Origin of the sequence: Cohnella sp. GbtcB17 (assembly GCF_019091135.1) — a bacterium.
Lineage (GTDB): Bacteria > Bacillota > Bacilli > Paenibacillales > Paenibacillaceae > Cohnella.
This window is the reverse complement of sequence record NZ_JAGXJW010000030.1, coordinates 1-96,808: the sequence shown is the minus strand read 5'-3', so window position 1 is coordinate 96,808 and position 96,808 is coordinate 1. Positions and strand designations below refer to the sequence as shown.

Sequence of the window (96,808 nt, the reverse complement as noted above, 5' to 3'; positions counted from 1 at the left end):
CGATTTGGGCCATGATGCAGGTCATCGCGACCTGCCGCATGTACGTGCTCTTGCCCGCCATATTCGGACCGGTGATGAGCAGGATCGGACCGCCTTCGCGCGTGAGCGAAGCGTCGTTCGAGATATAGGCGCTCCCCTCGGTGACGGCTTCGACGACGGGATGCCTCCCGCCCGTCACGTTCAGGTCGTAGCCGTCGCTCCAGGTCGGCCGGACATAACGCCGCTCCGCGCTGACCTCGGCGAGCGACTGGAGAACGTCCAGGCTCGCGACGCGCTCGGCCAGCCGCTGCAGCCTGGGGATATGGAGGGCGATCTCGTCGCGCAGGGCGGCGAACAGCTCGTACTCGAGATCCACCATGCGCTCCTCGGCTTCGAGGATGAGCGCTTCCTTCTCCTTCAGCTCCGGCGTGACATAGCGCTCGGCATTGGCCAGCGTCTGCTTGCGCTCGTAGCGGCCCTCGGGCAGCGTGCCGAGATTGGCCCGCGTCACCTCGAGATAGTAGCCGAACACTTTGTTGAAGCCGATCTTCAGCGACTTGATGCCCGTCGCCTCGCGCTCCCGCCGCTCGAGCTCGGCGATCCACGTCTTGCCGTTCTTGCTCGCTTCGCGCAGCTCGTCGAGACGTTCGTGGAAGCCGGGGCGGATCAATCCGCCCTCGCGCACGGACACCGGCGGCTCGGCCGCGATCGCGTCCGCGATCGCGAGCGCCAGATCCTCGCAGGCGTCGAGCGTTTGCGCCAGCGCGGACAGCGGCCCGGAGCCGAGCTCCGCGCAAATGTCCTTGAGCGCCGGAATGCGCGACAGCGACGCCCCGAGCGCGTTCAGGTCGCGCGCGTTGGCCGTACCGTAGGCGATCCGCCCGACGAGCCGCTCGAGATCGTAAATCTCAGACAGCGCGCCGCGCAAATCCTCGCGCAGCATCCAGTTGCCGTGCAGCGCCTCGACCGCGTCGAGCCGCTCGTCCGCCGCCGTCCGATCGAGCAGCGGCTGGTCGATCCAGCGCTTCAGCTGGCGCGCGCCCATCGCCGTGCGCGTGCGGTCGAGCAGCCAGAGCAGCGAGCCCTTGCGGGCGCGATCGCGCACCGTCTCGGTCAGCTCGAGATTGCGCCGCGTGAAGGCGTCGAGCGCCATGAACTGCTGCGGGTCGTAGCTCTTGACCGCGCGCACATGGGCGAGCGACCGCTTCTGCGTCTCGCCGAGATACTCTGCGAGGCGGGCGACGGCGAGTTTCCTTACCGGCTCGTGCCTGTCCCACCGCTCTTCGGGGAACTGCGCGGCCAGCCGCTCGTCGGGCGCCTCGGACTGCGACCTGACCGTCGTGACCAAAGTTCTGCCGGACGATCGGGACGCTCCTTCCAATATGGCAAGCGCCCGCTCGTCGCCGACCGCCTCGGCCGGGCGATATACGTTCAGCTCGTTTTTAACGGACTCCGCCGATGCGGCAAACGACGTCACGTACATCTCCCCGGTCGTCAGATCGCACGCGGCGAGCCCGAAGCGGCCGTCCTGCTCGGCGGCGCCTACGATAAAGTTGTTCGCGCCGCCCGCCAGCGACTTCGTCTCCATAACGGTGCCAGGCGTCACGATGCGCACGATCTCGCGCCGCACGACGCCTTTGGCCGCCTTCGGAGCCTCCACCTGTACGCAGATCGCGACCTTGTAGCCTTTGTCCACCAGTCTCGCTATGTAACCTTCCGCCGCGTGATAGGGAACGCCGCACATCGGAATGCGCTCTTCCTGACCCGCGCCCCTGCCCGTCAGCGTAATCTCGAGCTCGCGGGACGCCGTAAGCGCGTCTTCGAAACACATTTCATAGGAATCGCCCAATCGGAAGTACAAAAGCGCGTCCTTCGCTTCTTCCTTCACGGACAAATACTGCTGCATCATCGGGGTATAGCCAGCCATAGCATCCTCCATTGTCGCTCTGAACTCATCCATCTATTATACCAAGCTTTGCGAGGTTCGTCGTGGTCGGCGCGGAAACTGGCAGAAAGTAGGTCAGACGGTCCCGCGCGCATGAAAAAACGGCAGCGCCTTTTCGTAGGCCACCTGCCGCTTGCCTTGCGCGAAAGGCCGAGCGAACGGCGGGCGCCGATCCCGACCAAGTTCCGTCATTCGGGAATCCGCCATCCGCGCCGGATATCCGCGCTTTCGTTCCACACTTTGCCCGCTTCGATCGCATCGAACAGAAATCCGGCCGCCTCGCCGTATTTCGCATAAGCCGGCAGCGCTTCGAGCGCGGCGCGCACCGCTGCGGCCGCCTGACGCAGCGGCGTCAGGCTTCCATCGTAGAAGGCGTCGCGCAGCGCGTCGTCGTCGAGCGGGCGGCATCCGGCCAGCTCGCGGGAATGCTCGGCGGCCAGCTTGGCGAGCGACAATACGCCGAGCGCGAGCCGCGGCGACACGAGCCAGCTCGGCGGCGTCCGGTATTCGAAGCCGCCGTGCGACTTCGTCCGGAAGTCGCCGAGCGCGCCGTAGCGCGGACGCCGGCGCCCCGCGCCGTCCGGCTCGAGCAGCCGCAGCGGCAGCGCGAGCGCGTTGTCGAGCGCCCGCAGCCGCTCGGCCGTAAGGGCGACGCCGCTAAAGTGCAGGTGCCCGCCCAGCGGCAAGCCCTTGACCGGCGCGGCGCCCGCGCGCCAGCTCAGCCCTGCGCCCGCCGTCCGCGCGGACGCGTCAAGCAGCAGCCGCCGGATCCGCTCCGTCAGCACGGCCGGCTCCCGCGCCGGCCGCGGCCGCAGCTCGGCAAGCGGCCAGCGCTGCTCGCCCCGCACGACGACCGAGTCGCTGCCGGCGCGCTCTCCCGGACCGAAGTACCGGGACGCCGGCGCGATCCTGCCTGCGGCCGTGAGCATGACAAATTCCGGATCCGCGCCGATGAGCGCCTCCGGCTTGCCGATTGCCGCCTCCACAGGCCATCGGGCCGCAAATGCGGCGGCCGCCTCGGCCAAGCTGCGCGCGCCCGCCTCGTCGGGCTCGCCGATGGCCGCTTCCAGGCCGACGATGACGCCTCGCCGACCGGATGCGTCCACCTGCCACGTCACCGTGCCGAGCTCAAGCCCGAGCGCATAGATCGCGCGCGCCGAAGCTCTGCTGAGCCGGCGCGCCAGCTCGCGTCCCGCCGCATGCGGACCCGGCTCCGGGCGGACGATCGGCGCTTCGAGGCCGAACACGGCGACGACAAACGTCCGCGGCGGCATGCGGAGCGTTCCCGGCGCCCCGTGTCCGCGGCGCCAGCCTCCCTCAACGCCGCCGCCGTTTTTCCGGATCGCCGATGCCAGCCCCTCACGCGCGAGACGCCGATCGAGCTCCGCGGCCGGCAGCGATCCGACCGCGCCGGCGGCCGCATTCCAGGTCCAAGTCCCGGCATGTCCGGCACTTGCCGCCGAAGCCGAACGCACGCGCTCTCCCTTTTCGCCGGACAAGCGCACGACGACGTCGGAGGGTCCGGGAAGGCTGTCCGCGCCAAGCCGCTTAAGTCCGGCCGACGCAAGCAGCTCGCCGACCGCTCCTCCTCCTTCGACCCATACCGTCCCGGGCGCCGCCTGTCCGATCTCCCCGCGCTTGCCGGCCGCCGTCCGCGAGCCGATGACGACGGCATTTGCTGCGCCCATGCCGCGCTTCAAGCCGGATTCCCTCACCGCCATCCCCCCCGAACAACACGGGAAGGGCCGTCCCGCCGACGGTTGTACGTCGAAGCCGGATGACCCTTCCCTGATTCTGTCCTTGCCCCGGCGCCGGAACCGCAGGCGGCTTCGCAAACGGGCCTAGCCCTTAGCGTTGCGCGCGATTGAGCCGACGACAAAGCGATTTTACCGAACGAAGCAGGCATCCGCCCTCGACACTTCCATCGCTTCTGCATAGACATAAGTATCGGCCGCAGCGGGCCGCTTACAGATCGTCTTCAAGCAGGTCGGCATCGAGGTCTTCGTAATCGCCTTCGTCCAGCGCAAAGTCCGCGTCCTTGCCGTCTTCGAAGTAGTTCGGATCCACGACCACGCAAACTTTGGTTTCCGCGACCATCTCGACCGCGTATTCGCGCTCCACGCGAATAAGCACGGAAGTACCGCCTCCGCCGATCAACGCTTCCACGCAGTTCGGTTCCTGCGTCGCATCCGCAGACACCTCTTCCGTGGAGCTCCGATGACGGGGGTCTACATACGACAGCGGCACGAGCTCCGAATACGAGACCGTCTCCTTGGCGACGTCGGTCTGGGAGTTCTTGTCGTACGAATACCAGATGTTGATATCGTAAGACCCGACCACCTCGATGCCGTCACCCGAACGAACCGCTTCGTACTGGTGATTGATGATCCATGCCCCGAGAATGCTGGTGGGATGGTGCGGCGGCGTGACCGAATGGGTAATCGTCGAGAATTTGCGGCCCTTGCCGCAGACTGCCTTCGTGATGATTTCCCTTCGCTGCAGCCGTTTATCCGCGAGCGTCATGCAATGACCTCCTCCATACAATCAATTCAATTAAAGTCTATGCAGGACATTCGTCTAGAGTGACAAAAACGTATCCTTGCATTGACGCTTCGTCTCTATGATTGTATGCCGGTCCTTGTTCATGAAGACCTGCGCATTTTGCCTCTTCTCCCGACGGTCAAGTAGCGGCGAAGCTCCCGGCACAGGTGCAGCAGCGCAGCCCGGATCTCGAATTCTTCCCGTGTCGCCGGCAGCGGCATCGCTTTGAATTCCCGTTCGAGCGCGTCCAGCTCGCGTTCGGTCTTGCCCTCGTAAAATTCGGACCGCACGTCCCTTGTCAGCCGGTCGAGCAGCGAAGCGATCGCTTCGGACTGCGGCACGCTCGACGAGACGAACGCGATGTTTTCCATCATAAGCTGAATCATGTCGAGCTGCTCGCGCCGCATGCCGAAGTAGAGCAGCCAGGGCTCGTCCTGCCGGCTGAGCCGGTTTTCCTGCGAGCGCTTCGCCGCCTGCAAGCCTTCCTCGATCGCCGCTTCCGCCCGGAGCAGCTCGTCGCCGTTCCATACGGTCGCCGGGTCGCGCAGAAACTTGGCCAGCTCGCCGAGCGTCGCGACGAACATATCCTCGGTCGTCTGTCTCAATGATTCGAGCGACTTGCGCTGCTTCGGCATATACGCAAGGTTAAACGCCGTCGCCGAGCCGAGTCCGATGGCGAGCAGCGCAAGCTCCGTGCCGATCGTATGCCAGGACACAATCCCGTTGTGGAACAGATGGAAGACGATGACCGAACCGGTCACGATGCCTTCCTTCATCTTAATGCGCGTGAGCAACGGGAATGCGATCAGTATGTACAGCGCAAGCGTCCAGACGTGGAAGCCCGCCAGCAGGAACACGGCCGATGCGACGGCCAAACCGATGACGGACGCCGCGAACCGCGCGTATACCGTCATGATGCCCCGCCAGCGTGTCGTATCGACGCCCAGGATGGCGAGGATGCCGGCCGCCTGCGCATTTTCCACATTCAGCAGCATCGCGATATAAATGGCAGCCACAGTCGCGAGTGCCGTTTTCATCACGCGCAGTCCGACCAGGCGTCGCAGGTCGCTTGATTCCTTTGTCGCGCTCATGCCGTTTCCCCCGATTGTTACGCGAATCTGATGTCTTCATCGTAACCGTTCGGCAAAGAGACGTCAAAACAACGACCGGCGCGGCCAGCCGCTCGAATTCGAGATGCGGGTATCCGGTCCGCTCCTTCAGGCGGCGATGAAAATCAGCTTCGTCGGCGTATGGAACGGTTGCGTGCCGAATCTCGTGCCTCACTTCCGTCACGATTCGCACATGGCGTCGCCGAAACGATTGCAAACCGGACCGGAAATCTGTCCAGCCCACTAAGAGCCGCATCCATGAGGGGAGTTGTACGGAACTGCTCCGCATGGCAGCCTCATAAGGTATCGTCCCATACCAGGCCTACGGTAATGATCTGCCGGGGGCCGGCTTTGACGGCAACCTCGCTTCGATCGGTCTTCAGCTTTTCGAGCGTTTCCTCGTTCAAATTAAGCAGATGGACTTCGGCAAGCGCGCGATGGCAGATCAGTCTGCCGCTCGCCTCTAGATCGGTCGTGTTAAAAATTCTAACGATCCAGCGGTTATCCCCCTCTTCGGCCGCTTTGACCGCGCTGACCTGCAGACCGGCACCCGCTATGCCGAGAAAAGATGACGAGAGCGGCAGGTTCGCGTCTCTGCGATAAGGCGATTCTCTCCATACGCGGCCCGCCGGCCGTTCCGCAGTACGAATGCCGGCCGCATAGCGCTGATGAGCCAGCCAGAGCTTGCTCTCGAACTGTTCCTCGACGCGAAACGGTTCGATCGCATACTCGAAAGTCATCGTCCTCAACTGTTGGCCGCCGTCCCCCGGATCGGTGCCGACCTCTTTGGCCGTGCTTCGGAAAAGGGTCAACCAGAGCGCCCGGTCCTCGTCGTCGCGCAGGCATACCTCATAAAGCCCTTTGCTGTATATGGCAAGCCCCGCCTTGCCGTCGTTCGCGGCCAAAATGCCGTTGTGCGGAAAAGCTTCGTACGGCTTGCGCAAATAATCGGATCGGTCCGGCTCGCGGAACGGACGCTTCACCAGGTCGAACGGCGTGCTGGCGGCGTAACTGTCCGTATCGAGTCCAGTCGGGAACCAGACGCCGAAGCGATGGTCGCGCACCGCGTTATCGACGACGGTCCGGCAGTAAACCTTCGCATCGCCCTGAAGGAGCGTGATAAAAGTCGTAACGGCAAAGTCCGTCCACGCGTCGCTTCGCCTCGTCCCCGAAGCGTCGACGCCCGCCGGCAGCCGCATGCCAGACCGGATCCGAAGGCAAGTGGCATATGGACCGTCGTACACGACGGACAGCTGCGCTGGCGGGCCGGAGGAGGTAAAGCGTTCATTGCCGATCGGCGCCATATGCGTCCAGCCGTCCCCGATATCTCCTTCATCTTCGAAACGGAGCAGCCCGCGGAACGTATGGCCGGTCGCTGCCTCGGTAATATCGAGCGTGCCGTCCGGCCGTACCTCCAACCGGATCCGTCCGTTGTCCCAGGCGCGAGCGCCGATTCTTTGCGTCCCTGGATGGCGGACGGGCGCGACTAGCTTCGGCGCGCTGAACTCGAGCGGTCCGTGCCAATCGAGCTCGAAGGGCTCGACCGTGTAGGCCGTATAGCCGAACGAAGGTACTTTCGCATGGATCGCCAGCCGGTAAACATCGCTGACGCGGGCTCGCGGCAGCTCACGGTACGGCCGGTACATCTCCGCATGCTCGCGCTGCACCGACAGCACTTGATAGGCGATCTCGCGACGTTCCCCGTCGAATAGCCGGAAGGAGGTGCCTTGCAGATTATGATCCGCCATCCGCAGCGAGGCGTCCGACCCGGCCGGCAGCGAAAGCTCGATCTCCACGATGCCGTCAATCGCGCTTTGCGACATGTTGAACACGGCAAGCACTTGTTTACCGTCCACCTGCGTTTCGTTCAGATGGTTGACAACGTACTGCAAACTTTCCTTAACGAGTCCTTCGCCGATGAGTCTGGCCTGGTCGAACCGGTAGATCATATCCCGATGGACCTGGTTGATCGAGCAGCCGCAGATCGAATCGTGCGGATGATTTTGAAGCAGATGCGCCCAAGCCTCGGACAGGAAGCCAGCCGGGTATGGCTTGCCCAGCGCGGCGGTCATGACGCCGAGCGGTTCCGCCCATTTCTCCAGCAAATTTTCCCCATACTGATTATTCTGCTTTAGATGAATGCGGGAAGACAGCACGTTTTCCGGCACCCAGTTGTTAATGCCGCTGAAGCCGAGCGCGCGCTGCTCGCCTTTGTGCACCTTAAGATCATTGATTTTCGAACGCAGCTCGGCCGTATATTGCTCGATCGTGGCATGAACGAATTCAACGCCAGTTTCTTCCGTCAACATGCGCAGCAGCCATGCCAGCTGAGGTTCGATCTCGACATGGTCCACGCCGTCCATCCCGATCGCGATGTCGGTGGTAGCGCGTTCATTTTTAAACGCTAAATACTGCTGCGCCCGCTGGACCAGCTCCTCCGCATGGCCTGCGTAATCGTCGTCCCGCTCGAAAAACGGCCATCTCACGGCAAAGTAAAAATCGCTGTACGCCCGGTCCTCGTCAAGCTTCAGTCCCAGCACCCGGCTGCCGTCCGCGCCTTCCCACCACAGCTCGGACGGATCTTTGTCGCCGCGAAACCCTCTGAACATCACGGCATGATCGATTCCGAACCCCTGAAGCAGTTGCGGCAATTGACTGTTGTGGCCGAATATATCCGTTACGTAACCGGAGCGTACGGGCTCTGCCCCCCATTTGCGGGATTCGCGAATGCCTTTGAGCAAATTGCGGATCAACGACTCGCCGCTGACCAGAAATTCATCCGGCATGACGTACCAGGGTCCGATCTGTATTCTTCCGTCCGCGATCAGCTTGGCAAGCCGCTCCCTGCGCTCCGGCCGTATGCGGATGTAATCGTCCAGGATGATCGTCTGTCCGTCCAGCATGAAGTAACGGTACGCCTCGTCGCCTTCCATATGATCGATGAGTTCGTCCATCATGTATACGAGCCGCTGGCGAAAGCCCTGGAAATCCTGGTACCACTCCCGATCCCAATGCGTGTGCGACAATACGTATACCTTACTGATTTTTTTCTGCGAATCGCTCAATTTGAATCCCCCTCAAATGTTCAAATAATATATCATTATAAACGTCGAAAGAATGAACCACAACTATATGTTATATCATTATTTTCGATTGTGCATGACCGGAAATAACAGAAAAGCCGTCTCGAAGTCGGCTAACCGGCCTTGAGACGGCTCTTCTATGGAAACCGCATCTATAATGTTCAATTTTGCTGGGGAGCCGCGGTCGACTCGCGTATGACGAGCGTAGTGTCCAGCTGCCTGCCTGCAATGGGAATTCCGTCCCGGACGAGCCGGATGAGCGCTTCCGCGGCGCTTTCCCCCATTTCGTAGAAAGGCTGGCTGACCGTCGTCAGCGGCACCTCCAAATATTCAGTCATGGCGAGATTGTCGAAGCCCGCGACGGACAGCGCTTCGGGAACTGCGATTCCTGCCGTCAAAGCGGCCTTGATCAGATGAATAGCCAGAATATCGTTGCCGGCGAGCAGAGCAGTCGGCCGCGAATGGCCCGACAACCAACGCTGCAAAAGAGCGGACGCTTCCCTTAATAGGGCATCCGGTTTACTGACGTCGGTCCAGTCCGCGGACTCGATCCAGTCCGGACGCACGGGAATGCCGGCTTCGATCAGCGCGCGGCAATAGCCCTTGTACCGCTGACGAAGCGAGGGATGCAAATAAAGCCCCGGCGCAACGAATGCGATACGTTCGTGTCCCAGCCGGATCAAATGCCGGGTCATCTCGTAGCTGCCGCCCTCGTTGTCCGGCGAGAACAGCGGCACTTCGATGCCTTCCAGCGGATGATCGATGACGACATAGGGAAATTGCCGGATCGTCATGCCGCTGAACAGGTCGATGTTGTCCATGCCCGCGCAAGGATACACAATAATCCCCCGCGCGTCCTGCGCCAGCTTTTCCAGCAAGCTCCGTTCCACGCGCGGATCCATCATCGCGTTGTGAAAGCTCACGTAATAACCGTGCTTCCGCGCCGCATGCTCGATGCCGCGCAGCATATCCTGCCCCGCTTGCTCCAAATCGCTCATAATGACCGAGATGAGGGGAAGGGCGACATCGGCGGCCGTTTCTGCGTCGCTTGAATCTTGTCCCGTCCCGGACTTCGCTTGATCATGCATGCCCCGCTCGTTGCGAAGGTCCAGATCCTCGCGAACAAAAGTCCCTTTGCCTTTCACGCGATACAGCAGCTGCCGATGCTCCAGCTCCTTCATTGCGCGGATCACGGTGATCCGGCTCACGCCGAACCGTTCGGCGATCTCGAGCTCCGTCGGCAGCCGGTCTCCCGCCTTTAACCGCCGCTCGGCGATTTCTTCCAGGAAATAAGAGAAAATGGTGCGATATAGCGGCGTCCCCTGCGTCATTAATCTCATGCCCTTCAATGTCGTTGCAGTCATTATAGCAAATGACATATCATTCAACCAACTCTCCTATTGCCTTCCGTTCCATAAAAAACAGACCTGCCGCCCAAGAAGGACGTCAGGTCTATGTCCGAACAAAATGAAAGGCTGGCCTTTATTTCAAAGCGTATTCGGGCTGATAAGCCTTATAAACCGGATTTTCCCCGCAAACCATGAGCCCCTGCCCCCAGTTCACATGCACGTCTTCGGTCGGCAGGTCCGTCGGATCGCGGTACTGGAACAGCACGTTGCGCCGATTGCGCGTACTGCGGTTTATGTCGGAGCCGTGGATGGTCAAATAGTTGAAGAACAGCACGTCGCCCGCAGATGCCGGACAAGGCGTCGCCGCGGATAACGGATATTGCTTGTGATCGAGGTAATAGCGTCCGACATGGGGCAGCAGCCCTTGCTTGTGGGAGCCGGGAATGACGCACAGGCAGCCGTTTTCCATGTCCGAGTCGTCGAGATGGACGCTGGCCGCGAGCATCGTATGGTCGGCATGCGGGAAATATGGCGTGTCCTGATGCAGCGGGAATGCGGCGCCCTTCTCGGGCGGCTTGACCAGCATCTTGCTGTGATGAAGCTGGACGTTCGGACCGATGAGCTGCGACAGGACGGCCGTCATGTTCGGATGCACGGCTGCGCGGGTGAACGAGGCGTCGTGATAATGGACGTCGTGGAAGCCCTTGAGCACCAGCTTCTTTAACTCCTCGGGCGGCAAATAGTCTCCTTGCCAGGTCGCGTTGCCGTCGAATTTCGACCTGGCGGCGCGTTCGATGATGCCGGTCACGGCGCCTCGCATCTCCTCCACTTCTGCGAACGAGAATACGCCGCGAACGAGCAAATACCCGTTATCCTTGTAAAATTGTACGTCGTCTGCTTTAATCAGCTTATTCAATCAAAATCTCCTCCTTCGATGTAAACGCTTGTAATACGATCAGTATAGGAAATTTGGAGCCGCCTTGTATTTGCAGAAGCCGGACGCTCGTTTGCAAAATCGCGCCAAGAGGTGATTTCGGTGACGGAAGACAACTTTGTTCTCGCGACCCGGATTTTGAACGACTACAACCGAAGATTGGGCGAAGAGGACGGCGATGGCGTCGCCTTCCGAATTTACAACTGGGGACTCGTTTGGCAGCATTACGACAATCCCGTCCATCGGCATTCTTTTTATGAAATTTGCTACGTGCTGGACGGCGAAGGCGAATACGAGGACGACGAGATCACTTACAAGCTGGAAAGCGGCTCCCTCTTCGCTTCGCTGCCCGGACATTGGCATCAAATACGCAGCCGTACCGGCCTGATGCTGTTTTTTGTCGCCTTCGAAGTCGTCGCGGCAGAGACGTCGCCCGAGACCAGGCAGTATGAGAATGAAATGCTCGGCTGCCGCTTGCCGGTCGTCGTCGATCCGGAAGGCGTGACCGCGCTGCTGTGGCGTGCGTTGTATCGGCATGTCCTGCTGCACCGGGAGGACGGCGAGACGCAAACGAAACGCCTGTGCGCGATGCTTCTTCGCTCCTTTCCGGGAACGTTCGGCAAACGGGACGAAGCGCCCGCAGCCAAGTCGAGATCGTCCTCCCGCTCCCGCACGCATCTCGTCCAGCTGGCCAAGCGCTATATTCGCGACAACCTCGCGAGCTCGCTTCGACTGGAAGAGGTGTCGGCATATTTGAACATATCCGCGCGCCATCTGTCCCGCATCTTCAAGGAAGAGCTCGGCCAATCGCTCGTGGACTACGTCACCGAGGAACGAATGCGAACGGCGGAAGGCCTGCTCAAGACGACGATCTGCAGCGTCAAGGAAGTCGCGGATGTCACGGGGTACCAGTCCGTGCATTATTTCACCCGCGTCTTCTCCGATCGCCACGGCCTGCCGCCCGCCGAGTATCGCAAGGCCGCCTTGCCCGCCCGTACGTAACCAACGCAGTCCGCGCATAAGCGCATGCCAAAAAGGGATGAACGGAAAACCCGTTCATCCCTTCGGCAGTTGCGTTCTTCGTTAACGAAGCCGGTAGATGTGTTTGTACTTTTCTTCCAAGTAATCGCACAAATAATCCGACCGCAGCGCTTCTCCGGTGATCCGCTCGATGATCTCGCGCGGTTCGAGCATTTTGCCGTGGCGGTACACCTTCTCCGTGAGCCATTCCTTGAGCGGCAGCAGGCGGCCGGCAGCGATGTCCTCGTGCAGCGTCGGCAGCTCCCGCTCGGCCGTCTTCAGCATTTGCGCCGCGTACATATTGCCGAGCGAATACGACGGGAAGTAGCCGAACATGCCGCCCGACCAGTGGACGTCCTGCAGGACGCCTTCGCCCGCATTTGCAGGCTCGATGCCGAGCGCTTCTTTATACTTCGCATTCCACACTTCTTCGAGCCGTTCGGGATCGAGATCTTCGTTAAACAGCATCTTCTCGATCTCATAACGAATCATGATATGGAGGTTGTACGTCAATTCGTCCGCCTCGATGCGAATAAGCGACGGCTCGACGACGTTGATGCCGCGATAAAACGCCTCCGCCTCCACGCCTTCGAGCTGGGCGGGAAATTCCTTTTTGAGCTCCGGCAAATACCGCTCCCAAAAGCCGCGGCTGCGTCCGATCATATTTTCCCACAGACGCGACTGAGATTCGTGAATGCCCATCGACGTGCCGCCGCAAAGCGGCGTGCCGTTCAGCTTCGGATCGACGTTTTGCTCGTACAAGGCGTGCCCGCATTCGTGGATCGTGCCGAACAGCGCGCTCGTCAGATCGTCTTCGAGGTAACGCGTCGTAATCCGGACGTCGCCGGTGCTGAGGCCGGTCGCGAACGGATGCACGCTCTCGTCGAGTCTGCCCGCTTCGAAGTCGTAGCCCATCTGACCGAGCGTATACAGGCTGAAGCGCTTCTGCGCCGCTTTATCGAACGTACCCTGCAAAAATGCCGTGTCCGGCTTGTCCCCGCGCCCCGCGATGTCGGCCGCGAGCGGCACGAGCCTGTTGCGCAGCTCGCCGAACAGCCGGTCCAGGTCCGCCGTCGTCGTGCCTGGCTCGTACATGTCCAGCAGCGTGTCGTACGGCGTCCCCTTCACGCCCCATAGGGCGATAAAGCGGCGGTTGTAGTCTATAATTTGCTTCAGGTAGGGGAGAAAGCCTTTGAAGTCGCTTTTGGCCTTCGCTTCTTCCCATTCGGTCTCGGCCTGGGAGGTCAGCACGACGTATTCGCGGTACAGCTCCGGCGGAATCTTAAGGTTCCGCTCGTATTCCTTGCGCGTCTCCTTGATCAGCTTGCGGTCCACGTCGGTCAGTTCGACGTCTGCTCCCGCCCCATCCAGCTCGCCCAGCAGCTCGCCCATCTCTGCTGAAGTGGACAGCCTGAACATCTCCGACGACAGCGTGCCGACGGCCTCCGAGCGCTGGGCGATGCCCTTGCGCGGCGCGCCTGTCCGCATGTCCCAGTAAACGACGCCGAGCAGCTCCTCGTAATGCTTGATCTGGGTCGTCAGCGCACGAAACCGGGCGATCGCCGAATGCTTCGCTGCAGCATTTTCGCTCATGCCGATCTCATCCTTCCATTTCCTATTGAAAAGCAGACCCCTTGATCATACCTGCCCCGATCTCTATAATCAACATAACGGTCTTATAACGCTGGCCAAAGGGAGCGATGAGCGATGAGAATCGAATGGACGAGTGAGGCGGCCGCCGCGCTGCAAGCGAAGTTCGACCCGCCGGTCCGCGTCTGGAAGCTGGTCTCGGACAACGAAGGCTGCGGCTGCGCCGTGAACGGCGTACCGTTTCTGTGGGCGGTCGACGCGCCGGCCGAGGGCGATCTGCAGGCGGACAGCGAGCCGATCGAACTGTGGTACGAGCCGCAACACGCGGTTTATTTCGACGAATTGCTGCGCGTCTCCTACGACGGCGCAAACCGCAGCTTCAGGCTGTCAAGCGACGGCCAGATCTACACGAACGCGCTGGGCACGATCGACCTGAGAACTTCCGCAAGCACTCATATTCGCTGATAGGAGCCATCTACTATGACCAAATTGGAAGAAGTACTTAGCCACAACCGGGAGTTCGTCGCGAACAAAGAATTCGAAAAGTACGCGAACAACAATGCGATCGACCGGCGTCTCGTCGTCGTCACTTGCATGGACACGCGTCTGACGGAGCTGCTCCCGAAGGCGCTCAACATACGCAACGGCGACGCCAAGATCATTAAAAACGCAGGCGCCATCATCACCGCGCCGTTCGGCAACATTATGCGCAGCGTCATCGTCGCGCTTTACGAGCTGAAGGGCGATGAAGTCATGATCATCGGTCACAAGGACTGCGGCATGACGGGAATCGATCCGAAGGTCGTCGTCGGTCACATGATGAAGCGCGGCATCCGTCAGGATACGATTCGCATGCTGCACAATTCCGGCGTCGACTTCAACCGCTGGCTGACCGGCTTCGAAAACGTCAAGAGCAGCGTAGAAAACAGTGTCGACATCGTCCGCAACCATCCGCTGCTGCCGCCGGGCACGCCGGTCCACGGCCTCATCATCGATCCGGTAACCGGCGAGCTCGAGCTCGTCACGGACGGCTACGCTTACCTGTCGGCGCAAAACGACGCCAGCGCGCTGATCGATTAATCGGCATTGCCAAGGGTTCGGTCGCGCTGCCGGCTGCGAATCGCGGCCTCCCTCGCCTGGACGACGTCGGTCCGGTCTCTCGCGATATGGCGATGGACGACGCTCTCGTCCGCCGCCGCTCCGGGAGACAGCCAAGCCGCGCCAAGCGCCTCGCACCTGCGAACGGCAGCGTCCAGCAGATCGCGGTCGGCGATCGGCAAGTTGAAGTCGTCGTAGACGACGCTGCGCGCATCGGTCCAGCGCGCCATTCTTTGGCCCAGCATTCGCTTTAATTGCCCGCCGTCCAGGCCGAGCTCGTCCATGCGGTCCGGTTGGAGCTCCGAATCGGCCTTCGCGAGCAGCTTCAAGGCGCCGCTGCCGTTGCCCCTGCGCGCATGGTACTGCATGACGGCGATCCGAATAAGCACCAGCCAGCTGCCTTCAAAGGCGGCTTCTTTTTTTTGCTTCCAATATTCCTCCATAATCTCATGACACTCGAAGTAATCGCGGGTGCCATGGTATTCCGCCAAATAATGTACGAAAGGCTCGGGAATCGGGAATAATGACATCATGGCGACTGCGCGCTCCTTCCATCCATGCAACTACCGTCAGCCACTAGCATACGAAAAAACGCAAAAAAATGAAACCGCATGCGTTTTTCGCCGTATTACCGAACGCATCTCATATACACAGGAGGAATCGCAGCGTATGTGGAAAAAAATGTTGCTCGTGTTCACGCTGTTCGCCTTCACGGCAGCGGTCGTCATTCCGGCCGACGCGGCAGACGCCGCGCGCAAGGGGTTCAGCTCCAGCAAGCGCTCTTACACGAAGACGCCGGCTAAGGCGCAGGACAACGTATCCAGCAGCACGAACAAGAAACCCGGAACGACGGCGGGGGCCGCTGCAACGACGCAAAAGCGAGGATTCATGAGCGGAGGCAGCTTCATGAAGGGCCTCATGATCGGCGGCATCGCCGGCATGCTGTTCGGCGGCATGTTCGGCGGCATGGGCTTCTTCGGGGACATGCTTGGCCTGCTCGTCAATCTCGCCGCCATCTTCTTTGTCGTCGTCCTGATCATGGGTATCGTGAATTCTTTGCGCCGTCGCAGACAGCATCAGCCGCAAGGTCCGAACGATTCCCCTCGCCGCTGGTAATCCGATATGCGGCTGACGACGGACGAGATCGTAAACGCCGTATGCCTGCATACGGCGGAGCGGCAGCAGGTGCCCGTCACCGCCGTTGAAGTCGAGCTCTCGTGGGACGACGAGCAAGGCTTCACCGCCGAGGTGTGGGTTGAAGGACGCAGCCGCTACCTGGTCGAAGCCAATCTCAAGGAATCGATCGTTCGATATATGCTGACCGAGTACGAGCGCCGCGTCTACCCGTCGTCCATCACGATGGTGGCGGACGAAGAGCTTGAAGAGATATTCGCAGACGTAATCGAAGAGTAGCGGCAATAAGGAAGGGCCGGCGGTCATTGACCGCCGGCCCTTCTGTCGTAAGCGTCAAGCTCTCAGCTTGCCCTCGCGCAGCGGCTCGAAAAAGCTCCGTTCGATCTCGCTCGCCGGAATCGGCTTGCTGAAGTAGTAGCCTTGAATTTCCCTGCAAGACTGTTCGCGCAAAATATCGAGCTGCTCCTTCGTCTCGATGCCCTCGGCGATAATGTCGAGCTTCAAATGCTCGGCCATCGAGATGATCGTCGCGACGATCGCCCGATCGCTCTCGCTCACGGTGATGTCCCGGATGAAGGAACGGACGATCGTGAGCTTGTGGATCGGGAAGTGCTTCAGGTAGCTGAGCGAGCTGTAGCCCGTCCCGAAATCGTCCAGGCTGATGCGGACGCCAAGCGCGCTGAGCCGGTTCAGAATCGCCGTCGACACCTCCACGTCCATCATCATGCTCTCGGTAATTTCCAGGTCGAGAAACTGGGGCTCGAGCCCCGACTCGGACAGGATGTTCGCGATATGCTCGTCCAGATTCGATTGATAAAATTGCTGCGAGGACAGATTGACGGACACCGGCACGAGCGGCCCGCCGGCCTGATGCCACGCGCGCATCTGGCGGCATGCCTCGCGAAGCACCCAATCGCCGAGCGGACCGACGAGCGCGATCTCCTCCGCGAGCGGAATGAACACGCCCGGAGAGATCATGCCTTTGCGGGGATGATTCCAGCGGACAAGCGCCTCCACGCCGATCATGACGCCGTCAGAGGAACGCACCTGCGGCTGGTAAAAGAGCTCGAGCTCGTTGCGCGGCAGCGCCTGTCTGAAGTCGCGCTCGAGCTCGAGCTTCTCGTTCAGCTTGTCGTTCAGCTCGGGCTGGTAGAAGCGGAATCCGTTTTTCCCTTGCTTCTTGATCTCGTACATGGCAAGGTCCGCATGCCGGAGCAGCTGGTCGGGATCTTCGCCGTGCCCCGGGCAGACGGCGATGCCGATGCTGGCCGTTACGTAGTAGTCCTGGTGATGCAGCGGGTAAGGGCGCTGAATCTGATGCACGATCTCCTCGGCAAGCTCGGACAACTCCTCCCTGCTGCATGCGTTCATGACAAGAATTGCGAATTCGTCGCCGCCCAGACGCGCGAGCTCGGCGCTGCTCCCTTCGAGCGCCAGCAAGATCCGCTCCGACACGTCCTTCAGGAACTGGTCGCCGTATTGATGGCCGAGCGAATCGTTGATCAACTTGAAGCGGTCGATATCGAGCACCATGACGGCGAAGCAGCTCCGATGCTTGCCCCAACCGGATGCCGTCTCCGCGAGTCGTTCTTGCCACATGCGGCGGTTCGGCAAGCCCGTCAGGTCGTCCTCGTATGCCATTTTCCGAATATGCTCTTCCTTGGACTTGTCTTCCGTGATGTCCCTAAGCTTCATGTACATGCCGACGTCCCCCTCGCCCGAACGGACGGTCGCGATCGACACCATGAGACTTAATCGATCGCCCTTGGCATTCACAATGGTCGATTCGTATTGCTGGTGCCTGCCGCTTTTGGCAAGCGCGAGAATGTGTTCCGGATCTACGGAGCGCTCGGATACGGCGACGCGGAGCAGTTCCTCCAGCGACATGCCGATAAGCGCGGACTGGTTAACGCCGACGATGCGCTCGGCCGAAGGATTCAGACCGGTTATTTTATGATCGAGGCCGAGCGTGATGATGCCGTCGGTCATGCTGTCGTAGATCGCTTTGTACCAATTCTGGCTCTCTTCGATACGCAGTTGCTTGGCCGCGAACCGCTTGGCGATGACGATGCCCGCCAGCGACAGGCCCAGCGTCAGCAGCGTGCCGACGACGACGCCGTATGCCATGTACCGTTGATTCGAAAACATGTCCATGCTGCCGTGCATCGCGGAATGATCCATCTCGAAGGCGGCCGCGCTCATGCCCGTATAGTGCATGCCGGCGACCGCTGCGCCCATGATCAGCCCGCTCGCCAGCTTCTTGCGGATCGCGTACCGCTTCTGCTGACGGTGATAGACGAACGCAAGCCAAAGCGCTGCGACCGAAGCCAGCAACGCGATGACGACGGACAGCGTCACGATCAGAGGCGAATAGACGATCTGCATTTTCATGGCGTCCATGCCGATATAATGCATCGCGCAAATGCCCGTGGCCAGGAAAACGCCCGCCAGCAGCAGCCGGCGATACCCCAAATGAGGCTTGGCCGCGAGCAGGAGCGCGGCGAAGCAGCCGGCGATCGCAGCGGCGGCGGATATGAAGACGAGCATGCCGTCGTATTTGACGACCATCGGCAGGCGCAAGGCCAGCATGCCGACGAAGTGCACCGACCAGATGCCCATGCCCATAATGGCCGAGCTGAAGCCGATCCAGAGCGTTCGGTTGCCGGAGGTCGCCTTGCCGATACGGCCTGCGAGATCGAGCGTCGTGTAAGAGGCGAGCACGGCGATCAGATAGGAGAGCAAGACGAGAGAGAGATCGTAGGATCCGTGCGTGTGCATCATGAAGGGTCCTCCCTGACAAATCTTGCGCCGCAATAAGGCCGCGCTTTTACCCATTATACGTGGAATCGAACCATAATACACCCAAATGTTGGCGCAATTCATCATAATTCATCGATTTTTGTCGATCAAGTGTTCCATATTATACTTCTTAGCCGTAAAAAAACCGCCAGGGACAAGTTCGTTCCCTGACGGTCCTTAGAACAGCGTTGCTGCTGTCAAAAGCTTAATTCACGGTCAACACCGGTTTATTGGCTGTGTTTTCTTTGCTGTTCAAGCTTATGCTTGCACCATTGTTATTCTCGACCTGCAGCTTGAAGGTCACTTTTTTGTCTCCGCCAAACTGGCTGTTCACATAAGTTGTGGCATCGATCGTGTACCAGCCTGCCGCCGATACGTTAAGCGTACCAATCAGTACTGCGTTCGTACTGCCGGGCTGATTGTTCCAGGTGATCCCTCCGGTGCCCGATTCAATCCAGCTGTCGTTGCCTGCAAGTCCATATACCTTGACAGGCGTCGCTGCGGAGGCGGCGTTAACGTACACCTTCAGTAGCGCTGAAGCAACGGATGTGCCGGCGCGTCCGGTGAGATCGAATTTGACGAACCCTTTCCGGTTATATCCCGCATCGGGATCTCCCTTTATATCGATCGTCGATGCGGTACCGTAGTTTGTCGTCTCATAGGTGCCGTCTCTCACGTAGGCGTCGCCGTTCGTCGTGTAGTCGGTCGAAGCGCTCGAGCCTCCGCCCATAAACGCCACCATCGCCATGCCCGCCGCATTGCCCGAGATGGTCACTTCATTCGTGGCATAGTCTCTGCGGTTGTCGTGCCAGATCATTCGATTGTCATTGAACTGCACGATAGCAGGGTCTTCCTGGCCCGCCAGCAAGGGGTCCTGCTGATCGACCGCATATTGCGCGCTGGTCTCGAAGCCTTCGCTCCAGGATCCGCGAAGCTGATAGTTCGGATTGGTCACTCGGTTCAAGGTCGTGACGCGATGGCGAGGATTTTTAAACCAGGTCGTGCCCGCCCCGTTCAGCATGCTTACGCCCCAGGGATTTTTGCCCAGCATAAAATCGATCTGCTGCTGAGCCAGCGCGGCATACGTGGTATTGCCGGTCAGCTCCTGATACATCATCGCTTCAACCGCATTGTTGCTCATCGCTTCGTACGTTCCCCATTTGGGATCGCTGCTCGTATTCCAAAACTGTCCGTTCGCGTAGTTCTTCTTTAAGTTCAGATGGTTGTTGATCCGGCCGGCGGCCGTATTTTTGTAGGTCGGGTCCAGGGAGGCGATCTCATAGTTGGCCCAATGATAGGCTCTCGACCAGTTGAGGCTCGTATCGCTTTTGTTGTACCATTCCCCCGCGCTGTCGCTGTAAGCTTTGGCCTCCGTCAAGTATGAGGCCGTTCCTGTCGCCCGGTAGAGCTCGGCTGCCGCCCAGGCCATATCGTCTTTGTAATCGGTATCCACGTAAAATTCGTCAGCGTCCCCTGCGATCCCCGTCCTTGTCTTGCCCCAGGTGTAGATCTGCTGGGCGGCGGTCAGATAGCTGCTCGCCAATGCGGCGTTATAGCTCGGTCCGTTCGGATCTCCCCAAATTTTGGCGCCAAGCGCCAATGCGGCGGCTGCCTTTCCGGCCAGATTGGCGCCCGTACCGGCAGGAGACGGATGCACCGGGCGCGCCGCGCCGTAGATGGTATTGTCGTTCTGCGGCCAGGTTTTGCTGCGCGAATCCAGATCGTCATTTTCCACGTCATGATCCAGCCCGTCCGCGACTTCCATGTACAGCATCTGGTTCGTGTTGTCCCACATCTTCTGGATAAAATCGAGACCGACCTTGGCTTCCGTCAGTACGCCGTTTATGCTGCCGGGCTCGGGAAATACTTCCGGATGATGGACATACGTGGTCAGCATCACATCCGCGACATGACCGATGGTGCTCATGAATTTGATATAATCCGACGCATCGTGCCAGCCGCCGGTGAAGTCCTTCGTGCCGGACGCGCCGTCGGGCTTGCCGTCAACGGATGAATTCGATCCCGGGACATGGCAGACGAGATGACCGTCCGGATTCGTATTGCCGCATCGCTGCACCTTGAAAAACTTCATGGACAGGTCGGCAAGACTGCTGTACGCCGCAGGATCGATATTAAAGGTCGGGGATTTATAGGTGTTGATTTTAATATAATATCCGTTGCCAATCGTATTGAGCGAGCTGAAATCCAAAGCATAGGAATAAGGAATATTAGCGCCGCCCGCATCTCCCCAGCTCCCTTTGCTGGCGGAGGAGATGGTGCCGTTCAGTACCGAAGTATTGCTTGAATTGTATACATCGTATCGGACGCCGCTCAAATTCGTACTCGATAACACCATGCCAACTTTACTCGCGCCCGGGCTGTATCCGACCTGATTCACGCGGATAAATATGCCGCTTGCGTTGGCCTGCACCGAATTCTCCTCCCTCATCCCGCAGGCAGATAAAATGGCGGTCGTCAGGATCGCGACTGTCAGCAGAACCGTGTACGTTTTCAGAACCTTAAACATGGCGCTCAGCTCCTTTTCGTTCGCTTAGGTTTCTTGCTCGACGTAGCCGATGGATCAGCTCAGCTTAGACGAAGTTCAGCCCGCCGGCGTACGGCAGCGGCACGGGGAACAGACCGGGCATCGCAGCGCGCGCTTCGAACGCCGCAGGCTGCGTCGGCACGGGATCGAACATCAGAGAGACGAGTGTCTCGGCATCCAGCTCGAACGCCCCGCCATTGGGCGCTGTCAGCGCATAACGATGATGTGCCAGCGTGCGGATTCGAGGTACATCGCTCGCCGCGGCTGCATGCCAATACGGCGCCAGCGATTCGAACAGCCGCTCCGCGTCGGCGATATGGATCGTGCCGAGATTGCGGTCCTTGGCGGACGGCACGTCTGAGAGCGCCTGCAGCAGCTCGGTCTCGTGCCAGGCGACCGGCACGTCCAGCCGCGGCAATCCGTATGCGACGACGGCATGACCGAATATGGCGGCCAGTGCGCCGGCTTCGCCTGCCCATTCGACGGCGAATGGCTCCTGCCCGCTGCCGCGCCCGTCCGGCATCGCCACCACGGCGAACGCGGCGATGCGGTCGCCTTCGGTCGCGACGAGCGTGCGATGCCGCAGCTTGAAGCAGCTCGCATACGCTTCGCAGGCGATCAGCTCCGCCAGCTCGCGCACAGTCTGCGCGTAGGCGACAGGGCGCGAATCAGCGAGCGCTTGCATTGGAAGCCAGTCCGTCCGCGACAGCTCGCGAACCGCGATGCCGGAATGGATCCGAAGCAGTTCCTCTCCCTGAACCGGCCCGATCGTAAAGCGCGTGATCTCGCCGTACGAATGGCATTGATTGCGCAAATACAACGAGCGGGTGCCCGAGATCAATATAAGCGCACCGCCGGACGCCCGAATATGCGACTTTGCCGCCTGCAGCAGGCGGCCGGCATGACCGCGGCCGCGGTAGTCCGGCGTTGTGAATACCGAGCCGATCGAGAATATCGGCACATGGGCGGCCCCGATGCGCACAGTAGCGGGAACAAGCCCCATGAACGACACGAGCTTGCCGTCTTCAAAGGCGCCGAGCGATTGCGACAAGGCCGCCGAAAAAACGGATGAAAAAGCGATCCCCATCGAAGTTTGCTCCGTATCGCGGAACACGGCGTCGGACCCGCAGATCGCTTGCGCCATTTCCTCGGGCGCCAACGCTCGAATGCCGGTCATGCCCGAAGCGCCTTCTTCATCCACGTTCCTTCCCTCCCGTCAACGTCGACATACCGTTTACTTGGTGTCCAGTTTGATGCTTTGAACCCGCTTGTAAGCTTCTCTGTACGTATCGAGCAGCTTGTCGACGCCGAGGTTGTTCATTTCCTTCACGTACTGATCCCATTCGTCCAAGCTTCTCGATCCGGTGACGAACTTGGCGATGCTCTCATCCCGATGCTTGGTGACCGCCTGGCCGGTCAAGGCGACGATCTCGGTCTCTTGTTCCGTGAGCGCAGGACGCGGCTGCATGGCAGGCAGATCGTATTTGGCCGCTTCCTCGAACGCGTATTTGAGGTCATCCGAGGATAGCGACAAATCCGAATCGAAATCGATCCACGTGTAAGTGCCGCTCGTCTTCAGCCCGGTCGCCTTGCGCATTTCGATAATGTCCGTGTACTGCGGCTTGAATTTAAGCTGATCCCCGTCTTTTTCGTACGTTTCGCCTTCTTTTCCCCAACTGACAAGCGTTCGGCCTTCCTCCGAGTAAAAGAAATCCATATATTTCATAATGTCTTTAATATGCTTGGAGGTAGAAGCAACCGTTAGCCCGCTTTCGAGATAATGAAGATACGGATTGTGCTGCTTGCCGCCGGCTATGCCGGCTGGCGGCGCCATGAACTGCATGTTATATGCCGGATTCTCTTTCTGCATGGCCTTGTTGAAGAAGTCGATGCGACTGATGTAATCGATCGTGATGAACGATTTGCCAGTGGACAGCATGTCTTGCCATTGCTTCGTCTGAAGCGACAGGAAATCCGGCGGAATGAGCCCGTCGTCATAAAACTTTTTCCACATCGCAACCATCGATTTGTAATTAGCCTCCGTTGGGCCGAAGCGCCACTCCTGCTTGTCGAAGTCGTAATAGCCGTCTTCGCCTGTCTCGAAGTCCACCGTCATATTCGCCAGCATCTCGTCCTGGTTCTCGCCGTAGCGGAGCGTCAGCGGGTAGGAGTCGGGATACTTCGCTTTCAGCGTTTTCAGCGTTTCGTACAGCTCGTCGAAGGTCGAAGGGGTTTTAAGCCCTTCCTTGTCGAACACGTCTTTTCGATACATCCAGATCGAACGGTTCGTCTCGCCGAAGCCCTGATTCGGGAACATGTACATTTTTCCGTCTGCCGACAATGCCGCCTTCGCTTCTTCCGGATACTTATCCATCCAGGCCTTCAGATTCGGCATGTCGTCGATAAACGTCAAAATATCCACAAGCGCACCCTGCTGTCCGAACTTGTTCGATTCCTCGCGATTGGGCATATACATGAGGTCGGGCATTTCTTTGGAGGCGACCGCCAGGTTCAGCGATTCCCCCAGATTGCCCGATGGGGTTTGCACCTCAAGCGTGACCCCCGTTTTCTCCTTGATCCATTGCCATATCGGCCAATCCTTCGAATAGGGAAAGGTTGGGTTGTTGTCGAGCAGCGCCGTAAATTTCAAACTTGGCTTGCCCGACGCTTCCCCGCCGCTTGCGGAGGAAGCAGAGGAGCTTGCGCCGGCTGACGCGCCGTCTTTCGAGTCGTTACTGGCACAGGCAGCAAGTATCGTTGCCGTCACCGCGGCGCTCGCCAACAGAATGGCGGACTTTTTGAGGACGTTTGACAAATTCGTTCAGCTCCTAAGCGTTTGTATGTGCAACAACATCGATTTTGTTGCTCGTCTTCGAACATCTCGTACAGACCGGATCGCGTTCGGTCCCTTCGTGCTCAGCCCTTGATAGCCCCGATCATGGCCCCTTTGACGAAGTACTTTTGCACGAAAGGGTACACCACCAGAATCGGAAGCGTAGACACCATAATCGTGGCGTACTTCAGAGATTCTTCGACGATGAGGTTATCACCTCCTATTCGCGTCACATCGCCCGAGCTTGCGGTACCGGCGAGGATGAGGTTGCGCAGCAGCACTTGCAGCGGGAACGTGTCCGGCGTACGCAAGTACAGAAGCGGCAGTTGAAAGTTGTTCCATAAACCTACTGCGTAGAAAAGCGCAATGGTGGCGAACGACGCGGTTGACAGCGGTACCATAATCCGCAGGAAAATGCCGATGTCGTTCAGGCCGTCCAGACGGCCGGATTCCTCCAGCTCCTTGGGGATGCCGGAAAAAAAGGTGCGCATCAGAATGAGATTCCAAGTACTGACCGCGCCGGGAAGCACCATGCCCCAGATCGTGTCCACGAGCCCGAGGGACCGAACGACGAGATAGGTCGGAATCATGCCTCCGCCGAAAAACATCGTAAAAACGATTAACATCGTTAACGATTTTCGAAATGCCATCTGCGTACGCGACAGCGCGTAAGCCCCCATCGAAGTGAGCGCAAGCGAGATGGCGGTTCCGAGCGCCGTATAGACGATCGTATTTTGAAATGCGGTCCAGATCTTGGGGTCCCCGAGCACAAGCTCGTACATTTTGACGTTAAAGCCTTTCGGCCAAACGGTAATCTCGTTCTGCATGACATAGATGTCGCCGCTGAACGAGACGGCAAGCATATGAACGAACGGATACAGCGTCACGACGACGACGATCGTCAAAATGACGGCACTGACGATCGGGAAAATGCCCGGCCGTTGCGAGTTGATCATACAGCGGCTCCTCTCACCATAAGCTGGTCTCGCTGACGCGCCGACTGATCCAGTTAGCGCCATAGATGAAGATCAAACTGATGATGCCCATGAAAAGATCGATCGCGGAACCGTAACTGAAGTTGCCCTGCACCAGTCCGATCCGGTAAACGTAGGTGCTGATGATATCAGCCGTATCGTAGATGGCCGGATTTTGCATCAAGTACACCTTTTCGAAGCCGATCTCCAGCACTTGGCCGATATTCAGAATGAGTGTGATGACGAGCGCCGAGGAAATGCCTGGAAGCGTGACATGCCACATTTTGCGCATCCGGCTGGCGCCGTCGATACTGGCGGCTTCGTACAGCTGGGGATCCACGGCTGTCAGCGCCGCCAGATAGATAATCGTTTCCCAGCCGATATGCTGCCAGATTTCCGAGATCACGTAGATCCCTCTGAACATCTCCGGCTTGTTCATAAAATTGATCGGCTCGAAACCGAGCCCCGTCAGCAGGTTGTTGACAAGCCCGCCGGTCGGTGACAGGAACATGATGACCATACTCGCAACGATAACGTTGGAAATAAAATGAGGCAGGTAACTGACCGTCTGCACGAACCGCTTGACCGCCGCCTTTCTCAGCTCGTTCAGCAGCAGCGCAAGTATAATCGGTGCGGGAAAGCCGAATAGGAGCCTGTACAGGCCCAGAAGAAACGTGTTCTTCATCAGCGGCCAAAAATCCGGATTGTTCAAAAACAAGCGGTAATACTTGAGGCCGACCCAATCGCTGGCCCAAATGCCTTTGAAAAGATTATAGTTTTTGAACGTAATCACCAGCCCGAACATGGGCGCATAGCGGAACACGAGATAATAGATCAGACAGGGCAGAAAAAGCAGCCATAAATATTTGTTGTTCTGCCAGAGCCGTTTGAACCGGGATGCCTTCGGCTCGGGTATCGGCTTCTCCTTTCCGATCGGACGTGTCGTCGCGCTTGCTTGAGCCATACGCATTTCCCCTTCTGTCAGTTAAAAGTCTGGAAGCAGCCGTGATGCCTGGAATCGGTGTACTCGCATCATATCCCGCTTTGTTCATGTAAATATATCTCCACGTATTCCTGCCGATCGTCACGATTGCGGAAAGCGGAAGAACTGAATACAAAAAAGTAAAAATGCATATTGTTGCTGTCAGATTTGAATCGGTATGATGATGTTAACGAAATGTAAAATACGAGATCGCGAGGCTGCTTGCCGGGGGGAATTCGAAGATGATCAAACGTGCCGGGCTCAAGCTTGCTTTTAACACGCTGTTCGTCAAGCTGATGGTCAGTTTCCTATGCGTGATTGTGTTGCTCGCTTCCTTCAATCTGTTCGCCTACCTCTATCTGAGCCGCAAGCTGTACAAAGAAATCGTACGCTATAACGAGCTCGGCATGAAGCAGACCGTCGACAGCTACGAGAATCAATTTCGGATGACGCAGACGATGCTAATCTCCCTGATGCGCTCCGACAGATGGATCGCCAATCTCGAGATTCTTAACCGCGTTAAAGACAACAAGCGCTATGACATCATCCCCGAAGTCAAAGACAATCTGGCCGCCTTGTACACGAATCCGTTCCTTCATTTGGACAACTTCATCCTTATCTTTCGAAAGGCCGGTTATGTGCTGGAAAAGGAAGGCACCAGCAGCATCGAAGACATGTTCGGCAAGTATTACGCCAGCAAGGATTACCCACCCGAATATTGGGCGCAGTCAACGGCCGGCAACACCTTTATGCAGGTATTGCCGGTTTCCGACTTTCAGGAGCATACGATGGGCCAAACGCGTCCGAAGGGTCCCTTGATGCCGATCTGGTTCAAGGCCGCATCGTATGGGGACGTCTACGGGCTCCTCCTGGTGAATCCGCAGCGGTTGTATGCCGCCTATGGCCAATCGGGCGATTCGACCTTTTCGATCTGGGACCGGGAAGGAGCGATGCTGTTTGCTTCCTCTCCCTTCGACGACATGCGTTCTCCCGTGCCGCTGCACCGCGATACGTATCATGAACGGAACGGCAACTTCTTTTATTTCTATAAAAAAGGGGCGGACACCGGCTTCACATATGAGCGCGTCGTCCCCATCGCCAGCATCGCCGCCGAGATGATGAGGCTAAACGTGCTGCTTGTCTCCCTGCTGTCCGCCGCCGTCGCGGTCGCCATCGTCACCTCCGTCCTGTTCAGCCTGCGGCTCAACCATCCGCTTCGCCGGCTCATCGCGATGCTCGAACGCAAATCCGCAGCAGCGGAGCCGATCAGCAACATTCGGGAGTATGCGATCTTGGGCGACCGGATGAGCAGCATTCTGCAGACCAATGAACGAATACGCACCGATCTCGACCGCAAAAATACGCTCGTTCAGCAGTACGCTTATACGAACAAGGTGAAAAATATACCGATGGCGCCCAATCTCGCCGATATCGAACAGCTTGTACAATCGGACAGACCTTTTGCAGCCGTTCTTTATGAAATTGTATTCAAAAATCCCGAACGGGCCTACGAAAGCGAGATGCTGATGCTCCGCAGGCTCATTCACAACCTCTTTTCTCCAAGGGATGGCGTTACGCTGCCGATTGAACAGAATCGGTTAATGTCATTAATTTTCGATCCGGATTCCCAAAGCGACCTTGTGCAAACGCTTGAGACCTTAAAGCAACTGCTGCTTGCAGACGATTATTTATACCTGACGATTGCGGCCAGCCCGGTTTATCCGGCTCACACTTCATTTACAGAAGCGTATGGTCAATTGGCCGAGCTGCTAAGCGAGCGAAAATTGAACGGAGATACCCAAATTATCACAGGTCCGAGGGCGTCGCTGTCGAATGCATCCCGCCTGAAGCTTACAGCCGGAGAGGATCTGCATACGCTGCTTGTGAACGGCAACGAAAATGCCGTTTTCGAGTGGGTCGACCGGCAGCTCGATGTGCTGAAGCGCAAAGATGCGGCCGTGAGAGAATATCGGGCATTTGCCCGGGGTGCGGCGGAGCAAGTTGAGATAACGCTCGCGAAGCTGAACATGCGCGCACGGACCGAAATGCTGCTCGATATCGAGAAAATCGGCCGGCTGTATAATGTGAAGCAGTACCAAGACTGGTTCCGAGAGCTGATCCGCCCGGCCCTGGCCGCCATAGCCGAGAAGAGCGTGACGAAGGATCCGATCGCCTCCTTCGTCCTCGACTATATGGAGAACCATTACTGCGAGGATATCAATCTCGATGCCATCGCCGACAAGCTCAATCTCACGCCGGGTTATCTGTCGGGGTACTTCAAGGAAAAAGTCGGAATCAACTTCAGCGATCATCTGAACGAGCTTAGAATCAATAGAGCCAAAGCGCTGCTCACGAATTTGGAGCTTCGCATTGCGGATGTGGCCGGTTATGTCGGTTATCAGAACGTCAACTCTTTTATTCGTATGTTCAAGCGTTGCTCGGGCGTTACGCCGGGCGAATACCGCAAAGCGCTGCCGCCCTCGGCACAGCGTTCGGATGCAAGCAATCTATAGGCTAAGCATTAGTGGGGCTTATCCTTTCCGCTCGTGAAAAAGCCGCTCGCGGTCGCGAGCGGCTTCAATCCGTTTATGCGTATTACCAGGCGTAGGCGCGCGGCGCTTCGCCTGGCCCCGGGAAGATCTCGTCCAGGCGCTTCAGCGTCGCCTCGTCAAGCGCGATGTCGACGACGCGCAGCGCGCCGTCGAGCTGCTCCATCGTGCGCGGGCCGATGATCGGCGCGGTCATCGCCGGATGCGCCAGCGTCCAGGCCAGCGCCAGATTCGCCTCGGACTCTCCGAGCTCGGCGGCCAGCTTGGCGAACGCTTCGAGCTGCGGACGATACTTGTCCACGCGCGTCTGATCGCTGGCCCGCTTCGAGCCCGGCGCCGGGTTCAGCGCGTGACCGCCGAGCAGCCCGCCGTCGAGCGGACTCCAGGCGATGACGCCGATGCCGTGCTCTTCCGCCGCGGGCAGCACTTCAAGCTCGGGAAGACGCGTGATGAGGCTGTACTTGTGCTGCTCGGACACAAGCCCGAGCATGCCCTTCGACTTCGCTTCGTACTGGGCTTTGACCAGGTCGCGGCCGGCGAAGTTGCTCGAGCCCACGTAGCCGATCTTGCCTTGATACTGTGCGATGCGGAACGCGTCCCACAGCTCGTCCCACGATACGTTGCGGTCGACGTGATGCATCTGGTACAGCTCGATATGGTCCGTCTGCAGACGGCGAAGCGAGCCTTCCAGATGGCGGCGCAGCTTGTACGCCGACAGGCCGGCTTCGCCGTTCGGGCCGTCGTGCGCGTCGCTCATATCGCCGTAGAACTTGGTCGCGAGCACGACGCGTTCCCTGCGGCCTCCGCCTTGGGCGAACCAGCGCCCGATAATTTCCTCGGTCCGGCCCGCATTCTTGCCCCAACCGTAAACATTCGCCGTGTCGAAGAAGTTGATGCCGGCATCGAGCGCCGCGTCCATCATCCGGAACGCTTCCTTCTCGTCCGTGTCCACGCCGAAGTTCATCGTTCCGAGGCAAAGCTTGCTGACCTTGAGTCCCGACTTGCCCAGTTGGCTGAATTTCACTAGCGAATCTCCTCCTCGACATATGAAGTTCGTCTCTATTGTAACCGATACCATAACAGTTTTGCCAATCCTGCCAATTGTCATCGATTTGCCATCTCGGAGAAGCTGCATAAAGACGCCGGACGGGTAAAGCTTATGGTAGTGGAGGTGCTGAAATGGTTATTACTTACACGATTATGTTCATCGTAATGATCCTTGCTGTAGGCTGGCTGATGTTCCGCGCGCGGCAGCTTAAACGCAAATCGGACAAGCGCTAATCCGCAAATGCCGCAAGTATGCGGAGCATGTCGGGCTTCGCCTGCGCGAATTGCCGGTGACGGTGTCCGTTCGCGCCTGAAGGATGCGGGAAGCCGCGCAGGCAACGATCTTCGCGAAGCGAGCCTTCCGCCACTAGCGCGGTGCATATGCACTCCACCGTTCGGCCGAGCGGGATGACGAGGACGCGCCCAAGCGAAGACAGCTCGGTTCGAAGCGAATCGACAGCGAATTCGTATAGCTTCGTGCCCGGTGTGAGCGGGGGACGATGTCCCGTATAATTCAGTCCGCCGACGAACACCGGCTGAGGCAATATGGCCGCAGTGTGCAGACCGGCATCCGCGGCTTCGAACCATTCGGCGGCGTCCGACCGTCCGAAGCGTTGTGCAAGCCCTAGCTCGTTCAGCATGCCGACCAGGTTGCGACGCATGCTGCCGGCGAACCGCGCGACCAGCTTGGCCTCGCGGCATGCGTCTTCCGCGGAACACCCGCGCCCGAGCGCAAGGCTCGCGGTCCGGTAGGCCAGCTCCATCTGCTGCCAGCCGGGCGTGAGTCCCACGACGACGACTCTGGCGTCGCGGCTTATGTATTCGTGGTGCGGCGCGTAATACATGTCGACCGGTCCTTCGCGCCAAAGTCTCGTTTCCGGGACGAGCAAATCTTCCTTTGCGTAACGCTCCTTCTTCGGCAGACTCCGGATAAACGGTTCCAGGCGATGCCAGTTATCGGATAACATAGGTCGGCTCCCTTCTTACCGCTTGGGGGATTCGTCTCGATGACCGGCTTTCGCCCCCGCGAACGAGCCCCCGTCGGCATTGAAGCGAACGCTTCGGTCCAACGGGGGCTTGCCTATTGCTCTATTTGGGCTATGCCGCAATACGTCATGCAGGACACATACAGTCTTGCCCGGCTGGTGGTTGCCGCTTAAGAAACCGCCTTGTTCGCCCGCTTGCATCCTTCGCGCTGGCAGCTTGCATAGGTGCCCGTGAATTCAAGACGATGGTCGGTCACCTGGAAGCCGTATTCCCGCGCCAGACGCAGTTCGAGCTCTCCGAGCCAGTCTTCCTTAATCTCCTTCAGCCGCCCGCAGACGGTGCAGATCAAATGGTGATGCATATGCGCGCTCTCGTCGCTCCGGAGATCGAACCGGGCGACCCCGTCTCCGAAATTCATTTTTTCGACGATATGAAGCTCGGCCAACAGCTCCAGGGTGCGGTAGACGGTCGCAAGGCCGATGTCCGGTTGCACTTCCCGCACAAGCATGAACACTTCCTCCGCGCTGAGATGGTCCTGCTCGTATTCGAGCAGCACGCGTACTGTCGCCTCGCGCTGCGAGGTCAGCTTGTAGCCTTTGCTGAGCAATTGCTTATTTATTTTAATGAGTTGATCTTCGAACGCCGCCATCGGGATTGCCCCCTTCGTCCGCAGGACGGATAAACGCCATGCAGATTATAATGATTCTAAACTATTATAACCGATGACTTCCATAAAAGAAATCGCCGCGTTTGAATGAAAACGCTTGACATGATACATATTGTATCATACAGTTATAAACAAATAGACCACTTAATATAGCAAGGAGCTACGCGCTATGAGCATGGGAGACCGCCTTCGGCAGCTTCGCCTCGAACGCCACCTGTCCCAAGAGGAAGTGGCGCGTCAGGTCGGCATTACGAGATCCGCTTACAGCCATTATGAAATCAACAACCGACACCCCGTTTACGAAACGCTCATCAAGCTTGCGAATTACTTCAATGTCTCGCTCGATTACATCATCGGTGGAGGAGGCGCGAAGCGCCCGGCGCATCCGACCGAGCCCCAAGAGCATAAAATGCTCGAACTGTTCAAGTCGATGGACCAGGAGCAGCGTCAGCAGTCGATCGGCCTCCTGATCGACATCGTCGAAGGCGAGCGCAAAAAAAACGTCAGGTCCGTCGCCAAAAGCAAATCATAGCGGCCAAAAGCGCGCACAGACTGCCGATGCAAAAGCCAGCGCATACATCCGAAAGATAATGAACGCTGAAGTAAATGCGGCTCCAGCCCGTCGCCGCAACGAGCGCGAACGATATTGCACCGACGACGATTTTCAGGACGCGTCCGCGCAGCGCGAGCCATCCGAGCAGCAGCCACCAGCCGTACAACGCCGCCGCGATCGTCGCGTTGCCGCTCGGATAGCCGAAGCCGTCATGCGCAATGCCCCAAGCGCCGTCCGGACGCTCGTAGCCGAACGCGGATTTGAGCGCCGACTGCAGGACGTAAGCGACCAGGACGACGCCGACGAACGAGACGCCGATCTTCCAGGAGCGCAGCAGCCACCAGCACGCCGCTGACAGCAGTGTGATCGCGGCGATGACGACCGTGGAGCCCATCTCGTTCATCGTGCGCCACAAGCTCGTCCAGCCGGGTGTGCGGGCGTCCGATGCCGCCGCAGCCGCCGCCCTGTCCCATCCGGCATAGCCGCCGGCCCTTAAGGACGTGATCGTCGCGAACAGCAGCGCCGCCAAGGCGATAGCGATGAAGATCGTTCTTTTTTGCGCGCTTGTTAATGTCATTGAGTGTCCTCCTCCTTCATGCGTTTGACGATCGGCAGCGTGATCATAAAGGCGCTGCCCCCTTCCGGGCGAATGCGCGCCTCGATGCGGCCGCCGTGCGTCTCCACAATCTCGCGCGCGATCGCAAGGCCCAGCCCGCTGCCGCCGGACGAATAATTTTTCGCCTTGTCGTTTTTGTAAAATCGCTCGAACAGCTTCGGCAAATCTTCGGGCAGCAGGCCCGCGCCGTTGTCGAGCACCGCGATCTCTGCCTCGAACGGTCTCGCCCCCCGCCGCGCTTCGATGCGAATCTCCCCGCCGCGAGGCGTCGCCTGAATGGCGTTGTAGATCAGATTGGACATGACCCGGTCCATTCGCCGCTCGTCGAGCTCCAGACAGACGGTCTCGATTCCCGGTCCGTCGGCCCGGCATTCGAAAGCGATGCCCTTCGTGACCATTTCCATGCCGTAGTTATCCGCGATCCGTTCGAGCCATGCGGTCAAAGGCACTAGCTCGTACGACATTTGCGCTTGCCGCGCCTCCAGCATGGACAGGTCGAACAAATCGCCGACCAGCTCGTTCAGCCCTTCCGCTTTCTTCAGCATGGCGCCGATGACTGCCTCCCGCTGCTGCGGATCGGAGATCACGCCGTCCCGCAGCGCCTCCAGGTAGCCTTGAATAAGCGTCATCGGCGTACGAAGATCGTGCGAAATGTTGCTGACGAGCCGTCTGCGCGACTGCTCCGCCGCGTGAAGCGCCTCCGTCCGCTCCGCGATGCGTTCCTCAAGCTGGCCGTTCCATCGGCGCAGCTCCGCGGACAGCTTCTCGGCCTTGGCGAACGTCCGCGAGAACCGCAGCGAAATGAGGAAGGAGTTCATGACGACGAGAAACAGCAGTCCGAACGGAACCATGTCCGGCGCGCGCCACCAGCCGTTGTAAAAAAAGATGTCGCTGAGCACCGTACCCACTAGGCCGGCGACGCCGATCAGGGACAGGGCCGCGCCTTCCCGCCCCCGAATGAGCGCCACGATCAGCAGGTACAGCGATGCGGCGCTCAAGACGACGACGAACGCTTGATAAAGCACGATAAGCGAGCTCGACGCGAGCAGCGGCAACCCCCACGTCAAAGCCAACAGGACGGCGGCCGCCGCGCTTGCGGCGATCGTCCACCGGCGCGTAATCTCCTTGCTGTACGTCCGCCTGAAATAGGCGTAGCCGCTGAGCGCGCTCAGCACGAAAAAGCTGTATTCGAGCCGCCCCGCCGCCGTCCACGTTATTTCCGGGACGAGCCTCGGCAGCAAGCCTTCGCCGATGACGCTCATCCGAAGCGCGACGCAAATGCAGAGCATGGCGAACAAGAGATTGTCCAGCTCTTTTCTGCGGAGCGCGTACAGCCCGATGTGATAGATGCCGATCATAAGCAGGCAGCCCAGCACGACGAACTCCCTGGCTTCGTGTCCGAAGGCGAGCCGCTTGATCTGCTCGGGCGTGCCGAGCACGAGCGCGCTGCGGATGCCGCCCGTCCGATGATGGAAATTCGCCAGTTCCAGCACAAGCGTCGCCGAGTCGCCGACGGTTTGAAAAAATACGGTGTCGGGCATCTGGTAAGGCGTCGTCGAAGCTTTGGCTTCGCCGGGCACGCCCTTCGAGCCGACGAGCGCGCCGTCGACGTACAGCGCATAGGCCGTCGATAAATTCGGCAGCCGGATGGCGAGCATACGCGATTCAGACGGCAGATTGCGCAGCTCCAGCCGGTACGTGCCGTAGCCTTGGCTCGGCAGCCGACCGCCAAGCCCGTCCGGCTGCCCGCTCCAAATGCCCGGGACGCGAATCGTCCGGTCGAAGTCCGCTGCTTGACGGAGCGAACCCCACGCGAAGCGCCATTCTCCCTCCAGCGGAACGGTGCCGTCCTTTTGGAACGAATAACCGTTCAGGTCGACGATGCCGTCCTTGGCCGCCGGCTTGCCCCGTTGTCCGCCCTCGCCAAGCGCGAAGCCGCCCGAGAGTCCCGCCAGCGCCATCACAAAGACGAAGACAAACAGCGCGCCCTGTCTCCGTCTTGTTTGATTTGCACTCATTTTCCAATCGCTCCTGCCAATGAAACGCTGTCCTCATCGTAAACGCGCATTGCTTATGCGTCAACGCTTTAAGTATAATAAGGTACAGTCGAACGTTGACATGGCATGGGAGGGAACTATCTTGAGCAAACCGATTGGCACCGTTCTCGTCGTCGACGACGAGCGCGAGATCACCGAACTGATCGGGTTGTTCCTGACTAAAGAAGGCTTCGCGGTGCATGCCGCGGAATGCGGGCAGGACGCGCTGCAGCTAGCGGATGCGTTAAGTCCGGATTTGGTCATCCTGGACGTGTCGCTGGGCGACATGGACGGCATCGAGGTTTGCAGGCGGCTGCGCGAAGGCAGCTGCGCGGAAGTGCCGATCCTCTTCCTCAGCTGCAAAAGCGAGGATGCGGACATCGTCCTGGGCCTCTCCGAGGGCGGCGACGATTATATTACGAAGCCGTTCAGTCCGAGGCAGCTCGTCGCGCGCGTGCAGGCCCATATTCGCCGGAGGCGCCGGCGCGACCGGCAGCAGGCGGAGGAGCAGCAGCGCCCGATGACGTTCGGGAGCCTCGAGATCGATCCCGGGCGGTTCCAGGTCCGGCGCGACGGCGAGCAGCTCACGCTCTCGGCCAAGGAGTTCGAGCTGCTGTGCGTCCTCGCGCGCCAGCCCAATCGTATATTCGCGATGAACGAGCTGTACCGGCTCGTCTGGCATACGGACAGCATGGGCGACACCCGAACGCTGATGGTGCATATCAGCAATCTCCGCAAAAAGATCGAGCCCGACCCGTCGAATCCGGTATACATCCATACGGTGCGGGGCTTCGGATATCGCTTCCTGGCTGAATGCTCATCGCTTCAAGACGCGCGCTGACCGATTAATTCGAATAGAAAAGGAAGTTAAACGGCAAATGAGAATGGCAACCGATTGGCAAGACTACGAGCTCATCGACACCGGCGCGGGGGACAAGCTGGAGCGCTGGGGCGACGTGATCTTAAGACGCCCCGACCCGCAGATCATCTGGCCGCTCGCCAAGGAATCCGCCGACTGGCAGCGACCCGACGGCCACTATTTTCGCAGCTCCTCCGGGGGCGGCCAGTGGCAGTTCAACAAGCAGTTGCCCGAGCGCTGGACGATCTCCTACGGTCCGCTCCGCTTCCACATCAAGCCGACCAACTTCAAACACACGGGCCTCTTCCCCGAGCAGGCGGTCAACTGGAGCTGGATGATGAAGCGGATCAAGGAAGCCGGCAGACCGATTCGCGTGCTCAATCTGTTCGCCTATACCGGCGGGGCGACCGTCGCGGCGGCGGCAGCCGGCGCCGAAGTGTGCCACGTCGACGCGGCCAAAGGGATGGTCCAGTGGGCCAAGGAAAACGCGGCGCTCTCCGGCCTCGAATCCGCGCCCGTGCGCTACATTACGGACGACGTATTCAAGTTCGTGCAGCGCGAGCAGCGCCGCGGCAAGCAGTACGACGCCATTATCATGGATCCTCCCTCCTACGGCCGCGGCCCCGGGGGCGAGACCTGGAAGCTCGAGGACAGCCTGTACCCGTTCCTCGAGGAGTGCAAGAGCATCCTCTCCGACGATCCGCTGTTCGTGCTCGTCAACTCGTACACGACCGGCCTGTCGCCGACCGTGCTGCACAATCTGCTGCACATGTCGATCGGCCGCCGGCACGGCGGCAAGATCGATGCCGGCGAGATCGGGCTGCCGATTACGCGCAGCGGGCTGACGCTGCCCTGCGGTATATACGGACGGTGGGAAAGCGCGGAATAAACGTTAAAAAGCCGAACAACCGCTCCAAGCCTCGGGCTAGGGCGGTTGTTCGGCTTCTATAAGCTTGTCTCGTCGGCCGACCACAGCTTCGTTCGGCCATGCTCCATCGTCCACAGCCTGCCTGCCGGCATCCCCCGTCGTTCCCATTCGGCGTTCAGCCGGTCGAGCGCCTCCTTCGGCGTATCGTCGGCCAGCCGGAACGATCCGTAATGCATCGGTACGAAAAAACGCGCGCCGACATCCTCAAAGGTCTGTACCGCTTCTTCGGGCGTCATATGCGAGCCTCCCATGAACCATTCCGGTTCATAAGCCCCGATCGGAATAAGCGCCACGCGGATGTCTCCGTACTTCGCGCCGATCTGGCGGAAAGCACCATCGTAGCCGCTGTCTCCGGCGAAATACAAACTGTCCGAACGATGCCGCATCACCCAGCCGCCCCAATGCGACGAATTGGTATCCCATGGCGTCCGCCTCGTCCAATGCTTGGCCGGCACGAAGCCGAACGTGACGTCGCCGATACGCGTCTCGGACCACCATGTAAGCTCTTCGACGCGCTTGAAGCCTTTGCGTCTGAACCATGCGGCCAGACCGTCGGGCACAAGTGCGATAAAATCGCCGGGCAAACGGCGCAGGCTGCCCAAGTGAAGATGATCGTAATGCGCATGGGAAAGGACGACGACGTCGATCGGCGGTAGTGACGCGATCGGCAGACCCGGAGGTGCCAGCCTTGGGGCGAACCCCATTCGAGACGCCCATACGGGGTCCGTCACGATATTAAGTCCGCCAAGCTGCACAAGAAAGGTGGAGTGTCCGATAAACGTCAAGCTCGGCTCGCTTCGGTTCGCGGACAGTAAGGCCATATTCGGTTCGATACGGGAAACGACAAAGGACAGGTCTTTCTTTTTGGACCGGCGTTCTTTCTGCCACTGTCGCAGCTCCGCAAACGATTTGACGTTCGAAGAGCCGTCGGCATTTTCGTACTTTTTCGCCATCTTAACTCAATGCTCCTTTTAGACGCCGTCCTTTTCCTTCCATTGTATCAAGCCCCGCGTCCAAGTGCCCAGTCTCGGCGAAAACTTGTCCATCTGTCCGCAAAAAAGACGGCGCCGGATCGGCGCCGTCCCGCACTGAAACGCCGTCCAAGACCGACATACATAAGATCAGCTTTTCGCTTGCTTGACGCGATCCGCCAATTGCACCAGGTCCATCCCTTTCAACGCGCCTTCGATCAGCTCGGGCAGTTTGTCCGGGGAGCAGCCGAAGCAAGGGATGCCGTACTGGGCGAGCCTGCGGGCGACCTCCTCGTCGTAAGCCGGCGCACCGTCGTCCGAGAGGGCGAGCAGGCACATCGTACGAACGCCCGACTCGTGCAGGTCGCGCAGCCTGCGGATCATCTCCGTGCGATTGCCGCCCTCGTACAGATCGGAAATGAGCAGAAACAATGTTTTCCTGGGCTCGGTCACGAACGATTCGCAGTAGGCGACCGACTTGTTGATGTCGGTTCCGCCGCCAAGCTGAATGCCGAAAAGCAGATCGACAGGATCGTTCGCGCACGCCTCGCTCAGATCGACGACCTCGGTGTCGAACGCGACGACGCGCGTCTCGAGCGCGGGCATGCTGGCGAAGATGGATCCCGCGATCGACGCATAGATGACCGAATTCGCCATCGAGCCGCTTTGGTCGATGTCGAGAATGACCGTCCACTCCTTGCTTTTTCGCGCCCGGTCGAAAAAGTAAACTTTTTCCGGGATAAGCAGTCGTCTCTCGACGTCGTAATTTTTCAAATTGCTGCGGATCGTCTTGTCCCAGTCGAGTCCCGTCAGCGAGGGCAGCGGGGAATGGCGCCTTTTGTTCAGCGAACCGGTCACCGCGCAGGTCAGCTCCTGGGCCAGCCGCCGGACGATCTCGTCCACAACCTCGCGCACCAGCGTCCGCGCCGTCTCCTTCGTGCGCTCGGGAATTTGTCCGCGCAGCGACATCAGCGTCGCCACCATCCCGATGTCCGGCTTTACCTTCGCGAGCAGCTCGGGCTCGAACAGCAGCTTGGTCAATCCTTTTCGATGCACGGCGTCCGCTTGAATGACCGAGACGATGTCCGACGGAAAAAAGGAGCGGACGTCGCCGAGCCACTTCGCGAGCTTAGGCGCGGACGCGCCCAGGCCGGCCGTCTTCGCGCCGCCGCCCGCCGCGCCGGCTCCAGCCCCCGAACCGTCGGCTCCCCCCGTCGTTCCGTCGTAGATCGCGGCGAGCGCTTCGTCCATCAGCAGGCTTTCCTCGTCCAGCCGCGCGCCGGCGCCCGCCGCACCGCCTGCGTCCGCCAGCTTATCCTCCGCCGCAGCGCCCAGGATGAGCCGCCAGCGTTTCGTTTGTTCCGCATCGATCGTCGTCATCGGCTACAGGTCCCCGAAGTCGAATTCGTTAAGCTCATCCAATCGCTCCTTTTCTTCCTCGTCCAGCGGACGCTGCAAGATTTCACCCGACTGCTCCGCCCCCGTCCCCCAGATCTCGCCGAGCAGCTCGGCGATCGCCGCCTTCTCCCGCGGCTCGAAGGCGCCGAAGGCGCGCCGGAGGTAGACGAGCGAGCGCTTGAACGGTTCGGGCTCCAGTCCGCCGATATATTCGTCGAGATGCCGCCATAAATAGTCGCGCGACAGCAGCGCGTACCGGTTGCGCATCGCCAAGCCTTCGAACCAACCCGCGCCGAGATCGACCTCCATGCCCGGCGACAACCGGCGCGCGACCTCGCTCGAAAACGTCTCTTCGCCGGCTTCGTTGCGCTCGAGCAATATGGAAAACGCATAGCCGGACAGTCTCGGATTGCGGTCGTCGCGGACGGCAAGCGCTTTGAGCTGCTCCAGCCAGAGCGGCTCGTCGACCTCCGTATCATGCTCCTGCGCAACCGCGTTCATGGCGCTCATGGCCGACATCATTTCCGTCGCCGCGTCGTCGTTGCAGCCCGCGGCTTCCAGCAGCATCAGGCAGCCGCGCAGAAACAGCTGACGCAAGATCGGGAGCAACGGCGCCGTATCGATGCGCCGCACCGAGCCGTATTGCATAAGCACCGACAGTTCGCGCTGCGTTTGCGCGATTTGCGCGAAGCTGCCCGCATCGACGGCGAGCCGCTGCAGCGCCGCAACCGCTTGGCCCGCGACTTGGGGCAGGCCGCATTCACCCGCCTGCCGAATGAGCCTAGCGGCATCCGCCATGTTGTCGCAGGCGAGCAATTGCTCGTGTATCGCATAGGCCGCCGCCAATTCCACCGTTTCTCCCTTGATCGTCGCTTCGACGATCTCGATCTCGGCTTCGGGCGACCATTGCAGCACCCAGTGCTCGGCCCAAGTCGCGTCCGTCTGCCGCCGATGCTGCTTGCGGGCGAAGCGAATGCCCAGTAGCGCCAGGCGATGGAGCAGAACGGACCGATTGAGGTCGAGAAAAGCGGAATCCGCGGACTTCACGCTCCGGTTCTCGCGAAGATCGAGCGCAAGGTCGGCAGCGACCAGCGATTTGTACTTGCCCAACTTCAGCCTCGCGAGCTCGCGGTTCAGATCGTCCTGGATCGGCGTCTGGCTGACGCCCTCGGGCAGGCTGCCGATCGCCGTGCCGATATCCGTCCTTGCGAGCGCCTCGGCGACGACGGACAGCTCGCCGTGTCCGAACAGGATCGTGGCCGCGTCCCGCAGATCCTTCCAGGTCGGGTGCTCGCCATCATGCATCGCGGAGAGCGCCCCGGCGAGCCGCACGCCTTCGATGACCGATGCCGTCGAACGGTACGTCCCCGCTTCTCTCAAGCGCGCTGCGACGGAAGACAAATACAAGGCCGGCAGGCGATCCAGCTCACGCTGCCGCATGCACTGCCACATCAGCTCGAAGTACGCGGGCGCCGCGTTGCCCGCGCCGTAGCCCGAATGCGAGGACAGCTTGTAATAGGAATAGGGCATCAACGTCATTTTGGTCGGCACGCGCGGTAAAAGCGCAAGCTCCTCGTCGGTCATCGCCGGCAGCGACGCATTCAGCGCCGACGTATGGTAGGCGCCGGTCAGGACGACGATCCGGCCAGGATCGTGGCCGCCTTCCAGCGTCTCGCGGATTTTGCGCCGCATGAAGGCTTCCCGTATCTCGTTGTACGCCGCTTCATGCGGAGCGCGGCGACGCTCCTCGCCTGCCGTCCATGCCCTCATTTCTTCGGAAAACCGCGAGATCGATTGCCGGTAAGCGCCGTGTCCCAGCCGATGCTCGAAATGACGCTCCCAGTAAGATTCGAAGTCCGGCTCTCCGGCAAGCTCGGCGATACGGGCGTAAAAATCCCTTTGCAGCTCACCGGTATTCGTCTCGCCGGGCAAGCCTTCAAAGGTGTCCTCCGTCGAAGCAGGCACGCCGTCGTCGCTCTTGTTCGGCAGATCGGCCTCAGTCGACCGATCTTGCCGCAGCGCGTTCAGCGCAAGCGACACGTCGGTCGGCAAGTCGATCCATTCGGCTTCGCTGCCGTTGCGCGCAGCCCAACGCAGCGCCTGGTACTCGGGAGAATATTCGGCGAACGGATACAGCAGCGTCCGCACGGGCAGTTGCGCCGTATAGGCGAGCAGCGCCACTGGCGGCACGACGCCGCGCGCGACGAGCTGGCTTGCCAGCGCGCCCGCGTCGCTCGGCCCCTCGATCAGCACCGCCGTGGGCCTCACCTCGTCCAGCAGCGCGAGCAAGTGATAAGACCCGGCCGGCGACAAATGCCGAATGCCGAAAAAATGAGGTTCCCGCGCCCCGTTCACCGGTTCATCTCCGCACAGGCGCCGTACAGGCTCCGCCAAGAGGCCCCCCGCTTTTTCATGACATTCTCCAAATATTCCTTCCAGGCGATACGATCCTTCTCTTCGTCCTTCACGATCGCGCCCTGCAAGCCTGCGGCCACATCCTCGTCGCTGATACGGCCGTCGCCGAAGCTGCCCGCCAGCGCCATGCTGCCGGTCAGCAGCGAGATCGCCTCCGCCGTAGAGATGACGCCCGTCGGCGGCTTCACCTTCTCCTTGCCCTCGAGCGTCGTGCCGCTCCTAAGCTCCCGGAAAATCGTGACGACCTTGCGGATCGTATCGTCGTCCGGCTGCGCCGCCCTAAGCTCATAGTTCGACGAGATCTCGCTTACGCGTCTGCGCACGATGTCGATCTCCGTCTCCAGGCTCGCCGGCGCGGGCAGGACGATGATATTGAAGCGGCGCTTGAGGGCCGCCGACATCTCGTTCACCCCGCGGTCGCGCGTGTTGGCCGTCGCAATGATCGAGAAGCCGCGCTCGGCCGACGCTTCCCTGTTCAGCTCGGGAATCGCGATCGTCTTTTCCGACAAAATGGAGATGAGCGCGTCCTGCACCTCGGAGGCGCAGCGTGAGATCTCTTCGAAGCGGGCGATGCCGCCGCATTCCATCGCGCGGAAAATCGGGCTGCGGATGAGCGCCTGATCCGACGGCCCCTGCGCCAGGAGCATCGCGTAGTTCCAGGAATAGCGAACATGCTCCTCGCTGGTGCCCGCCGTCCCTTGTATGACTTTGGACGAATCGCCGTGAATCGCCGCGGTCAAATTTTCCGACAGCCACGACTTGGCGGTGCCGGGCTCTCCGATGAGCAGCAGCGCCCGGTCGGTGAGCAGCGTCGCGATCGCCATCTCTACCAGTCGTTTGTTGCCGATATACTTGGGCTTGATCGTCGTCGAACCGACCTGACCGCCCGTAATGAACGTAAGGACGGATTTGGGAGACAACTGCCAGCCCGCAGGTTTGACTTCCCTGTCCGCTTCCTTAAGCGCTTCGAGTTCCTCCGCATACAGCCGCTCCGCCGGCAATCTCAAGACATCTTGCTTTTGAGCCATCCCCATAGTCCCCTTCCGTTGTCCTCATCGGCCGCTTCCGGCGCCTGTTCGATGTCTTCGATCAGCGTCATCCACTCGCTGCGCAGCGACTCGTACGTCAGTTGCTCTCCGAACGCCCGCAGGCGCGGCACATACGATTTGGGCATGCTGGCAACGATTCGCCTCAACTGGCCATGCATATAGTACATATTTCTGGCCGCTCCTCGTTCGAGCAGCTCCATGAAGCGCTCCGGCGCTTCCTTGTACCGGATCCGGAACAACGTCGCCAGCATATCGGCGACTTGATTGCCGCCCCATTTGGCTTCGCGCAGCTTGCCCGTCAAATACGAGACGATCTCTTTGTCGGCCCGCAGGGCGAACATGCACACGAGTCCGGGCTGATCGAGCCGGATCCATAACGATACCCATCGCGGGTCCCAGGCTCCCTCGCGAACGATCGGCTCGCCATATTTCCTCTCGTCTTCGTCGTTGCCATCGCGATAGACGACCTCGCGCACGGCCGCGAGCAGCTCCTTGGCCGCCTTGGACTTCGTACCGGTCAATTGGCCGGCATAAAGTTCGTACAACTCGGTCGGTGACAACCTGCGAAATGCCGCCTTGAAGCCGTACCGGACAAACGGCGCTAAGCCGCCGTTCCCGAGCTCGATGGCGAGCCGGTCCGCTTCGGGAGTTTCCATCTCGAGCAGCAGGCCGGCGGCCGCTTCCTGCGCATTTTCCGTCTCAGGAACAACATAGGCGGGCGTGGACAACAGCTTGTGCACAAACGGGTAAACAACGGCCGCCATCTGCTTGCCCGCCCCTTCCAGCGCTTGCAGCACGATCAGCAGCTGCTCGGACGCCTCCGCCTTTTGTTTGGCCTCTCCGTTTAAATAGTCCGACAGCGCTTGCTCGCCGTGCCGGATGAGTCGTTCCAGCAGCTGCGGCGAACCGCTCTGCCTGATCGGCTCGACGGCCATCGCGTCGTCCTTGGCGACGGCGGCTTCGTACAAACGGTCCAGCGCCGGCGTCGTGCCGATGCTCGCGAGGGACGCGAATGCGGCTGCGCGAACGTCCTTCCGCTTCTCCCGGCTGAGCGCCAACAGGAGCGGCTCTTGCTCGGGGTATGCGCCTAAAATCGAAATCGCCGCCACCTTGACCTCCGGCGAGCCGGAAGATGCGCCTTCTACGGCGAGCTCTAGCATCGAGGTGCCAAGCTGCCGGTGGAGAAGCAGCAGCCTGCGGCCGTCCGCTTTTCCGCCTTGCAGGTCGAGCTGGCTCTGCAGCACGGGGACGGCGCTTGCGCCAAAGGCGGGAACCAGCTTGTCTTGCGCGAAATCGGCGATCTCCGAATAGCTGTCCTCGAGCGCCGCGCACACTGCCGGCAGCGCGCGCAGGTCCAGAAAGCTGCCGTCCTCGAATGAAGTGCGGATTTGCTCCAGCCGGCCCTGGCCTTTGGTCGTCAGCGCCTCGATAAACGGATGAAGCTTGCGAAATGGAGCGTCCGTCGCAAGGTCCACCCCCGCGCCCTGTACCGGTTGCGGCTCCCCGGCCATATCCGTCTTGCCCTGCGTATAAAGCACCGCGACGAGCAGCGTCGACAGCTCGAGCAACTTGGCGGCGCTGTCTTCCCTGCTGGCGGCGAGCAGCTCCTCCGCCGCAGTCGCCAGACGACCAAATACGGGCGCTGTTTCGCCCAGCTTTTTAAGCCCGGGCAGCAGCTTGTTGATCCGCAGATCGTTCGCCGCCAAGGCGCTTCCCGCGATGAACAGACGCCGCGTCTCTTGCTGCAGTTCGAACAAAATATCGATGCTCATATCCGTTTCACCTCTAGTAAAGGAGCCGAATGATTCGGCTGTCCGTGACGATACTCATTAACTGCGCGCTCAGGCGGTTGTCGTCCAGCCGGTGACTAAACATGACCAGCGCCGCTTGATCCCTCAGCTCTTTTTCGCCGAGCAAAGCAATCAAGGAGGACGTCTTCCTCCCGTTCGAGGCGAGATCCGTTATCGGCAGCAACTTGCCTTGCGCATCCCGAAGGCAAAAACCGTCCGCCGTCTCGTCGATCGAGCGATACGCGACCAGCATGACGGGCGTTTTATCCGCCAGCGGATTTTTAATGATGTTTTTGACCTGCTTGACGACATCCGCATAGGACGAGGCCGCCGTCGCCTTGACCTTGGAGAAGTCGCCTTCATGCGCATCCCGCTGCGTCGACGACTCCCACCGCACTCTCGCGCCGGCCTCGCCCGGATAAACGAACAGCTCCTCCGTTCGAACGACCGCGCGGACGGTGTCCTCTTCCTTGAGTGCCCGGGCAGCCCGGAACGGACGCAAATGCCGCGTGCTGCGAATCGTGCCGTCGCCAAGGTCCGCCCACCAGCCCGCATCCACGAACTCGCCGCGCGCCGCATCCGCATACGACAAAAACGAGAGCTGCAGCAGCTCGACGTTCGGCTGTACACGGCCGTATTCGCGAAGCTCCGCCAGCTGCCAGGCATGGCCGAGCTGTTCCTCCAAAGAAGAGTCCGTTTCCATCGGCAGCTCCGGATCTTCCATTCTTTTTGTCAAATAGGAAACGCCCTTCTTCGCCAGCGAATGAAGAAACAGAAGCTGCTCCAACGCCCGCGAATAAATCGCTTCGCGATCTCCTTCCGCTTGCATCGTATGTATGAATTCCCTCAGCTTGGCCTGCACGCCGGGAATATAGTGGTTGCCAAGCTGCTTCGCCTGATCCTCGATCATCCGGACCGTCTTTTTGTCCACGCTGCCAAGCCCCGATTGAACGACCTGCTGAACGAGCTTTTCCAGCAAACGAAGCCCTTCAAGCTGGCTGGCGATTTTTTTGACGAGCGCGGACTTGTTTACTTTGCGTTTCGCTGCCGGCGCCTCCCCTTCGGAAGCTGCCGCGTCCTTCTTTTTTTCTTCGCGTTTTTCCGCCTTGTCTCGCTTGTCGGCGATATCGGGCGGGACAGCCGCGGCCGTAAACGGGCTGCCCATCGCGCGGGCATACAGCAATCCGAGCGCATGCTTGCACGGAAATTGCCGGCTCGGGCACGAGCAACGAAATACCGGGCTCGCCTCGTTGACGAAGTCGACGGAGCATCGGTACGGTTCCTTGCCGCTGCCCTTGCATTCTCCAAACAGCAAAGTCCCATCCGGACTTTCGTTCAGCAGAGGGAAACTGTTTTTCTTGACCAGGTCCCTGCCGTTCTTAATCGCGCCGGCGTTCGGCGCCAAGCTGTCTACGTAAGCTTCCGTAATGTTGGGCATCTTCGACCTCGCAATTCCGTTATGACTTTACTTTTCAATTATATGCTAAAAATGGTTGTCTGCCGTTATAACTTCTTCTATTACCCTCTAAATTGGAAAAATAATCAGTACTTTCGTACAAAAAAATAAGCCGAAGGCTCGGCTTGGAAATGAAAAATAACGTATTCGCATTGACATGAACGCTTCATGAACGCTTCATGCCCGACTTCGGCTTCAGGAAGTCGCTTGAATGGCGGTCGACTCTTCGCCGGACGCGATTCGCTTCTTGTCTCGTGTGCCGGACACCTTGCCGATCAGATAGACGAGCAGTTGGCGGTTGTGGGCTGACAGCCGGTCAAGCGAGCGGTTCACGATGTCGCTGCGGATGCGAAGACCGCGTTCGCGCTCGGTATGGCCGAAGTCGGTCGTGCTGATCCATACGATTCGGCGATCGTTCTCGTCGCGGGTGCGCTTGACAAGGCCATTGCGCTCCATACGGTCGAGCAGCGTCGTCACAGCCGCCGGCGTCGTCTCCAGATGCGGCAGCAGCTCGGAGGGCTTCATCGGCTCGTTCGCCTGCAACAGCTCCAATACTTGAAGCTGACCTCCTGTCAGCTGGGGGGACATTTCCGCCTCCATCTGCGATTGCCAATCCTTCGAAAGCTTCATCCAGCTTTTCACGAACTCTGCAGCCGGTTCCACCTCTGGATCACCTCTCCTCTTTGAAATTGATGCCGACGAATCTCTTCTCCTTTAATTATATGCAAACCCGATGTCGAAAGATAGATTAAGCGCATTAATGATTTACGTCATAAATCCGCACGGTATGGTACGGGACGACAGCCTATGACATATAATGCTGACAGTTGGCGGTACGCTGCCGCTGCGTGCGGTTGAAAAGAAGGAGAGGTCTTCATGGCTGTAGAGGACGAACGCATACGGATGATCGGCATCATGGCGCGCGAAGCCGGTATTATAGATGATCCGGGGTGGCTCAACCGGCTGACGGAGCCGGTCCCCCTCTGGTTCGTGTTGGAAATGATGCTGAAGTGGATTGACCGTTACGATCCGCAGGATGGCCCATATGATTGAGGCTGTATGAAAAAGCAGCACCGGACAAGAAACATCCGGTGCTGCCTTTTTTGGGGCTAAATCATCCCGCGAATGATTAACCCGCTGCTGCGATTTATTGCATTTGCGGCGGCAGCGGCTTGAGGAAAGTCTCGGCCAGCGGATCGTTCCGATCGATCGCGCCGACGAGCTTACCGGTGCCTCTGCGATCTTCGAGCGGCGTGCTGTCGGAGCGGAACTCGCCATACGAACCGCCGGCCGTCGCCGTCACGATGCCCACGTCGTCTTTGACGTAATAAGCGGAGACGATACGCGTGCCGTTCGGACGCACGCGCTTGCCCTCCTTGATCTCAAACGTCTGGATGCCTTTGCCCCCGCGGCCCTGCGGCGGATAATCGAGCAGCAGCGTGCGCTTGGCGTAGCCGTAGTCCGAGATGACGAGTATCTCGCCTTCGTCGCCCGATACGTGGAGTCCGTCGGTCACGGCATCGCCCTCGCGCAGCTGGATGCCCCTGACGCCGCCGGCGACGCGGCCTTGGAGGCTGACGTCCGCTTCCTGGATGCGGATGCTGAGCCCCTGTTCGGTCACGAGCAGAATCTCCTGCGGCGTATCGCTGCGGAACGCCGAGCGAACCTCGTCGCCCTCCGCGACCTTGACGGCCGCGATCGCCGCGCTCCGGTTGGTCGCGTATTCGGCCATGAGCGTGCGCTTGACCTGACCGCGTTTGGTGACGAACACGAGCGCCGGCCCCTGCTCGCCCAGATCGGCCAGCGTCTTCCACTCGCCGGCCTTAACCGGGATGACGGCCATGATCCGGTCGTCCTTCGGCAGCGCAATGAGATTGACGATCGCCGTCCCGTTTTCCTTCCACTTGAACTCGGAGATCTGATGCACGGGCAGCTGGTAATACATCCCCTTCTGCGTGAACAGCAGCAGCGAATCCAGCGTGTTCAGCTGCAGGCTCCAGCGCAGCTGGTCGCCTTCCCTGAGCCCGGTGCTGCCGAGATCGCCGCCGGACCGCGTGAACGACAGCATGCTTGTGCGCTTCACGTAGCCGTGGCGCGACAGCGTCACCAGCACTTCCTCGGCCGGCACGGTCACTTCGAGATTGACTTTGAGCTCCTCGACCTCGCCCTGGATGACGGAGCGCCGGTCGATGCCGAACTTGCCCCGGATCTCGCCGAGCTCGTCCTTGATGACGCCCATCAGCTTCTTCGGATTGTTCAAAATGCCGCGAAGCTGATTGATTTTTTTCATCGTGTCTGCATGTTCCTTCTGGAGCGAGTTGATCTCCAGATTGGTCAGCCGGTAAAGCTGCAAGGTCAGGATCGCATCAGCCTGGCGTTCGGAAAATTCGAACTTCGCGACCAGATTGTTTTGCGCATCCTGGCGGTTTTTGGATGCCTTGATGGTCTCGATGACGGCGTCGAGCAGGTTAAGCGCCTTGACGAGCCCTTCGAGCACGTGTGCACGGTCTTCCGCCTTCTCCAGATCGTACTGCGTCCGGTGCGTGACGACCTCGCGCTGGTGCGCGATGTACGCGTCCAGCATCGCCTTGACGCCAAGCTGGCGCGGCGCCTTGTTGACGATGGCGACCATGTTGAAGTTGTAAGCGACCTGGAGGTCGGTTTTTTTGAGCAAATAGGCGAGAATGCCTTCGGCGTCCGCGTCCTTCTTCAGCTCGATCACGATGCGCATGCCGGCTCTTCCGCTCTCGTCGCGAACCTCGGCGATGCCTTCGACCTTCTTCTCCAGCCGCAGCTGATCGATCGTATTGACGAGCTTGGACTTGACGACCTGGTACGGAATCTCGGTCACGACGATCTGCTGCTTGCCGCCGCGCATGTCCTCAATCGCCGTCTTGGACCGCACGTAGATGCGCCCTTTGCCGGTCTCGTATGCTTCGCGGATGCCGTCCTCGCCCATGATCCGGCCGCCGGTCGGGAAGTCCGGTCCGCGCATGATCTGCATCAGATCGGCGACCGTCATATCGGGATTGTCGATGAGTGCGGTACAAGCATCGATGACCTCACGCAGATTGTGCGGCGGAATCTCGGTGGCGAAGCCGGAGGAGATGCCGCTGACGCCGTTGACGAGCAGGTTCGGATACCGCGCGGGCAGCACGACCGGCTCCTTGGTCGTGTTGTCGAAGTTGTCCTTGAACAGGACGGTGCGTTTGTCGATGTCCCGCAGCAGCTCCATCGCGATCGCCGACAGGCGCGCTTCGGTGTACCGCATGGCTGCCGGCGGATCGTCGTCCATCGAGCCCCAGTTGCCGTGGCCGTCGACGAGCGTGTGCCCCATCTTCCACGGCTGCGCCATGCGCACCATGCCGTCGTAGATCGAAGAGTCGCCATGCGGGTGATAGTTGCCCATGACGTCGCCGACCGTCTTCGCCGATTTGCGATACGGTTTGTCCGGCGTGTTGCCGGAGTCGAACATCGCGTACAGGATCCGGCGCTGGACCGGCTTCAATCCGTCGCGAACGTCGGGAATCGCGCGGTCTTGAATGATGTATTTGGAATAGCGTCCGAAGCGGTCGCCAACGACCTCCTCCAAAAACGCAGGCAAGAAGTTCTCGAGCAAGCTCATAAAAGTCTCTCCGTTCTTATTCCTCGTATTCCGTGAAGTCGACGTTGTCGATGATCCAGCGCTTGCGCGGATCGACCTTGTCGCCCATCAGCGTGGACACGCGGCGCTCCGCCTTCGCGGCGTCCTCGATCTGCACCTGCAGCAGCGTGCGCGACTCCGGATTCATCGTCGTTTCCCACAGCTGCTCCGGATTCATCTCGCCAAGCCCCTTGTACCGCTGCAGCTCGGCGCCCTTGCCGATCTCCTTCAGGTAGTTCTGCAGCTGTTCGTCGGTCCAGGCATAGCGCACCGTCTCGAGCTTCCCGGACTTGCGCGTGAGCTTATACAGCGGCGGCTGGGCGATGAACACCTTGCCCGCATCGATGAGCGGTTTCATGTACCGGTAGAAAAACGTCAGGAGCAGCACCTGGATATGCGCGCCGTCCGTATCGGCATCCGTCATGATGATGATCTTGGAATAGTTGCATTCCTCGACGTCGAATTCGGGGCCGACGCCGGCGCCCGTCGCCGCGATGATCGCCTTATATTCCTCGTTCTTCAGGATGTCGATAAGCTTGGCCTTCTCCGGGTTCATCGGCTTGCCCTTGAGCGGCAGGATCGCCTGATACTTGGAATCCCGTCCCTGCTTGGCCGAGCCTCCGGCGGAGTCGCCTTCGACGATAAACAGCTCGTTGCGCGTATAATCCTTGGACTGCGCGGGCGATAGCTTGCCGCCGAGGCTCGCGCTCTCGCTGCGCTTCTTGCCGCTGCGAATCTCCTCGCGCGCCTTGCGCGCCGCTTCGCGCGCCTTGGACGCCTGCACCGACTTGCGGATGAGCTGCTGGCCGACCTGCGGATTCTCCTCAAGAAACACGGCCATCTTCTCCGCCACGACGGCGTCGACCGCGCTGCGCGCCGAGGCGCTGCCGAGCTGGTCCTTGGTCTGGCCGACGAACTCGACGTCCGACATCTTGATGTTGATGACGGCCATCATCCCTTCGCGCAGATCGCTGCCCTCGAGGTTCTTTTCCTTTTCCTTGAGCTGGCCGATCTTGCGGGCGTACTCGTTCATGACGCGCGTATACGCCGTCTTGAAGCCCGTCTCATGCGTGCCGCCGCCCCGCGTCGGAATGGCGTTGACGAACGAGGCGATCGTCTCGGTGTAGCCGTCGTTGTACTGCAGCGCCACTTCGACTTCGATCTCGTCGCGCTCCGCGGTGAAGTGGACGACGTCGTGCAGCACCGTCTTTTCCTCGTTCAGAAACTGCACGAACTGCTTGGCGCCGCCCTCGTAGTGGAACACGTCCTCCTTGCCCGAGCGCTGGTCCTTGACCGTCACCTTGAGGCCCGAATTCAGGAACGCGATCTCCTGCAGGCGCTCCGACAGCGTATCGTAATTGATCGAGACATTGCCGTGAAAAACTTTTGGGTCCGGCTTGAACGTCACCTTCGTACCGGTCTTGTTCGTATTGCCGAGCACCTCGAGGCCCGTGACGGGCTCGCCGACATGCTCTTTGCCGTTCTTGTCGATCCACGTCTCGAAGCGCATCCGATGCGTCTTGCCTTCGCGGTAAATCTCGACCTCGAGCCATTCCGACAAAGCGTTCGTGACGGAGGCGCCTACGCCGTGCAGGCCGCCCGACTTTTTGTACCCGCCGCCGCCGAATTTGCCTCCTGCGTGCAAAATGGTGAAGACGACTTGGGGCGTCGGCACGCCCGTCTTGTGAAGTCCGGTCGGAATGCCGCGCCCGTTGTCCTGCACGGTGACGGAGTTGTCGCCGTGAATGGTTACGTCGATCCGCGAGCAATGCTTGGCCAAATGCTCGTCGACTGCGTTGTCCACGATCTCCCAGACAAGATGGTGCAAGCCCGATGAGGTAGTGCTGCCGATGTACATACCGGGCCGCTTGCGGACGGCGGTCAGCCCTTCGAGCACCTGTATGTCGTCCGCTCCGTATGTCGTACCCGCCTGCGCCGCGCTCTCCGCATACAGGTCTGTTTGTTCGGTCACGAATGATCCTCCTTGCTGCTTCTAGCGTCCGTCAAGGACGCGCCTTCCGTTCATTTTAAGCTAAAAGGCAGAAAATGCACAAGGCGTCCGTAATGTAATGATGCCCCGCAAATAAAAATAACCGCCTGCGCGTTGCAGAAACGGTCATGAATGATGACGTATAGAGTTTAACCGGACTGGCCTTAACTGGCAACGACGATTTTTTTGAGCAGCCGGATATCCGTCGTATGCTCCGCCACCTTGGAGGCAAGATCGTTAAATGCGACTTCGTGCTCGGTGTTCTTCGCGACTTGTTCGAAAGCAGCGTCGAGCTTCGTGTCGATACGGTCAACCTTTTGCTCGACTCGCGCCAAACTCAGGTCCATTTGGTCCATTTTCTGCTCGAATTGATCCACCTTTTGCTCGACGCGTTCCAGCCTATTGTCGATCTGGTCCACCTTCTGCTCCATCCGATCCAGCCGTCCCACAACATCTCCAAGCTTCTCAGCGATCTGCCTTAACAACTCTTCGCTCATCGTGGCTCACCGTCCTTGAATCGATTATAGCATGGACAAGAACGATGTCGAACCCGCACTTAAAACTTCCAATTGCCATTGACAAATGGAATAACTATCCACCTGCATCAAGCTAAAATATCCTGTCTCGTGAATACGGCGAACGACACCCCGATCGCGGCCAGCGACCAAACGGCCAGCACGGCAAGGGAAAATCCGAGCGTCATCCCTTCGATCGGCGGGGGCGAGCCCTGCAAATAGACGGACAGATCGAGGTTGACGTTAAACAAGTATTTGGCGCTGTGCCAGGACGAGGCCATGTTGGCGAGAATCGAGCCCGAGATGACGGCGGCCATCATCGTCACAAGGCTCGCGGCCGTGCTGCGGACGAGCACCGATACCATAAAGGCGATCACCGCGACCGTCATCGCGGAAAACCATACAAGTCCGAGCTGCATCAGCATATAAACGCCTTGCGCGATCGCATGGACGCCTGTCGTATCCATATTCGAGCCGTTCAGCTTAAAGCCGACGAACACCGGCTCGCGCCAGCCGCCGTAGCCGAACACAAGTCCCGATACGAGGTAGCTGACGGCGGCCGTCGTCACGAGAATAAGCGAGACGTACATCGAGAGCGTAACCAGCTTCGCGGCAAGGATGCGCCATCGTCGGACCGGACGGGTGAGCAGCATTTTGATCGTGCCGCCCGAGCGTTCGGAGGAGACGATGTCGGATGCGACGGCGAGCACCATAAGCGGAATAAACAAGCCGACGGCATTTTGCAAAAACGTGTTGGTAAAACGCACTGCATTCGGCGTATTCGGGTTGACGTCCCGGTCGAGGTAATACTGCAGCTGCTGCACGAGCGCGACGCGCCATTTTTTCCACTCCTCGGGAATCCGGTCGCTCGTGAGCGCGTTCGTATTGTCGGCGATGCGCTGCCGCAGCTCCGCCCTCCAGTCCGCATACTTGCCCTGGCTGCTCTGCGCGATTTTCATTTGCGCGTACACGAATACCGGTACGAGCGCAAGCAAAATAAGGACGATGACGGCAAACCGTTTTTTCTTCCACACTTTGACCGTTTCGTTGCGGATCAGTTCAAGATCCCGACGCATCGCGCTCGCCTCCCGTCAACGTGAGAAATAAAGACTCCAGCGTCGGTACGACGCGCTGCACCGCGAGCACGCCGACGCCTGCCGACGCGCAGCGGGCGACGACGTCCGGTATGTCCTCCTGACGCACGAGGGTAGGCACGGCGCCCGGCAGTGCGAGCAGAACGGACTCGTCTAGCAGCGCGCGGTCCCCGTCCGCCACCTCGACGCGCGGATCGTCCGTCAGCAGCCGCCGTCCCGCCTCCGGATCCTCGAACAGCCACAGCGTATGCGCCTCCGACTGCGCGATCATGTCATGCACGTCGCCCACCGCGATCACCCGTCCGCCGTCGATGATTGCCACGCGGTCGCACAGGAGCTGGATCTCGCTCAGCAGGTGACTGGACACGAACACGCTCATGCCACCGGCGGCGAGCTCGGCGATAAACGCCCGCAGCTCCTTGATGCCCTTCGGGTCAAGTCCGTTGGTCGGCTCGTCCAGAATGAGCAGCTTAGGCGCGCCGAGCAGCGCCTGCGCGATGCCGAGCCGCTGCCGCATGCCGAGGGAGTATGTCTTGACCTTGTCGTGGATGCGCGAATCCAGCCGCACGATCCTCGCCACCTCTTCGATGCGCGCTTCGCCGATGCCCTCCTGCATGCGGGCGAACAGATCGAGGTTTTCCCAGCCGGTCATAAAGCCGTACATTTCCGGATTTTCGACGATGCAGCCTACATGCCTGAGCGCCCGCTCGGGATGCTTGTTCACGTCCTCGCCGCAGACGAGCACGCGGCCCGAAGTCGGCTTGATGAGATCGACCAGCATGCGGATCGTCGTCGTCTTGCCAGAGCCGTTGGGACCGAGGAAGCCGTAGATCTCCCCGGCGCGGACGTCGAAGGAAATATCGTCGATGATCTTGCGGCCGCGGATCGTCTTGGACAGATGCTCCACGGAAAGCACGGGCGGCTCTCGTAGAACGCGGCTTTCGCGTTCCCGCTCCGTTTCGGCCGAACTCGAAACGCTAACGCTTGCATTCTCTGCCGTCATGCTCTTTTGCATCCCGCGGCCTCCTTTCTGTCAATCAAGCGCCTGCGCTACGCGTATCGCGATGCGGGCATAGCCCGCTCCGTTCGGGTGGAAATGATCCGAGGACAAATAGCGCGCTGACTGCGCCTCGAACAAATCGGCCGTAGGCACGACGACGATGTTGCCGTCGGCTTCGGCAAGCTTGACGGCGTAGCCGTTCCAATCGGCCAAGATGGACGCGATCGCAGGCCGCAGCTGCGCAAGCTCGTAAAACGGGTTATACAACGCGACATAAGCGATCTTCGCGGAAGGATTGATCGCGCGAAGCTTCGTCATCACGGCTTTGAGATGCGCCTCGGTCGTCGGCAGCAGCCGCTTCGCCAGCTCGGGATCGATGCCGCCGCCTTCCGCGATCGATCCACCCGATTGCTGCGAGGAGCGGAACAGATCGTTGCCGCCGATCGTGAGCAGCACGAGGTTTGCGCCGGCCACCGCATCCCGCATCGCTTTGCCGTCCAGCAGCTCGTTCAGCTTGGCGGCCTCCAGACCGCTCACCGCCAGATTGCCGCTCAGCTTAACCGGCTTGCCCATCGACTTGGAGAGCTCATCGAGGCTGTCCGCCACGTAGCCTTTGCCCGCGACGTCGCCGACGCCGCGCGTGAGCGAATCGCCGATCGCGATCGCCTTGATCTCCGGCAGGCTCGTCCATTCGCCGCCCGGCTGCGGCGTCGCCTGCGTCGGCGAAGGAAGCGCCAGCCCTCCCGACGGCGCCCACGCATCTTTCAGCGCCCAGCCGAATCCGAGCAGCAGCAGCGCCGTGCACAGCAGGCATACCGTGCCCAACACGGGCCATAGCCGATCCTTTTTGCCTCTCATGCCTCCCCCTCCTCTCGAAGCGGCGCCGCAGCCAGCTGCGTGCTGCCCGCGTCTGCTCGCTTCTTGCCCGCGCCTTCCCGTCATTTGCGTCTATTTCGTTTCCCTCAATTTACCGAATCAGAACCGCTTTTTCAAATCGGGCAAGCAAAGGATGCATGCTCCCATGCAAGCGACCGCGCGAGAGTCCCGCAAGCGCGCAAAAAGCTCCCGCCCGTTCACCGGGCGGGAGCGATATAAGCAGAACCGATCAGGCCGACAAAAACTTGTACTGCGCTTCGATCAGATTGCGATAATGCCCCGGCCTGCGCATGAGCTCCTCGTGGTTGCCCCGATCCACGATAACGCCGTGATCGAGTACAAGGATGAGGTCCGCATGGCGGATCGTAGACAGACGGTGGGCGACGATAAACGAGGTGCGGTGCTCGAGCAGCGTGCCGAGCGCCTCCTGAATGCGCACCTCGGTCTCGGTGTCGATGCTCGCGGTCGCCTCGTCCATGATCAGGATGCGCGGGTCCGCGAGCAGCGCGCGGGCGAACGACAGCAGCTGCCGCTGTCCCATGGACAGCGCCGTGCCGCGCTCCTGCACCTGCGTATCGTAGCCGTCGGGCAGCTTCACGATGAATTCGTGCGCGCGCACCGAGCGCGCGGCCGCTTCGACCTCCGCGTCGGTGGCATCCGGCCGGCCGCAGCGGATGTTGTCCCGGATCGAGCCGCAGAAGATGAACGTATCCTGCATGACGATGCCGATCTGCCTGCGCAGGCTGTCCAGCGTCGCGTCGCGGACGTCCATGCCGTCGATGAGGACGCGACCCGAGGTGACGTCGTAAAATCGGCAGAGCAGGTTCACGATCGTGCTCTTTCCCGAACCGGTATGGCCGACGAGCGCGACCGTCATGCCCGGCTTGATGTCGAAGCTGACGTCCTTCAGCGCCAGGCGATCCGGGTCGTAGCCGAAGACGACATGGTCGAACTGGACGCGTCCGCGGACGTTAGGCATCGGCTTCGCGTCCTCCTTTTCGGCGACGATCGGCTTCTCGTCCATATACTCGAAGATCCGCTCCGCCGAAGACATCGAGATGAGCAGCTGGGAGTACATCTGCCCGAGCCGGTTGATCGGCTCCCAGAAGTTGCTCACGTATGTGATGAACGCGACGAGCACTCCGACGGTCAGTTCGTCCTGCTTGATCAGATGCGTGCCGTACAGCAGCAGGATCAGCGTCCCGATCGCGGAGGTGACCTCGATCACCGGACCGAACAGCTGATTGAGCGCGGACGCGGTGTTCCAGGAGCGAATGCTGCTGCCGTTCAGGTTTTCGAAGAAGCGCTGATTTTCCTTCTCCTGCGCGAACGCCTGCGTTACCCGCATGCCCTGGATCGCCTCGTTCAGATGCGAGTTGATGCGGGATTGCTTGATGCGCACCGTCTGCCAGGCCATCCGCGTCCGCTTGCGAAGCGAGGAGGAGACGAAAATGAGCAGCGGCACGGTGATCATGACCGCGAGCGCCAGCTTCGGCTGCAGCACGAGCAGAATGACGACGATGCCCGCGAGCTGGGCGATGTCGATCACCGAGTTCACGACGCCGTTGGAGAGCAAGTCCTGCAGCGCGTTGACGTCGTTCGTGATCCGCACGAGAACGGAGCCTGCCGGACGCTTGTCGAAAAAGCGGAACGACAGCGTCTGCACATGCTTGAACAGCGCCGACCGCAGGTCGTAAATGACCTTTTGCCCGATGTCGTTCGTATGCCGGATCGTATAGTTTTGCGCCCACCAGCGCAGGCCGTACATGGCGGCCATCACGCCGAACACGATCGACAGGTAGCCCATGCTGCCGTTGCCGCCGTCCGGATCGATGACTTTGTCGATCGCCAGGCTGATCAGATAAGGAACCGCAAGCCGCGTCAGCATGCCGAATACCATCATGACGAACACGACGCGCGTCACCGCGCCTTTATACGGCTTCAAGTAGTCGAACAACCGGGCCATCTGCTTCCAGTTGAACGATTTTTCGATCAGGACGTCGTCCTGGTATTGAAACTGCCTGCTCATCCGCTCACCCTCCTGCCGCCTGCGGCGTCCTCGCCGAGTTCGTCGGGCCGGTCCGCGTATTGCGTGCGGTACGTCTCCCGGTACAGACCCGGCAGCCGCACCAGCTCCTCGTGCCTGCCGCGCTGAACGACATGCCCCTTATCCAGGACGACAATCTCGTCGGCGTGGCGAAGCGAGGAGATCCGGTGGGCGATAATGAACACCGTCCGCCCTTCCATCACCTGCCGCAGCGCCAGCTGGATGCGGTGCTCCGTCTCCATGTCGAGCGCGCTCGTGGAATCGTCGAGAATGAGTACCTGCGGACGGATCAGGAAGGCGCGGGCAAGCGCGATCCGCTGCTTCTGTCCGCCGGACAAGCCCATGCCGCGTTCCCCGACGATCGTGTCGTAGCCGCCCGGGAGCTCCATGATAAAGCCGTGCGCGTCCGCCAGCTTCGCGGCCTGTTCGATCTGCTCCTGCGTCGCTTCGGCGCAGCCGTAGCTGATGTTCTCCCGGATCGTCGTCGAGAACAGGAACGATTCCTGAAACACGATCGCAGTCCGGCTGCGCAGCGCGTTCAAGTCGAGCTGGCGAATGTCGGTGCCGTCGAGCGTGATCGACCCGCTCGTGACGTCGTACGCCCGCAGCAGCAGCTGAACGACGGTCGATTTGCCCGAACCCGTGCCCCCGAGCAGGCCGATGACCGACCCGGGACCCGCGGTCAGATCGAAATTAACGAGCGCGGAAGGCTGGTGCTCGTGATTCGGATAGCGGAAGGTAACGTCGTTGTAGCGAATGAGCCCGGTCCCGCCGGGCTTAGGCGCATGCGGGTGCGCCGGCGGCTGCACATCGACATGCCGGTTCAGCAGCTCCAGCAGCCGCTCTCCCGAAGCCTTGGACATCGTATAGTTGTTAATTTGGAAGCCCAGCGTCCATAGCGGCGCCACGATCATGCCGAGCATGCTATTCAGCGCTACGAGGTCGCCGAGGCTCATATGATGATGGATGACGCGCCAGCCGCCCACAAGCAGCAGGAGGGCGATGCTGAAGCTGGCTACGAATTCGATGATCGGAAAATAGGTGGCCCATACGGCCGCGATGGATAGATTGTTTTCTTTGTACTGGCTGTTGCCTTCGTCGAACTTCTTGTACTCGTGCTCCGCGCTGTCGTACGATTTGACGGTTCTTACGCCCATGATGTTTTCCTGGACGCTGATCGTGAGCCGACTGATCGCAATGCGGATGGCGCGGAAGATCGGGTGGATCTGCAGCTCAAAGCGAATGGCGAAGTAGCCGATAACCGGGATGATCGCAAGCGTCATAAGGCCCATCGTCCAGTCGACGTAGAACATCATGCCGAAGCCGAACAGCACCAGAAACAGCGTGTTGAGCAGCTGGGCGAAGCCGAACCCGACGAAGTTGCGGATGCCTTCGATGTCGGCGGTCAGCCGCGACATGAGGTCTCCTGTCCTTGCTTGGTCGTAAAACGAAAACGAAAGTTGCTGAAGCTTGTCGTAGCTGGCATTGCGCATGCGGTAAGCGAGTCTGTTGCCAAGACGTCCCCCGCAAAAGCCGTGCACGTACTGAAAAGCGGCTTTGACGACGATCAGCGCGACCGCAAGCAGCGCAAGCCCCATGATGCCGTCGAACTCCTTCGGCTTGATCACGTCGTCGATCAACGCCTTGAGGAGCAGCGGATACACGAGACCGATCGCCGTTGCGATTGCGAGTCCGAGCACCGAGCCCATCAAAAAACCTTTGTCCGGCCAGAAAAATTGCTTGAGGCCTTTGAAAATATCCAAGCGACAGTCCTCCCCTGTGAGCATCCCCACGGAAGTGTAACAGGATTGTCACAACCGTTCAAACGCCGTATGCCGGACGGAGAAACGCTGAGTACGTGCGAGAGCGATTAAGCATGGCAGGGAGACCGATATCTCTTAAATCATCCTGTTTAAGCCCTTACATCCCGGTATGCGGCAGTAAAACGGGGAAATCGGGAGCAAAGCCAAGAAAAGACCCTTCTCACATCTCGTGACGATGCGAGAAGAGTCGATATGCGGACATAATCCACTGGCGAAAAATCGTCTTAAATGCCCGATTTTAAGCCTTGCCAATCGCTTTGCAGACGTCTGAGCGCGTCGTCCGAGCCGGGCGTCTCGAGCGCGCGTCTGACGCCTTCGGCGTAGGCGGTCAGCTCCGACGCAAGACGGACCGCGACATCCTGAAGCTCGCTCTCGAAGGCGGCCGCGATCCGGCTCGCCCAGGCTTCCCGAACGCCGGCGAGCCAGGCGTCGGCCGCCTGGAAAAGCGCGGCCTCTGCCTCGCTCTTCAGCGCCGCGCTGCCCTCGCGCTCGAAGAAGTGCTTCGGGCTCTTGAAAGCCTGCCAGAGCTTGCGGCCGTCCCAATCCGGGCCGGCGCCGAAGGGCTCCGGCACCGGCAGGCCAAGCGCCGGCGCTGCGGGCGGCTCCGTCTCGAAGCCGCCAAGGCCCGCTTTTGCGATCCCGTCCTCGACCTGCCGGCCGATGACGCGGCCGAGCGCCGTCTCCATGCGAAGCCCGGCCGACCGCAGCTCCTGCTGAAGGTCCTCGCCGACGCCGCGCTTCAAGTCCAGCCAGCACGAGACGATCAGCTTGCGCAGATCGCGGCCGTCGTCCTGGAGCACGGACGGGTGGAACGCCGTCATGAAGTGCTCGCCGAATCGGTACTGCACCCTGCGGCGCATATGGTACAGCTGTTCCCCCAGCTCCTCGACAAGCGGCTGGATGGCCGCTTCGGGCGGCCCGGCCGACCAGGCTTCCCGCAGCGACTCGGCGGCCCGAAGCATGGCGGCGGCGGACGCTTGCCTGCTCGCCGCATCCTCGCTGGCGGCGCCGAGCAGGCCGTCGATGCGCGCGCCGATGCGATCGAGCTGCTTGCGCGCGGAGGCGAGCGCCAGGCTGCCGAGCTCCTCGTCCGCGAAGCGGCGGAAGGCGGCTTCGAAGTCGGCCAGCCCGGATTGTCTGCGTCCGGCAGCGTCGCCCGCCAGCTTCGCTTCGAGGCCGAGCAGGCTCGAGACGGGATAAATGCGGGGCTGCCGGATGCCGTGCTTGAGCAGCTGCGACTCGACGTGCGCGGCGACGCCCGCCAGCTCCTCGGCCGAAGCGGCGAGGTCCGCAGCGTTCAGCACGAAAAACATTTTGTCGAGCTCGAAGGCGTCCTTGACGCTGCCGAGCTGTTGCAGGAAGCTGCGGTCCGCTTCGGTAAAGGCGTGATTGTAATACGTAACGACCAGAACCGCGTCCGCGTTTTTGATGTACACGAAGGCGACGCCCGTATGGCGGGCGTTGATCGAATCCGCTCCGGGCGTGTCGACGAGCACCGCGCCGCTGCGAGTCAGCGGCGAGTCGACGTGCAGGTCGGCCGAGGCGACGAAGCAGGACGCTTCCTCGTCCGCCACATAGCGGCGGTAGTCGGCGCCCTCCGCCGTAAACGATGTGCCGAGCAGCGGACCGTAGCGGTCCCAGCCGCGTGCGGCGGCGCGCAGGAATGCCAAGTGCGGCCGCCCGCGCGGATGGATGTCGTCCGGCGACATGCGCGCCGCCAGGGCGAACAGCTCCGCAGGACCGGCAGCGGACGCGATATCGCGCTCGCGGACGCCGAGGCGCGCGAGCGAATGCGCGAGGTCGCTTTGCATGTCTTCCGCTTCCTTCATATAGATGCGGGCCGTGCCGTGAGGCGCATCGGGTTCTGGCGCGACGATCCGGTTGATCGTCGCCGTCGTCGGATTCGGCGACACGGGCAGCGCCGGCTGGCCGACGAGCGCGTTGGCGAAGGAAGACTTGCCTGCGCTGAAGGCCCCGAACAGCGCGATCGTGAAGCGGCTGTCCCGCAGCTGCGCCGCCTTGGCAGACAGCGCTTCGCGCTGCCGCGCGAGCTCGGGGAACGGCGCCAGCAGCGCCGAGCCGCGCTCGAGCAAGCTCGCGGCGCTTGCAGAGGCGCCGTAAGAGCCGCTCTCTCCGGCCTGGGCAGCCTCATCTGCCGCAGCTTCGACTCCGGCGCTCGACAGGCTGACGGCCGGCGCCGCGTCCGCCGACACCGGCTGCGACGCGGTCTGCGCTTCGAGCGGCGCCGGCGCCGGCAGCTTCAGCTCGGCGATGTCGGCGACACCCGCCGTCGGGAGCATCTCCACCAGACTGCGCTCTGCTTCAGCCGCCTCCGCGTCGAGCGCCTGAAGACGGTCGGCTGCCGCTTGCCTTTCGCTCAGCTCGCCGAGCGAGCTTGCGAGCGATGCGGCGTCCGCATCGCGCTCCGGCTGCCGGCTTGCGACGATTTCCTCGAAGCGTGCGAGCGCCGTTTTCCTCACCCTGCGCTTCCACTCCGAGCTAAGCTCGGACGCGTACTGGAGCGTCGCATCGCCGCCCGCTCCTGCGCCAGGCTTGACGAGCGACGCAATCCATGCGGCGTCCGGCGCGGGGAAGTCCGCCTCGAGCGACGCTTCCCAGGCCGCATCGCCGATGCCGGCATTTCTCGCCTCGCGGCGCAGCATCGCCCGCACGTGAACGTGCAGGTTCGCCTCCGCCTGCGCGGCGAAGTCCGCCGCGAGCTCGGCGAGCCTGCGCTCGCGCTCCGCCTCGGTCTTGGCGCCGCTGCCGAGCCAGCCGACCTTGAAGCCCGCCTGCCTGCTCTCCAGTACGGCGCGCGCCTTCTCGCGCGTCTCGGCCGGCGTGAGCCCGGCATTGCCCAGCAGCTGGTCGAGCTCGCGCTTCAAGCCGTCCAGCTGCCGCTCCCCCGCCGTCCTCGCCGCTTCCAGCTCGGCGGTCAGCGCGGCGCGCCGCTGCGCCAACTCCGCGAGGCCGCTCTCTCCGCCCGCCTGCGCGAGCAGCGTCTCTCGCAGCTGCGCCTGGCGCTGCAGCAGCCCTTCCCTGAACTCGCCCGCCAAATGCCGGGCCGAGCGGTCCGCGCTGTGCAGCAGCAACTTCTCCTTTTCGCCCTTCAGCGCTTCGATGACGCGCAGCAGCTCGCCCATCTGCGACAGCGGGTGATCGGGCCTGCGCATCGACAGAAACAGCAGGCCTGCCAGCTCGATGCGCCAAGCCTCTAACGCGCTGGCGAGCCCCGCCCGGAACGCTTCGAAGGACACTTCGCTCTCGCGGTGCTTGTCGATCTGGTTCACGATCAAGTAGGTCGGCTTCCCCCATTGGTGCAGCATGCGAAGGAAGCGGAAGTTCACATCGGACAATACATGGTTGTAGTCCGTCACGTAAAAAACGACGTCGGCCAGGTGCAGCGCGGATTCCGTCGCCGCGCGGTGCGCCCCGTCGGTGGAATCGACTCCCGGCGTATCGACGAGCGCTAGCGAATCGCCGAGCAGCGGGATCGGGTAGCGCACGTCGATCGACGATACGCCTTCTCCGTCCACGGCCAGGTCGCCTAGCCGCTCGACGGATACGTCCGGTATTTCCTTCACCGAGCCGTCCTTGCCGACGAACTCGACCTTGACCGCCGGCTTCCCGTTCGCGATCGTGACCACGTTCGCGCTCGTCGGGATCGGCGACGACGGCAGCAGCTGCGCACCGCACAGCGCGTTAACGAGCGTCGACTTGCCCGCGGAGAAGTGTCCGCAAAACGCCAGCGTGGCGATGTCCAGCGACAGCTTGCCCGCGAGCTCTGCCAGCTTGCCGCCCGCCTGGGCGTCGCCCGCTTGTGCGGCGGCTTGAGACATGCGCAGCAGCGCAGCGCTATAGCCGGTCAGGCTGCCGTCCGCCTCGACCGACCTATCGGTCACGGTATCCATTTTCGCCGCCATCATGATACTGCTCCTCCCCGCTTGCGAGCGGCCGCGGGCTTCATTCTTCGCTTGCCTTCCGGGCAAACGTCAAGCAGCGGGCATACTTCGCATTTCGGATTTTGCGCCTTGCAATGGTAGCGCCCGAGGAAGATGAGACGGTGATGCGTCAGCGTCCATTCTTCGCGCGGCACGAGCTTCATCAGTTTCTTTTCGACCTCGAGGACGGAGTCGTCCGGCTTCGCGACGGCGAGCCGCTTCGATACCCGCTCCACATGCGTGTCGACCGCGATGGCGGGCACGTCGAAGGCGTTGGACATGACGACGTTGGCCGTCTTCCTCCCGACGCCGGGCAGCTCGGTCAGTCCTTCGTGGCTGGCGGGCACTTCGCCGTCGTACTTGTCGATCAAAATCCGGCTCAGCTTCTGGATGTTCGCCGCCTTGTTGCGGAACAGGCCGATGCGCCGAATGTCGTTTTCCAGCTCCTCGAGCGGAACGTCCAGATAGTCCTGCGGCTTATTATATTTCTCGAACAGCGTCGCCGTGACGCGATTCACCGTCTCGTCCGTGCACTGCGCCGACAGCAGGACGGCGATCGTCAGCTCGAACGGGTTGCGGTGGTTCAGCTCGCAGTGCGCATCCGGGAACATTTTGGCGATCTCGTCCAAAATATATCGCATCTTCGTTTTATTCATCGCTTGCTTCCATCTCCCATGCTTCGTTTCCCTGTTTAAGCATTAACTTTCAGTTTAGCTGAAGATCCGCGATTCGACAAGAAAAACGGCCCCGCTTGTGAGCGGAGCCGTCGATCGTCTTGCAAGCTGGAGCGTTAAAAATCAAGCGTTAAGGCTTCACGATCTCGACCGCTTTGCCTCGCAGCACGTAAACGTTGATCGGATCGCCAAAGTTCAGGCTGTCGGTCGTGATCAGCGTATCGCCCTGGTGAATGTACGCTTGCGGCGACAGCGCGACCGAGTAGTTGTCGTCGCTGAGCGATTCCTTCTGATAGTAAAACGTGCTCGACGTCTTGTCCGTGCGCCAGTATGTTTTGCTGACCGGCGTCACGACGTTCAAAATCGTGCGGTCGTTCTCGTCCTTGCGCAGCTCGACACGATCGTCCAGCTGGATCGCCGAGAGCGTATTGGACGAGACGCCACCCCGAACGACGAGCGGCGTCGCGCCGACCGTCTGCTTCGTCGCTGCGCCGGTGCCCGTGCGAAGATCGATCGTGCCGGCGGCCGTATCGATGGCGACGACGCGTCCGAACGTCGACGGTACGATCTTCGCCAGCGTCGGCGTCGCGCCCTGCAGCGTCACGTTCAGCAGCGTGCCTGCCGCGAATCCGGACAGCTGCACGGCGTTGCCGCTTGCGTCCTGGAGCGCGAAGCCCGTGCCCACCGTCCATTCGGCGACCGAGCCGTCGGAAGCCTTGGCCTTAAGCTTGGCTGCGGCAGCGTCGACGGACACGACTTCGAATTGAACGGTCTTCACGACCTGCAGCGCAACCGCATAGTTCTGCCCGCCGTCGAGCAGCGCGACGATCTTGTCGCCCGCCTTGATGTCCGCGTAGGTGCGGTTCGTCTGTCCGTAAATCTCGACGGTCGGCGAGCTGTAAGGCACCGTGACGTTCGAATTGTTATCCAGCAGCAGCTGAAGCGTCTTTGTCGTCGTGTTGTTCGACGACACCGTGCCCTTGTACTGGGCGACAAACGAGATGGACACGATGTTGCTGCCCGAGTAGCCGATATCGACCTTGCGGCCTTTGTAAAGCATGCTCGCGCCCGCGTCTGCCGTAATCGTCGTGCCGTTCAGGTCATAGCGCACGCCTGCGCCGAGCGTGAAGGTTTTCACGTTGCCTGCGGCATCCTTCAGAATAAGCACCTTCGCGTCGAAGTCATAGGACGACACGACCAGTCCGTTCTGGACCTGGACGCTCCGCCCCGTCGCCTCGACCGCGGTAACTTTGCCTTCGGCGTTCAGCGTCAGCGTGACCGAATCGCCAGGATACAGATCCGCCAGCGTCGCGCTGTTCAATCCCGAGATTTTGACCGCTACGCCTGCGACGTATTCCTTGCCGATGATGTCGCTTGCGCCGGCGACCCGGTATTGGATCGTCTGAGCGGACGTATCGATCTTGAACAGCGTGCCCGTCGCGCTCGCGACGGCGGCGCTCTTCGTGACCGTTACCGACGTGTAGAGTCCGCCTTTGATCTCGTAGGCGACCGTGTCGCCGACCTTGATGTCGCCGATCGCAGCCGGCACGCCGCTGACCGTGCGCAGCACCGCGTTGGCGTCGAGCGCCCGCGTCTCCGCGATCGATGTGGCGTTGTCTTTGACCTGGAGCTTGCGGCCCGCCGCGTCGACGCTCAGCACCGTACCGGTGCCGGATTTTGCGACGGCCGACTGGCCGGTCTTGACGGCGATGACCTTGCCGGATTGCGTATACGTGTCGATTGTAAGCGTAAGTTCCGTGTTTTCCGGCAGATCGGCAAGCGCCACCTTGTTGTTCTCCGCGTCCGTCACGGACGGCAGCCGGGCCGGATCGTACGAATAGGACTGTACGTCTTCACCGCTCAGCAGCGTGATGGCGGACTTCGAAGCGCTGACGACGACGAGCTTGCCCTGCACCGTCTTGACCAGCGGCGTGTCGCTCGCCTGCTCAACGTATGCCGCGGATCCGTCAGCGGCCGCGATGACGCTGACCGTGCCGTAAACCTTGAGCGCGTCCTGCGCCGTCAGCGCTTCGCTGTCGAGACGCGAATACAGCGTGCCCGTGCCGACGGCGTAGGCGGTAGCCGTGCCGTTCTCTTGCAGTACAGTGACGGCGCCCGCGTCGGCGGCGAGCAGCATGCCGGTCGTTTGCTTCGGATAAGCGACCTGCTTGGTCGCTTCGGCGCGGCTGAACAGCGTCGCCGCCGTCGCGCGGGTCACGACGCCCTTGGGGGCGAACGTATTGCCGCTGAGTCCCTTCACAAGATTCAGATCGACGGCCGCTTTGACGTAGCCGACCAGGTCCTTGTCGATCGAAGCGTTGTCGGCGAAGGCAGTCGTGCCTGTCGCCGCCTTCTCGCCGATCGTGCGGACGAGCAGGCGCGCGATCCATTCGCGGGTCGCCGGCGCCTCGCCCCAATTGACCTTGGGCTGCGCTTCGGCGAGCGCAAACTCCTCGTTGCGGTCGAGCAAGCCTTCCTTCAGCGCATAGCTGACGTACAGGTTGGCATAGGAACTGACGTTAAACGTGCTCGGAAAAGCCGCTACGCCGGAGTCCAGCGCCTTCTGTTCAAGGCCGAGGAAGCGAATCGCGATGATGACCGCGTCCTGTCTCTTGACGCTGTCGTTCGGTGCGAACAGATTGGCGCCCTTGCCCGCGATCAAGCCTTGAAGCGCCAGCTTGGCGATATGCTTTTCCGCCCAGTGGCCGGCCGCGACGTCCGTGAACGGCGTCTTGGAGGCCGCGGAAGCGGTCTGTGCCGGACCGGCGGCTGCCGCGCCGGATACGATCAGCGCAAGGAATAGAATGGATAATAGCCAATTTCGTGGTTTGAACGACATCGTGTGATCTCCCCGATCGTGCGGCAAGCGGACTCGCGGGCCGTCACGCTAATTTAAGATAGGCTTTGACCGCGGCGGCAAGGCCGGCGGCCGTGCGGTTCTGGAAGTCTTCGGTGAACAGCTTCTTTTCTTCCGTCGCGTTCGAGAGGTAGCCGGCTTCGAACAGCACGGCGGGCATCTTCGTCTCGCGCGTCACGGCGAGGCTCTTCTTGATGACGCCACGATCCGCAAGTCCCGTCGCCGGCGTCGCGTATTGCTTGACGACGTTAGCGAAGGCAAGGCTCTCGGCGCGCGTATAGTAAACCTCGGTGCCGCTGACCGTGCTCTTTGTATTGCTGTTCGCGTGAACGGACAGGAACAGATCGGCGTTTATCGAGTTCGCCAAATTGTACCTGTCGCTAAGCGATGGGAACGTGTCGGCCGACCGGGTCATGACGATCTTGATGCGGGGTTCCGTCGCGAGCAGCGCCTGCACCTTCAGAATGACGGCCAGGTTGAAGTTTTTCTCGTACTTGCCGCTGACGCCGATCGCGCCGGAGTCCGATCCGCCGTGTCCCGCGTCGAGCACGACCGTATACACCTTGTCCTGCGAATCCTGTGGCGGTTCGTTAACCGGCGGCACCGCGTCCGCGCTCAGCCTGATGCGAAGCTCGCCTGCCGAGGCGTCGTTCTGAACCTCGTAGCCGTAGGCGGTGCTCAGATCGAGCACGAAGCGCAGCGCGTTCGGGTTGCTCTGGAACAGCGAATAGCGAACCTGCGTAAGCACGGGGTGCCCGGCTACCGGGAAGGTGCCGCTCTTCGCCGTCGCGCCGTTCACGACGAGATCCTGACCGAAGTCCGCAGCGAAGTCGGACTTGGGAATGTCGACCACGATGCGGTCGGGCCCCGCCAGCGAGGTGACTACCGGTTCGGCCGTTCCTTCGTAACTGAGGGTGACCGTATCGTTTTCGAAGCGGATGCCGTGAATGTAGGCGAGGCTCGCATACGGATCGGTGACGGTCGTGCCGTTGCCCGGATCGGCCGAGCCGGCCCCCCCGCCGGTCGAACCGTTGCCCGTACCGGTCGACCCGTCGGTAGCAGGCGGATCCTCGTCGACGACGCCGATCATGCCGCCGCCGGACGTCGAATCGCCGCTGCCGGCACTTCCGCTGCCCCCGTTCGTCCCGCCCGACGATTCGCCGGCGTCGGACTTCGACGTGTAGATGAACGCGGACTTCGTCTTGTTGTCCCAGACGATATCAGCGCCGAAGTTGTCCTTCACGAAGATGAGCGGTACCATCGTCGTGGCCGTGGCCGGCGTCGTCTGCTTGATGATGGGCGCCGCCTCGAGCACGCTCTCGATGCCGTTGATCGTCGCCTTTTTGCTGCCTACGGTCATGGAGATGACCGAATTGCCGTTCGTCACCGTGACCGTCTTTGTCGCGTTGTCGAACTTGACGGTGAACCCCAGGTTCTCCGTGACGGTGCGAATCGGCAGCATGACGCGGCTGTCGATCAGGGCAGGCGGCTCCTTCGGCGTCAGTACGACGCCGTCCAGAATCAACTGGGGCGTGACGGTCGCCGCGGAAGCGAGACCGGCGGCCGTTAGCAGCATCGATACGACAAACATCAGGGAAATCCAGTACCTCATGCTTCACCTCGGTGTCAATGATTGGGCCGTTCCAAAAGCGGCGCTTCCGCTAAAAAAGTCCTAAGCAGACCTTTCTATCGGAAGGGGCGCTTTTTGGCTTGTCCACCCTAATTTAGACGCCGGGCAATGTCAAAAGTTGCGAGTAAAAGCGGAAAAAAAGGCCTTCCTTCCCGAAAAGTGTCGACCCGGGAAAGAAGACCCATATTGCAAGCAAGATCGGCGATTAAAATACGTTCGCCAGTCTCTTTTCGTTCTTTGCCTCGTATGCTGCAATCTCGTCCGCATGCTGCAGCGTAAGGCCGATGTCGTCCAGCCCCTGAAGCAGGAATTGGCGGCGGTGCTCGTCGAGCTCGAACGGGATGCGCAGGCCTTGATCGTCGGTGATGACCTTGTTCTCCAGGTCGACGGTCAGCTTGTAGCCCTCGTTCGCCTCGGTGCGCTTGAACAGATCGTCGACCTGCTCCTCGCTCAGCTTGATCGGCAGGATGCCGTTCTTGAAGCAGTTGTTGTAGAAAATGTCCGCGAAGGACGGCGCGATAACGACGTTGAAGCCGTAGTCGAGAATCGCCCAAGGCGCGTGCTCGCGGGAGGAGCCGCAGCCGAAGTTGGCGCGCGACAGCAGGACGGTGGAGCCCTGGTAGCGCGGCTTATTCAGGTTGAACTCGGGGATGACGGCCCCCTGCTCGTCGAATCTCCATTCGAAGAACAGGAACTGGCCGAAACCGCTGCGCTCGATGCGCTTCAGGAATTGCTTAGGGATGATGGCGTCGGTATCGACGTTCACGCGGTCGACCGGCGCGACGAGACCCGTGGATTTGATAAATGGTTGCATATGCGTATGTCTCCCCTCTTAAGCCGTCACTTCGGACTTGAATTCCCAGTTGCGGACGTCGGTGAACTTGCCCTTGATCGCCGCTGCCGCAGCCATCTCCGGCGATACGAGATGCGTGCGTCCGCCGCGGCCCTGACGGCCTTCGAAGTTGCGGTTGGACGTCGACGCGCAGCGCTGTCCGGGCTGCAGGACGTCCGGATTCATCGCGAGGCACATCGAGCAGCCCGCTTCGCGCCATTCGAATCCGGCGGCGGTGAAAATTTGGTCCAGTCCTTCTTTCTCGGCCTGGATCTTGACGCGGCCGGAGCCCGGCACGACGATCGCGGTCACGTTCGGGCTCACGCTGTAGCCCTTGGCGACGGACGCGGCGGCGCGCAGATCCTCGATCCGGCCGTTCGTGCAGGAGCCGATGAACACATAGTCGATCGGAATCTCCGACATCGGGGTGCCCGGCGCCAGATCCATGTATTCGAGCGCCTTCTCGGCGGCTTTGCGTTCGTTCTCGGTCGGCAGCTGCTCCGGATACGGCACGATCGACGTGATGCCGGTGCCCATGCCCGGGCTCGTGCCCCAGGTCACTTGCGGTACGAGCGAAGCGACGTCCAGGTCGACTTCGGCATCGAATACGGCGCCTTCGTCCGTCGCGAGCGCCTTCCATTGCTCGACGGCGCGGTCGAAGTCGTCGCCTTGCGGCGCGTATTCGCGGCCGCGCAAGTAGTTGAACGTCGTCTCGTCCGGCGCGATCAGGCCGGCGCGCGCGCCGCCTTCGATGGACATGTTGCAGACGGTCATGCGCTCTTCCATCGTCAAGCCCGTGATCGCTTCGCCGGTGTACTCGATGACGTAGCCGGTCGCGAAGTCGGTGCCGTACTTGGCGATCAGGCCGAGGATGAGATCCTTCGCCGTGATGCCGGCCGGACGCTTGCCGATGAAGTTGACCTTCATCGTCTTCGCCTTCGATTGCTGCAGACACTGCGTCGCGAGCACGTGCTCGACCTCGCTCGTGCCGATGCCGAACGCCAGCGCGCCGAACGCGCCGTGCGTAGAGGTGTGGCTGTCGCCGCACACGATCGTCTTGCCCGGATGCGTCAGGCCGAGCTCAGGACCCATGACGTGAACGACGCCCTGGTCGATCGTGTTCAGGTCGTACAGCTTGACGCCGAACTCGGCCGCGTTGGTCGTGAGCGTGTCGATCTGCTGCTTGGAGATCGGATCGGAGATGTTGAAGCGATCCTTGGTCGGCACGTTGTGGTCCATCGTCGCAAACGTCAGGTCGGGACGGCGAACCTTGCGGCCGGTCATGCGCAGGCCTTCGAATGCCTGTGGGGACGTAACCTCGTGAACGAGGTGCAGGTCGATATACAAAATGCTGGGCTTGCCCGCTTCCGAATGAATCACGTGATTGTTCCAAATTTTCTCGAACATCGTTTGTTTGCTCATTTTACATTCACCCCGTGTAGATATCCTCGTCTAGAATGATTCTATAATAACATTGGTTCTATCATTGTTCCAAGATATAATATCTATAAAGTTGATAGTTCAGCCGAATAAGGAGACTCGTCTATGGAATTCCGATTGCTTCATTACGTCATTCAGATCGCCGCCGAGCGGAACTTCTCGCGCGCCGCCGAGAAGCTTCATATCGCGCAGCCTTCGCTCAGCCAGCAGCTGTCCAAGCTCGAAAAGGAGCTCGGCGTGCTGTTGTTCAAGCGCACGACCAACAGCGTCGAGCTGACCTACGCCGGCACCGTATTCGTCGAAAAGGCGCAGCGGATCGTCGACATGACCGAACAGCTGCGGCGCGAGATGGAAGATATCGCCGATCTGCGTAAAGGACGCATCGTCGTCGGCACGCTGCCGATTACGGGCTCGCATATTTTGCCGCATGTCCTTCCCGCGTTCCGCGAGGCGTATCCCGACATCGAGATCGCACTCGTCGAGGAGGCGTCGGCGACGCTGGAGTCGCTGACCGCGAGCGGCGGCACGGACGTCAGCCTGCTCACGCTGCCCCTGATCGAACCGTCGCTTGCCTACGACCCGATCCTCGAAGAGGAGATTTGCCTGGCGGTCCCCCGGGACCATCCGCTGGTGGCGGACGGTGCGGCTGAAGCAGACGTCGGGGCGCTCGCAGACGAAGCGTTCGTCATGCTGAAAAAGGGACAGGGCTTCCGCGCGATCGCGGTCGGTCTGTGCCGCCAGGCGGGCTTCGATCCGCGCGTCGCGGTGGAGAGCACCAATATCGAGACGGTGCAGTCCCTCGTCGCCGCCGGCATGGGTATCGCCTTCGTGCCGCAGATGATCACCCGCAGGGAGCATGACGGCTTACAGCCGGTCTATTTGCCGCTCAAGGGACGGCCGACGCGAACGCTGGTCATCGCCTACCGCAAAGGCAGGTATTTGTCCAACGCGGCCGAAGCCTTCATTTCCACGTTCAGGGATACGATGCGAAGGCTCGGCCCGTCGCCTGACTCGCGGACGCCTTCTTAATAGAGGGACGGCCTGCGATCCTCGAAAACGGGAATTCGCCCCCGAACCTCGTCCGTCAGCGACAGATCGATGTCCGCGCGCAGGATCGTCTCCTCCTCGCCCGCTTCGGCGACGATCTCGCCCCACGGGTCCACGACCATCGAGTGGCCGAAAAACCGCGTCTCGCCGCTCGTTCCGCTGCGATTGCAGGCGACGACGTACATCTGGTTCTCGATGGCGCGCGCCTGAAGCAGCGTCCGCCAGTGATGCAGGCGCGGATGCGGCCATTCGGCCGGCACGAACAGCACCTTGGCGCCGTCCAGCGCCAGCTTGCGCGCAAGCTCCGGGAAGCGGATGTCGTAGCAGATCATCGCGCCTGCCGGCACGCCTTCGAGCTCGAACCGCCCCGGCCGCTCGCCGGCCTCGAGATGCAGATGCTCGTCCATCAGCTTGAACAAGTGAATCTTGGCGTACTCCGAGATGACGCAGCCTTCCCGATCGAAGGCGTACGACGTATTGGTGACGCCGCCGTCCAGCGCGGCGCGGCTGGCCGCGATCGATCCCGCCACGACGTTGACGCCGTGCTTGCGGCTGAACGCGGAAATGAAATCGATCGTCCGGGTGCCCTCGGCGTCCGCGATCTCGCGGATGCGCGCCAGCTCGTACCCGGTGTTCCACATTTCCGGCACGACGATGACGTCGGGCTTGTCCCCTTCGCCCGCTGTGCGCTCAAGCAGCGCCGCCAAGCGTTCGAAATTGTCATCGGGATGCCCGGCATGGATGTCCATTTGAATAAGAGCCAGCTTCAGCTTGTCGCTCACTATTTAATCGCCCCTTCGCTAAGACGGCTCATGGCAACGCCCGAGCCTGCAAGTAGCCTCATCGTAACCGATTCGCGGCGGACCGACAAGGCGTCCCATCTCCCTCTTTTCCGATTGTCCTACTTGACGCCTTGTGCTATTGTTTTCGTAGACTGTATATTCAACCTATTGCGATAAAAGTTAGAAAACGTATTTTAATGAAAGCAACGGAGCGTGAAGCTGCATCATGTCCATCTCCATTCAACCGGCGGACCGCATGGCCGCACTGCCGGAGCAATTTTTCGCCGCGCTTGTCGGCAGGGCGAACGCCCGCGCCGCCACCGGACGCGACGTCATCAACCTCGGTCAAGGCAATCCCGACCTGCCCACTCCTTCGCATATCGTCGACAAGCTGAAGGAAGCGGCCGAAAATCCGCTCTACCACAAATATCCGCCGTTCCGCGGATTCCCGTTTTTAAAGGAAGCCGTAGCGAAGCGATATAAGGAAGATTACGGCGTCGATCTCGATCCCGCTACCGAGGTCGCGATTCTGTTCGGCGGCAAGACCGGGCTCGTCGAGATCAGCCAGTGTCTGCTCAATCCGGGCGACGTCTGTCTCGTTCCGGATCCCGGCTATCCCGACTATTGGTCGGGCGTGGCGCTCGCCGGCGCGCGGATGAGCCAGATGCCGCTGCTCGCGAAAAACGGCTTTCTCCCCGACTACGAGGCGATACCGGCCGAGGATCTGGCGCGCGCGAAGCTGATGTTCCTCAACTATCCGAACAATCCGACCTCTGCCGTCGCGACGCCCGAATTTTACGCGGACACCGTACGATTCGCCCAGCAGCACGGCGTCGTCGTGGCGAGCGATTTCGCCTACGGGGCGATCGGGTTCGACTGCCGCCGGCCGGTGAGCTTCCTCGAGACGCCGGGCGCCAAGGAAGTCGGCATCGAATTTTATACGTTATCCAAAACGTATAACATGGCCGGCTGGCGCGTCGGCTTCGCGCTCGGCAACCGCAAGATCGTCGAGCTGCTGAACCTGATCCAGGATCACTATTATTGCAGCCTGTTCGGCGGCATCCAGGAAGCGGCCGCGCTTGCGCTCACCGGTCCCCAGCAGGCCGTGACGGACCTTGTCGCCGTCTACGAACGCCGGCGCGACGCGTTTTACGACGCGCTCGCCTCGCACGGCTGGCAGGCGCCGAAGCCGGACGGCTCGTTTTTCTGCTGGCTGCCGGTGCCGGAGGGACACGACTCCGCGTCCTTCGCCGACCTGCTGCTCGAGGAAGCGGATATCGTCGTCGCGCCGGGCATCGGCTTCGGCACGCACGGCGAAGGGTATGTCCGCCTCGGACTGCTCGCGCCCGAGGAGCGGCTTCGCGAAGCCGCCGGCCGCATCGGCCGGCTCGGCTTGTTCCGCTAAAGCGGGCGCGCCCGGCGGACGTTCGCTTTCTTTACAAGCCACCGGGGCCGTGCTATTCTTAAACCAATCGGCATCGCCAGCCAAGGCGGCGCCTCCGTCCTTAATTTAAACGCGTCGACGGGAACCGAAGGATTATCGCACCGAACAGAGAGCAAATTCCATGGGCTGGAAGAATTTGCGCGGTCGCCCTCCTTCCCCCATCCCCGAGCGGCCGGCGAAGAGCCGGACGATGCCCGCCGTTACCGGGCGTTCAAGCGGACGTTTTCTCGCCTCGCGGCAGGGAGCGTCAACGAAGGTGGTACCGCGGGAGCCAGGCTCTCGTCCTTTGAACAGGACGGGGGCCTTTTTGCTTGCGCCCCAGCGCGATTCGTCTTCGAAGGTTCGATCATGTCAACGGAAAGGAAGCGGTAAAGATGCGTCGCATCGTCGTCAAGATCGGCAGCAGCTCGCTCGCCGGCGAAGCCGGTGGGCTTAACCGGGACAGCTTTGCGTACTTCGCCGCCGAGATCGCGTCCCTGCACCGCCAGGGCGTTCAGACGCTGCTCGTCAGCTCCGGCGCCATCGCGGCCGGCTACCGCGCGGTCGGGTACGAGACGAGGCCGAAGCTCGTTCACGAAAAACAGGCGGCTGCCGCCGTCGGCCAGGCACTGCTCATGCAGGCCTATCAGGAAGCGTTCGCGCCGTACGGCATCGCCGCGGCGCAAATTCTGCTCACGCGGCCCGACTTCAGCCAGCGCCAGCGCGCGTTAAACGCGCAGCGCACGATCGAGGAGCTGCTGCGCCAGGGAGTCGTGCCGATCATCAACGAGAACGACACCGTCGCCGTCGACGAGATCAAGTTCGGGGAAAACGACTCTCTCTCCGCCCTTGTCGCCAATCTCGTGAAGGCGACCGGCCTGTATATTTTGACGGACATCGAGGGGCTGTTCACCGCCGACCCGCGCAAGGACGCCTCGGCCGTCCGCATCGACCGCGTGGAGGTCATCTCCGATGAGCTGTATCGGATCGCGGGCGGCGCCGGCTCTTCGGTCGGTACGGGCGGCATGCGCTCCAAGATCGAAGCGGCGCGAATCGCCATGGGCGGCGGCGTGCCGACGTTCGTCGGACGCTCGACCGAGCCCGGCGATCTGCTTGCTGCCGTCGAGGGCCGCGGCAAAGGCACTTACTTCGCGGCTTCGCTCCACTCGCTGCCCGCGAAAAAGCAGTGGATCGGCTTTTTGTCGGTGCCCCAGGGCCGCGTCTTCGTCGACCCCGGCGCCGAAGCGGCGCTGCTGAACGGCGGGCGAAGCCTGCTGCCCGCCGGCGTCACGCACGTCGAGGGGGAATTCCACCCCGGCGACGTGGTCGAGGTCGTCGGCGGCGGACGGACGCTCGGCCGGGGCGTATCGAATTACGACGCTTGGCAGATCACCGCGGTGGCCGGGCTGTCGAGCGAGGAAGCCGCCCGCCGCGTAGAGGTCGGGCGCATTGAGATCATACACAGAGACGAATGGGTCACCACCTACGTACCCAAGGAGGCGAAGGGATCATGAGCGAAGCGAGAAACAAGGCTATCGCGGCCGGTACGGCGACGGCCGCCTTGAACAACCTGACGACGGCGCAAAAAAACGAAGCGCTCGCCCTGATGGCGGACGCGCTCGTCGCAAGCCGGGAAGACATCATCGCCGGCAACGATATCGACATCGAACGCGGACGGGCCGGCGGCACGTCGGAATCGCTCCTCGACCGGCTGCGCCTCGACGACAAGCGCATCGAGGCGATCGCGCAGGGGCTGCGCGAGGTCATCGCCCTGCCCGATCCGGTCGGCGAGAAGATCGCCGAGTTCGATCGGCCGAACGGCCTGCATATCGAGCAGTACCGCGTACCGATCGGCGTCGTGGGCATCATTTATGAAGCGAGGCCGAACGTCACCGTGGACGCCGCCGGATTATGCCTGAAGACGGGCAATGCGGTCGTGCTTCGCGGCGGGTCCGCCGCCCTCGAATCGAACAAGCGCATCGTGGCCGCTCTGCGCGGCGCGCTGCGCCAAAGCGCCGTGCCCGAGGACGCGCTGCAGCTCGTCGAGGACGCGAGCCGAGCTTCGGCCAACGAAATGCTGAAGCTGAACGGACTGCTCGACGTTATCATTCCGCGCGGGGGCGCCTCGCTCATCCGCAACGTCGTCGAAAACGCGACCGTGCCGGTCATCGAGACCGGCGCGGGCATCTGCCACACGTATGTCGACGCTTCCGCCGACTACGAGATGGCCGAAGCGATCGCGCTGAACGCCAAGGTCCAGCGTCCCTCCGTCTGCAACTCGATGGAGACGCTGCTCGTCCACGCGGACTTCGCAAGCAAGCATCTCGAGCGGCTGGCGGACAGCTTCCGCCGCGCAAGCGTCGAGCTGCGCGCCGACGCGGCCGCCAAGGCCCGCGTCTCTTGGGCGCTCGATGCGACGGACGAAGATTATGCGACCGAGTACAACGACTATATATTGAACGTTCGCGTCGTGGGCGGCCTCGACGAAGCGCTGGCCCATATCGCCCGCTTCGGCACGAAGCATTCCGAATGCATCGTGACCGAAGACCGCGCGAACGCCGACCGCTTCCTGCAAGAGGTCGACGCGGCGGCCGTCTACCACAATGCTTCTACCCGGTTCACGGACGGCTTCGAGTTCGGCTTCGGCGCGGAGATCGGCATCAGCACCCAGAAGCTTCACGCGCGCGGGCCGATGGGTCTGCCTGCGCTGACTTCGACCAAGTATCGCATATGGGGCGACGGTCAAACGCGGGGATGATCGTTTGCGCCCTTAATCATTAATGACGTTAACTAGATGACGGGAGACGAAAAGCAATGAATACAACGCCTGCAACACTTGCGCAATCGAAAATTTGCTTTTACGGCGCCGGCTCGATGGCGGAGGCCATCGTCCGCGGACTCGTGGACACCGACGCCGCGCCGGCCGGCAACATCACAGTTGTCAACCGCTCGAACGCCGAGCGGCTGGCCGAGCTTCGCGCGCGTTACGGCGTCCTTGCCGCGGACAGCGAGGCCGCAAGACAAGACGCGCTGCTCACCGCGGACGTCATCGTGCTGGGGATGAAGCCGAAGGACGCCGCAGCTGCGCTCAAGGCGCTCGCGCCGGCGCTGCGCGCGGAGCAGCTGATCGTGTCCGTCATCGCGGGCTTGTCGATCGAAACGATCCGCGAATTGACGCGCGCGAGCCAGCCCGTCGTGCGCACGATGCCCAACACGTCGAGCAGCATCGGTCTCGGCGCGACCGGCATCGCCTTCTCCGAGGGCCTGGGCGACGACGCGCGGCGCCTCGCGCTCGATATGTTCGGCGCGGTCGGCATCGCGCAGGTCGTCGAGGAGCGCTTGCTGGAGGCGGTGACGGCCGTATCGGGCAGCGGACCGGCCTACATCTACTTCGTGATGGAAGCGATGATCGCCTCGGGCGTCGCGCAGGGCTTGACGCCGGAAGCGGCGCGCGAGCTGACCGTGCAGACGGTGCGCGGCGCGGCGGATATGGTCCGGCTGACCGGCGAGCAGCCGGAGGAGCTGCGGCGCAAGGTCACTTCGCCGAACGGCACGGCCCAGGCGGCGATCGAGACGCTGCAGCGTCTCGGCGTCGACGGAGCGATCGGCGCCGCCATGGATCGCTGCGCGGCGCGGGCCGGCGAGCTCGGACGCGCGATCGCCGAAGAGGCGCTGCAGCAAGGTTGACCCGGCCGCTGGCTCCCGGTTTTCTGCCGGCACGAAGCCAGTCGCCATCGATTTTTCAACAGAAAGAAGGTCATGCGAGATGAGCGTTAACAAAAGCCAGGCCACCTATCGCCTGTTCGACGACAAGGCGGACTTCGCCAAAAAAGCGGAAGACATCGCCGTCGGCCTCACGGTCGGCAGCTGGACCGAGCTGCCGGAAGTCGCAAAGCAAAAAATGGAGAAGCATCTCGGCCGCGTCGTCTCCGTCGAGACGTATGAGCCCGAAGGCGCGGGCCCCGGCGAACGCTACGCCGACATTACGATCGAATATCCGGACGTCAACTTCAGCAGGGACATCCCCGCGCTGCTCGTAACCGTATTCGGCAAGCTGTCGATGGACGGACGCATCAAGCTGACCGGCCTCGCGCCGTCCGCCGAGTTTCTGTCCGCCTTCCCCGGTCCCAAACTGGGACTCGCCGGCGTTCGGGACTATCTCGGCGTCCACGACCGCCCGCTGCTCATGAGCATTTTCAAATCCGTCATCGGCTACGACCTGGAGGGCCTTCGCGAGCAGTTCCTCCAGCAGGCGCTCGGCGGCGTCGACCTGATCAAGGACGACGAGATTTTGTTCGAAAATCCGCTGACGCCGCTTGAGCGCCGCGTCGAAGCCTGCATGTCCGCCGCACGCGAGGCGGAGAGCGTCACCGGTCAGAAGCTGATCTACTTCGCCAACCTGACGGGACCGACGTCCAAGCTGCGGGAAAACGCGCTGCGCGCGATCAACGCTGGTGTCAACGGCCTGCTGTTCAACGTGCTGGCCTACGGTTTCGACGCACTCGCCGAGCTCGCCGCCGATCCGGCCGTCAGCGTGCCGATCGCGGCGCATCCGGCGATGGCCGGCGCCTACTATCCGTCGCCGCATCACGGCATTTCCGCATCAGTCCTGCTCGGCACGCTCATCCGAATGGCCGGCGCAGACCTGTCCCTCTTCCCTTCGCCCTACGGCTCCGTCGTCATGCCGAAGGCCGAGAACCTGGCGGTCCAGGATGCGCTGGTGAACGCGGCGCTGCCTCAGAAGGCCGTCCTGCCCGTGCCTTCCGCAGGCATCCACCCCGGCCTCGTGCCGCTGATCGTGCATGACTTCGGACGGGACGTCGTCGTTAATGCGGGCGGCGGCGTTCACGGCCACCCGCTGGGCGCTGCCGCAGGCGGACAAGCCTTCCGCCAGGCGATCGACGCCGTGCTTGCCGGCGAAGACCTCGAAGCTTATGCGTCCGCCGTCGGCGGCCGCGAGCAGCTGTTGCTCGCGATCGAGCGCTGGGGGGTGCGCCGGCCGTGAGCAAGCGCGCCTTTAACAAGCCGCCGGTGCTGTTCTGCGACTTCGACGGCACGATCACCCTTAGCGACAACATCGTCGCCGTCATGAAGCAGTTCGATCCGCCCGGCTGGCGGCCGATCGTCGACGACATCGTCGCGCTGCGCAAGTCCGTGCGCCAGGGCGTCGGCGAGATGTTCGCCTTGATCCCCTCCTCGCGCAGGCAGGAGATCACGGATTACATTTTGTCCACGGCGGGCATCCGCCCCGGCTTCCAGTCGCTGCTCGACTGGTGCAAAGCCCACGGCGTCGAGTTTTACGTAACAAGCGGCGGCATCGACTTTTTCGTCTATCCGATGCTGGCGCCGTTCGATATTCCGCTCGATCATATTTATTGCAACGGCAGCAGCTTCGAGGGAGAACGCATCGAGATCCTGTGGCCGCACGCCTGCGACGACGAATGCGACAACGATTGCGGCATGTGCAAGACGACGGTCATCCGGCGCTTCCCGAAGGACCGATATACGCGGATTCTGATCGGGGACAGCGTGACGGACTTCGCGGGCGCGAAGCTGGCCGACCTCGTATTCTCCCGCTCCCATCTGACGGAGCGCTGCCGCGAGCTCGGTCTTCCGCACGTACCGTTCGAGACGTTCCACGACGTCGTCAGACATCTGGATGAAGGAGATTGGTAATCGATGAGCGATCTATTACTTGAAGACAAGCAGCGGGTATACCGCGAACTCGACGCCGTCAAATCGGACTTCGCCGCGCGCGGCTGGTTCCCCGGCACGAGCGGCAATCTGTCGATGCGGGTGGGCGGCTTCGAGCCCGACCGCTTCGCCTTCGCGGTGACGGCAAGCGGGAAGGACAAAGCCGCATCGACGCCTGAGGACTTCCTGCTCGTCGATCAGACGGGCGCGCCGATCGAGGCGACGCGGCTGAGGCCCTCTGCCGAGACGCTGATTCATTGCGAGATTTACCGGCAGACGGGCTGCGGCGCGATTTTCCACATTCACTCCGTATTTAACAGCATCGTGTCCGATCTCTTCTGGGAGCGCCGCGCCGTCCCCGTCGAAGGTGTCGAGCTGATCAAGGCGTTCAACATCTGGGACGAGGATGCCGTCATCGACGTGCCGATCGTCTCCAACTTCGCCGACATTCCGCGCATTGTACCTGAGGTCAAGGAACGCTTGGACAAGCGCATCCCAGGCATTTTGCTGCGCAAGCACGGCATTTACGCATGGGGACGCGATGCGTTCGAAGCTCGCAAGCATCTGGAGGCGTTCGAATTTTTGTTCGAATACGTGTACCGGATGGCGCTGCTGAAGCGCTGACCTGTTCTCTTCCGTCTCGAAGCAAAAACAGCAAAGGCCCGCCTTCCTCGACGGAAAGGCGGGCTTTTTTTTAACGGATGAAGTCGCTCACGACCTGCCGACGAGTCGCAGGCCTCTGTCTTTTTCCCGCTCGAAGCCGTAAAAGCGAGACCCTTGATACGTCAGCATGCCGGCATCCTGCTCCGCCAGCAGTCCATACTCGCCGCCGCTCAGCTTGAATTCGATGCGGACGCCGTCCGCAAGCTCGAACGTCGCGTAATAATACGTATCCGACTGGTGATGCGAGATGCCGTCGTCGTGATGATGGCGATAATGGACGAGCGAACGCTTCGCGACGACCCGGGAAGCGACGGACAACAGCGGCTGCTTGTTGTTGCGGCTCCACTCTCCGATGCTACGGACGCCGAAGATCGCGATGATGCCGAGTACTGCGCAGAACAGAACCGGAAGAATGACCTGCAGTTCGCCCAAAATGTCCAAATCGATCCGCTCCTCTCAGTTCCTGTCGCCGGCCTAGCCGCTTATACCTATATGTACGCGGCTCGGTCCGAAAACTTAACCGAAAAAAACGGAATCCCGTTCGGGTCGGGTTCGATGAGGTTGCGGGTCGATGAGGCTCAGGGCTTTGCTGACTTCACCTTGCTGACGTGACGGAAGCGGAGCGCCGACCAGACGACGTCGATCGCGACGTTGCTGACGACGCGGTAATCGGTTCGAGTCTCCATGATCCGCCACAGCAAATCGCGATTCAGATCGGTCTGTACCTTGGCCGACTGCTTCGGGTAAGAGATCCAGCAGACGGCGTCCGGCTGCAGCAGCGGAATGATTTTCGGCAGCGTCTTCAGCACGTCTTCGGTATTTTTGACGAACACGAGCACGAAGTCGAATCTGCCCTCCGCCTCGGTCTCGACGTCGACGCCAAGGTCGAAGCCTTCCGGCGCCCCGTATACGAGCGCCCTCCCGGTTTTGTAATACAATTTTTGATAAAGCGGCTTTTCCATCGTCGCATGCTCCTTCTTGTCGTCTGGCCGAAGCGGCCGTCTTCTCGTTTATCGTCCGGTCCGGAAGCGCTGGGCGTGCGCCCTCGCGTCCTCTACGCTGCGGACTCGATTGCGGCTCCATTCAAGCAATATTCTATCCATGTACCGAAAAGAAAGCTTGCCCGCGAACACCGATTCCTTGAGCGCGAACAGAATCAATTCCTCCGCGTACTTGTCCTGGTCGAGCCAGCCGGCGATCGTCTCCGCCTCCATCGGCGAGATCGGACGACCGAACTCCCGCTCGAAGACGGCGAACAGGCTCACCGTCTCGGCGCCCGGACCGTCCTCCCGCGCGTATCGGTCCCCGGCCCCGGCGAAGTCTGCGGCTCCTTGCGCTGCGGACGGCGCCTGCGCGCCCGCCGCCCGAACAGGCGCTTCGCCCGACACGACCAGCTGGGCGATCGCCTGGAACAGGCCGCCCAGGTTGTACCGCTCCGCCCTGATGCCGCTCGCCGGATCGCTCACCTCATCGATCGCGATCAGACCGCGGCGGATGAGCTTTTGCAGCGATTCGCCGATGACAGTGCCCGATGCTCCGAGCCGCTGCTGCAGCTGCTCCATCGTTGGAAAGTCGTTTTGTTCGAGCTGCCTGAAGGCGAGCACCTGGATGAGCAGCATGCAATCCGTGTCGGTCAGACCGAGCATCCGGTAGACGCGCAGCAGCGCGTACGGAATGCTGGCCGCGCCGTCCATATACGCTTCGGCCAGGCTGGCCGCCGTGCCGCCCGCATCATTCATCGGCTGCCGCCTCCTTGGCCGACCGCACAAGACTGTAAGTGTCGCGCGCGATGAGCAGCTCTTCGTTCGTCGGAACGACGAGCACCTCGACCTTCGAGGCGTCCGTCGAGATGCGCCGGGATTCGCCGGAGCGGATGCCGTTGCGCGCTTCGTCGAGCTCGATGCCGAGGAAGGTCAGTCCCTCGCACACCGCCTTGCGCAGCACGTCCGAATTTTCGCCGACGCCGGCGGTGAACAGCAGCACGTCGATGCCGTTCATCGCGGCCGCGTAGGCGCCGACATACTTGCGGATGCGGTATACATACATCTCGAACGCCGTTTTCGCCGGCTCGCTGCCTTCGTTCATCGCCTGCACGACCTCGCGCATGTCGCTGCTAATGCCGGAGATCGCGATCAGGCCGCTATGCTTGTTCAGCATCGAGTTGACCTCGGACAGCGTCAGCTCCTCCTTGTTCATCGCATAAGGCACGATCGCGGGATCCAGATCCCCGCTGCGCGTGCCCATCATGAGTCCCTCGAGCGGCGTCATCCCCATGCTCGTATCGAACGACTTGCCATCCATAATCGCCGTGCAGCTCGCGCCGTTGCCGATGTGGCAGCTGACGATTTTCAGCCCCTCGAGCGGTTTGCCCAAATATTCGGCGGCCCGCTTGCTCACATAATCGTGCGACGTGCCGTGGAAGCCGTAGCGCCGGATCTGGTGCTTGCGGTAGAGCACCATCGGAATCGCATACAAATACGAGGTCTTCGGCATCGTCTGGTGAAACGCCGTGTCGAACACGACCGCCTGCGGAACGTTCGGCAGGTTCGTCTCGACGGCGAGGATGCCCATCATATGGGCCGGATTGTGCAGCGGCGCCAGGTCGAACAGCTTGCGAATCTCCAGCTTTACGTTCGCGTCGATGAGCACCGACTCGCTGAACGTCTCGCCTCCGTGAACGATCCGGTGGCCGACCGCTTCGACCTCGTCGATGTTGCGCAGTACGCCGAAGCGGCGATGTGTCAGCATGTCTAGCACCTTGCGTACGGCCGTCGTATGCTCGAGAATCTCGCTCACCTCGCGCACCTCCGGCTGTCCCTCGACCTCGTGCGTCAGGATCGACGACTCCATGCCGATCCGCTCCACGCGGCCTTTGGCTAGCACGTTTTCCGTCCTCATGTCGTACAGCTGGTACTTCAGCGAGGAGCTCCCCGCGTTGATGACTAACACGTTCATGACTGGCGCTCACCGTCCTTCGTGTACTTGAAGAAGCCTTGCCCCGTCTTCACGCCGAGCTGTCCGGCGCGAACCTTCTTCTTCAGCAGGATCGACGGCCGGTACTTGAGCTCGCCGTAGTCCCTGAACATCCGGTCGAGCGCCGCCCATACCGAGTCCAGGCCGAACCGGTCCGCCATCTCGAGCGGTCCGTAGTGAAACTGGTAGCCGATCCGCATCGCCGAATCGATGTCCTCGGCCGAAGCTACGCCCTCCTGCAGCACGTTCAGCGATTCGTTAATGAGCAGGCAGATGAGCCGCGTTGTCACGAAGCCGGGAGACTCGAACACCATGACGCCCTTTTTGGACAGATCCCGCTCGATGAATTCCTTCGTCCGCTCGAACGTGTCGTCGGACGTCTGCAAGCCCCGGACGATCTCCACGACGTCGATCCGAAACGCCGGATAGACGAAGTGCATGCCGATCACCCGCTCGGGATGCTTAGTCACGCTGGCAAGCTCCGTGAGGCTGAGCGTCGACGTATTGCTCGCCAGCACGCGTCCCTCGGGTATAATGTCGTCCAGCTGCTGGAACACCGTTTTTTTGCTTTCCAGATCTTCGCTGATCGTCTCGATGATCAAGTCGCACTCGGCCAGATGCTCCAGCGAGGGCTCGGCATGAATCCGGTTCAATATGAGCTTTTTCTCCGCTTGCGTGATGGCCCAGCGCTCGATCTGACGGTCCAGATTTTTCTCGAGCGCGACCTGCGCCTGCTTCAGGCGAGCGCCGGAGCTGTCGGTCATATGCACGTCCAGCCCTTTGCCGGCCAGCATCTCCGCGATGCTCTGGCCCATCGTCCCCGCTCCCACTACGCCGATCGTCCGAAACATACGCCGTACCCCTTCCCCAATTGCACGTTCTGCATCCAACCTGACTTTCCCATATTAACATACCCGCTCACCGACATAAACCGACGCGGCCCGCGGAATCCGGGAATGGTTTGCGTCGGTTTTGCGTCGGGAATGTGACAAGCGCGGAAGGCGCCATCGATGGTGCGGGAAAGACGGCTTTAGCCGATCGTACGGCGCATTTTGGCGTTTGCCGCGCGTCTACTGCGCCGATCGCAATACGTCGGACAAGCTGGCGAGAAGCAGGTCGATCTCCTCCGTCGTTCCGACCGAGATGCGCAGCCAATCGGGCAGCCCCCAGCCTGCGCCGCCGCGGACGATGACGCCTCGCCGCAGCAGTCCTTCGTAGACGAGCGCCGCTCGATCGCCGAAGTGCGCGAGCATAAAGTTGGACTGCGACGTCACGGACCGCACGCCCAGCCGATCAAGTCCTTCGCGCAAATGCACGCGACCCGCCGCGTTCGTGTGCAGCGTCGCCTTCAGATGCGCCTCGTCGTCCAGCGCCGCCGCTGCCGCGACCTGGGCGAGCGCGTTGACGTTAAACGGCTCCTTGACGGCAAGCAGGTGAGCGACGATGTCCGCGGGACCCGCGGCATATCCGGCCCGGATGCCTGCCAGTCCGTAGGCTTTGGAAAAGGTCTGCAGCACGATGAGCCGCGCCCCCTCCCGCAGCAGCTCGAATCCGTCGGCATAATCCCGCGCGTCCGCGAAATGCGAGTAGGCGGCGTCCAGCACGAGCAGGCATCCGTCCGGCAGTCTGGAAAGGAGACGTTCCAGCTCCGTCTTCGGCAAGTACGTGCCGGTCGGATTGTTCGGTGAGCAGACAAAAACGAGCTTTGTGCGGTCGTCCACCGCGGTCAGCAGATCGTCCGCGTGCAGCGCGAACGAAATTGGAAGCGGAACCGAGACCGTCTCCGCGTTCATGAGCCGCGCGCCGAAGCTGTATTCGCTGAACGTCGGCGCGAACGTCGCGATTCGGTCGCCCGGCTCGAGATAAGCCTCGCAGATCAGCGTGATGAGCTCGTCTGCGCCGTTCGCGACGATGAGCTGTCCGGCTTGGAGCGACAGCTTCGCGGCCAGCTTGCTTCTAAGCTGCCCGGCACGATCGTCGGGGTACCGGTGCATGTCGGGCAGCGCCTCGCGTACGGCTTGAAGCGCCAGCGGGGACGGGCCGAGCGGATTTTCGTTCGATGCCAGCTTGACGACCCGTTCAAGTCCGAATTCCGCCCGGATGTCCGCGATCGAGCGTCCGGGTACGTAAGGCTGCATGTCTGCCAGCACGGCCCTAGGGGATGGGCTCGCCTCTTTGCGTGCATTTGCTGTGGGGACGGCTTGCTGTTTCCAGTGCAGGTCATGGTTTTCCATAGTAAAGATCAGCTCCTTGGCGATTTATATTCTTATATTATATCACCGCGTTAATATGGTAAAGCGTTAATGCAAAAAAATAACTGCAGTTCGCAAACTTACGGCGAATTGCAGTCATGACGGCGGAGCTACTTCACGCTTCGATCGAACGTGTCGTTTACGCTTCGATCAAACACGTCGTCCACGAGCACTGTGGCGAGCTGCTTTTTCCAGCTGTCCAGATATTTGTCTTCCTTCGCCCATTGAGCCATAATAAGCGACTCGTTCGATTGAAGCGGAATCCGGAGCGGGTTCTGATCTCCGCCCTGCATATGGTACGGGTAGACGACGAGCTCGTCGTCCAGGACGATGACGAGCATGTCCTCGTTCGGCGACGAAAACGCATCCTTGGCGCCCGGCTCGATCTCGAGAACCTGAGACCAAGTCGGATACAGCGTATCGAACTTGTTGATCGACTCGGGCAGCGGGGTCGGCAGCTCCGCAAGCGTCTTGTTCGCGAGGGGCGCGTAAGGCTGCCCGGACGTGTCGGGCGCAGCTGCCACCCAGCTGCCGGTGCGGCGGATGATGGACCACTGCTCGGTGCGTTCGGAAGGCTCCGGCGCATCCTTTAGCGCCACCGGCGTCTCGGTCGCCTCTGCGGTCTTCATCGCTTCCTCGAGCGACACATGAGGCTCGGACTCGGGCTCGAACGTCCTACGCAGCGCGCCTTTCGCAAGCTGGTCCATGTCCTTCACCCACCGGTAGACGCGGTTCGGAGCGTCCGAAGGATTTTGCTCCACCGATACGTATTTGTTGCCGACGAACAACAGCCGCTCGGCCAGCGGCGCGGCGGCCGCTTTGCGAAGCGCGTTCACGTCGGTCTTGGCCGCGTCCTTGCCCGTCACCGGGTAGGCGATCAGCTTCTGAGCGGGCGCGGCACTGCCGGGGTCGGACGATATGGCCTCGATCTTCCAGAAGTTCTGGCCGTACGGCATGACGATGCCGTCGCCCTGCGCCGAGAGCTCGAACTGCCCGTCCTCGGGCGCGATAAAAAGCGTGCGGTAGCTGCTGACGACGCTGCCATCTTCGCTCTTCGGGTCTTCGCGAAGGCCGAGCAGCAGCGCGGAATGCAGCTCCGCGTCGGCGTCGGCGAACAAAGGCGCCTCCGTGCCGGCGGTCTGTCCGGCCCGCTGCAGATTGATCGTGCCGGCGGGTCCGCCCGAGCCGAACGACCAGTGCCACAGGCCTGCGAACAGGAGCAGCATGGCCATCGCCGCGAGACCCGCGCCGTGCCAGCCGAATCGGAGGAGCGGATGGCGTCGCCGCTCGGGACGCTCGAGCGCCTCTTCGATGCGGGCGACGAGCCGGGCGTCAAAACCGTGTTTGATGAGCGGGCCGCGCGATAGCTGCTGCTTGAGGTCTTTATCATTCGGTTCCATGGCCGTTGCGCTCCTTCATTTTCGCGATTTTGCGACGAGCGTGAAACATCCGCGACTTGACGGTCCCCTCGGTCACGCCCAGCACGTCCGCAATCTCCTTCAGCGACAGCTGATGATGCGCGTACAGGATCAGCACCTCGCGGGATTTGACCGGCAGCTTCAGCACTTGCTTCCACAGGTCGTTCACGGCGTACTGTTCGATGACATCGTCCTCGACGGAGCGCCGCTGGCCCGTATCCAGACTCCAGTCCGTCAGCGACACCCGCCGAATGAATGCGGAGCGCTGATGATCGATCACCGTATTGCGCGTAATCGTCAGGAGCCAGGTGCGGATGGACGAGTCGCTGCGGAACGTGTCCAGATTTTTGAAAACCTTGATGAACACGTCCTGCGTCACGTCGTCCGCCACGTCCCACTTCCGCGTTAGGCTGTAGGCGAAGTTCCACACCTCTTTGCCGTATGCGGTCATCAGCTCGTGGAGCACCGTTTTTTTGTCGTCGGAATCGCTCATATATTTTAAGTACTCGAAATTGGCGTCGGAGTTCTGCAAACAACCACCTCATTATTGGACGAAGACAAATGACTTCCGGTTCAAATTATTATGTTACCACAATTATTTGGTTCGGTCATTTCCTGTCGTGCCTATGCGATGCAGGCAACTTTTTGCAGCAACGCCGCAGCTGCGCAATAAAAATGAGGCCGCCCCGCACAGCCTTGCTCGGCTGAGCGGGACGGCCTCTTCGATATCGGTCAGGCGGCTGCGGCGCTCAAGTGCGCGCGGAGCTCCTCGCCTGACAGCGTCTCTTCGCGGATCAAAATGTCGAGCAGCTTCGCGAAGGTGTCCATATGACCGGACAGCAGCTTGCGGGTCTGGTCCGTCAAGGCGTCCAGGATGCGGCCGTTTTCCTTGGACCACTGCTCCGCGGTGAGCGCTTCGGGATGAATGATGCCGAGATCCGTCATCCCCGACTCGATCAGCGTCTTGACGATGTTGGTCGCCTGATCGAAGTCGCCGCGCGAGCCGGTGCTGCGGCCGCCGTAGTGCAGCTCTTCGGCGACTGCGCCGCCGAGCGCAATCTGGATCTGCGCCTCCAGGTACGTCTTCGTATATAGATAGCTGTCCTTGCGCGGATGATGGCGTACATATCCAAGCGCTTGGCCGCGCGGCGTGAGCGATACCTGCGCGACGCTGCCCGGCCGCACGCTCTCGGCAACGATGGCGTGACCGAGCTCGTGAAGCGCCACGCGCTCCCGTTCCTCGCTCGTCGTCTCGCGGTCCATCCGCTCGCCCATCATGACCTTGTCGATCGCCTGCGCCAGATGCGCTGGACGCAGCGTCTCGCTCTCCTCGCGCATGGCGTAGATGGCGGCTTCGTTCATGACGCTCTCGAGCTGCGCGCCGGAGAAGCCGAATGTTTCCTCGGCGACCTTGGCCAGCGACACTTCTTCGGAGAGCGGCTTGTTCCTGGCATGCAGGCGAAGAATATGCTCGCGTCCGTGCCGGTCCGGCATGTCGACCTGAATATGTCGGTCAAAGCGTCCGGGGCGTGTCAGCGCATTGTCCAGCAGCTCCTTGCGGTTGGTGGCGGCGATGATCAGCACGCGGACCGACTCGTCGCCCTGGATGCCGTCCATTTCCGTCAACAGCTGGTTAAGCGTCTGGTCGTACTCCTTGTTCTGGCTGCCGTCGCGCTTGCCGCCGATCGCATCGATCTCGTCGATGAAGATGATCGCGCTGTCGCGCTTCTGCTTGGCCGCCAGCGAGCGCGCCTGGCGGAAAATATCGCGGATGCGGCCGGCGCCGACGCCGACGTACATCTCGACGAATTCGCTGCCCGACGCCGCCACGAACGCCGAGTTCGTATGCTTGGCGGCAGCCTTGGCAAGCAGCGTCTTGCCCGTTCCGGGAGGGCCCGTCAGCAGGATGCCCTTCAGCGGCCGGATGCCCAGCTTCGCGATCCGCTCGCGCTGAACGAGAAAGTCGAGCGCCTCGATGAGCTCGCGCTTGGCCTGCTCCTGTCCGCCGATATCTTCGAAGGTCAAATATGCGGGCGGACGCGACGGTCCCTTGCGTGCCGCGCCGCCGAACGCCATGCCGCTGCGCGATTTGGCCATGAACAGCAGGCCCGCGACGAGGCCGGCGCCGAGCAGCAGCGGAAGCGCCGGTACGCCAACGAATATCATGAACACGATAAATACAGGCAAGAAGCCGATCGCGATCTCTTTCCCGTAGGTTCTCCAATTACGCATTCGGCCACACCCCCATCTGTTCGCCCTGGCGAGGCAGAATCACGTACTTGGCGCTGCCGGCGAGACGCAGGCTGATATATACGTTTTCTTCGTCGATCTCCGTGGACGCGCTAAGCCCCGGCGTCTCCGACTCGAGCTTCGTCATCGCGTCGCGAATGTCGGTATATTCTTTGCGGTCCATCGCTTGGGCCACGTCGAACAGAGCCGAACGCCACACTTTTTCCAGCGCTTCGTTATCGGAATTCTCGGCGACGAGCGTGAGCGTCTTCGAGCCGATCGCGCGAGCGCCTTCTTTCTTCACCGATCTATATACATCCGCGAGATCCGCGGTATCGCTAAGCTTCACTTTGATCGTGACACCGTCCGCATTCATGTCCGAGCTGGCCGATTCGACGCCCTGTACGCTCGTCGCCGCGCGGTCGAGCGGCTGCTCCACGCCATAATGACGATAAGCAAACCAACCGCCGAACAACAGCGCCGCAGACAGAGCGGCCGTCGTCGCTATAGGCAGGATTCGCAATTTCATTTAGGCATTGGCCTCCTTTTATATGTTGTAAATTCGGCTGCAACGTCTCTGCATCAACAATACATCAGCTAGTATATCATAATTTGATAGACTAAATATATATCATTGCTTAAAAAGTTGTGTCAAATATTTGTGAGCGGGGTAAATGGTAGGTTATTTGCGTTTACTAGTCCCAACGAACAACTTAGTTTGTTAATGATACGATCACAAAAAAGACCTGCGCGGCAAGGGCGCAGGTCGGCGATGTAATAGGATGCTGGTGAACCTTGTACAACAAACGAACTATGAGACCAAATTATACGTCCTCAGCAGGCTTCCGTCCTTGAACGAATAAAAAACGATCGCTTGCCGCTTCGAAGCGGGATCGTCGAAGTAGCGGATTTCCCAGGCGGGCTGTTCCGAGAACCAGCCGGGCAGCAATCGCGCGATTTTTTTGCCCGGATGATCGGCGTTGAATCGGCTGCGGATGCGTTCGGCGTCGTATCCTTCCGATGCTTTTTCCTTGACTACGCCATCCTTGCGAAGCCATACGAACCAATCCGTATCCGAGGCATCTTTGCCTTCGACGACCCAAACCGAATCGTCCCATACGTGCTTGGATACGTTGTCGACCTCGGTCAGTCCCGCTTCCTGCTTCGCCTTCGCCGCAGCGGCCCGCTCTTCGCCGCGGTAATCCGCATCCGCGCTGCGAACGTAAACGACGAATACGACCGCGACGAATACGAGAAAGCCGAGCGCGATCAGCGTCAGCCGCCAGCCTGTCCACGGCGACTGGCGCCTCCGCTCGGCGATGCGGCTCGGCGTCATCCCCGCAGCCTCTCGAAGCTGCGCTGCGCTTCGAAGCGGATGCGCTCGACGTCCAGCGTCAGCAGCTCGCGATCGCGCAAAATGCGTCGACCGTCGACCCATACGTGCGCCACGTCCGCGCCGCTGGCCGAATACACGAGATGGGAAATATAATCGGTGCGCGGCATAAAATGCGGCTTGTCGATCGAGACGGCGGTAATGTCTGCCTTAAAGCCCGGACGCAGGCTGCCAGTCACGTCGCCTAGTCCGATCGAACGGGCGCCGTAAAGCGTACCCATCCTCAGCGCCTCTGCAGCAGGAACGGCCGTGGGATCGCCCGACACGCCTTTGTGCAGAAGCGCCGCGAGACGAATCTCCTCGAACAGGTCAAGATTGTTGTTGCTCGCCGCACTGTCCGTGCCGAGCGACACGGTCACGCCCGCACGCAGCAGCTCGGGTACTCTCGCCACGCCGCTGGCCAGCTTCAGGTTGCTGACCGGATTGTGCGAGACGGCGACGCGGCGCTCGGCGAGCAGCGCGACCTCGTCGTCGTTCAGATGGACGGCGTGAGCGACGAGCGAGGGACGGGAGAACAGCCCTAGCTTGTCCAGGTGCTCGACCGGGCGCGCGCCATACTGCTTGACGTTAAGCGCCACTTCGGCAGCAGTCTCGGACATGTGCGTATGGAGCGGCAAATTCAGTTCGTGAGCGGCAGCCACGATCCGTTCGATGTAGTCGGGCGGACAAGTGTATGGCGAATGCGGAGACATCATCACCTGGATGCGGCCGTCCGCCGCCCCCTGCCAGTCCTTCGCGAACTGAATCGCATCGTTCAGCTTCGCGGTCTGGACGTCGGGCGGGCAAAGGCCGATGACGCCGCGCGTCAGCGTCGCCCGCAGCCCCGCCTGGGCGACGACCTCGGCGACTTTGTCCATATGATCGTACATATCGACGAAGGTCGTCGTACCGCTCAATATCATCTCTGCCGCGGCAAGGGACGTTCCCCAATACACGTCATCGCCCGTAAATTTCGCTTCCATAGGCCACATATGGTTTTCAAGCCAATCCTGCAGCACGAGATCGTCAGCCAGCCCGCGCAGCAGCGACATCGCCGCATGGCCGTGCGTATTGATCAGGCCCGGCATGAACAGCAGCCCTCTTCCGTTCACGATCTCCTCCGCCTGGTCGCGAAGCTCCGGCGGCGCCTCGCCCTCGCCCGATGCGGCGATATAACCGTCCTCGACGCAGAGCCACCCTTCGAAAATTTGCCGCTCGGCGGTCAGCTCCGCGAAAATGCCGTTCTCGATCAGCCAACGTTTCATTGTTCCGCTCCTTCTGTATCGTCGGACGACACGGGCTCATTCGCCCCGTCCGAATCCGAATCGTGATCCATATAATAAGCCAGGCTTAGCAGGTCGCTCGTGAAGTCCGCATGGTGGATACGGATGCCCGCCGGAATCTTGAGCACCGTCGGCGCAAAATTCAGAATCGCCCGGATTCCCGCTTCGACGAAGCGATCCGCGACCTTCTGCGCTTCGCTGGCAGGCACGGTGATGATACCGATCGAGATATCCTTGTCCTTCACCTCGTCCGGCAGCATCTGTATCGGGTTGACGGTCAAATGACCGATCGCCACGCCTTTTTTGGCGGGATCGTCGTCAAACACCGAGACGATCTTCATGTTGTCCTTAAGATACATGTTGTAGTTGCATAGCGCTCGACCCAGGTTCCCCGCACCTACGAGCGCCACATGGATCGGACGGTCGAGATTGAGAATATGGCGAATTTTCTCGATCAGATAACCGACGTTGTAGCCGACGCCCTTGCGGCCGAATTCGCCGAAGTAGGCGAGATCCTTGCGAATTTGGGCGGGATTGAGGTCGAGCTTGTCTCCGAGATCCTGCGAGGACACCGTCTGAACGTCGCTGATGCTGAGCTCGTTCAAGTAGCGCAAGTAGATCGGAAGGCGCCTGACGACCGCTTCAGATATTTTGATTTGCTTCAACTGGAGACTTCTCCTTCCGTGGCGTCCTGCTTCGATTTTTTCGCTCGGGTTCGCTTCGGCTTGGCCTTGTCGGCCGGCGCCTCCTGCGAAGCGTTGGGTACGGCGTCCGGCACCGCACCCGAAGCGGGCGCCGCAGCCGGATCCGGCTCCGCGTCCGAAGCCGGCGTCGCCGAAGGCGGACGCTCCGCATCGGCGGCGGCTTCCGCGGTCGCCGCATCCGCCGGATGCAGCCATTCCCGCACGCGCGGCACCAGGCCCGCCAGCGGCAGATGCTCCATCTTCGGTCCGGGCAGCGAATACAAAAAGTATTTGCCGTAGCTCGTATCGATGACCCGCGTATCGTACAAAACCACGATGCCCTTGTCCGAGGCGGTGCGCACGAGCCGGCCGAAGCCTTGCTTGAATTTGATGACCGCCTGCGGGAGCGACAGCTTCATGAACGGGTTTTTGCGCTGCGCCGTCAAGCGCTCGCTCTTGGCCTCGGTCACCGGATGATTCGGCGGCTGAAACGGCAGCCGTACGATCGCCAGGCAAGTCAGCGCGTCGCCCGGCAGATCGACGCCTTCCCAGAAGCTGCTCGTGCCGAGCAGCACCGAGCGCGGCTGTTCCATAAACTGGTTCGTCAGCCGGCTTCGGCTGCTGCCGTCCATTCCCTGTCCGAGCACTTGAATGTCCACCGGAGCGAGCGCGGACTTAAGCGGCTCGTATACCGTTTTCAGCATCTTATGTGAGGTAAACAGCACGAGCATGCGTCCGCGCGTCTCGGTCGCGACCTCGGCGAGCGAGGTCGTCAGCGCCTGCAAAAACGCGGCTTCGCCGTCCCTGCCCTTGATCGACGGGAAGTCCCGCGGTATGAGCAGCAGCGCTTGCTGCCGGTAGTTGAACGGCGATGGGAGCTGCGCGGTGCGCAATCTGCCCTGCTGCTCCGCTTCGTCCAGCCCGAGCTGCTCCTTGACGTACTGGAACGACTTGTCCACCGTCAGCGTCGCCGACGTCAGAACGATGCTCTCCTTTTGACCGAACAAGCCGTCCTTCAGGAGGCCGCTGACGTCCGCCGGCACGATATACATCCAGAGTGATCGACTCTTGTACTGGGTATGCCCCTCGATCCAATAGACGCACTCCGTCTCGGACATCGAAACGAACGACTGCAGGTCGCTTCGGACGCTCGACAGCTCCTTCACCGAGCCGTTCATATCGGTCAACAGGCTCTGCAGGGCGAAATCTTCGCTGCGATCGCGAATCTCGGCGAGCAGCTTCTCGAGCGGCCGCACGAGATCCGAAAGACGGAGCACGACGTTGTCCCCGTCTACGCGGATCGACTCCCAATCTCTTGGCATGGCGTCGGGCTTCAGCCGGTAGCTGAGACCGCCCGTCTCGTCCGCGGCCGCGCCCGAAGCGAGCAAGCCGAACAGCCTGTCCGTCCATTGTTCCCACGATTCCCGCAGCTCGTGCACGCGCGGCAGCAGCTCCTCCAGCTTTTCCGCCCAAGTTCCGCTCGCGCTCTCGGCCGTGCCGGTCAGCTGCGAGATCAAGCTGGGCAGCTGCCCCGTCCGCGCGTCCTTCGCAAGCCTCGCGAGCGCGGAAGGAAGCGCGCCGTAGCCGATTCTGCGCCCGAGATGATTGCTCGCCACCTCTTCCATATGATGCGCTTCGTCGACGATGAGCCTGTCGTAGGCGGGAAGAAGCCGATGCTCCGCTCGCATGTCGGTGAACACCATCGCGTGGTTCGTGATGACCAGATCCGCCTTCAGCGCATCCTGCCTCGCGCGATGATAAAAGCATTTGCGGAACCAGGGACATTGCCGGTTCAGGCAGGAATCCGCGTCGCTTGCGACCGCGTTCCACTCCTCCTTGGCTCGGCTGCCGAGGTTCAGCTCCTCCGCCTCGCCCCGCTCGGTCTCCGACAGCCAGACGGCGAGCTGCCCGCGCGCCACGGCCTCCTCCCGGGACAGCGCGAACGCCGGCGTCTGCATCTGCTGCTCGAACTTGCGCAGACACATATAGTTGCTTCGCCCTTTGAACACCGCCGCCTTAAACGGCACCGGAAGCACGTCCTGCAGCAGCGGCAGGTCGCGCTGGCGCAGCTGCTCCTGCAGCTGGATCGTATGGGTCGTAACGACGATTTTTTTATTTTCTTTTAATCCATAATAAAGGGAGGGCAGCAAGTAGCCAAGCGACTTGCCCGTGCCGGTGCCCGCTTCGACGAGCAGGTGCAAATCTTCGCTGAGCGCCTGATGCACCTCGTCGTACATGATACGCTGCCCTTCTCTTGGCTCGTAGCCCGGAAAGAGCTCCTTCATGCGACCTTCGACGGCGTCCAGATACGACTCGAACGGCATGCCGGACAGCTCGCGCTCGGCCTTAAGCCGCTGGGCTTCGCGCCCTTCGTCGTCGTCCGTCCAATCGGCGATGCGCATCGCGAACTGACGGTAGTACTGATAGCCGTCAGGTTCTTCGAACCATGTCGTATCCCGCTCCGCGCGAAGCGAAGTCAGCAGCCAGCCAAGGTCGCTTCGCTCGCCGTCCGTGAGCTCGCACAGCCGCTCGAGCGTGAGCGTCGGCAGCGCCCGCAGCCGGCCGATGCAGGCCGTCAGCACCTCGGCGGTCGCAAGCGCGTCGCTGTCGGCCTGGTGGGGCCGGTCGTGCGCGATGCCGAGCCCGTGCGTGATCGCCGTCAGCCGGTACGAAGGCAAAAACGGGAAGACCAGTCTCGCCAGCTCGACCGTGTCCAGCACCCTGCCGGAAAACGGCAAATAGCCGCTCTTGTCGAGAGCGGCCTGCAAAAAAGCGGCGTCGAAGCCCGCGTTGTGCGCGACGAGCACGGCATCGTGAAGCAGCGGCACCATTTCGGCTACCGCGTCTTCGATGGCCGGCGCGTCGGCGACGTCCGCGTCCCCGATTCCCGTCAGGGTCGTGATGAAAGCCGGGATCGAACGCGTCGGCTTCACGAGCGATTGATATACGGAAGACACCGCGCCCGTGTCGTCCACGACCGCGATGCCGATTTGGATGATTTCATCGTGCTGGGACGACGTACCCGTCGTCTCAAAGTCGAGAACCGCGAATTTCATGAATGACTTCCTTTCTTGCATATCGCCTTCGCCGCGCCGCCCGGCAATCAGACAGGCGCGAGCGCCGTCAGTTCGGCGCTGCCGAAGGAGAGCTGTACGCTGTCGGCATCGCTTAGACAGGCGTCCAAGTTGTGCTTCGCGTCCGCGAAGCCGGGGTCGAGCTCCATCGCCTTGCGAAAAAAATGCTGGGCCTGCGCCAAATTCGCCTGAACCGCCTGTACGCAGCCCATCGCATTGAAGGCAATCGCCTGCAGCTTGGGTTCGTCGGCCGTGCCCGCTACAAGCTGGAAATGACGGTGCGCTTCGGCAAACTCGCCCAGATGCATCCGGCTCATCGCCAGGAACAGGCGCGCCAGCGACCATTCGGCGTACCGCGCGAGCACTTGCTCGAACTGGCAGGCGCATTCGCGGAACATGTACAGCTTAAAGTAACCTTGGCCCTTCACGAAGGAAGCGGGCCATTCGGCGGGCGGCGCGGGGACCGCCGGCATGACCTTGAAGCCGCCGGCATCGTCTGCCTGACGACGCCGCCTGTAATCGCCCATCTTTTCCTCAAGCGCAAGCCATGACTCAATGATATCATCACTCATCGATTTTAACACGTTCCATTGCTCTTCCAGCGCCAACTTTTCGTCCGGCGACGAATTCGGATAGCGTTCGATCATCTCGTCCAACACGTCGTTCATGGCGGAAAAAAAAGGCTGAATCACGGATGAAGGCCCCCAGTCGCAGACGAATTGTATTGCTCATTCTGCGTTTGCCGGAGGCCTTTCATACGCTTCAGACGACGGTCGAATGAGGCTCCTGCGCCATCATTTGAACGACCCGGTTGCCCTCGTCCAATATGGCGACCTTCGGCTTGTGCCGCTTCGCTTCTTCGTTTTCCATGTAGCCATAAGCGATAATGATTACCTTGTCTCCGGGCTGCACGAGCCGTGCCGCAGCGCCGTTCAGGCAGACGACGCCGGAGCCGCGCGGCCCAGGAATCGTGTATGTCTCGAAGCGGGCGCCGTTGTTGTTGTTCACGATTTGCACTTTTTCATCCGGCAATATATCGACCAGGTCGAGCAGGTCCTCGTCGATCGTGATGCTGCCGACGTAGTTCAGGTTGGCTTCGGTCACCGTCGCCCTATGAAGCTTGGACTTCATCATTTGTCTCATCATAGCGTCTCAAGCCTCCGGTTGGGTAATGAGAATATTGTCTATAAGGCGCGTGCGTCCGAACCGGACCGCCGCCGCGACGATGATTCGCTCGCTCAAAGCGGAGAGCGGCGCCTCCGGCGCGGGCGGCTGCAGCCCGGGATACGTCAGCGTCTCGACGTAGTCGATATCCGCCAAGGGAGAAGCCGATATGCCTTCCCTCACGGCGGAGGTCAATTGCGCGGCGTTCATGCCGGAGCCGATCCATGCGGGCACCTTGGCCAGCGTGCGGGAGATGACGAGCGCTTCGCGCCGCTCGTCTTCGGACAGATACACGTTGCGCGAGCTCATGGCCAGTCCGTCCGATTCCCGTACGATCGGGCAAGGGACGATCTCGACCGGTTGGTTCAATTCGGCGCCCATGCGTTCCACGACGGCGACCGGCTGGGCGTCCTTCAGGCCGAAGTACGCGCGATCGGGCTGCACGATGTTCAGCAGCTTCGTCACAACGATGCCGACGCCGTCGAAGTGGCCGGGCCGGCTCGCCCCGCACAGGCGCTCCGTGACGCCTGTGACGGTAATCTGCGTCGCGGCCGGCGTCGGATACATCTCGGCGACGCCCGGCATAAAGACGATGTCCGCCCCTGCACGGGCGGCTACGTCCAGGTCCCTGGCTTCGTCCCGCGGATACCGCTCGAAGTCTTCGTTCGGACCGAACTGAAGCGGATTGACGAAAATGCTGAGCACGGTCAACCCGTTGTCTTGGGCGGACCTGTCGATCAGGCTCGCATGACCGTCGTGCAGAAAGCCCATCGTCGGGACGAAGCCGACGGATGCGGCTGCGCCCGCCTTCGCCCGGTAGGCGCGGACTGCGTCGCGCATTTCCGCGATCGTGCGGACGACCGTTGGCGTCTTAGTTAAAGTTGCCGTCATTGGGCTTCGCCTCCGTACAATTTGGTGGTCGGCGCTTCCTTGGGCTGCGCTTGCATCGGGAACGCATGGGCTTCCTCGGGGAATCGCCCGGTCTTCACTTCATTTACGTATTGGGAAACGGCGCCGCGAATCGTCTCGCCGACGTCCGCGTAGGCTTTAACGAACCGTTTGTCGCGAATGCCCGAGCCGTACCGGATCAGGTCGTGGTAGACGAGCACCTGCCCGTCGCAGCCGCGACCGGCGCCGATGCCGAGCGCGATCG

78 protein-coding genes are annotated in these 96,808 nt (G+C 61.0%); 18 read left to right on the top strand and 60 right to left on the bottom strand.

All coding sequences use genetic code 11. The features are described from left to right. The 7 genes from mutS to KVT38_RS17665 form a co-directional block, all read right to left on the bottom strand. Window positions 1-1,906, bottom strand: a 1,906-nt coding sequence (mutS, locus tag KVT38_RS17695) for a DNA mismatch repair protein MutS (RefSeq protein ID WP_217595064.1), incomplete at its 3' end; no start/stop codon positions are given. A 206-nt stretch (window positions 1,907-2,112) separates the two neighbouring features. After that, the gene (locus tag KVT38_RS34825; protein WP_217595063.1) at window positions 2,113-3,639 is read right to left on the bottom strand and encodes a putative amidoligase domain-containing protein; all 1,527 of its coding nucleotides are present in this window, start codon (window positions 3,637-3,639) and stop codon (window positions 2,113-2,115) included. Between the two features lie 250 nt (window positions 3,640-3,889). Then, window positions 3,890-4,447 carry an outer spore coat protein CotE gene (locus KVT38_RS17685; RefSeq protein WP_217595062.1) on the bottom strand — a complete coding sequence of 186 codons (558 nt, stop codon included), beginning with the start codon at window positions 4,445-4,447 and terminating at the stop codon, window positions 3,890-3,892. Window positions 4,448-4,566: 119 nt separating this feature from the next. Continuing rightward, entirely contained in the window at window positions 4,567-5,556 is a 990-nt protein-coding gene (locus KVT38_RS17680) for an aromatic acid exporter family protein (RefSeq protein WP_217595061.1), read from the bottom strand. A 314-nt stretch (window positions 5,557-5,870) separates the two neighbouring features. Further along, entirely contained in the window at window positions 5,871-8,639 is a 2,769-nt protein-coding gene (locus KVT38_RS17675) for a glycoside hydrolase family 38 N-terminal domain-containing protein (protein WP_217595060.1), read from the bottom strand. Window positions 8,640-8,818: 179 nt separating this feature from the next. Beyond that, window positions 8,819-9,997, bottom strand: a complete 1,179-nt coding sequence (locus tag KVT38_RS17670) for a GntR family transcriptional regulator (RefSeq protein ID WP_217595059.1) — start codon at window positions 9,995-9,997, stop codon at window positions 8,819-8,821. Window positions 9,998-10,139: 142 nt separating this feature from the next. Continuing rightward, window positions 10,140-10,913: a phytanoyl-CoA dioxygenase family protein gene (locus KVT38_RS17665; protein ID WP_217595069.1), complete on the bottom strand. Its 774-nt coding sequence runs from the start codon at window positions 10,911-10,913 to the stop codon at window positions 10,140-10,142. Window positions 10,914-11,042: 129 nt separating this feature from the next. Here KVT38_RS17665 and KVT38_RS17660 point away from each other — a divergent pair, with 129 nt between their 5' ends. Further along, window positions 11,043-11,942: a helix-turn-helix domain-containing protein gene (locus tag KVT38_RS17660; RefSeq protein WP_217595058.1), complete on the top strand. Its 900-nt coding sequence runs from the start codon at window positions 11,043-11,045 to the stop codon at window positions 11,940-11,942. 81 nt (window positions 11,943-12,023) lie between these two features. Here KVT38_RS17660 and KVT38_RS17655 read toward each other — a convergent pair whose 3' ends face one another. Then, the gene (locus KVT38_RS17655; protein ID WP_217595057.1) at window positions 12,024-13,553 is read right to left on the bottom strand and encodes a carboxypeptidase M32; all 1,530 of its coding nucleotides are present in this window, start codon (window positions 13,551-13,553) and stop codon (window positions 12,024-12,026) included. A 114-nt stretch (window positions 13,554-13,667) separates the two neighbouring features. Between KVT38_RS17655 and KVT38_RS17650 the strand changes: the two genes are divergently transcribed. Beyond that, the gene (locus KVT38_RS17650; protein WP_217595056.1) at window positions 13,668-14,015 is read left to right on the top strand and encodes an iron-sulfur cluster biosynthesis family protein; all 348 of its coding nucleotides are present in this window, start codon (window positions 13,668-13,670) and stop codon (window positions 14,013-14,015) included. Between the two features lie 15 nt (window positions 14,016-14,030). Next, window positions 14,031-14,630, top strand: coding sequence for a beta-class carbonic anhydrase (locus KVT38_RS17645; RefSeq protein WP_217595055.1), 600 nt, complete (start codon window positions 14,031-14,033; stop codon window positions 14,628-14,630). Here KVT38_RS17645 and KVT38_RS17640 read toward each other — a convergent pair. Further along, on the bottom strand, window positions 14,627-15,181 hold the full coding sequence (locus tag KVT38_RS17640; protein ID WP_217595054.1) for a DUF309 domain-containing protein: 555 nt from the start codon (window positions 15,179-15,181) through the stop codon (window positions 14,627-14,629). The genes KVT38_RS17645 and KVT38_RS17640 overlap by 4 nt on opposite strands. Window positions 15,182-15,317: 136 nt before the next feature. Here KVT38_RS17640 and KVT38_RS17635 point away from each other — a divergent pair, with 136 nt between their 5' ends. Together KVT38_RS17635 and KVT38_RS17630 are read left to right on the top strand one after the other, a co-directional pair. Continuing rightward, complete coding sequence (locus KVT38_RS17635; protein WP_254639307.1) at window positions 15,318-15,764, top strand: hypothetical protein; 447 nt, start codon at window positions 15,318-15,320, stop codon at window positions 15,762-15,764. A 6-nt stretch (window positions 15,765-15,770) separates the two neighbouring features. Then, complete coding sequence (locus tag KVT38_RS17630) at window positions 15,771-16,061, top strand: DUF2653 family protein (RefSeq protein WP_217595053.1); 291 nt, start codon at window positions 15,771-15,773, stop codon at window positions 16,059-16,061. Between the two features lie 54 nt (window positions 16,062-16,115). Here the strand turns inward: KVT38_RS17630 and KVT38_RS17625 are convergent, their stop codons facing one another. From KVT38_RS17625 to KVT38_RS17600, 6 genes are all read right to left on the bottom strand, one after another. Beyond that, window positions 16,116-18,563 (bottom strand): bifunctional diguanylate cyclase/phosphodiesterase, encoded by a 2,448-nt coding sequence (locus tag KVT38_RS17625; RefSeq protein WP_217595052.1) that lies wholly within the window; start codon window positions 18,561-18,563, stop codon window positions 16,116-16,118. Between the two features lie 223 nt (window positions 18,564-18,786). Further along, on the bottom strand, window positions 18,787-21,108 hold the full coding sequence (locus KVT38_RS17620) for a glycoside hydrolase family 9 protein (RefSeq protein ID WP_217595051.1): 2,322 nt from the start codon (window positions 21,106-21,108) through the stop codon (window positions 18,787-18,789). A gap of 64 nt (window positions 21,109-21,172) precedes the next feature. Next, on the bottom strand, window positions 21,173-22,327 hold the full coding sequence (locus KVT38_RS17615) for a GNAT family N-acetyltransferase (RefSeq protein ID WP_217595050.1): 1,155 nt from the start codon (window positions 22,325-22,327) through the stop codon (window positions 21,173-21,175). Window positions 22,328-22,360: 33 nt separating this feature from the next. Beyond that, entirely contained in the window at window positions 22,361-23,941 is a 1,581-nt protein-coding gene (locus KVT38_RS17610; RefSeq protein ID WP_254639306.1) for an extracellular solute-binding protein, read from the bottom strand. A 101-nt stretch (window positions 23,942-24,042) separates the two neighbouring features. Further along, window positions 24,043-24,915, bottom strand: a complete 873-nt coding sequence (locus KVT38_RS17605) for a carbohydrate ABC transporter permease (RefSeq protein ID WP_217595049.1) — start codon at window positions 24,913-24,915, stop codon at window positions 24,043-24,045. Window positions 24,916-24,928: 13 nt separating this feature from the next. Beyond that, the gene (locus KVT38_RS17600) at window positions 24,929-25,897 is read right to left on the bottom strand and encodes an ABC transporter permease (RefSeq protein ID WP_217595048.1); all 969 of its coding nucleotides are present in this window, start codon (window positions 25,895-25,897) and stop codon (window positions 24,929-24,931) included. Window positions 25,898-26,157: 260 nt separating this feature from the next. On the opposite strand from KVT38_RS17600, the gene KVT38_RS17595 reads away from it, so the two are divergent. Then, entirely contained in the window at window positions 26,158-28,428 is a 2,271-nt protein-coding gene (locus KVT38_RS17595; protein ID WP_217595047.1) for a helix-turn-helix domain-containing protein, read from the top strand. A gap of 82 nt (window positions 28,429-28,510) precedes the next feature. On the opposite strand, the gene KVT38_RS17590 is transcribed toward KVT38_RS17595, so the two are convergent. From KVT38_RS17590 to fur, 3 genes are all read right to left on the bottom strand, one after another. Then, on the bottom strand, window positions 28,511-29,488 hold the full coding sequence (locus tag KVT38_RS17590; RefSeq protein ID WP_217595046.1) for an aldo/keto reductase: 978 nt from the start codon (window positions 29,486-29,488) through the stop codon (window positions 28,511-28,513). A 253-nt stretch (window positions 29,489-29,741) separates the two neighbouring features. Beyond that, entirely contained in the window at window positions 29,742-30,479 is a 738-nt protein-coding gene (locus KVT38_RS17585) for a hypothetical protein (RefSeq protein ID WP_217595045.1), read from the bottom strand. Between the two features lie 188 nt (window positions 30,480-30,667). Then, on the bottom strand, window positions 30,668-31,147 hold the full coding sequence (fur, locus tag KVT38_RS17580; protein WP_217595044.1) for a ferric iron uptake transcriptional regulator: 480 nt from the start codon (window positions 31,145-31,147) through the stop codon (window positions 30,668-30,670). Between the two features lie 187 nt (window positions 31,148-31,334). On the opposite strand from fur, the gene KVT38_RS17575 reads away from it, so the two are divergent. Further along, window positions 31,335-31,697, top strand: coding sequence for a helix-turn-helix domain-containing protein (locus tag KVT38_RS17575; protein WP_217595043.1), 363 nt, complete (start codon window positions 31,335-31,337; stop codon window positions 31,695-31,697). On the opposite strand, the gene KVT38_RS17570 is transcribed toward KVT38_RS17575, so the two are convergent. Together KVT38_RS17570 and KVT38_RS17565 are read right to left on the bottom strand one after the other, a co-directional pair. Continuing rightward, on the bottom strand, window positions 31,669-32,295 hold the full coding sequence (locus tag KVT38_RS17570) for a phosphatase PAP2 family protein (RefSeq protein WP_217595042.1): 627 nt from the start codon (window positions 32,293-32,295) through the stop codon (window positions 31,669-31,671). The genes KVT38_RS17575 and KVT38_RS17570 overlap by 29 nt on opposite strands. Continuing rightward, window positions 32,292-34,352 carry an ATP-binding protein gene (locus KVT38_RS17565; RefSeq protein ID WP_217595041.1) on the bottom strand — a complete coding sequence of 687 codons (2,061 nt, stop codon included), beginning with the start codon at window positions 34,350-34,352 and terminating at the stop codon, window positions 32,292-32,294. The genes KVT38_RS17570 and KVT38_RS17565 overlap by 4 nt, the downstream gene beginning before the upstream one ends. Window positions 34,353-34,473: 121 nt before the next feature. Here KVT38_RS17565 and KVT38_RS17560 point away from each other — a divergent pair, with 121 nt between their 5' ends. Then, entirely contained in the window at window positions 34,474-35,211 is a 738-nt protein-coding gene (locus KVT38_RS17560) for a response regulator transcription factor (RefSeq protein WP_254639304.1), read from the top strand. A 37-nt stretch (window positions 35,212-35,248) separates the two neighbouring features. After that, entirely contained in the window at window positions 35,249-36,118 is an 870-nt protein-coding gene (locus KVT38_RS17555) for a class I SAM-dependent methyltransferase (protein WP_217595039.1), read from the top strand. A gap of 56 nt (window positions 36,119-36,174) precedes the next feature. On the opposite strand, the gene KVT38_RS17550 is transcribed toward KVT38_RS17555, so the two are convergent. The 7 genes from KVT38_RS17550 to KVT38_RS17520 all read right to left on the bottom strand — a co-directional run bounded on the left by KVT38_RS17550 (window position 36,175) and on the right by KVT38_RS17520 (window position 45,899). Continuing rightward, the gene (locus KVT38_RS17550; protein ID WP_217595038.1) at window positions 36,175-37,110 is read right to left on the bottom strand and encodes an MBL fold metallo-hydrolase; all 936 of its coding nucleotides are present in this window, start codon (window positions 37,108-37,110) and stop codon (window positions 36,175-36,177) included. 168 nt (window positions 37,111-37,278) lie between these two features. Beyond that, window positions 37,279-38,508, bottom strand: coding sequence for a VWA domain-containing protein (locus KVT38_RS17545; RefSeq protein ID WP_217595037.1), 1,230 nt, complete (start codon window positions 38,506-38,508; stop codon window positions 37,279-37,281). Between the two features lie 3 nt (window positions 38,509-38,511). After that, entirely contained in the window at window positions 38,512-40,881 is a 2,370-nt protein-coding gene (locus KVT38_RS17540) for a DUF5682 family protein (RefSeq protein ID WP_217595036.1), read from the bottom strand. Next, complete coding sequence (locus KVT38_RS17535) at window positions 40,878-41,969, bottom strand: ATP-binding protein (RefSeq protein ID WP_217595035.1); 1,092 nt, start codon at window positions 41,967-41,969, stop codon at window positions 40,878-40,880. Before KVT38_RS17535 ends, KVT38_RS17540 begins: the two co-directional genes overlap by 4 nt. Next, window positions 41,945-43,762: a HEAT repeat domain-containing protein gene (locus KVT38_RS17530; RefSeq protein ID WP_217595034.1), complete on the bottom strand. Its 1,818-nt coding sequence runs from the start codon at window positions 43,760-43,762 to the stop codon at window positions 41,945-41,947. Before KVT38_RS17530 ends, KVT38_RS17535 begins: the two co-directional genes overlap by 25 nt. Before the next feature lie 13 nt (window positions 43,763-43,775). Beyond that, complete coding sequence (locus KVT38_RS17525; RefSeq protein ID WP_217595033.1) at window positions 43,776-45,218, bottom strand: SWIM zinc finger family protein; 1,443 nt, start codon at window positions 45,216-45,218, stop codon at window positions 43,776-43,778. A gap of 213 nt (window positions 45,219-45,431) precedes the next feature. Then, on the bottom strand, window positions 45,432-45,899 hold the full coding sequence (locus KVT38_RS17520) for a MarR family winged helix-turn-helix transcriptional regulator (protein ID WP_368859117.1): 468 nt from the start codon (window positions 45,897-45,899) through the stop codon (window positions 45,432-45,434). 213 nt (window positions 45,900-46,112) lie between these two features. Here KVT38_RS17520 and KVT38_RS17515 point away from each other — a divergent pair, with 213 nt between their 5' ends. Beyond that, the gene (locus KVT38_RS17515) at window positions 46,113-46,289 is read left to right on the top strand and encodes a hypothetical protein (protein ID WP_217595032.1); all 177 of its coding nucleotides are present in this window, start codon (window positions 46,113-46,115) and stop codon (window positions 46,287-46,289) included. A 94-nt stretch (window positions 46,290-46,383) separates the two neighbouring features. Here KVT38_RS17515 and gyrA read toward each other — a convergent pair whose 3' ends face one another. From gyrA to leuC, 14 genes are all read right to left on the bottom strand, one after another. Next, the gene (gyrA, locus tag KVT38_RS17510; protein WP_217595031.1) at window positions 46,384-48,861 is read right to left on the bottom strand and encodes a DNA gyrase subunit A; all 2,478 of its coding nucleotides are present in this window, start codon (window positions 48,859-48,861) and stop codon (window positions 46,384-46,386) included. 16 nt (window positions 48,862-48,877) lie between these two features. Further along, window positions 48,878-50,851, bottom strand: a complete 1,974-nt coding sequence (parE, locus tag KVT38_RS17505) for a DNA topoisomerase IV subunit B (protein ID WP_217595030.1) — start codon at window positions 50,849-50,851, stop codon at window positions 48,878-48,880. A gap of 182 nt (window positions 50,852-51,033) precedes the next feature. Beyond that, a complete protein-coding gene (locus tag KVT38_RS17500) occupies window positions 51,034-51,366 on the bottom strand; it encodes a hypothetical protein (RefSeq protein ID WP_217595029.1) in 333 nt (110 codons plus the stop codon). 107 nt (window positions 51,367-51,473) lie between these two features. Next, window positions 51,474-52,460 (bottom strand): ABC transporter permease, encoded by a 987-nt coding sequence (locus KVT38_RS17495; protein ID WP_217595028.1) that lies wholly within the window; start codon window positions 52,458-52,460, stop codon window positions 51,474-51,476. After that, window positions 52,444-53,493 carry an ABC transporter ATP-binding protein gene (locus tag KVT38_RS17490; protein ID WP_217595027.1) on the bottom strand — a complete coding sequence of 350 codons (1,050 nt, stop codon included), beginning with the start codon at window positions 53,491-53,493 and terminating at the stop codon, window positions 52,444-52,446. Before KVT38_RS17490 ends, KVT38_RS17495 begins: the two co-directional genes overlap by 17 nt. 18 nt (window positions 53,494-53,511) lie before the next feature. After that, window positions 53,512-54,336: a GDSL-type esterase/lipase family protein gene (locus tag KVT38_RS17485; RefSeq protein WP_217595026.1), complete on the bottom strand. Its 825-nt coding sequence runs from the start codon at window positions 54,334-54,336 to the stop codon at window positions 53,512-53,514. Window positions 54,337-54,583: 247 nt separating this feature from the next. After that, on the bottom strand, window positions 54,584-56,383 hold the full coding sequence (locus KVT38_RS17480; RefSeq protein WP_217595025.1) for an ABC transporter ATP-binding protein: 1,800 nt from the start codon (window positions 56,381-56,383) through the stop codon (window positions 54,584-54,586). Beyond that, window positions 56,380-58,164 carry an ABC transporter ATP-binding protein gene (locus KVT38_RS17475; protein ID WP_217595024.1) on the bottom strand — a complete coding sequence of 595 codons (1,785 nt, stop codon included), beginning with the start codon at window positions 58,162-58,164 and terminating at the stop codon, window positions 56,380-56,382. Before KVT38_RS17475 ends, KVT38_RS17480 begins: the two co-directional genes overlap by 4 nt. 284 nt (window positions 58,165-58,448) lie before the next feature. Then, on the bottom strand, window positions 58,449-62,150 hold the full coding sequence (locus KVT38_RS17470) for a dynamin family protein (RefSeq protein WP_217595023.1): 3,702 nt from the start codon (window positions 62,148-62,150) through the stop codon (window positions 58,449-58,451). Next, the gene (gene nth, locus KVT38_RS17465) at window positions 62,147-62,821 is read right to left on the bottom strand and encodes an endonuclease III (RefSeq protein WP_217595022.1); all 675 of its coding nucleotides are present in this window, start codon (window positions 62,819-62,821) and stop codon (window positions 62,147-62,149) included. The genes KVT38_RS17470 and nth overlap by 4 nt, the downstream gene beginning before the upstream one ends. A gap of 148 nt (window positions 62,822-62,969) precedes the next feature. Then, complete coding sequence (locus KVT38_RS17460) at window positions 62,970-65,678, bottom strand: S-layer homology domain-containing protein (RefSeq protein WP_217595021.1); 2,709 nt, start codon at window positions 65,676-65,678, stop codon at window positions 62,970-62,972. 43 nt (window positions 65,679-65,721) lie between these two features. Then, window positions 65,722-67,308, bottom strand: coding sequence for an N-acetylmuramoyl-L-alanine amidase (locus KVT38_RS17455; RefSeq protein WP_217595020.1), 1,587 nt, complete (start codon window positions 67,306-67,308; stop codon window positions 65,722-65,724). Between the two features lie 223 nt (window positions 67,309-67,531). After that, window positions 67,532-68,140: a 3-isopropylmalate dehydratase small subunit gene (gene leuD, locus KVT38_RS17450; protein WP_217595019.1), complete on the bottom strand. Its 609-nt coding sequence runs from the start codon at window positions 68,138-68,140 to the stop codon at window positions 67,532-67,534. An 18-nt stretch (window positions 68,141-68,158) separates the two neighbouring features. Next, window positions 68,159-69,580 (bottom strand): 3-isopropylmalate dehydratase large subunit, encoded by a 1,422-nt coding sequence (leuC, locus tag KVT38_RS17445; RefSeq protein WP_217595018.1) that lies wholly within the window; start codon window positions 69,578-69,580, stop codon window positions 68,159-68,161. A 123-nt stretch (window positions 69,581-69,703) separates the two neighbouring features. On the opposite strand from leuC, the gene KVT38_RS17440 reads away from it, so the two are divergent. Further along, complete coding sequence (locus KVT38_RS17440) at window positions 69,704-70,627, top strand: LysR family transcriptional regulator (protein WP_217595017.1); 924 nt, start codon at window positions 69,704-69,706, stop codon at window positions 70,625-70,627. On the opposite strand, the gene KVT38_RS17435 is transcribed toward KVT38_RS17440, so the two are convergent. After that, on the bottom strand, window positions 70,624-71,427 hold the full coding sequence (locus tag KVT38_RS17435) for a carbon-nitrogen family hydrolase (protein WP_217595016.1): 804 nt from the start codon (window positions 71,425-71,427) through the stop codon (window positions 70,624-70,626). The two genes, KVT38_RS17440 and KVT38_RS17435, sit on opposite strands and share 4 nt — an antisense overlap. A gap of 226 nt (window positions 71,428-71,653) precedes the next feature. Between KVT38_RS17435 and KVT38_RS17430 the strand changes: the two genes are divergently transcribed. The 7 genes from KVT38_RS17430 to mtnB all read left to right on the top strand — a co-directional run bounded on the left by KVT38_RS17430 (window position 71,654) and on the right by mtnB (window position 79,168). Further along, complete coding sequence (locus tag KVT38_RS17430) at window positions 71,654-72,832, top strand: pyridoxal phosphate-dependent aminotransferase (protein WP_217595015.1); 1,179 nt, start codon at window positions 71,654-71,656, stop codon at window positions 72,830-72,832. Between the two features lie 413 nt (window positions 72,833-73,245). Beyond that, the gene (gene proB, locus KVT38_RS17425) at window positions 73,246-74,364 is read left to right on the top strand and encodes a glutamate 5-kinase (protein WP_217595014.1); all 1,119 of its coding nucleotides are present in this window, start codon (window positions 73,246-73,248) and stop codon (window positions 74,362-74,364) included. Next, the gene (locus KVT38_RS17420; RefSeq protein WP_217595013.1) at window positions 74,361-75,608 is read left to right on the top strand and encodes a glutamate-5-semialdehyde dehydrogenase; all 1,248 of its coding nucleotides are present in this window, start codon (window positions 74,361-74,363) and stop codon (window positions 75,606-75,608) included. The genes proB and KVT38_RS17420 overlap by 4 nt, the downstream gene beginning before the upstream one ends. Window positions 75,609-75,664: 56 nt before the next feature. After that, window positions 75,665-76,537 carry a pyrroline-5-carboxylate reductase gene (gene proC / locus KVT38_RS17415; protein WP_217595012.1) on the top strand — a complete coding sequence of 291 codons (873 nt, stop codon included), beginning with the start codon at window positions 75,665-75,667 and terminating at the stop codon, window positions 76,535-76,537. 79 nt (window positions 76,538-76,616) lie between these two features. After that, window positions 76,617-77,855, top strand: a complete 1,239-nt coding sequence (locus KVT38_RS17410; protein ID WP_217595011.1) for a 2,3-diketo-5-methylthiopentyl-1-phosphate enolase — start codon at window positions 76,617-76,619, stop codon at window positions 77,853-77,855. Then, window positions 77,852-78,526, top strand: a complete 675-nt coding sequence (locus tag KVT38_RS17405) for a 2-hydroxy-3-keto-5-methylthiopentenyl-1-phosphate phosphatase (RefSeq protein WP_217595010.1) — start codon at window positions 77,852-77,854, stop codon at window positions 78,524-78,526. The genes KVT38_RS17410 and KVT38_RS17405 overlap by 4 nt, the downstream gene beginning before the upstream one ends. Before the next feature lie 3 nt (window positions 78,527-78,529). Beyond that, window positions 78,530-79,168: a methylthioribulose 1-phosphate dehydratase gene (gene mtnB / locus KVT38_RS17400; RefSeq protein WP_217595009.1), complete on the top strand. Its 639-nt coding sequence runs from the start codon at window positions 78,530-78,532 to the stop codon at window positions 79,166-79,168. Between the two features lie 87 nt (window positions 79,169-79,255). On the opposite strand, the gene KVT38_RS17395 is transcribed toward mtnB, so the two are convergent. The 18 genes from KVT38_RS17395 to KVT38_RS17310 form a co-directional block, all read right to left on the bottom strand. Beyond that, window positions 79,256-79,648 (bottom strand): DUF2500 domain-containing protein, encoded by a 393-nt coding sequence (locus KVT38_RS17395; RefSeq protein WP_217595008.1) that lies wholly within the window; start codon window positions 79,646-79,648, stop codon window positions 79,256-79,258. Between the two features lie 137 nt (window positions 79,649-79,785). Then, a complete protein-coding gene (locus KVT38_RS17390) occupies window positions 79,786-80,169 on the bottom strand; it encodes a hypothetical protein (RefSeq protein WP_217595007.1) in 384 nt (127 codons plus the stop codon). Window positions 80,170-80,217: 48 nt separating this feature from the next. Continuing rightward, entirely contained in the window at window positions 80,218-80,946 is a 729-nt protein-coding gene (locus tag KVT38_RS17385; protein ID WP_217595006.1) for a DnaD domain protein, read from the bottom strand. Beyond that, a complete protein-coding gene (locus tag KVT38_RS17380; protein ID WP_217595005.1) occupies window positions 80,939-82,162 on the bottom strand; it encodes an acetate kinase in 1,224 nt (407 codons plus the stop codon). Before KVT38_RS17380 ends, KVT38_RS17385 begins: the two co-directional genes overlap by 8 nt. Next, a complete protein-coding gene (locus tag KVT38_RS17375; protein WP_217595004.1) occupies window positions 82,159-83,031 on the bottom strand; it encodes a 3-hydroxyacyl-CoA dehydrogenase family protein in 873 nt (290 codons plus the stop codon). The genes KVT38_RS17380 and KVT38_RS17375 overlap by 4 nt, the downstream gene beginning before the upstream one ends. Window positions 83,032-83,250: 219 nt before the next feature. Beyond that, a complete protein-coding gene (hisC, locus tag KVT38_RS17370) occupies window positions 83,251-84,414 on the bottom strand; it encodes a histidinol-phosphate transaminase (RefSeq protein ID WP_217595003.1) in 1,164 nt (387 codons plus the stop codon). A gap of 128 nt (window positions 84,415-84,542) precedes the next feature. Then, window positions 84,543-85,832, bottom strand: coding sequence for a hypothetical protein (locus tag KVT38_RS17365; protein ID WP_217595002.1), 1,290 nt, complete (start codon window positions 85,830-85,832; stop codon window positions 84,543-84,545). Then, complete coding sequence (locus tag KVT38_RS17360) at window positions 85,819-86,382, bottom strand: RNA polymerase sigma factor (protein ID WP_483298180.1); 564 nt, start codon at window positions 86,380-86,382, stop codon at window positions 85,819-85,821. The genes KVT38_RS17365 and KVT38_RS17360 overlap by 14 nt, the downstream gene beginning before the upstream one ends. A 200-nt stretch (window positions 86,383-86,582) precedes the next feature. Further along, on the bottom strand, window positions 86,583-88,082 hold the full coding sequence (locus KVT38_RS17355) for an AAA family ATPase (protein ID WP_217595001.1): 1,500 nt from the start codon (window positions 88,080-88,082) through the stop codon (window positions 86,583-86,585). Beyond that, window positions 88,075-88,608 carry a hypothetical protein gene (locus KVT38_RS17350; protein ID WP_217595000.1) on the bottom strand — a complete coding sequence of 178 codons (534 nt, stop codon included), beginning with the start codon at window positions 88,606-88,608 and terminating at the stop codon, window positions 88,075-88,077. Before KVT38_RS17350 ends, KVT38_RS17355 begins: the two co-directional genes overlap by 8 nt. A 282-nt stretch (window positions 88,609-88,890) precedes the next feature. Beyond that, window positions 88,891-89,415, bottom strand: a complete 525-nt coding sequence (locus KVT38_RS17345; RefSeq protein ID WP_217594999.1) for a cell wall elongation regulator TseB-like domain-containing protein — start codon at window positions 89,413-89,415, stop codon at window positions 88,891-88,893. Further along, on the bottom strand, window positions 89,412-90,716 hold the full coding sequence (locus KVT38_RS17340; RefSeq protein WP_217594998.1) for an amidohydrolase: 1,305 nt from the start codon (window positions 90,714-90,716) through the stop codon (window positions 89,412-89,414). The genes KVT38_RS17345 and KVT38_RS17340 overlap by 4 nt, the downstream gene beginning before the upstream one ends. Further along, the gene (locus tag KVT38_RS17335; RefSeq protein ID WP_217594997.1) at window positions 90,713-91,399 is read right to left on the bottom strand and encodes a redox-sensing transcriptional repressor Rex; all 687 of its coding nucleotides are present in this window, start codon (window positions 91,397-91,399) and stop codon (window positions 90,713-90,715) included. Before KVT38_RS17335 ends, KVT38_RS17340 begins: the two co-directional genes overlap by 4 nt. Further along, window positions 91,396-94,473 carry an ATP-dependent DNA helicase DinG gene (gene dinG / locus KVT38_RS17330; RefSeq protein ID WP_217594996.1) on the bottom strand — a complete coding sequence of 1,026 codons (3,078 nt, stop codon included), beginning with the start codon at window positions 94,471-94,473 and terminating at the stop codon, window positions 91,396-91,398. The genes KVT38_RS17335 and dinG overlap by 4 nt, the downstream gene beginning before the upstream one ends. 47 nt (window positions 94,474-94,520) lie before the next feature. Then, a complete protein-coding gene (locus tag KVT38_RS17325) occupies window positions 94,521-95,183 on the bottom strand; it encodes a hypothetical protein (protein WP_217594995.1) in 663 nt (220 codons plus the stop codon). Window positions 95,184-95,253: 70 nt separating this feature from the next. Continuing rightward, window positions 95,254-95,637: an aspartate 1-decarboxylase gene (gene panD / locus KVT38_RS17320; protein WP_217594994.1), complete on the bottom strand. Its 384-nt coding sequence runs from the start codon at window positions 95,635-95,637 to the stop codon at window positions 95,254-95,256. A 6-nt stretch (window positions 95,638-95,643) separates the two neighbouring features. Then, the gene (panC, locus tag KVT38_RS17315; RefSeq protein WP_217594993.1) at window positions 95,644-96,546 is read right to left on the bottom strand and encodes a pantoate--beta-alanine ligase; all 903 of its coding nucleotides are present in this window, start codon (window positions 96,544-96,546) and stop codon (window positions 95,644-95,646) included. Then, window positions 96,543-96,808, bottom strand: a 266-nt coding sequence (locus KVT38_RS17310; RefSeq protein ID WP_217594992.1) for a 3-methyl-2-oxobutanoate hydroxymethyltransferase, incomplete at its 5' end; no start/stop codon positions are given. The genes panC and KVT38_RS17310, both read right to left, overlap by 4 nt.

Coding starts and splice junctions, on each gene's coding strand:
- KVT38_RS17455 (WP_217595020.1), bottom strand. CDS start 67,308: ATGAGGTACTGGATTTCCCTGATGTTTGTCGTATCGATGCTGCTAACG.
- KVT38_RS17550 (WP_217595038.1), bottom strand. CDS start 37,110: ATGGCGAAAAAGTACGAAAATGCCGACGGCTCTTCGAACGTCAAATCG.
- gyrA (WP_217595031.1), bottom strand. CDS start 48,861: ATGAGCTTGCTCGAGAACTTCTTGCCTGCGTTTTTGGAGGAGGTCGTT.
- proC (WP_217595012.1), top strand. CDS start 75,665: ATGAATACAACGCCTGCAACACTTGCGCAATCGAAAATTTGCTTTTAC.
- KVT38_RS17635 (WP_254639307.1), top strand. CDS start 15,318: ATGTGGAAAAAAATGTTGCTCGTGTTCACGCTGTTCGCCTTCACGGCA.
- KVT38_RS17490 (WP_217595027.1), bottom strand. CDS start 53,493: ATGCAAAAGAGCATGACGGCAGAGAATGCAAGCGTTAGCGTTTCGAGT.
- proB (WP_217595014.1), top strand. CDS start 73,246: ATGCGTCGCATCGTCGTCAAGATCGGCAGCAGCTCGCTCGCCGGCGAA.
- KVT38_RS17670 (WP_217595059.1), bottom strand. CDS start 9,997: ATGAGATTAATGACGCAGGGGACGCCGCTATATCGCACCATTTTCTCT.
- hisC (WP_217595003.1), bottom strand. CDS start 84,414: ATGGAAAACCATGACCTGCACTGGAAACAGCAAGCCGTCCCCACAGCA.
- KVT38_RS17625 (WP_217595052.1), bottom strand. CDS start 18,563: ATGATGCACACGCACGGATCCTACGATCTCTCTCTCGTCTTGCTCTCC.
- KVT38_RS17440 (WP_217595017.1), top strand. CDS start 69,704: ATGGAATTCCGATTGCTTCATTACGTCATTCAGATCGCCGCCGAGCGG.
- KVT38_RS17570 (WP_217595042.1), bottom strand. CDS start 32,295: ATGACATTAACAAGCGCGCAAAAAAGAACGATCTTCATCGCTATCGCC.
- KVT38_RS17655 (WP_217595057.1), bottom strand. CDS start 13,553: ATGAGCGAAAATGCTGCAGCGAAGCATTCGGCGATCGCCCGGTTTCGT.
- KVT38_RS17630 (WP_217595053.1), top strand. CDS start 15,771: ATGCGGCTGACGACGGACGAGATCGTAAACGCCGTATGCCTGCATACG.
- KVT38_RS17530 (WP_217595034.1), bottom strand. CDS start 43,762: ATGAGCATCGATATTTTGTTCGAACTGCAGCAAGAGACGCGGCGTCTG.
- fur (WP_217595044.1), bottom strand. CDS start 31,147: ATGGCGGCGTTCGAAGATCAACTCATTAAAATAAATAAGCAATTGCTC.
- KVT38_RS17605 (WP_217595049.1), bottom strand. CDS start 24,915: ATGATCAACTCGCAACGGCCGGGCATTTTCCCGATCGTCAGTGCCGTC.
- KVT38_RS17495 (WP_217595028.1), bottom strand. CDS start 52,460: ATGCGTCGGGATCTTGAACTGATCCGCAACGAAACGGTCAAAGTGTGG.
- nth (WP_217595022.1), bottom strand. CDS start 62,821: ATGAATAAAACGAAGATGCGATATATTTTGGACGAGATCGCCAAAATG.
- KVT38_RS17350 (WP_217595000.1), bottom strand. CDS start 88,608: ATGAAATTGCGAATCCTGCCTATAGCGACGACGGCCGCTCTGTCTGCG.
- KVT38_RS17545 (WP_217595037.1), bottom strand. CDS start 38,508: ATGACGACGATCGATGCGGAACAAACGAAACGCTGGCGGCTCATCCTG.
- KVT38_RS17470 (WP_217595023.1), bottom strand. CDS start 62,150: ATGATGGCGGCGAAAATGGATACCGTGACCGATAGGTCGGTCGAGGCG.
- KVT38_RS17565 (WP_217595041.1), bottom strand. CDS start 34,352: ATGAGTGCAAATCAAACAAGACGGAGACAGGGCGCGCTGTTTGTCTTC.
- KVT38_RS17380 (WP_217595005.1), bottom strand. CDS start 82,162: ATGAACGTGTTAGTCATCAACGCGGGGAGCTCCTCGCTGAAGTACCAG.
- panC (WP_217594993.1), bottom strand. CDS start 96,546: ATGACGGCAACTTTAACTAAGACGCCAACGGTCGTCCGCACGATCGCG.
- KVT38_RS17555 (WP_217595039.1), top strand. CDS start 35,249: ATGAGAATGGCAACCGATTGGCAAGACTACGAGCTCATCGACACCGGC.
- KVT38_RS17365 (WP_217595002.1), bottom strand. CDS start 85,832: ATGGAACCGAATGATAAAGACCTCAAGCAGCAGCTATCGCGCGGCCCG.
- mtnB (WP_217595009.1), top strand. CDS start 78,530: ATGAGCGATCTATTACTTGAAGACAAGCAGCGGGTATACCGCGAACTC.
- KVT38_RS17345 (WP_217594999.1), bottom strand. CDS start 89,415: ATGACGCCGAGCCGCATCGCCGAGCGGAGGCGCCAGTCGCCGTGGACA.
- leuD (WP_217595019.1), bottom strand. CDS start 68,140: ATGCAACCATTTATCAAATCCACGGGTCTCGTCGCGCCGGTCGACCGC.
- KVT38_RS17480 (WP_217595025.1), bottom strand. CDS start 56,383: ATGAGCAGGCAGTTTCAATACCAGGACGACGTCCTGATCGAAAAATCG.
- dinG (WP_217594996.1), bottom strand. CDS start 94,473: ATGAAATTCGCGGTTCTCGACTTTGAGACGACGGGTACGTCGTCCCAG.
- KVT38_RS17600 (WP_217595048.1), bottom strand. CDS start 25,897: ATGGCTCAAGCAAGCGCGACGACACGTCCGATCGGAAAGGAGAAGCCG.
- KVT38_RS17485 (WP_217595026.1), bottom strand. CDS start 54,336: ATGAGAGGCAAAAAGGATCGGCTATGGCCCGTGTTGGGCACGGTATGC.
- KVT38_RS17375 (WP_217595004.1), bottom strand. CDS start 83,031: ATGTTTCGGACGATCGGCGTAGTGGGAGCGGGGACGATGGGCCAGAGC.
- KVT38_RS17645 (WP_217595055.1), top strand. CDS start 14,031: ATGACCAAATTGGAAGAAGTACTTAGCCACAACCGGGAGTTCGTCGCG.
- KVT38_RS17595 (WP_217595047.1), top strand. CDS start 26,158: ATGATCAAACGTGCCGGGCTCAAGCTTGCTTTTAACACGCTGTTCGTC.
- panD (WP_217594994.1), bottom strand. CDS start 95,637: ATGATGAGACAAATGATGAAGTCCAAGCTTCATAGGGCGACGGTGACC.
- KVT38_RS17525 (WP_217595033.1), bottom strand. CDS start 45,218: ATGCCCAACATTACGGAAGCTTACGTAGACAGCTTGGCGCCGAACGCC.
- KVT38_RS17410 (WP_217595011.1), top strand. CDS start 76,617: ATGAGCGTTAACAAAAGCCAGGCCACCTATCGCCTGTTCGACGACAAG.
- KVT38_RS17515 (WP_217595032.1), top strand. CDS start 46,113: ATGGCTGTAGAGGACGAACGCATACGGATGATCGGCATCATGGCGCGC.
- KVT38_RS17430 (WP_217595015.1), top strand. CDS start 71,654: ATGTCCATCTCCATTCAACCGGCGGACCGCATGGCCGCACTGCCGGAG.
- KVT38_RS17385 (WP_217595006.1), bottom strand. CDS start 80,946: ATGAATGATGCGGGCGGCACGGCGGCCAGCCTGGCCGAAGCGTATATG.
- KVT38_RS17640 (WP_217595054.1), bottom strand. CDS start 15,181: ATGATGTCATTATTCCCGATTCCCGAGCCTTTCGTACATTATTTGGCG.
- KVT38_RS17500 (WP_217595029.1), bottom strand. CDS start 51,366: ATGAGCGAAGAGTTGTTAAGGCAGATCGCTGAGAAGCTTGGAGATGTT.
- KVT38_RS17390 (WP_217595007.1), bottom strand. CDS start 80,169: ATGGAAAAGCCGCTTTATCAAAAATTGTATTACAAAACCGGGAGGGCG.
- KVT38_RS17355 (WP_217595001.1), bottom strand. CDS start 88,082: ATGCGTAATTGGAGAACCTACGGGAAAGAGATCGCGATCGGCTTCTTG.
- leuC (WP_217595018.1), bottom strand. CDS start 69,580: ATGAGCAAACAAACGATGTTCGAGAAAATTTGGAACAATCACGTGATT.
- KVT38_RS17460 (WP_217595021.1), bottom strand. CDS start 65,678: ATGTCGTTCAAACCACGAAATTGGCTATTATCCATTCTATTCCTTGCG.
- KVT38_RS17650 (WP_217595056.1), top strand. CDS start 13,668: ATGAGAATCGAATGGACGAGTGAGGCGGCCGCCGCGCTGCAAGCGAAG.
- KVT38_RS17420 (WP_217595013.1), top strand. CDS start 74,361: ATGAGCGAAGCGAGAAACAAGGCTATCGCGGCCGGTACGGCGACGGCC.
- KVT38_RS17585 (WP_217595045.1), bottom strand. CDS start 30,479: ATGTTATCCGATAACTGGCATCGCCTGGAACCGTTTATCCGGAGTCTG.
- KVT38_RS17535 (WP_217595035.1), bottom strand. CDS start 41,969: ATGGCTCAAAAGCAAGATGTCTTGAGATTGCCGGCGGAGCGGCTGTAT.
- KVT38_RS17340 (WP_217594998.1), bottom strand. CDS start 90,716: ATGAAACGTTGGCTGATCGAGAACGGCATTTTCGCGGAGCTGACCGCC.
- KVT38_RS17575 (WP_217595043.1), top strand. CDS start 31,335: ATGAGCATGGGAGACCGCCTTCGGCAGCTTCGCCTCGAACGCCACCTG.
- KVT38_RS17685 (WP_217595062.1), bottom strand. CDS start 4,447: ATGACGCTCGCGGATAAACGGCTGCAGCGAAGGGAAATCATCACGAAG.
- KVT38_RS17680 (WP_217595061.1), bottom strand. CDS start 5,556: ATGAGCGCGACAAAGGAATCAAGCGACCTGCGACGCCTGGTCGGACTG.
- KVT38_RS17620 (WP_217595051.1), bottom strand. CDS start 21,108: ATGTTTAAGGTTCTGAAAACGTACACGGTTCTGCTGACAGTCGCGATC.